Source organism: Teichococcus aestuarii (assembly GCF_003116135.1).
GTDB classification, from domain to species: Bacteria; Pseudomonadota; Alphaproteobacteria; order Acetobacterales; family Acetobacteraceae; genus Pseudoroseomonas; species Pseudoroseomonas aestuarii.
The window spans coordinates 1-110,644 of record NZ_PDOA01000009.1; the positions used below are offsets into that span (position 1 = coordinate 1).

107 protein-coding genes, 1 tRNA gene and 1 pseudogene (1 of these 109 cut by a window edge) are annotated in these 110,644 nt (G+C 72.3%); 69 read left to right on the forward strand and 40 right to left on the reverse strand.

Annotated features, from left to right (window positions below; genetic code table 11):
- Nucleotides 1-108, forward strand: a pseudogene (locus CR165_RS13915) (IS5-like element ISRso1 family transposase); the annotation flags it as partial.
- Nucleotides 109-159: 51 nt separating this feature from the next.
- On the opposite strand, the gene CR165_RS24535 reads toward CR165_RS13915, so the two are convergent.
- Nucleotides 160-687 (reverse strand): hypothetical protein, encoded by a 528-nt coding sequence (locus CR165_RS24535; RefSeq protein WP_146201906.1) that lies wholly within the window; start codon nt 685-687, stop codon nt 160-162.
- Nucleotides 688-992: 305 nt separating this feature from the next.
- Nucleotides 993-1,700: a glycosyltransferase gene (locus tag CR165_RS24540; protein WP_146201907.1), complete on the reverse strand. Its 708-nt coding sequence runs from the start codon at nt 1,698-1,700 to the stop codon at nt 993-995.
- A 171-nt stretch (nt 1,701-1,871) separates the two neighbouring features.
- Here CR165_RS24540 and CR165_RS13920 point away from each other — a divergent pair, with 171 nt between their 5' ends.
- Complete coding sequence (locus tag CR165_RS13920) at nt 1,872-3,023, forward strand: acetoin utilization protein AcuC (protein WP_109517612.1); 1,152 nt, start codon at nt 1,872-1,874, stop codon at nt 3,021-3,023.
- A gap of 8 nt (nt 3,024-3,031) precedes the next feature.
- Nucleotides 3,032-3,514, forward strand: coding sequence for a DUF192 domain-containing protein (locus CR165_RS13925; protein WP_109517613.1), 483 nt, complete (start codon nt 3,032-3,034; stop codon nt 3,512-3,514).
- Nucleotides 3,515-3,562: 48 nt separating this feature from the next.
- Here CR165_RS13925 and CR165_RS13930 read toward each other — a convergent pair whose 3' ends face one another.
- A complete protein-coding gene (locus CR165_RS13930; RefSeq protein ID WP_109517614.1) occupies nt 3,563-4,819 on the reverse strand; it encodes a D-amino acid dehydrogenase in 1,257 nt (418 codons plus the stop codon).
- A 149-nt stretch (nt 4,820-4,968) separates the two neighbouring features.
- Here CR165_RS13930 and CR165_RS13935 point away from each other — a divergent pair, with 149 nt between their 5' ends.
- Complete coding sequence (locus CR165_RS13935; protein ID WP_109517615.1) at nt 4,969-5,433, forward strand: Lrp/AsnC family transcriptional regulator; 465 nt, start codon at nt 4,969-4,971, stop codon at nt 5,431-5,433.
- Here the strand turns inward: CR165_RS13935 and CR165_RS13940 are convergent.
- Nucleotides 5,430-6,293, reverse strand: a complete 864-nt coding sequence (locus CR165_RS13940) for a phytoene/squalene synthase family protein (protein WP_245906417.1) — start codon at nt 6,291-6,293, stop codon at nt 5,430-5,432. The two genes, CR165_RS13935 and CR165_RS13940, sit on opposite strands and share 4 nt — an antisense overlap.
- 139 nt (nt 6,294-6,432) lie before the next feature.
- On the opposite strand from CR165_RS13940, the gene CR165_RS13945 reads away from it, so the two are divergent.
- Nucleotides 6,433-7,071 (forward strand): superoxide dismutase, encoded by a 639-nt coding sequence (locus CR165_RS13945; protein WP_109517617.1) that lies wholly within the window; start codon nt 6,433-6,435, stop codon nt 7,069-7,071.
- A 215-nt stretch (nt 7,072-7,286) separates the two neighbouring features.
- Here the strand turns inward: CR165_RS13945 and yajC are convergent, their stop codons facing one another.
- Nucleotides 7,287-7,634, reverse strand: a complete 348-nt coding sequence (yajC, locus tag CR165_RS13950; protein ID WP_109517618.1) for a preprotein translocase subunit YajC — start codon at nt 7,632-7,634, stop codon at nt 7,287-7,289.
- Nucleotides 7,635-7,781: 147 nt separating this feature from the next.
- Between yajC and CR165_RS13955 the strand changes: the two genes are divergently transcribed.
- Nucleotides 7,782-8,639, forward strand: coding sequence for an ATP-binding protein (locus tag CR165_RS13955; RefSeq protein ID WP_109517745.1), 858 nt, complete (start codon nt 7,782-7,784; stop codon nt 8,637-8,639).
- Entirely contained in the window at nt 8,636-9,622 is a 987-nt protein-coding gene (locus CR165_RS13960) for an MBL fold metallo-hydrolase (RefSeq protein ID WP_245906419.1), read from the forward strand. Before CR165_RS13955 ends, CR165_RS13960 begins: the two co-directional genes overlap by 4 nt.
- Before the next feature lie 78 nt (nt 9,623-9,700).
- Here CR165_RS13960 and CR165_RS13965 read toward each other — a convergent pair whose 3' ends face one another.
- From CR165_RS13965 to CR165_RS13980, 4 genes are read right to left on the reverse strand one after another with little or no spacing between them, the layout of a single operon-like run.
- Nucleotides 9,701-10,525 (reverse strand): MetQ/NlpA family ABC transporter substrate-binding protein, encoded by an 825-nt coding sequence (locus CR165_RS13965; RefSeq protein ID WP_109517619.1) that lies wholly within the window; start codon nt 10,523-10,525, stop codon nt 9,701-9,703.
- Nucleotides 10,526-10,537: 12 nt separating this feature from the next.
- Nucleotides 10,538-11,350 (reverse strand): MetQ/NlpA family ABC transporter substrate-binding protein, encoded by an 813-nt coding sequence (locus CR165_RS13970; protein ID WP_109517620.1) that lies wholly within the window; start codon nt 11,348-11,350, stop codon nt 10,538-10,540.
- A 34-nt stretch (nt 11,351-11,384) separates the two neighbouring features.
- Nucleotides 11,385-12,050 (reverse strand): methionine ABC transporter permease, encoded by a 666-nt coding sequence (locus CR165_RS13975; RefSeq protein WP_109517621.1) that lies wholly within the window; start codon nt 12,048-12,050, stop codon nt 11,385-11,387.
- A 1-nt stretch (nt 12,051) separates the two neighbouring features.
- Nucleotides 12,052-13,185 (reverse strand): methionine ABC transporter ATP-binding protein, encoded by a 1,134-nt coding sequence (locus CR165_RS13980; protein ID WP_109517622.1) that lies wholly within the window; start codon nt 13,183-13,185, stop codon nt 12,052-12,054.
- 530 nt (nt 13,186-13,715) lie between these two features.
- Between CR165_RS13980 and CR165_RS13985 the strand changes: the two genes are divergently transcribed.
- Both CR165_RS13985 and CR165_RS13990 read left to right on the forward strand, forming a co-directional pair.
- Entirely contained in the window at nt 13,716-15,386 is a 1,671-nt protein-coding gene (locus CR165_RS13985) for a DEAD/DEAH box helicase (RefSeq protein ID WP_109517623.1), read from the forward strand.
- A gap of 161 nt (nt 15,387-15,547) precedes the next feature.
- On the forward strand, nt 15,548-16,834 hold the full coding sequence (locus CR165_RS13990) for a M20/M25/M40 family metallo-hydrolase (RefSeq protein WP_181378163.1): 1,287 nt from the start codon (nt 15,548-15,550) through the stop codon (nt 16,832-16,834).
- A 42-nt stretch (nt 16,835-16,876) separates the two neighbouring features.
- On the opposite strand, the gene CR165_RS13995 is transcribed toward CR165_RS13990, so the two are convergent.
- Nucleotides 16,877-17,302 (reverse strand): VOC family protein, encoded by a 426-nt coding sequence (locus CR165_RS13995; protein ID WP_109517625.1) that lies wholly within the window; start codon nt 17,300-17,302, stop codon nt 16,877-16,879.
- A gap of 111 nt (nt 17,303-17,413) precedes the next feature.
- Here CR165_RS13995 and CR165_RS14000 point away from each other — a divergent pair, with 111 nt between their 5' ends.
- Nucleotides 17,414-17,617: a hypothetical protein gene (locus CR165_RS14000; protein WP_181378164.1), complete on the forward strand. Its 204-nt coding sequence runs from the start codon at nt 17,414-17,416 to the stop codon at nt 17,615-17,617.
- A 22-nt stretch (nt 17,618-17,639) separates the two neighbouring features.
- On the opposite strand, the gene CR165_RS14005 is transcribed toward CR165_RS14000, so the two are convergent.
- Nucleotides 17,640-18,971, reverse strand: a complete 1,332-nt coding sequence (locus CR165_RS14005; RefSeq protein ID WP_109517627.1) for a sensor histidine kinase — start codon at nt 18,969-18,971, stop codon at nt 17,640-17,642.
- A gap of 66 nt (nt 18,972-19,037) precedes the next feature.
- Nucleotides 19,038-19,898 carry an SDR family oxidoreductase gene (locus CR165_RS14010; RefSeq protein ID WP_109517628.1) on the reverse strand — a complete coding sequence of 287 codons (861 nt, stop codon included), beginning with the start codon at nt 19,896-19,898 and terminating at the stop codon, nt 19,038-19,040.
- Between the two features lie 441 nt (nt 19,899-20,339).
- Here CR165_RS14010 and pstS point away from each other — a divergent pair, with 441 nt between their 5' ends.
- The 14 genes from pstS (at nt 20,340) to CR165_RS14080 (ending at nt 33,496) form a co-directional block, all read left to right on the forward strand.
- Nucleotides 20,340-21,392: a phosphate ABC transporter substrate-binding protein PstS gene (gene pstS / locus CR165_RS14015; RefSeq protein WP_109517629.1), complete on the forward strand. Its 1,053-nt coding sequence runs from the start codon at nt 20,340-20,342 to the stop codon at nt 21,390-21,392.
- A 111-nt stretch (nt 21,393-21,503) separates the two neighbouring features.
- Nucleotides 21,504-22,499 (forward strand): phosphate ABC transporter permease subunit PstC, encoded by a 996-nt coding sequence (gene pstC, locus CR165_RS14020; RefSeq protein ID WP_109517630.1) that lies wholly within the window; start codon nt 21,504-21,506, stop codon nt 22,497-22,499.
- A gap of 5 nt (nt 22,500-22,504) precedes the next feature.
- Complete coding sequence (pstA, locus tag CR165_RS14025; protein WP_181378165.1) at nt 22,505-23,389, forward strand: phosphate ABC transporter permease PstA; 885 nt, start codon at nt 22,505-22,507, stop codon at nt 23,387-23,389.
- A 20-nt stretch (nt 23,390-23,409) separates the two neighbouring features.
- Nucleotides 23,410-24,219 (forward strand): phosphate ABC transporter ATP-binding protein PstB, encoded by an 810-nt coding sequence (pstB, locus tag CR165_RS14030; RefSeq protein WP_109517748.1) that lies wholly within the window; start codon nt 23,410-23,412, stop codon nt 24,217-24,219.
- Between the two features lie 10 nt (nt 24,220-24,229).
- Entirely contained in the window at nt 24,230-24,982 is a 753-nt protein-coding gene (gene phoU / locus CR165_RS14035; RefSeq protein WP_109517631.1) for a phosphate signaling complex protein PhoU, read from the forward strand.
- Nucleotides 24,983-25,022: 40 nt separating this feature from the next.
- Complete coding sequence (gene phoB / locus CR165_RS14040) at nt 25,023-25,739, forward strand: phosphate regulon transcriptional regulator PhoB (RefSeq protein ID WP_109517632.1); 717 nt, start codon at nt 25,023-25,025, stop codon at nt 25,737-25,739.
- A gap of 103 nt (nt 25,740-25,842) precedes the next feature.
- Nucleotides 25,843-26,205, forward strand: coding sequence for a DUF4870 family protein (locus tag CR165_RS14045; RefSeq protein WP_109517633.1), 363 nt, complete (start codon nt 25,843-25,845; stop codon nt 26,203-26,205).
- A gap of 101 nt (nt 26,206-26,306) precedes the next feature.
- Nucleotides 26,307-26,720 (forward strand): ATP-binding protein, encoded by a 414-nt coding sequence (locus tag CR165_RS14050; RefSeq protein WP_109517634.1) that lies wholly within the window; start codon nt 26,307-26,309, stop codon nt 26,718-26,720.
- 28 nt (nt 26,721-26,748) lie between these two features.
- Complete coding sequence (locus CR165_RS14055; protein WP_109517635.1) at nt 26,749-27,072, forward strand: STAS domain-containing protein; 324 nt, start codon at nt 26,749-26,751, stop codon at nt 27,070-27,072.
- Between the two features lie 37 nt (nt 27,073-27,109).
- Nucleotides 27,110-27,880, forward strand: coding sequence for a CheR family methyltransferase (locus CR165_RS14060; protein ID WP_146201908.1), 771 nt, complete (start codon nt 27,110-27,112; stop codon nt 27,878-27,880).
- 104 nt (nt 27,881-27,984) lie between these two features.
- Nucleotides 27,985-29,115, forward strand: coding sequence for a chemotaxis protein CheW (locus tag CR165_RS14065; protein WP_109517637.1), 1,131 nt, complete (start codon nt 27,985-27,987; stop codon nt 29,113-29,115).
- Nucleotides 29,115-30,215 carry a chemotaxis protein CheB gene (locus CR165_RS14070; RefSeq protein ID WP_109517638.1) on the forward strand — a complete coding sequence of 367 codons (1,101 nt, stop codon included), beginning with the start codon at nt 29,115-29,117 and terminating at the stop codon, nt 30,213-30,215. Before CR165_RS14065 ends, CR165_RS14070 begins: the two co-directional genes overlap by 1 nt.
- An 18-nt stretch (nt 30,216-30,233) precedes the next feature.
- Nucleotides 30,234-30,971, forward strand: coding sequence for a response regulator (locus tag CR165_RS25400; protein WP_219929755.1), 738 nt, complete (start codon nt 30,234-30,236; stop codon nt 30,969-30,971).
- A complete protein-coding gene (locus CR165_RS14080) occupies nt 30,971-33,496 on the forward strand; it encodes a chemotaxis protein CheA (RefSeq protein WP_109517639.1) in 2,526 nt (841 codons plus the stop codon). Before CR165_RS25400 ends, CR165_RS14080 begins: the two co-directional genes overlap by 1 nt.
- Before the next feature lie 50 nt (nt 33,497-33,546).
- Here CR165_RS14080 and CR165_RS14085 read toward each other — a convergent pair whose 3' ends face one another.
- Complete coding sequence (locus CR165_RS14085) at nt 33,547-33,945, reverse strand: DoxX family protein (RefSeq protein ID WP_109517640.1); 399 nt, start codon at nt 33,943-33,945, stop codon at nt 33,547-33,549.
- Nucleotides 33,946-34,219: 274 nt separating this feature from the next.
- On the opposite strand from CR165_RS14085, the gene CR165_RS14090 reads away from it, so the two are divergent.
- Both CR165_RS14090 and ydiJ read left to right on the forward strand, forming a co-directional pair.
- The gene (locus CR165_RS14090) at nt 34,220-35,008 is read left to right on the forward strand and encodes an enoyl-CoA hydratase/isomerase family protein (protein WP_109517641.1); all 789 of its coding nucleotides are present in this window, start codon (nt 34,220-34,222) and stop codon (nt 35,006-35,008) included.
- Nucleotides 35,009-35,155: 147 nt separating this feature from the next.
- Nucleotides 35,156-38,173, forward strand: coding sequence for a D-2-hydroxyglutarate dehydrogenase YdiJ (gene ydiJ, locus CR165_RS14095; RefSeq protein WP_109517642.1), 3,018 nt, complete (start codon nt 35,156-35,158; stop codon nt 38,171-38,173).
- A gap of 132 nt (nt 38,174-38,305) precedes the next feature.
- Here ydiJ and CR165_RS14100 read toward each other — a convergent pair whose 3' ends face one another.
- A complete protein-coding gene (locus CR165_RS14100) occupies nt 38,306-39,157 on the reverse strand; it encodes a LysR family transcriptional regulator (protein WP_109517643.1) in 852 nt (283 codons plus the stop codon).
- A gap of 101 nt (nt 39,158-39,258) precedes the next feature.
- Here CR165_RS14100 and CR165_RS14105 point away from each other — a divergent pair, with 101 nt between their 5' ends.
- The 6 genes from CR165_RS14105 (at nt 39,259) to CR165_RS14130 (ending at nt 44,991) form a co-directional block, all read left to right on the forward strand.
- Entirely contained in the window at nt 39,259-40,044 is a 786-nt protein-coding gene (locus tag CR165_RS14105; protein WP_109517644.1) for an SDR family oxidoreductase, read from the forward strand.
- An 11-nt stretch (nt 40,045-40,055) separates the two neighbouring features.
- Nucleotides 40,056-40,775, forward strand: coding sequence for a ribonuclease activity regulator RraA (locus tag CR165_RS14110; protein WP_109517645.1), 720 nt, complete (start codon nt 40,056-40,058; stop codon nt 40,773-40,775).
- A 77-nt stretch (nt 40,776-40,852) separates the two neighbouring features.
- Entirely contained in the window at nt 40,853-41,824 is a 972-nt protein-coding gene (locus CR165_RS14115; protein ID WP_109517646.1) for a Bug family tripartite tricarboxylate transporter substrate binding protein, read from the forward strand.
- A 156-nt stretch (nt 41,825-41,980) separates the two neighbouring features.
- Nucleotides 41,981-43,000: a Bug family tripartite tricarboxylate transporter substrate binding protein gene (locus tag CR165_RS14120; protein WP_109517647.1), complete on the forward strand. Its 1,020-nt coding sequence runs from the start codon at nt 41,981-41,983 to the stop codon at nt 42,998-43,000.
- Complete coding sequence (locus CR165_RS14125; RefSeq protein ID WP_181378166.1) at nt 42,997-43,473, forward strand: tripartite tricarboxylate transporter TctB family protein; 477 nt, start codon at nt 42,997-42,999, stop codon at nt 43,471-43,473. Before CR165_RS14120 ends, CR165_RS14125 begins: the two co-directional genes overlap by 4 nt.
- Before the next feature lie 15 nt (nt 43,474-43,488).
- A complete protein-coding gene (locus CR165_RS14130; RefSeq protein ID WP_109517649.1) occupies nt 43,489-44,991 on the forward strand; it encodes a tripartite tricarboxylate transporter permease in 1,503 nt (500 codons plus the stop codon).
- Between the two features lie 42 nt (nt 44,992-45,033).
- On the opposite strand, the gene CR165_RS14135 is transcribed toward CR165_RS14130, so the two are convergent.
- The gene (locus tag CR165_RS14135) at nt 45,034-45,303 is read right to left on the reverse strand and encodes an HU family DNA-binding protein (protein WP_109517650.1); all 270 of its coding nucleotides are present in this window, start codon (nt 45,301-45,303) and stop codon (nt 45,034-45,036) included.
- A 240-nt stretch (nt 45,304-45,543) separates the two neighbouring features.
- Between CR165_RS14135 and CR165_RS14140 the strand changes: the two genes are divergently transcribed.
- Complete coding sequence (locus CR165_RS14140) at nt 45,544-46,671, forward strand: GGDEF domain-containing protein (RefSeq protein ID WP_109517651.1); 1,128 nt, start codon at nt 45,544-45,546, stop codon at nt 46,669-46,671.
- A 9-nt stretch (nt 46,672-46,680) separates the two neighbouring features.
- Here CR165_RS14140 and CR165_RS14145 read toward each other — a convergent pair whose 3' ends face one another.
- Nucleotides 46,681-47,874 carry an aminotransferase gene (locus tag CR165_RS14145; protein ID WP_109517652.1) on the reverse strand — a complete coding sequence of 398 codons (1,194 nt, stop codon included), beginning with the start codon at nt 47,872-47,874 and terminating at the stop codon, nt 46,681-46,683.
- Between the two features lie 387 nt (nt 47,875-48,261).
- Between CR165_RS14145 and CR165_RS14150 the strand changes: the two genes are divergently transcribed.
- From CR165_RS14150 to CR165_RS14160, 3 genes are all read left to right on the forward strand, one after another.
- Nucleotides 48,262-48,600 (forward strand): P-II family nitrogen regulator, encoded by a 339-nt coding sequence (locus CR165_RS14150; protein ID WP_109517653.1) that lies wholly within the window; start codon nt 48,262-48,264, stop codon nt 48,598-48,600.
- Nucleotides 48,601-48,767: 167 nt separating this feature from the next.
- A complete protein-coding gene (gene glnA, locus CR165_RS14155) occupies nt 48,768-50,198 on the forward strand; it encodes a type I glutamate--ammonia ligase (RefSeq protein ID WP_109517654.1) in 1,431 nt (476 codons plus the stop codon).
- Nucleotides 50,199-50,396: 198 nt separating this feature from the next.
- Nucleotides 50,397-51,686: an NCS2 family permease gene (locus tag CR165_RS14160; RefSeq protein WP_181378167.1), complete on the forward strand. Its 1,290-nt coding sequence runs from the start codon at nt 50,397-50,399 to the stop codon at nt 51,684-51,686.
- A 70-nt stretch (nt 51,687-51,756) separates the two neighbouring features.
- Here the strand turns inward: CR165_RS14160 and CR165_RS14165 are convergent, their stop codons facing one another.
- Both CR165_RS14165 and CR165_RS14170 read right to left on the reverse strand, forming a co-directional pair.
- Nucleotides 51,757-52,290 (reverse strand): transglycosylase SLT domain-containing protein, encoded by a 534-nt coding sequence (locus CR165_RS14165; RefSeq protein ID WP_109517656.1) that lies wholly within the window; start codon nt 52,288-52,290, stop codon nt 51,757-51,759.
- Between the two features lie 314 nt (nt 52,291-52,604).
- A complete protein-coding gene (locus CR165_RS14170) occupies nt 52,605-53,300 on the reverse strand; it encodes a DUF1194 domain-containing protein (protein ID WP_109517657.1) in 696 nt (231 codons plus the stop codon).
- Nucleotides 53,301-53,594: 294 nt separating this feature from the next.
- Here CR165_RS14170 and CR165_RS14175 point away from each other — a divergent pair, with 294 nt between their 5' ends.
- The 8 genes from CR165_RS14175 (at nt 53,595) to CR165_RS14210 (ending at nt 61,213) form a co-directional block, all read left to right on the forward strand.
- Nucleotides 53,595-55,199: a circularly permuted type 2 ATP-grasp protein gene (locus tag CR165_RS14175; RefSeq protein WP_456316319.1), complete on the forward strand. Its 1,605-nt coding sequence runs from the start codon at nt 53,595-53,597 to the stop codon at nt 55,197-55,199.
- 3 nt (nt 55,200-55,202) lie between these two features.
- Complete coding sequence (locus CR165_RS14180) at nt 55,203-56,153, forward strand: alpha-E domain-containing protein (RefSeq protein ID WP_109517658.1); 951 nt, start codon at nt 55,203-55,205, stop codon at nt 56,151-56,153.
- The gene (locus CR165_RS14185; protein ID WP_109517659.1) at nt 56,150-56,917 is read left to right on the forward strand and encodes a proteasome-type protease; all 768 of its coding nucleotides are present in this window, start codon (nt 56,150-56,152) and stop codon (nt 56,915-56,917) included. Before CR165_RS14180 ends, CR165_RS14185 begins: the two co-directional genes overlap by 4 nt.
- A gap of 104 nt (nt 56,918-57,021) precedes the next feature.
- Nucleotides 57,022-58,044, forward strand: coding sequence for a glycoside hydrolase family 26 protein (locus CR165_RS14190; protein ID WP_181378168.1), 1,023 nt, complete (start codon nt 57,022-57,024; stop codon nt 58,042-58,044).
- 60 nt (nt 58,045-58,104) lie between these two features.
- On the forward strand, nt 58,105-59,184 hold the full coding sequence (locus CR165_RS14195) for a ligase-associated DNA damage response exonuclease (protein WP_109517661.1): 1,080 nt from the start codon (nt 58,105-58,107) through the stop codon (nt 59,182-59,184).
- Nucleotides 59,181-60,788 (forward strand): cisplatin damage response ATP-dependent DNA ligase, encoded by a 1,608-nt coding sequence (locus CR165_RS14200; protein WP_181378169.1) that lies wholly within the window; start codon nt 59,181-59,183, stop codon nt 60,786-60,788. Before CR165_RS14195 ends, CR165_RS14200 begins: the two co-directional genes overlap by 4 nt.
- 84 nt (nt 60,789-60,872) lie before the next feature.
- Nucleotides 60,873-61,046 carry a DUF1328 domain-containing protein gene (locus tag CR165_RS14205; protein ID WP_109517662.1) on the forward strand — a complete coding sequence of 58 codons (174 nt, stop codon included), beginning with the start codon at nt 60,873-60,875 and terminating at the stop codon, nt 61,044-61,046.
- A 91-nt stretch (nt 61,047-61,137) separates the two neighbouring features.
- A tRNA-His gene (locus tag CR165_RS14210) sits at nt 61,138-61,213 on the forward strand.
- A 122-nt stretch (nt 61,214-61,335) separates the two neighbouring features.
- On the opposite strand, the gene CR165_RS14215 is transcribed toward CR165_RS14210, so the two are convergent.
- Nucleotides 61,336-61,902, reverse strand: coding sequence for a hypothetical protein (locus CR165_RS14215; RefSeq protein WP_146201909.1), 567 nt, complete (start codon nt 61,900-61,902; stop codon nt 61,336-61,338).
- A 299-nt stretch (nt 61,903-62,201) separates the two neighbouring features.
- On the opposite strand from CR165_RS14215, the gene CR165_RS14220 reads away from it, so the two are divergent.
- Complete coding sequence (locus tag CR165_RS14220) at nt 62,202-63,008, forward strand: aspartate dehydrogenase (RefSeq protein ID WP_219929757.1); 807 nt, start codon at nt 62,202-62,204, stop codon at nt 63,006-63,008.
- Here the strand turns inward: CR165_RS14220 and CR165_RS14225 are convergent, their stop codons facing one another.
- A complete protein-coding gene (locus tag CR165_RS14225; RefSeq protein ID WP_109517664.1) occupies nt 63,009-64,193 on the reverse strand; it encodes a benzoate/H(+) symporter BenE family transporter in 1,185 nt (394 codons plus the stop codon).
- Between the two features lie 93 nt (nt 64,194-64,286).
- Here CR165_RS14225 and CR165_RS14230 point away from each other — a divergent pair, with 93 nt between their 5' ends.
- The 8 genes from CR165_RS14230 to CR165_RS14260 all read left to right on the forward strand — a co-directional run bounded on the left by CR165_RS14230 (nt 64,287) and on the right by CR165_RS14260 (nt 72,691).
- A complete protein-coding gene (locus CR165_RS14230) occupies nt 64,287-64,976 on the forward strand; it encodes a GntR family transcriptional regulator (protein WP_109517665.1) in 690 nt (229 codons plus the stop codon).
- A gap of 120 nt (nt 64,977-65,096) precedes the next feature.
- Nucleotides 65,097-67,085, forward strand: a complete 1,989-nt coding sequence (locus CR165_RS14235; protein ID WP_109517666.1) for a PhoX family protein — start codon at nt 65,097-65,099, stop codon at nt 67,083-67,085.
- A 92-nt stretch (nt 67,086-67,177) separates the two neighbouring features.
- The gene (locus CR165_RS25065) at nt 67,178-67,348 is read left to right on the forward strand and encodes a hypothetical protein (protein WP_181378170.1); all 171 of its coding nucleotides are present in this window, start codon (nt 67,178-67,180) and stop codon (nt 67,346-67,348) included.
- The gene (locus CR165_RS14240) at nt 67,345-68,100 is read left to right on the forward strand and encodes a hypothetical protein (RefSeq protein WP_109517667.1); all 756 of its coding nucleotides are present in this window, start codon (nt 67,345-67,347) and stop codon (nt 68,098-68,100) included. The genes CR165_RS25065 and CR165_RS14240 overlap by 4 nt, the downstream gene beginning before the upstream one ends.
- Nucleotides 68,097-69,182 (forward strand): toxic anion resistance protein, encoded by a 1,086-nt coding sequence (locus CR165_RS14245; RefSeq protein WP_109517668.1) that lies wholly within the window; start codon nt 68,097-68,099, stop codon nt 69,180-69,182. The genes CR165_RS14240 and CR165_RS14245 overlap by 4 nt, the downstream gene beginning before the upstream one ends.
- Before the next feature lie 85 nt (nt 69,183-69,267).
- Nucleotides 69,268-70,326 carry an alcohol dehydrogenase gene (locus tag CR165_RS14250; protein WP_109517669.1) on the forward strand — a complete coding sequence of 353 codons (1,059 nt, stop codon included), beginning with the start codon at nt 69,268-69,270 and terminating at the stop codon, nt 70,324-70,326.
- A 90-nt stretch (nt 70,327-70,416) separates the two neighbouring features.
- Nucleotides 70,417-71,841 (forward strand): cytochrome P450, encoded by a 1,425-nt coding sequence (locus CR165_RS14255; protein ID WP_245906423.1) that lies wholly within the window; start codon nt 70,417-70,419, stop codon nt 71,839-71,841.
- Nucleotides 71,834-72,691 (forward strand): lysophospholipid acyltransferase family protein, encoded by an 858-nt coding sequence (locus tag CR165_RS14260; protein ID WP_109517670.1) that lies wholly within the window; start codon nt 71,834-71,836, stop codon nt 72,689-72,691. The genes CR165_RS14255 and CR165_RS14260 overlap by 8 nt, the downstream gene beginning before the upstream one ends.
- A 9-nt stretch (nt 72,692-72,700) precedes the next feature.
- On the opposite strand, the gene CR165_RS14265 is transcribed toward CR165_RS14260, so the two are convergent.
- Together CR165_RS14265 and CR165_RS14270 are read right to left on the reverse strand one after the other, a co-directional pair.
- Nucleotides 72,701-73,513 (reverse strand): MBL fold metallo-hydrolase, encoded by an 813-nt coding sequence (locus CR165_RS14265; protein ID WP_109517671.1) that lies wholly within the window; start codon nt 73,511-73,513, stop codon nt 72,701-72,703.
- Nucleotides 73,514-73,539: 26 nt separating this feature from the next.
- Nucleotides 73,540-74,802: an amidase gene (locus tag CR165_RS14270; protein ID WP_109517753.1), complete on the reverse strand. Its 1,263-nt coding sequence runs from the start codon at nt 74,800-74,802 to the stop codon at nt 73,540-73,542.
- 202 nt (nt 74,803-75,004) lie between these two features.
- On the opposite strand from CR165_RS14270, the gene aqpZ reads away from it, so the two are divergent.
- The 9 genes from aqpZ (at nt 75,005) to CR165_RS14310 (ending at nt 84,705) form a co-directional block, all read left to right on the forward strand.
- On the forward strand, nt 75,005-75,751 hold the full coding sequence (gene aqpZ / locus CR165_RS14275; RefSeq protein WP_109517754.1) for an aquaporin Z: 747 nt from the start codon (nt 75,005-75,007) through the stop codon (nt 75,749-75,751).
- A 195-nt stretch (nt 75,752-75,946) separates the two neighbouring features.
- A complete protein-coding gene (locus CR165_RS14280; RefSeq protein WP_109517672.1) occupies nt 75,947-76,483 on the forward strand; it encodes a hypothetical protein in 537 nt (178 codons plus the stop codon).
- Between the two features lie 67 nt (nt 76,484-76,550).
- Nucleotides 76,551-76,880, forward strand: coding sequence for a hypothetical protein (locus CR165_RS24545; protein ID WP_146201910.1), 330 nt, complete (start codon nt 76,551-76,553; stop codon nt 76,878-76,880).
- Nucleotides 76,881-76,887: 7 nt separating this feature from the next.
- Nucleotides 76,888-78,159: an MFS transporter gene (locus tag CR165_RS14285; RefSeq protein WP_281262103.1), complete on the forward strand. Its 1,272-nt coding sequence runs from the start codon at nt 76,888-76,890 to the stop codon at nt 78,157-78,159.
- A complete protein-coding gene (locus tag CR165_RS14290) occupies nt 78,156-79,136 on the forward strand; it encodes a Gfo/Idh/MocA family protein (protein ID WP_109517673.1) in 981 nt (326 codons plus the stop codon). The genes CR165_RS14285 and CR165_RS14290 overlap by 4 nt, the downstream gene beginning before the upstream one ends.
- A gap of 131 nt (nt 79,137-79,267) precedes the next feature.
- Complete coding sequence (locus tag CR165_RS14295; protein WP_109517674.1) at nt 79,268-79,618, forward strand: RidA family protein; 351 nt, start codon at nt 79,268-79,270, stop codon at nt 79,616-79,618.
- Nucleotides 79,619-80,001: 383 nt separating this feature from the next.
- Nucleotides 80,002-80,676, forward strand: coding sequence for a CHAP domain-containing protein (locus tag CR165_RS14300; protein WP_245906426.1), 675 nt, complete (start codon nt 80,002-80,004; stop codon nt 80,674-80,676).
- A 139-nt stretch (nt 80,677-80,815) separates the two neighbouring features.
- Nucleotides 80,816-83,122, forward strand: coding sequence for a molybdopterin-dependent oxidoreductase (locus CR165_RS14305; RefSeq protein ID WP_109517676.1), 2,307 nt, complete (start codon nt 80,816-80,818; stop codon nt 83,120-83,122).
- Nucleotides 83,119-84,705, forward strand: coding sequence for a PhoX family protein (locus tag CR165_RS14310; protein ID WP_109517677.1), 1,587 nt, complete (start codon nt 83,119-83,121; stop codon nt 84,703-84,705). Before CR165_RS14305 ends, CR165_RS14310 begins: the two co-directional genes overlap by 4 nt.
- 100 nt (nt 84,706-84,805) lie before the next feature.
- Here the strand turns inward: CR165_RS14310 and CR165_RS14315 are convergent, their stop codons facing one another.
- The 5 genes from CR165_RS14315 to CR165_RS14335 are packed head-to-tail and all read right to left on the reverse strand — an operon-like array spanning nt 84,806 to nt 90,167.
- The gene (locus tag CR165_RS14315) at nt 84,806-85,435 is read right to left on the reverse strand and encodes a DedA family protein (protein ID WP_109517678.1); all 630 of its coding nucleotides are present in this window, start codon (nt 85,433-85,435) and stop codon (nt 84,806-84,808) included.
- A gap of 10 nt (nt 85,436-85,445) precedes the next feature.
- Nucleotides 85,446-86,960, reverse strand: coding sequence for a tripartite tricarboxylate transporter permease (locus CR165_RS14320; RefSeq protein ID WP_109517679.1), 1,515 nt, complete (start codon nt 86,958-86,960; stop codon nt 85,446-85,448).
- Nucleotides 86,960-87,409: a tripartite tricarboxylate transporter TctB family protein gene (locus CR165_RS14325; protein ID WP_109517680.1), complete on the reverse strand. Its 450-nt coding sequence runs from the start codon at nt 87,407-87,409 to the stop codon at nt 86,960-86,962. The genes CR165_RS14320 and CR165_RS14325 overlap by 1 nt, the downstream gene beginning before the upstream one ends.
- A 29-nt stretch (nt 87,410-87,438) precedes the next feature.
- Nucleotides 87,439-88,773: a sigma-54-dependent transcriptional regulator gene (locus CR165_RS14330; RefSeq protein WP_109517681.1), complete on the reverse strand. Its 1,335-nt coding sequence runs from the start codon at nt 88,771-88,773 to the stop codon at nt 87,439-87,441.
- Nucleotides 88,770-90,167, reverse strand: coding sequence for an ATP-binding protein (locus tag CR165_RS14335; RefSeq protein WP_181378171.1), 1,398 nt, complete (start codon nt 90,165-90,167; stop codon nt 88,770-88,772). Before CR165_RS14335 ends, CR165_RS14330 begins: the two co-directional genes overlap by 4 nt.
- A 360-nt stretch (nt 90,168-90,527) precedes the next feature.
- On the opposite strand from CR165_RS14335, the gene CR165_RS14340 reads away from it, so the two are divergent.
- The 3 genes from CR165_RS14340 (at nt 90,528) to CR165_RS25070 (ending at nt 93,288) form a co-directional block, all read left to right on the forward strand.
- A complete protein-coding gene (locus CR165_RS14340) occupies nt 90,528-91,592 on the forward strand; it encodes a phosphotransferase (RefSeq protein ID WP_109517756.1) in 1,065 nt (354 codons plus the stop codon).
- On the forward strand, nt 91,589-92,911 hold the full coding sequence (locus tag CR165_RS14345; RefSeq protein WP_109517683.1) for an aspartate aminotransferase family protein: 1,323 nt from the start codon (nt 91,589-91,591) through the stop codon (nt 92,909-92,911). Before CR165_RS14340 ends, CR165_RS14345 begins: the two co-directional genes overlap by 4 nt.
- Nucleotides 92,912-93,135: 224 nt before the next feature.
- Nucleotides 93,136-93,288, forward strand: a complete 153-nt coding sequence (locus CR165_RS25070; protein ID WP_181378172.1) for a hypothetical protein — start codon at nt 93,136-93,138, stop codon at nt 93,286-93,288.
- Nucleotides 93,289-93,301: 13 nt separating this feature from the next.
- On the opposite strand, the gene CR165_RS14350 is transcribed toward CR165_RS25070, so the two are convergent.
- The 9 genes from CR165_RS14350 to CR165_RS25660 form a co-directional block, all read right to left on the reverse strand.
- Nucleotides 93,302-94,033: an ABC transporter ATP-binding protein gene (locus tag CR165_RS14350; protein WP_109517684.1), complete on the reverse strand. Its 732-nt coding sequence runs from the start codon at nt 94,031-94,033 to the stop codon at nt 93,302-93,304.
- Complete coding sequence (locus tag CR165_RS14355; RefSeq protein WP_109517685.1) at nt 94,033-94,785, reverse strand: ABC transporter ATP-binding protein; 753 nt, start codon at nt 94,783-94,785, stop codon at nt 94,033-94,035. The genes CR165_RS14350 and CR165_RS14355 overlap by 1 nt, the downstream gene beginning before the upstream one ends.
- Complete coding sequence (locus tag CR165_RS14360; protein WP_109517686.1) at nt 94,782-96,629, reverse strand: ABC transporter permease; 1,848 nt, start codon at nt 96,627-96,629, stop codon at nt 94,782-94,784. Before CR165_RS14360 ends, CR165_RS14355 begins: the two co-directional genes overlap by 4 nt.
- Before the next feature lie 7 nt (nt 96,630-96,636).
- Complete coding sequence (locus CR165_RS14365) at nt 96,637-97,875, reverse strand: ABC transporter substrate-binding protein (RefSeq protein ID WP_109517687.1); 1,239 nt, start codon at nt 97,873-97,875, stop codon at nt 96,637-96,639.
- Between the two features lie 144 nt (nt 97,876-98,019).
- Nucleotides 98,020-98,301: a MerR family transcriptional regulator gene (locus CR165_RS14370; protein ID WP_109517688.1), complete on the reverse strand. Its 282-nt coding sequence runs from the start codon at nt 98,299-98,301 to the stop codon at nt 98,020-98,022.
- Nucleotides 98,298-99,218: a DnaJ C-terminal domain-containing protein gene (locus CR165_RS14375; protein ID WP_109517689.1), complete on the reverse strand. Its 921-nt coding sequence runs from the start codon at nt 99,216-99,218 to the stop codon at nt 98,298-98,300. The genes CR165_RS14370 and CR165_RS14375 overlap by 4 nt, the downstream gene beginning before the upstream one ends.
- 150 nt (nt 99,219-99,368) lie before the next feature.
- Nucleotides 99,369-100,547, reverse strand: a complete 1,179-nt coding sequence (locus CR165_RS14380; protein WP_109517757.1) for an aminotransferase — start codon at nt 100,545-100,547, stop codon at nt 99,369-99,371.
- A gap of 56 nt (nt 100,548-100,603) precedes the next feature.
- The gene (locus tag CR165_RS25075) at nt 100,604-101,257 is read right to left on the reverse strand and encodes a DNA-3-methyladenine glycosylase family protein (RefSeq protein ID WP_245906443.1); all 654 of its coding nucleotides are present in this window, start codon (nt 101,255-101,257) and stop codon (nt 100,604-100,606) included.
- On the reverse strand, nt 101,245-101,871 hold the full coding sequence (locus tag CR165_RS25660; RefSeq protein ID WP_245906428.1) for a hypothetical protein: 627 nt from the start codon (nt 101,869-101,871) through the stop codon (nt 101,245-101,247). The genes CR165_RS25075 and CR165_RS25660 overlap by 13 nt, the downstream gene beginning before the upstream one ends.
- Nucleotides 101,872-102,099: 228 nt before the next feature.
- Here CR165_RS25660 and CR165_RS14390 point away from each other — a divergent pair, with 228 nt between their 5' ends.
- Entirely contained in the window at nt 102,100-102,891 is a 792-nt protein-coding gene (locus tag CR165_RS14390) for a response regulator (protein WP_245906430.1), read from the forward strand.
- 35 nt (nt 102,892-102,926) lie between these two features.
- Nucleotides 102,927-104,279 carry an ATP-binding protein gene (locus tag CR165_RS14395; protein ID WP_109517690.1) on the forward strand — a complete coding sequence of 451 codons (1,353 nt, stop codon included), beginning with the start codon at nt 102,927-102,929 and terminating at the stop codon, nt 104,277-104,279.
- On the opposite strand, the gene CR165_RS14400 is transcribed toward CR165_RS14395, so the two are convergent.
- Complete coding sequence (locus tag CR165_RS14400) at nt 104,276-105,025, reverse strand: DUF6065 family protein (RefSeq protein ID WP_109517691.1); 750 nt, start codon at nt 105,023-105,025, stop codon at nt 104,276-104,278. The genes CR165_RS14395 and CR165_RS14400 overlap by 4 nt on opposite strands.
- A 59-nt stretch (nt 105,026-105,084) precedes the next feature.
- Nucleotides 105,085-105,717, reverse strand: a complete 633-nt coding sequence (locus CR165_RS14405) for an aspartate/glutamate racemase family protein (RefSeq protein ID WP_109517692.1) — start codon at nt 105,715-105,717, stop codon at nt 105,085-105,087.
- A 354-nt stretch (nt 105,718-106,071) separates the two neighbouring features.
- On the opposite strand from CR165_RS14405, the gene CR165_RS14410 reads away from it, so the two are divergent.
- Nucleotides 106,072-107,649: an ABC transporter substrate-binding protein gene (locus CR165_RS14410; protein ID WP_109517693.1), complete on the forward strand. Its 1,578-nt coding sequence runs from the start codon at nt 106,072-106,074 to the stop codon at nt 107,647-107,649.
- A 43-nt stretch (nt 107,650-107,692) separates the two neighbouring features.
- Here CR165_RS14410 and CR165_RS14415 read toward each other — a convergent pair whose 3' ends face one another.
- Nucleotides 107,693-108,889, reverse strand: a complete 1,197-nt coding sequence (locus tag CR165_RS14415; RefSeq protein WP_109517694.1) for a M20 aminoacylase family protein — start codon at nt 108,887-108,889, stop codon at nt 107,693-107,695.
- A 173-nt stretch (nt 108,890-109,062) separates the two neighbouring features.
- Here CR165_RS14415 and CR165_RS14420 point away from each other — a divergent pair, with 173 nt between their 5' ends.
- Entirely contained in the window at nt 109,063-109,380 is a 318-nt protein-coding gene (locus tag CR165_RS14420) for a hypothetical protein (protein ID WP_245906431.1), read from the forward strand.
- Between the two features lie 40 nt (nt 109,381-109,420).
- Here the strand turns inward: CR165_RS14420 and gltX are convergent, their stop codons facing one another.
- Nucleotides 109,421-110,644 carry the 3' portion of a glutamate--tRNA ligase gene (gene gltX, locus CR165_RS14425; RefSeq protein ID WP_109517695.1) on the reverse strand. 171 nt of this gene lie beyond the right edge of the window, so only the last 1,224 of its 1,395 coding nucleotides appear in the window; its start codon lies off the right edge, out of view; it ends in the stop codon at nt 109,421-109,423.

Sequence of the window (110,644 nt, forward strand, 5' to 3'; positions counted from 1 at the left end):
CGCTGGCGTCGCCTGGTCCGTGACTACGAGCGCCGCTCCGACGTCTCCGAAGCCATGATCCACGTCGGCATGGGCGCGCTCCTCATCAGGCGCATCGCCCACCCATGACCATTCTCAAACGGGCACTTAGCCTCGCCGTCATGCATATCCGACAGAATTTTACTTTGCTTGTGTTTTCATCCAGGCAATGGAGCGCGACAAGTCAAATTTCTCGCCAAAGAGCTGCTCCTGCAGACCCCAGTTGGCGCCTGCGAACCCGACGGAGCCGCAAATGATGCTGGCAATTTCAGGAGTGCGGGAGCGGTATTGTGGGTCCTTACAGATCGAAACAACTTTCTTCTCTAACTGCTGAAGATCATTTCCACCAAAATCGACTCCCAGCTTGTGGAGTATTAGGTTGTAGGTTCTGGTAGGCAATGCGCTGTAACTGGAAGCGTTCTTGGGACCTGACATCAATATGTTGACGAGGTTCTGCACCTCTTCATCCTGAGAGAAAATGATCCCAAACTTTTCGTCGACGCGATGCACGTAGCTCTCATCGAACTTCTTGATAAGACTTTCGATTTCATCCGCAATTAGGTGCGCGATGCCTTCCGGGTTTTGAATGATGCCCTTGGCAGAGTCGAACTGGATACCTGTTCGGATCGATGTTCCTTCCAGTAGTCCCACGACCTTGTTCGTTGTCACGGACTCCTCGACGCACACCGGGTAACAGCCGGCAGCAACCGCCTCCAGCAGAACTCGTGAGCCACTCGCATCGGACATTGAGGGCTGAAAGAATATTTTGGAGGAACCTAGAGGCTGTTATGGATCTCTCATAACCTGCTGGACTCCCTCGGCCTTCCGCACGCAGGTCCATCCCGGAAGATTAGCAAAATCAGGCCACCAATGGCAGATCCATAACAGCCTCTAGAGGCTGTTATGGACCTCTCATAACCTGCTGATTTTACTTGGTCTTCCGTACGCAGGTCCATCGCGGAAGGCCAGCAATATCAGGCCACTAACGGCAGGTCCATAACAGCCTCTAGATTCGAGGATAACAGGTCTTTGGAAAGTCCACCGAAATTCTTGGTTTTGTAACCACGACCTTCAAGGATTGAGAAAACCTCCTTGAGCATTGCGGTGTTCTTCTGGGGGGCGGGGCCAACCGCAGACACCACGTCCCAATAACGTTCCCCGAAAGGCCGAGCTTTGGTTGCGAAGTCCTTCCAGTCAACCCCAAATGGCGCAGCGTATACGTCGCCAAAATATCTCGCACTTTTCAAGTCCTCTTTATGGAAGTCCATCGGGACAATTGCAGCGTCCATCGCATAAAGAATCTCGAGGAATCTACTCTTCCTGAATAGGTGCTGAGGTTCATGATGAAAGCGAATCAAAAAGACGGCTTCAGGAAGGGCGTTCCGGAGCTTTGCAACACCGTCAAATCCACCATTGAAGTCGCAAAGATTAAAGAAGACAAGATCGGGCTTCTGATCCGCAATCTTTCGCCACTGGTTATTCAGATTAGGCGTATGAAAATGATAGTATATACCGTTAATGGCGCCGGTTATTGATCGATCATAATTCTTTTCACGTAGGAAAGCATGAGTTTCATGTTTTGCACTCAGCCGTTCGAAGGCCCTAAGCCATGAAAGAGAAGTATTCGGATCAATGAACATGGGGGCCGTCATGGTATAGTCATGGATGCCAACGAGCTTCATGTGTTACCTGCTTGCATTAATTTATCGCGAATTTACACTTTGTGATTGCGAGGCGGCAAGGGGAAATCTTGAAGGCGTTCGTTGGGTTTAAGTGCTAGGTATTCTGGGCGTCATTAGGCGCCATCTCTACTGTGAAGGTCGTCGTGCTTGAACGTCATGGACCCCTGAGTAATGTCTGATGACAGAGCAACAGCAGGGGGATCCTTCCTAATCGGGTCCGAGATCTACCGCAAATCGACCTACGGGCCGAAGCACCCGCTCGCCATCCCCCGCGTCTCCACGGCGCTGGACCTGATCGGCGCGCTGGGCTGGCTGGACCCGGCCCGCTATATCGACAGCCCGCGCGCCACGCCGGAGCAGCTCGCCCGCTTCCACCACCCGGACTACATCGCGGCGCTGGTGGCGGCCGAGGCGGCGCAGGACGTGCCGCCCGAAGCGCGCGAGCGCCACCACATCGGCGCGCGCGGCAACCCGGTCTATCGCGAGGTGTTCCGCCGCCCCGCGACCGGCGCCGGCGGTGTCATGCTGGCCGCGCGCCTCACCGCGCAGGGCGGCACCGTGCATGTGCCGGGAGGCGGTACCCACCACGGCCGGCCGGACCGCGCCAGCGGCTTCTGCTACCTGAACGACGCGGTGCTCGGCCTGCTCGCCTGGCTCGACCTCGGCCTGACCAACATCCTCTACCTCGACATCGACGCGCATCACGGCGACGGGGTGCAGGACGCCTTCCATGATGATCCGCGCGTCTTCACCCTCTCCATCCACGAGGCGGGGCGCTGGCCGTACACGGGCCTGCTGGAGGACCGCGCCGGAGGGCACGCCCGCAACATCCCCGTGCCGCAGGGGCTGAACGACACCGAATTCGCCTACCTGCTGCACCATGCGGTGATGCCGGTGATCCGCCACCTCCGCCCGCAGGCCATCATGCTGCAATGTGGCGCCGACGCGTTAGAGGAGGACCCGCTGGCCAAGCTCAGCCTCTCCAACAACGCCCATTGGCAGGCGGTGCGGGCGGTGATGGGGCAGGCGCCGCGCCTCATCGTGCTGGGGGGCGGGGGCTACAACCCGTGGTCCGTCGCGCGCTGCTGGGCGGGGGTGTGGGGGGTGCTGGATGGGCGCGACCCACCCGCCCGCCTGCCGCCCGAGGCCGAGGCGGTGCTGCGGGCGCTCAGCTTCCACCGCGCCGCCGGGCGCAACCCGCCCGAGGGCTGGTTCACCACCCTGCAGGACGCGCCCCGCCCGGGGCCGGTGCGCGGCGAGATCCGCCACCTCGCCGCCGCCACGCTGGAGGGGCTGCCGGAACCCTTGGCCGGTGTGGCATAAGGAGCGCCATGCGCCGCCGATCCCTGCTGGCCCTGCTCGGGCTCGCCGCCTTCACCCGCCCCGCCTTCACCCGCCCGGCCCTGGCCCAGACCGGGCCGCAGCCCCGCCTGCCCATGGAGCCGCTCGCCATCATCACCCGCGACGGCAAGCGCCATGAGTTCCGCGTCGAGATGGCCGTCTCGCCGGAGCAGCAGCGCGTCGGGCTGATGTTCCGCCCGTCGGTGAAGCCGGATGAGGGGATGCTGTTCGACTGGGGCGTGCCGCGCGAGAGCAGCATGTGGATGCAGAACACCATCACCTCGCTCGACATGGTGTTCATCCGCGAGGATGGGCGCATCCACCGCATCGCCGAGCGCACCGTGCCGCTCAGCCTCGCCACCATCGACAGCCGCGGGCTGGTGCGCGCCACGCTGGAACTGGCCGCCGGCACCGCCGAACGGCTCAACCTGCGGCCGGGCGACAAAGTGGAACACCGGATCTTCGAGCAGTAGAAAGGGCCAGGGGAAGGAATTCCCCTGGCCCTTTTTTTTCTGCGAGTCTCAGGCGGCGTAGCGGCTGAGGGCCAGGTCCTCGTGCTCGATGTTGGGGCGCTGGCCGGTCACCAGATCGGCCGCCAGACGCGCGCTGCCGCAGGACATCGTCCAGCCCAGCGTGCCATGGCCGGTGTTCAGGAAGAGCTTCGGGAACTTCGTGGGGCCGATCACGGGCGTGCCGTCCGGCGTCATCGGGCGCATGCCGCACCAGAACAGGGCACGCGCCGGGTCGCCGCCCTGCGGGTAGAGATCCATCACGGAATGCAGCAGCGTCTCGCGCCGCTCATCGTGCAGCCGCATGTCGTAGCCGGCGATCTCCGCCGTGCCGCCGACGCGGATGCGGTCGCCGAGCCGCGTGATGGCGATCTTGTAGGTCTCGTCCATCACCGTGGAGACGGGGGCAGCGGTGGCGTCCGTCACCGGCAGGGTCAGCGAATAGCCCTTCACCGGATAGACCGGCAGCTTCAGCCCCAGCGGCGCCAGCAGGGTGGGGGAGTAGCTGCCCAGGGCCAGCAGGTAGCGGTCCGCCGTCAGCACGCCGGCATCCGTCACCACGCCGCCGATGTCGCCGCCCTCCAGCATCAGCCGCTCGATGCCCACGCCATAGCGGAAGGTGACCCCCATCTCGGCGCAGAGCGCGGCAAGGCGCTGGGTGAAGAGATGCGCGTCGCCCGTCTCGTCCTGCGGCAGGCGCAGCCCGCCCACGAATTTGTGCTGCACCCGCGCCAGCGCCGGCTCGGCCGCCACGCAGCCAGCCGCGTCCAGCACCTCGAAGGGTACGTCGTACTGCCGCAGCACGCGCAGATCGTCGCCCACATGGTCGAGCTGCTGCTGCGTGCGGAACAATTGCAGCGTGCCGCGCTCGCGGTGGTCGTATTCGATGCCCGTCTCGGTGCGCAGATCGGCCAGCGCCATGCGGCTGTAGTCGGCCACCCGCACCATGCGGGACTTGTTGATCTGGTAGGCCTTCTCGGTGCAGTTGCGCAGCATCTGCCACAGCCAGGACCATTGCGCCGGGTCCATCCGCGGGCGCACCACCAGCGGGCTGTGCTTCTGCGTCATCCACTTCACGGCCTTCAGCGGCACGCCCGGCCCGGCCCAGGGCGCGGAATAGCCGAAGGAGACCTGCCCGGCATTGGCGAAGCTGGTCTCCAGCCCGGCGCCCTGCTGGCGATCCACCACCTCCACCTCATGCCCTGCCCGGGCGAGGTAGTAGGCCGAGGTGACGCCGACCACGCCGGCACCGAGAATGAGGACCTTCATTGTGCTTCCGCTCCGCCGCGCCCCAGCCTCACGGGCTGGTGACGAAAGCGTATCGTAGGCGCGAACCGGCGGCAGGTGCTTGCGATCCGCGCAACATCATGCGAATTCGCGCCGAACCATTCGAATTTCCTGCGAATCCCTGAAAGAATATGCCGGAGACCGTCCTCGACTCGCTGGACCGCAAGATCCTGCGCCTGCTGCGCGCGGACGGGCGGATGAGCAACGCGGCGCTGGCCGCCGCCATCGGCCTCTCGCCCTCCGCCTGCCTGCGGCGGGTGCGGATGCTGGAGGCGGGGGGGACCATCCGCGGCTATACCGCCCTCATCGAGGAGCCGGCGCCGCAGGGGCGCACGGTGGTGATCGTGCAGATCACGCTGGAGCGGCAGACGGAGGACGGCTTCAACCGCTTCGAGGCCGCCGTGCGGCAATGCCCCGAAGTGTGCGAGTGCTACCTGATGACCGGCTCGGCCGACTACCAGCTCCGCGTCGAGGCGCGCGACGCGGCCGATTACGAGCGCATCCACAAGGAGCAGCTCTCCCGCATGCCGGGGGTGGCGCGCATCCAGTCGGCCTTCGCCATCCGCACCGTGGTGCGGGGGCGCGAGGCAGGCTAGGCCCGCCCGCGCCAGCCAGCCCAAATCACGGCGAGCCTGTCGCCCAGCCCGCGCGGCGGCGGCGGCTGCGCCGCGCTCCAGCCGGCGGCGGTGACGCGCGCCAGGTCCCGCGCCGCCAGCCGCCCGGGCAGCGCCGCCGCCACCGCGCCGCGCGGCAGCGCGGCGAGCTTCATGCGTCCCTCGCGCAGCAGCGCCTGGCCTTCCCCGGCCAGGATGCGGGCGGATGCGTCGGTGCCCTGCTGGCGCGGGTCGCGCGCCACGTCGGCCGGGGTCAGGCCGTGCTCGGCCAGCAGGTCGGCGGGCAGCAGGCAGCGGCCCTGCATGGACAGGGCGGGCGTGTTGCGCAGCACCCCGGCCAGCCCATAGGCGGCGCCCACCGCCTGCAGCCCGGGCAGACAGGCAGCCGGCGCCCCCAGCACCCGCCCCATGGCCACGGCCAGCCCGCCCGATGAGCCGCGCAGCAGCGCCAGCAGCGCGGCCCGGCTCGGGATCTCCTCCTCCGCCTCCGCCTCCCGGGCATCCACCATGCCAAGCAGGTCCTCCGGCGCCAGCGTGCCGGCGCGGATCGCCTCGGCCAGCGGCGCCGCCACCTCGTGCCGGCGGGGCGGCGCCCCGGCCTGCGCCTCCTCCACCGCCTCGCGCCACCATTGCAGGCGGATCAGCGTGGTCATGGCGTTGCTCGCCACCTCCCGCGCCCGCGCCAACTCATGGTTGAAGGCGATCAGCAGGCCCAGCGTGTCGCGCGTCTCTGGCGGGGCGAACAGCGTGCAGAGGAAGCGGTCGGGGTCGTGGCGCCGCGCCAGCGCGGCGATCGGGGAGAGGGGAGCGGGATCGGCCATCGGCAGGGTTATGAACACCATTCCGTGCCGTGCAAGCGTCAGGGGCCTTGCTTGACGCCACATCGGGGCACGCCTAGCTGTTTCAGCGCGCGGCGCCGCAACTCCGGCGCCGGTCGATGCTTGCCCGTCCGAGTCCAATCATTCATCGGGAGAACAGCTCATGGCTTTCAGCCTTCCGCCGCTGCCTTACGACGCCTCCGCCCTTGCCGCCTCCGGCATGTGCCAGGAGACGCTGGAGCTGCACCATGGCAAGCACCACAACGCCTATGTCACCGCGCTGAACGGCCTGGTGGAGAGTAAGGGCCTGTCCGGCAAGTCGCTGGAGCAGATCGTCGCCGAGGCCGGCAAGGCCGGCGCCGACGGCCTGCCCGTGCTGAACCAGGCCGGCCAGCACTGGAATCACATCCTGTTCTGGCAGGTGATGAAGCCGAATGGCGGCGGCGACAGCCTGCCCGGCAAGATCGGCGCGAAGATCGACGAGGATTTCGGCGGCCTCGCGCAGTTCAAGGAGGCCTTCAAGCAGGCCGGTGTGACGCAGTTCGGCTCCGGCTGGGCCTGGCTGGTGATGGACCAGTCCGGCAAGCTGAAGGTGACCAAGACGCCGAACGGCGCCAACCCGGTCTCCACCGGCGAAGGCACGCCGATCCTCGGCGCCGACGTGTGGGAGCACGCCTACTACCTCGACTTCCGCAACGTCCGCCCGAACTACCTCGACAACTTCCTGAACAAGCTGGTGAACTGGGAGAAGGTCGAGGAGCTGATGCTCAACGGCGGCCTGAAGTCCGGCCAGACGGCCTGATTTTTCTGCAAGCTGCCGGTCAGGGCCGAGACGGGGGGCGCGGCACGGAAGCGGACCGCAAGGGCCCAGGGTCGCGGTTCCCGCTTCCGACGCGGGATCGGACCGCTCCGCTCCAGCAAGGCGCCCGACGTCTCGCCCATGACACGGCAGTCCGACAAAAAAACCCGGGAAGCGGTGCTTCCCGGGTTTTTCTCTGGACGGTGGGCGTCGCGGTGTCAGGCGGCCGGCTTGACGTCGTTGGCGGCCACCGGCTTCACCAGCGTGCTGATGGTGCTGCGCACCACGTTGATGCGCACATTCGGCGCGATCTCGATCTCGACCTCCTCCGAGCCTTCCTTGACCTTCGTCACGGTGCCCAGGATGCCGCCGGCGGTGATGACGCGGTCGTTGCGCTTCAGCTGGGTGAGCATCGCGCGGTGCTCCTTGGCGCGCTTCTGCTGCGGGCGGATCAGCAGGAAGTAGAAGACCACGAAGATGAGCATCAGCGGCAGGAGCTGCATGACGATGCCGGCGGCACCGCCGGCGGCGGCTGCGTCCTGGGCATAGGCGGGGGAGATGAACATGGGGGCTGCTTCCGTCTTGCCGGGTGTGGCCGGCGAAACTAGCCTCCCGGCCCCTGCCGTCAACACCTTGCCGCCCGCGAGGGCGATGAACGCCCCGCCAGGGCCCCAGGAGCGTCCCGCTTGTCCGACACCGCCGACCACCCTCTGATGCCCACCCTGGCCCGCATCGCCGCGGCGCTGGAGCGCCTGGCGCCGCCGCCGCCGGCCCGGCCCGATCTCGGCGCGGCCGACGCCTTCGTGTGGCACCCCGCCACCCACGGCGGCAGCCCGGCCATGCTGGCGCCGGTGCCGCGCGTGGCGGCGGTGGAGATCGGCCTGCTGCAGGGGGTGGACCGGCAGAAGGGCCTGCTGCTGGAGAACACCCGCCGCTTCGCCGCCGGGCTGCCGGCCAACAACGCCATGCTCTGGGGCGCGCGCGGCATGGGCAAGTCCTCGCTGGTGAAGGCCGCCCACGCCGCCGCCAATGCCGAGACGCCCGGCAGCCTGGCGCTGATCGAGATCCAGCGCGAGGACATCCGCACCCTGCCGGAGCTGCTGAACATCCTGCGCGGCGGCACGCGCCGCTGCCTGGTGTTCTGCGACGACCTCTCCTTCGAGCGCGAGGACCAGGACTACAAGGCGCTGAAATCGGTGCTGGATGGCGGCATCGAGGGACGGCCGTCCAACGTGCTGTTCTACGCCACCAGCAACCGCCGCCACCTGATGCCGCGCGACATGATCGAGAACGAGCGCAGCAGCGCCATCAACCCTGGCGAAGCGGTGGAGGAGAAGGTCTCCCTCAGCGACCGCTTCGGGCTGTGGATCGGCTTCCACAACGCCGACCAGAACACCTTCTTCGCCATGGTGGAGGGCTATGCCGCCGCGCTGAAGCTGCCGGTCAGCCAGGAGGAGCTGCACCGCGCGGCCGTGGAGTGGTCCGTCACGCGCGGTGGGCGCTCGGGGCGCGTGGCGTGGCAGTTCATCCTCGACCTCGCCGGGCGGCTCGGCGTGGCGCTGCCGGAGTGACGGAAGGCCTGCCGCCACCGAAGGGCGCGCGTCGCGAGGGGAAGGTGTTCCTCAACCCCGATGGCTCGCGCCCCGGCCAGAGCTTCGGCGCGCTGTGGCGGCTGATGCGCGAGCGCGGCGGCACGCCCTGGCCGGAGCGGGTGGAGAACCCCGTCTTCCCGGCCCCGCCCGCGCCGCCGCCGGGCCATGCCACCGTCACCTTCCTCGGCCATGCCAGCTTCCTGATCCAGCCGCATGGCGGGCCGGTGATGCTGACCGACCCGATCTGGAGCGAGCGGTGCAGTCCCTTCTCCTTCATGGGGCCGAAGCGGGTGCGGCCGCCGGGCCTAGCCTTCGAGGCGCTGCCGCCTATCGACATCGTGCTGCTCAGCCACAACCACTACGACCATTGCGACATCCCGACGCTGAGGCGCCTGCACGCCCGCTTCGCGCCGCGCATCCTCACCGGCCTCGGCAATGCGAAGCTCCTGGCGAGGCATGGGATGCGCGATGTGGCGGAGCTGGACTGGTGGCAGGAGGCACCGCTGCCCGGCGGTGGCGCGGCGCGCTTCCTGCCGGCCCGCCACTTCGCCGCGCGTGGCCTGCACGACCGGGCGCACACCCTCTGGGGCGGCTTCATGATCGAGCCGGCCTCGGGCGGGCGGATCTACTTCGCCGGTGACTCCGCCTGGGGCGCGCATTTCGAGGAGATCGGCCAGCGCCATGGCGGCATCGACCTCGCCCTGCTGCCGATCGGTGCCTATGCGCCGCGCTGGTTCATGCAGGTGGTGCACGTGAACCCGGAGGAGGCGGTGCGCGCCTTCGCGGTGCTGCGGGCGCGCGAGGCGCTGGCGATGCATTTCGGCACCTTCAAGCTGACGCAGGAAGGCATCGACGAACCGGTGGAGGGGCTGCGGGCGGCGCTGGCCGAGGCCGGGCTGCCGGAGGCGCGGTTCCGCGCGCCAGGCTGCGGCGAGAGCGTGGTGGTGAGACTGGAGAAATAGAACCTTCTTTTTCTGAAGAAAAAGAAGCAAAAAGACTTTGTCGGTTTGGCGTTGCGCCAAACCGACAAAAGCCTGGCTTCAGGCCCCGACGATGACCGCCCCGCCGAAGGTCTTCTCGACGAAGTCCTTCACCGCCGGGTCGGCATAGGCGCGCGCCAGGGTCTGCGCCCAGGGCTTGCCCTCGTCGCCGCGGCGGGTGACGACCAGCACCGTATAGGCGCTGTCGGTGCCCTCGATGGCCAGGCCTTCCTTCAGCGGGTTCAGCCCGGCGGGCACGGCGTAGTTGCCGGTGATGGCGGCGGCGTCCACGTCATCGAGGCTGCGGGCGATGGAGGCGGCCTCCAGCTCGACGATGCGCACGCGCTTCGGGTTGCCGGTGATGTCGGCCACCGTGGCGCGGTAGTCGGCACCGGACTTCAGTTCGATGACACCGGCCTTGGCCAGCAGCAGCAGGGCGCGGCCGCCATTGGTCGGGTCGTTCGGGATGGCGACGCGGGCGCCGTTCGGCAGGTCCGCCAGCGCCTTGTGCTTCTTGCTGAACACGCCCATCACCGTCAGCATGGTCTTGCCCACGGGCACGAAGTCGTAGCCGCGCTGCGCCTTCTGCGCGTCGAGGAAGGGCTGGTGCTGGTAGGTGTTGACGTCGATCTCGCCCGCCGCCAACGCCGCGTTGGGCTGGATGAAGTCCGAGAACTCGGTGATCTTCAGCACGAAGCCCTGCTTCGCCAGCACGTCGCGCACCACTTCGAGCACCTGGGCGTGCACACCGCTGGTGACGCCGACGCGCAGCGGCCGCGCGGCGGTGCCGATCTCACCCGCGCCCTGCGCGAAGGCCGGCACGCGGAGGATGGCCGGCAGCAGCAGCGCGCCGCCGGCGAGGATCAGGGTACGACGGTTCAGCATGGCGGCCACTCCTCAGAAGGCGGGAACGACGGAGCCCTGGAAGGTCTCCTGCACGAACTTCTTGATCTCATCGTTCTGGTAGGCGGCGACGAGGCGCTTCACCCAGGGGGCGTCCTTGTTGTCGCGGTGCACGGCGATGAGGTTGGCATAGGGGCTGTCGGCGCTCTCGATGGCGACGGCGTCGCGCACCGGGTTCAGCCCCGCGGGGATGGCGAAGTTGGTGTTGATGGCCGCGGCCTCCACCTCGTCCAGCGTGCGCGGGATCTGCGCGGCCTCCAGCTCGATGATGCGCAGGCGCTTCGGGTTCTCCGTCACATCGGCCACGGTGGCGCGGAAATCGGCGCCCTCGGTCAGCTTGAAGGCGCCGTTCGCCGCCAGCAGGGCCAGGGCGCGGCCGCCATTGGTCGGGTCGTTCGGGATGGCGATGCGGCCGCCATTCGGGATGTCGGCGATCTTCTTGTGCTTGCGGGAATAGACGCCCATCGGGAAGACCAGCGTCTTGCCCACCGCCACCAGCGGCAGGTTGCGGTCCCGCACCGTCTGGTCGAGGAAGGGCTGGTGCTGGTAGCTGTTGGCGTCCAGGTCCTTGGCCGCCAGCGCCGCGTTCGGCGTGATGTAGTCGGAGAACGGGACGATGCGCAGCACCAGCCCGTCGCGCGCGGCGATCTCCTGCACCTTCTCCAGCACCTGGCTGTGCGGCCCGGCGGTGCCGCCGATGCGCAGCGGGCGGGACTGCGTGCCGATCTCCTGCGCGCGGGCCGGAAGGCTGCCCAGGAAGGGCAGGGCGAGGCCGCTGCCGAGCAGCGTGCGGCGGTTCAGGGACATGGCGGTCTCCTTCTTTCTTGTGTCGGGTCTACGGTCAGCGGCGGCGGACGCGGCGCACCAGCCAGTCGCCCAGCGATTGCAGCCCCTGCACGAACAGGATCAGCACGATGACGACGCTCGCCATCACCTCCGGCATGAAGCGCTGGTAGCCGAAGCGGATGCCGAGATCGCCCAGGCCCCCGCCGCCCACCGCGCCGGCCATGGCCGAGTAGCCGACGAGGCTCACCAGCGTGACGGTGACGGCGGCGATCAGGCCGGGCATCGCCTCCGGCACCAGCACCTTCCACAGGATCTGCAGCCGGGTGGCGCCCATGGCGCGGGCGGCCTCGACCACGCCGCGGTCCACCTCGCGGAAGGCGGTCTCGAACAGGCGGGCGATGAAGGCGGTGGAGGCCAGCGCCAGCGGCACGATGGCCGCGCCCGTGCCGATCGAGGTGCCAGCCACCAGCCGGGTAAAGGGCACGATCGCCACCATCAGGATGATGAAGGGGGTGGAGCGGACGGCGTTGATCAGCAGGCCGAGCGGCCGGTTCACCAGCCCGTTCTGCGCCAGCCCGCCACGGTCGGTGGCGTGCAGCAGCAGGGCCAGCGGCAGGCCGAAGACGATGGCGATGGCGGCGGCGCCGCCGACCATGGTCAGCGTCTCGATGGCAGCCTCGACGAAGAGCTGCTCCAGCATCGGGGTGAGCCAGGGGATCATGTCAGGCGGCCTCCGCCTTGGTCTGGAGGGTCGGGGCGTCCACCGGGGTCACGGTCAGGCCCAGCTCGGTGAACCAGGCGGTGGCGGCGTCGATCTGCTCCGGGCTGCCATAGGCGGCCAGGGCCATCAGGCCGAAGGGCTCGCCGGCGATCTCGTCGATGCGGCCCGAGATGATGTCGAGGTCGAGCGCGAAGCGGCGCGAGGCCTCGCTGATGACGGCGCGCGTGCTGTTCGGCCCGGCGAAGAGCACCTGCAGCAGGCGCCGCTCCTCTCCCTCGCGCGGGGCGGGGAGGCGGGCCACGGTGCCGGGCGGGATGAAATGGCCGATGGTGTCGGCGATGAAGCGGCGCGTGGTGGGGTGGCGCGGCCGGGTGAAGACGTCGAACACCCGGCCCTCCTCGATCACCTGGCCGCGCTCCATCACCGCCACGCGGTCGCAGATCTCCTTCACCACCGCCATCTCGTGGGTGATGAGCAGCACGGTGAGGTCGAGCTGGTCGCGCAGCCGCTTGATCAGCGCCAGGATCTCCTGCGTCGTCTCGGGGTCGAGCGCGCTGGTCGCCTCGTCGCAGAGCAGGATGCGCGGGCGCGGGGCGAGCGCGCGGGCGATGCCGACGCGCTGCTTCTGCCCGCCCGAGAGCTGCGCCGGGTAGGCGCCCGCCTTGTCGGCCAGCCCCACCAGGGCCAGCGCCTCCGCCACGCGCTGGGCGCGCTCGGCGCGCGGCACGCCGGCCACCTCCAGCGGGAAGGCGACATTGTCCGCCACGGTGCGGGAGGAGAGCAGGTTGAAGTGCTGGAACACCATGCCGATGCGCCGGCGCCGCTCGCGCAGCGCCGTGCCGTCCAGCCCGAGCAGGTCCTCGCCCAGCACCCGCACCGCGCCGGAATCAGGGCGCTCCAGCAGGTTCACGCAGCGGATCAGGGTGGATTTGCCGGCGCCCGAGCGGCCGACGATGCCGAAGATCTCGCCCGGCGCCACCTGCAGCGAGACGCCATCCAGCGCCTTCGTCGCGGCGCCGCGCCCGGTGAAGAGGCGGCGCAGGTCGTGCAGGTCGATGGCGGGGCCGGGGCCGGCTCCGGTTACGGCCCCGGGCTGCGCGGGCGGCGGCGCCGGCGCGGCGGCAGAAACAGACATGGCAGTTCCGATGACGTGAAAGCGGGGGAGGAGGGCGCCACGCGGCGCGGCGGCACGGCGGCACCGTGCCTGGCGGATCAGCCGGCGGTCAGCAATCCGGCGTTCAGCAGAGGGGCATTCGACAGGTCATGGGCACTCCGGGCATCTCCAACACGGTCGGATGACCCACGAAGCGACCGGCGGCGGAGGGCTTCACCCTCCCGGCCCGCAGCCCGGCTTCCTGGCGCTTTAGCACTTGGTGTCGCGGCGCAAGCTGCATCCGTCAAATCCCCGCGGGAAGGCATATTCCCCTTCCGATGCGGAGAATGGAGAAACCACAGCCCGACCGCAAGCATGGAAGCGCCTCATAACACCATGCGCTGAACGCATGGCTCGTCCTCGTGATCAGCCATGGCGTGCAAATCTCGCGCAGAGGCTGTAGAAGGCGCGGCATCCTGCCGGGTGAGCGGCGCCATCGCGCCCACATCCCGCAGAGGAAGCGCCCCAGACCCGGGTGCGCACCACCCGACCGTGGCGGATCTTTCGAACACATGCCTTTTCCTGTGATGCCCGAAGCGCTTCTGCGCGCCCTCACCGAGCGCGGCTATGCCGAGCCCACCGCCGTGCAGGCGGCGGTGCTGGAGCCGGAGACGGCGGGGCGCGACCTGCTCGTCTCGGCGCAGACCGGCTCGGGCAAGACAGTGGCCTTCGGCCTCGCCGTCTCGCCGGAGCTGATGGGCGAGGCGGAGCGCCTGCCGCCCGCCGGCGCCCCCCTGGCCCTGGTGGTGGCGCCGACGCGCGAGCTGGCGCTGCAGGTGCGGACCGAGCTTTCCTGGCTCTACGCCGCGGCCGGCGGGCGCGTGGTCAGCTGCGTCGGCGGCATGGACCCGGTGGCGGAGCGCCGCGCCCTCTCGCAGGGCGCGCACATCGTCGTCGGCACGCCGGGCCGGCTGTGCGACCACCTGGACCGCGGCAATCTCCGCCCCGAGGCGCTGCGCGCCGTGGTGCTGGACGAGGCGGACGAGATGCTCGACCTCGGCTTCCGCGAGGAGCTGGAGAAGATCCTCGGCGCCGCGCCGGAGGACCGCCGCACCCTGCTGTTCTCCGCCACCGTGCCGCGCGAGATCGCGCGCCTGGCCGAGAACTTCCAGAGCGACGCCCTGCGCATCGAGGCCAAGGGCGAGGGCGGCCAGCATGTCGACATCGCCTATAAGGCGGTGCTGGTGGCGCCCTATGACGTGGAGCGGGCGGTGGTGAACCTGCTGCGCGTCTCCGACAGCCCGCGCGCCATCGTCTTCTGCTCCACCCGCGCGGCGGTGGCGCGGCTGCACGGCAACCTCTCCGAGCGCGGCTTCTCCGCCGTGGCGCTCTCCGGCGAACTGTCCCAGGCCGAGCGCAGCCGCGCCCTGCAGGGGCTGCGCGACGGCCGCGCCCAGGTCTGCGTCGCCACCGATGTGGCGGCGCGCGGCATCGACCTGCCGGATCTCGGCCTGGTCATCCATGCCGAGCTGCCGAAGGAGCCGGAGACCATGCTGCACCGCTCCGGCCGCACCGGCCGGGCGGGGCGCAAGGGCACCTCGGTGCTGATCGTGCCGCCGAGCCGCCGCCGGATGGCCGAGCGGCTGCTGATGGCCGCGCGCGTCGAGGCCGAATGGGGCCCGCCGCCGGCCGCGGAGGCCATTCATGCGCGCGATGCCGAGCGGCTGGCCGCCCAGGCCCAGGCCCTGCTGGCCGAGGAGCCCTCGGCCGACGACACCGCCGTGGCCCGCGCCCTGCTGGACGGCGGCGCCGCGCCGGAGGCCATCGCCGCCGCGCTGGTGAAGGTGCTGCGCGCGCCGCTGCCGGCGCCGGAGGAGCTTTCCGCCGTGGAGGCTGGCCCGCCGCGCCGCCCGGTGCGCGAGCGCCCGACCGGCCCGGGGCAGGAAGGCGTGTGGTTCCGCATCAATGTGGGCCGCGACGGCAATGCCGACCCTCGCTGGGTGCTGCCCTTCCTGTGCCGGCGCGGCCAGGTGGCGCGCGACGAGATCGGCCGCATCCGCATCCTCGGGCGGGAGACGCAGTTCGAGGTGGCCGCCTATGCCGCCGGCCGCTTCGCCGCCGCGGCCCGCCGGCCGGATGCGGACGACCCGCATATCCGCGTGGAGCCGGTGCCGGCAGGGCACACCGCCCGCGGCCCGCGCCCTTCCGGCGGTGATCGGGGCCGCCGCCCACAGTTTCGTTGAGGCGGTCTGGTCCCGTTCAAGTTGCTGTGCGGAGGTGATGCCCTCCCTCCTGCCGGCTTCCATATCTGCTAGAGGCGGAGCTTCACGGACAAAGAATGGCGCTTCGTCGTCCTGGAAGGAGGACTGGCCGACGTTTGGCGGATCGAGGAGAAGCAGGATTGATGCCGTGGCACGAGCAGACGTCTTTCGATTCTGGGGATGATCTCGCCATCGACCGGCTGAGCCTCGCCGCGCCTTTGCTGGGCGCCACCGGCTGGATCGACGGGCTGGCACGCCTGGTCGGGCTGGATCTCTCCGTTGGGGAGGCGCCGTCCGCCCGCACGGCGCTGGCCCACACCGCCCTGGCGCAGACCCTCCAGGAGATGTTCGCGCCGCTCGGCTTCAACCTGCGGCGCATCGCCCCGCCGGGCGAGGCGCGTGGCGATGAGGCCGCGCAGATGGAGCCCGCCCCGGCCAGCCTTGTCGCCGCCCGCCGCACCGGCCGCCCGGTCTGCTCCATCCACATGCCGCTGAGCGTCGCCGCGCCCGATCCCCGCTGGACGCGCCCTCCCCATGCCCTGACCCGCCGGGGCAGCCAGCTTTTCGGCTGTGGAACGCGCGGCGGGCAGGGGGCCATCGCCGCCGTATGGGCGGCCCTGCGCGCGGCCGATGCGGTGGGGCTGCCGCTGCGCTTCGACCCCGTGCTGCTGTTCACCCCCCATGACGACAGCGGCGCCGTGTTGCGCCATCTCTGCGAGCAGGGCGAGGTGAGGGGCCATTTCCTGTCGCTGGGCGGGATGGCCGCGCCCCGCATCTGGGCCGGGGCGCTGGGACTGCTGACGGTGGAACTGCGCATCGACGGCGCCGCCGATGCCGAGGCCACCCTGCCAGTCCTGGCGCGGCTGGCGGAGCTGCAGCACCAGGTATCGCAGCGTCTCAGCACCCTGCCTGCCGCCCCGGAGGGCGAGGGCACCCAGCTCTCCGCCCAGCTTTCGGTCGCCTCGGTGAGCATGAGCCCGGATGGCGGCATGCGGCGGCGCTGCACCGTCGTCGTGCAGCGCCGCTTCACGCCTGAGGAAGGCGCGGAGGCCGCGCTGGAGGAGCTGCGCGCGGCCATGGCCGGGCTGGAGGTTCCTGGCTGTGCCCTGGAATGCCGGATGGTGCGCCACCTGCCCGCTGCCCTGGCGCCGGAGGAGGGGCCGCACGGCGCCCGCTGGCAACGCGCGCTGAGCTGGGGCTTCGGCTTCGCGCCCGATGGGTTCCGCCGCGCGAGCAGCCTGGAAGGGTCGGCCTTCGGCTTCGTGCAGCAGGCCGGCGTGCAGGAGATCCTGGTCGGCGGGCTGACACGGCCCGGGCAGCGCCAGGAGGCGGTGAACGAATTCACCACCGTCGAGGATGTCGAAGCCCTGGGCCGCGCCGTCCTGGCCTATCTGGCCGATGCACCGGAGCAGCCGCTGGACGGCTTCTGAGCACGCCGCTCCGGCAGAATCGTCCGGCAAGGGACGTTCCGCTCAGCGCCCTGGCCAGAGGCCGGGCGTCGCCAGCTCCACCAGATGTCCTTCCGGGTCCCGCAGGAACAGGCTGTGGCCGCCGCCTGGCCAGGAGACCGCCCCCTCCACCGCGACGACGTTCAGCGCCAGCCATTCCCGCCAGGCCGGCAGGGTCTCGGCCGCCACGCCGAGCGCGATGTGCTGCCGGCCGCCGGCGTCGTGCCCCGGAATATGGCCACCCGGCGTCTCGGTGGCGGCCGCGGCGCTGCCCCGCCGGAACAGCAGCAGCACGCCAGGACCGATGCCGAGGGCACAGAAGGTGTCGGTGGCCCGCAGGCACTCCAGCCCCAGGATGTGCTCGTAGAACCAGCGTGTCGCGCGCAGGTCCCGCACATAGAGGGCGGTTTCCAGCAGCTTTCCGGGTACCGCCGGGCGGAGGGCGGTCATGGGTCCTGTCCTTGGCCTGGGCTGTGATGATGCAACCGGCCCGGCCGCCGAGGGTTGCTCATCTTGAATGCCGGCACGCAGGCCCGGCTGACAGATCCAAGGAGAACCGCGATGGCCTCGCCGGAAACCCGCACCCCGCCCCATCAGCCCGTGACCCAGGGCAAGGACGCCCGCCAGAACGACCAGGAGCTGGAGAAGGCCCTGGAGGACACCTTCCCGGCCAGCGACCCGCCGTCCCAGTCCAGCCCGACGCAGACGGTCGGCTGGGAGGAGCCTGAGAAGGAAGACACGGAAAACACGAAGAAGGGCGGCTGAGACACCGGCATCGCCCGCCCGTTCAGTCCGGCGTTGCCTCCGGGAAGCGCAGGCTGAACCGGGTCCGGGGACGGTGCTCGGTGAGCAGGTCCCCGTCCAGCTGGCGCGCGCAGGATTGCAGCAGCGTCATGCCGAACCCGGCGGACCGCATGGCCGCCAGCGCGTCCATGCCCGCCCCGTCATCCTCGACACTCAGCACCAGCATGTCCTCCTCGCGCTCGAGGCGGAGGTGGATGTTGCCGTGCCGCCCCTCCGGGAAGGCATGGCGGAGCGCGTTGCTCACCATCTCCGCCACGGCCATGCCAAGAGGCAGGGTACGGTCCCTGCTGAGCGATGCCGGAACCGTCTCCACATGGAGGACTACCGGCCGCCGCGCCATCCAGTGGCGGATGATCCAGTGGGCGAAGGTTTCCAGATAGCGAACGAGCGGGACGCTCCCGGCGTCGCCAGCCTGATGCAGCGCCTCGTGCAGCGCCGCCATGCTCTGGATGCGCTCGCCCGCCATCTCCAGTGCCGCCTTCACCTCCGGCGGGGTGCGCCGGGCCTGGAGGCGCAGCAGGCTGGAGACGAGCTGGAAGTTGTTCTTCACCCGGTGCGTCAATTCCCGGTAGAGCCGTTCATGGCGGGCGACGGCCCGGGCCCAGTCCTGTTCCGCCCTGTGCTGCGCCGTGACATCCATCAGCACGCCGGCGGCTTCCCCCGGCCCGGCGGGCCGGCCGCGCAGCAGAAGGGCGCGCGTCTCGCCCGTGGCACCGGGCAGCAGGCGGAACACCACCTCGACCGGCGCTGTCTCCAGATCGCGGCCAGCCTGCCGGAAGGCCTCCAGATCATCGGGGTGGAGGTGGTTGTGCAACTGCCCCAGGGAGACGGGCCCCGTGCCGGCGGGACGCCCGAGCACGCGCCAGGCGCTGGCGCAGAGGCTGATGGTCTGGCTGGCCGCGTTCCATTTCCAGCGGCCTGCCTGGCCCAGCGCCTCCATCTCGTGCAGGGCCTGCCGGAGCTGGTTTCCCTCGTCGGTGACGTGGCGCAGCTCGCCGGCCACCAGTGCCACCAGCAGGCCCGCCGCCAGCAGCGTCAGCGCCTCCCCGCCCGACAGGGTTCCATGCCCAAGGGCCAGTTCCTCCCCGAGCGTGAGCAGGGACAGGAACAGTACGCAACCCACCCCGCCCGGACGGCCACCGACGGCGCCGGCAAGGGCGATGGCCGGCAGCAGCAGGGCCGGGCCATGGGTGCCCGGCCATAGGGCCTCAGCGGCCTCCCATGCCAGCATGCCCGCCAATGCGCAGCCAAGCGCCACGAGCTGGCTGGAGATGACACCTCCGGCCCGCGGCAGGCGCGAGACGATCTTGATCACCCGGGAAGCGCCGCACCGGGACGGCGTCCGGCCTTCCTCTGATCCTTGTCCCCCCTCTTGCCGCGACTACCCATTGACCACGGTGCCTCCATTCGGGTGCAGAACCTGCCCGGACATGTAGGACGCATCCGGCCCGGCGAGGAAAATGTAGCACGGCGCCACCTCATCCGGCTCGCCGGGGCGGGCCATGGGGGCGGACTGGCCGTGCTTCTCCATGCGTTCCGCATCGAATGTGGCCGGGATGAGCGGCGTGCGGATCGGGCCCGGGGCCACCGCGTTGACGCGGATGCCCTGCTCGGCCAGGGCGGTGGAGAGCGAGCGGGTGAAGGCGACGATTGCCCCCTTGGTGGCGGCGTAGTCGATCAGCGTCGGGCTGCCGTGATAGGCGGTGACGGAGGTGCTGTTGATGATGGACCCGCCGCGCGGAATGTGCGGCAGCGCCGCGCGCGTCACCCAGAACTGCGAGAGGATGTTGGTGCGGAAGGTGGCTTCCACCTGGTCCACCGGAATGCTGGCGAAGTCGTGGTGCACATGCTGCTCGGCGGCGTTGTTCACCAGGATGTCGATGCGGCCGAAGCGCGCGACGGTTTCGGCCACCAGCCGCCCGGCCACCGCCGGATCCCCGATATCGCCATGGCAGAGCAGGATCTCGCGGCCTGCTTCCTTCACCAGCCGCTCCGTCTCCCGCGCATCCTCGTGCTCCTCCAGGTAGCCGATGACGATGTCGGCGCCCTCCTTGGCAAAGCCCACCGCCACGGCGCGGCCGATGCCGCTGTCGCCGCCGGTGATGAGGGCGACCTTGCCGGCCAGCTTCCCGGCGGCGCGGTAGTCGCGCATGGCGGAACGGGGGGCGGGGTCCATCGCCCATTCCCGCCCCGGCTGGCGGGGCTGCACGGCCGCGGGAGGGGCGGAAGGCTGCTGGCTCATCGGCGGTTCTCGGATCGGTTCTCGGGCGACGAGGAAGGCGGCGCCGGATGTGAAGGGATCGCGGCAGCCGCGCCGGCGGGCCGCGACGCGCCGGCAGCGGGCCTGCGGGGGCGGAGCCGGGATGCTTCCTGCGGACGTTCAAAAGCCCGGACACCCATGGCGTACGGAGAGCCATGGGTTTCCTTCGATGGGCCAGGCCAGGCTGTCCACCGGTGTGGCCGCGGGCCCCTGGCACGTTGTGGATGCGGCATGCTGGCCCGAACAACCAGCCGCCAGGGCAAGAGTTTCAGGGGTTGAGGGCAGTGTGAAGCGCCCGGCCTGTCATCGAACCTTCATAAATATGAAATAGAGTCGTCGTGCCCCGGGCCTAGAAGGCGTCCAACCGAACCGGCCCCCCGCCGTGCCCTGCGCGGCCAGGACCGGACGCAAGAACGGAGAGATATGGTGAGCAATCGACTTCTGGCCCTGGCGGCTGGCGTTGTGGCCACGTTTGGCCTGTCCATGACCGCGCACGCGCAGCAGGCGACCATCACCGGGGCGGGCGCGAGCTTCCCCAACCCGCTTTACCAGAAGTGGGGCGAGGCGGCGAAGGAAGGCGCGGGCATCCAGCTCAACTACCAGTCCGTCGGCTCGGGCGCCGGCCAGGCGCAGATCCGCAACCGCACCGTCGATTTCGGCGCCTCCGACGCGCCGATGACGGCCGAGCAGCTGCAGGAGCACAACCTGCTCCAGTTCCCCTCGACCATGGGCAGCCTCGTCGCCATCGTGAACATCCCGGGCGTCGAGGACCACCAGATGCGCCTGACGGGCGAGCTGCTGTCCGAGATCTACCTGGGCAAGATCACCAAGTGGAACGACCCCAAGCTGGTCGAGATGAACCCGGGGCTGAATCTGCCGAACCTGGCGATCGCGCCGGTCTACCGTGCCGACGGCTCGGGCACGACCTATGTGTGGGTCTCCTACCTCTCGGCCGTCTCCAGCGAGTTCAAGCAGCGCGTCGGTATCGGCACCTCGGTGAAGTGGGCCGCCGGCACCGGCGCCCGCGGCAATGAGGGCGTGGCCGGCACGGTGCGCAACGTGCGCGGCGCCATCGGCTATGTCGAGCACGCCTATGCGGCGCAGAACAAGCTGGTCACCACCCAGCTGCGCAACAAGGCCGGCAACTTCGTCCAGGCCGAGCCGGAGGCCTTCCAGGCCGCCGCCGCCAATGCCGACTGGTCCACGCCGAACTTCGCCGCCAGCCTGATCGACACCCAGGGCGACAAGTCCTGGCCGATCGTCTCGCCCACCTTCATCCTGCTGCCGAAGAACCCGCAGGACGCGAACCGGGCGCAGAACGTGATGAAGTTCTTCGACTGGGCGTTCAAGAACGGCGACCAGATGGCCGTGCAGCTCGACTACATCCCGCTGCCGGAGACGGTCGAGAACGCCATCCGCGCCGCCTGGGCCGCCGAGGTGAAGGTGGACGGCAAGCCGGTCTGGCCGGCCAACTAATCCGGCCAGTACGAGCGGACGAGACCAGGGCGGGCGGTTCCGGAAGGACCCGCCCGCTTCCCGCAAGCCGGGCCGGGCGCTATCCCGCCCCGCAAACCCGCTTTCCGGAGCATCCCCTTGCAGCAGGCTGCAACCCTCTCCGCCCAGACGGCGCCGCCACCCACGCATGAATTGCGCCGGGGCCGAAGCTCCGGCGCGCTGGGCGACGCCATCTTCGCCGCCGCCTGCCGCAGCGCCGGCGTGCTCGTGCTTCTGCTGCTCGGCGCCATCATCCTGGAGCTGTTCCTGGGTGGGCTGCAGGCCTTCCGCACCTTCGGCCCCGGCTTCGTCACCTCGACGGAGTGGGACCCGGTGCAGGAGGTGTTCGGCGCCGGCGTGTCCATCTACGGCACCATCGTCACCGCGGTGCTGGCGCTGATCATGGCCGTGCCGCTGGCCTTCGGCGTGGCCTTCTACCTGACCGAGCTGGCGCCGGCCTGGCTGAAGCGCCCGGTCGGCACGGCGGTGGAGCTGCTGGCGGCGGTGCCCTCCATCATCTACGGCATGTGGGGCTTCTTCCTGATCGTCCCCTTCATGTCGACGACCCTGCAGCCCTTCATCATCGACACGCTGGGCACGCTGCCGGTGCTGGAGAACCTCTTCGCCGGCCCGCCCTTCGGCACCGGCATCTTCACCGCCGCGCTGATCCTGGCGATCATGGTGCTGCCCTTCATCGCCGCCACCATGCGCGACGTGTTCGAGACCGTGCCGCCCGTCTACAAGGAGAGCGCCTACGGCCTCGGCTGCACGCAGTGGGAGGTGGTGCGCAGCGTGGTGCTGCCCTACACCCGCGTCTCGGTGGTGGGCGGCATCATGCTCGGCCTCGGCCGCGCCCTGGGCGAGACCATGGCCGTCACCTTCGTCATCGGCAACGCCAACCGCATCTCCACCAGCCTGTTCGGCCCGGGCAACACCATCGCCTCCGTGGTCGCGCTGGAGTTCGGCGAGAGCGAGCTCGGCAGCCTCAAGCTCTCCGCCCTGCTGGGGCTGGGCTTCATCCTGTTCGTCATCTCCTTCATCGTGCTGGCTGCCTCGCGCTTCCTGCTGCGGCAGCGGCTGAAGGCCTGAACACCATGAGCGCCACCCTCCACCCCGCCAGCGGTCCCGCCAAGGACATGCGCGTCGCCGCCGCCCTGGGCCGCCGCCGCCGCGCCACCTCCCATCTCGTGAAGTTCGCCTGCTACGGCGCCACGGCGGTCGGGCTGCTGCTGCTGCTCTCCATCCTCGGCACGCTGTTCTGGAACGGCTTCGCGGCGCTGAACCTGCGCGTCTTCACCGACATGACGCGCCCGCCCGGCTCCGAGGGCGGCCTGCTGAACCCGATCATCGGCAGCCTGATCCAGACCGGCATCGGCACCGCCATCGGCACGCCGATCGGCCTGCTCGTCGGCACCTACCTGGCCGAGTATGCCAAAAACTCGCCGCTGGCCAACGCGGTGCGCTTCGTCTCGGACATCCTGCTCTCGGCGCCTTCCATCCTGATCGGCCTGTTCGTCTACCAGATCCTGGTGGTGCCGTTCGGCGGCTTCTCCGGCTGGGCCGGCTCGGTGGCGCTGGCCATCATCGTCATTCCCATCGTGGTGCGCACGACGGAGGACATGCTCCGCCTGCTGCCCGACACGCTGCGCGAGGCCGTCATCGGCCTCGGCGCGCCGAAGTGGAAGATGATCACGCTGGTCTGCTGGCGGGCCGCGGCGTCCGGCATCGTCACCGGCGTGCTGCTGGCGGTGGCGCGCGTGGCGGGCGAGACGGCGCCGCTGCTGTTCACCTCGCTCGGCAACCTGAACTGGTCGCTCAGCCTCTCCGCGCCCATGTCCAGCCTGCCGATCACCATCTTCGCCTATGCCGGCTCGCCCTATCAGGACTGGATCGCGCTGGCCTGGGCCGGTGCGCTGATCATCACCCTGGGCGTGCTGGGGCTCAACATCGTGGCGCGCAGCCTGCTGCGCAGGAAGTGAGGAAGACCATGGGCGTTTCCATGATCCAGACCGGCGCGGACACCGCCGTGGCCGCCAAGCCGGGCGCCGCGATGAACGCGCCGCGCATCGCCGTGCGCGATCTTGACTTCTACTACGGCGCCAACAAGGCGCTGAAGGGCATCAACTTCGACCTGCCGGACCGGCAGGTGACGGGGATGATCGGCCCCTCGGGCTGCGGCAAGTCCACCCTGCTGCGGGTGCTCAACCGCATGTACAGCCTCTACCCCGGCCAGCGCGCCACGGGGCAGGTGCTGCTCGACGGCAAGAACATCCTCGACGCCGATGTGGACATGAACGCGCTGCGCGCGCGCATCGGCATGGTGTTCCAGAAGCCGACGCCCTTCCCGATGACGATCTACGAGAACATCGCCTTCGGCGTCCGGCTGCACGAGAAGCTCTCGAAGAGCCAGATGGACGAGCGGGTGGAATGGGCGCTGACGCGCGCCGCCATCTGGGGCGAGGTGAAGGACCGGCTGAACAGCAACGCCATGGGCCTCTCGGGCGGCCAGCAGCAGCGCCTCTGCATCGCGCGCTCCATTGCCGTGCGCCCGGAGGTGATCCTGCTCGACGAGCCGACCTCGGCGCTCGACCCGATCAGCACCCTCAAGATCGAGGAGCTGATCGACGAGCTGAAGCAGGACTTCACCATCGCCATCGTCACGCACAACATGCAGCAGGCGGCGCGCTGCGCCGACCAGGTGGCCTTCTTCTACCTTGGCGAGCTGATCGAGGTGGCGCCTGCGGAGGAGATGTTCACCGCGCCCAAGCAGAAGAAGACCCAGGAATACATCACCGGCCGTTTCGGCTGACGAGGGCGCCATGAAGACCTTGCCGACCGAGACGTCCGACCCGCAGCCCCAGCAGAGCGAGCACATCGTGCGTTCCTACGAAGAACAGCTCAAGCGCCTGCGCGAGATGGTGGCCCGCATGGGCGGGCTGGCCGAACGCCAGGTGGCCGACGCCGCCACGGCCCTGATCCGCCGCGACACCGAGCTCGCCAGCGCCGTCGTCGGCCGCGACGGCGAGATCGACGCGCTGGAGACCGAGATCGAGAATTTCTGCGTCCGCCTCCTGGCGCTGCGCCAGCCGATGGCGGCCGACCTGCGGCTGATCGTCGCCGCCATGAAGGTCTCGACCGACATCGAGCGCATCGGCGACTACGCCCGCAACGCCGCCAAGCGCGCCATCGTCGTCTCGCAGCAGCCGCACCTCGGCAGCCTCAACGGTTTCCAGTGGATGGCCAAGCTGGTGCAGGAGAACCTCAAGGAGGCGATCGACGCGCTGGTGAAGGAGGACGCCGCCGCCGCCGAGCGCGTCTGGGGCGCCGACGCGCCGGTGGACGACATCTACAACGGCATCTTCCGCGAGATGCTGACGCACATGATGGAGGACCCGCGCAATATCACCGCGGCCACCCATCTGCTGTTCATCGCCAAGAATTTCGAGCGGATCGGCGACCACGCGACGAACATCGCGGAGACCGTCCACTACGCCGTGCTCGGCCACATGCTGCCCGAGGACCGTCCGAAGTCCGACGCCTCCGCCTACACCGTTGTCCGCCCGCCCGCCTGAGCGCGGCACCCGCGAGACTGACCGAGGAAAGACCCCGGCCATGGCCGAGCTGAATTCCGGCATGCCCCGCCCGACCATCCTGGTGGTCGAGGACGAGGCGCCGCTGCTGACCCTGCTGCGCTACAACCTGGAGAAGCAGGGCTTCCAGGTGGACGAGGCGGCCGACGGCCAGGAGGCGCTGATGCGCGTGGCCGAGGCGCCGCCCGACCTCGTGCTGCTGGACTGGATGCTGCCCGCCATGTCCGGCCTCGAGGTCTGCCGCCAGCTGCGCCGCCGGCACGACACGCGTGGCCTGCCGATCATCATGGTCACCGCCCGCACCGAGGACCAGGACGCCGTCCGCGCCCTCGACACGGGCGCGGACGACTATATCGCCAAACCCTTCGTGATGGAGGCGCTGCTGGCGCGCATCCGCGCCCTGCTGCGCCGCTCCGGCGGCGTCGCCACCAAGGGCACGCTGGCCTGGCAGGACGTGACGATGGACCAGGACGCGCACCGCGTCTCGCGCGGCGGGCGGCCGCTGCATCTGGGCCCCACCGAGTACCGGCTGCTGGAGTTCTTCCTGCAGCATCCCGGCCGCGTCTTCTCGCGCGAGCAGTTGCTGGATGCGGTGTGGGGCCGCGACATCCATGTCGAGCCGCGCACGGTGGACGTGCATATCCGCCGCCTGCGCAAGGCGGTGAACGGCGAGGGCGAGGTGGACATCATCCGCACCGTGCGCAGCGCCGGCTACGCGCTGGATCTGGAGCACGCCTGAGGCGTCCGGGCCGGGGCCGCCCGCCGGGGCGGCCCGTCCGGCCTTGCACCCGGCGGCGCGGGAGGTCATCTGCCAGGCTGCGCAACCGCCAGGGAGGCCCCGCATGGACCCCGTCACGCCACAGCCGCGCGAGGCCGATAGCCGGCTGCGCAACGTCGCGCTCGCCGTGCACGGCCTCTACGCCGCCAGCTTCCTGCTCGGCGTCACCGTGCTGGTCGGCGTGGTGCTGGCCTACATGAAGCGTGCCGATGCGGCGGGCACCATCTACCACTCCCACCTGACCTACGCGATCCGCACCTTCTGGATCGGCCTCGCGCTCAGCGTGGTGAGCTTCGTGCTGTCCTTTGTGGGGCTCGGCTTCCTCCTCGGGTTCTTCGCCCTGGTGTGGTTCGTCATCCGGCTGGTGCGGGCCTTCCTGGCCTGGAACGACCGCCGCGCCGTGGAGCGGCCGGAGCGCTTCTTCTGAAGGCGCCTTCCCCCGGACTCCCGCCACGCGGCGCCGACTGACAGGCGCCGCCCACGGCATTACCCTGTGGCCTGAATCGGAAGGACAGGATACCAGCCTGCATGGCGGGAAGCATGGAACTGTCGCTGCGCCTGTGCCCCGGGGCGCAGGCCGTGCCGGTGTTGCTGGACCGGCTGGAGGCCTATGCGGAGGAGACCGGCCTGCCGATGGGGCCCTCCCAGCGCCTGGCGCTGGTCTGTGAGGAATGGCTGGCCAATGTGGCGATGCACGGGACCGGGGCGAGCTATGCCGAGCTGTCGCTGTGGCGCGAGCCGGGGAGCCTGCATCTGCGCCTGGCCGATGACGGGCCGCCCTTCGACCCCCTGGCCGCGCCGCCGCCCGACACGAGCCGGCCGCTGGAAGAGCGTATGGCGGGCGGCCTCGGGCTGCATCTTATGCGCCGGATGACCCGGCGCCTGGACTATGCGCGGGAAGCCGGCTGCAACAGGCTGCTGGCCGTGCTGGACGTGGCGTGATGCAATGCGACAAGGAGCGGGAGAGACCATGGAGATCGTCGAGGTCCGGGCGGAGGGCGCAACGGTGGCGGTGCTGGAGGGACGGCTCGACACCGTGACCGCCCCGCTGGTCGAGGCGCGTCTCCTGGCCCTGCTGGAGGAGGGCGCCGTGGTGGCTGATCTCGCGGCGGTCCGCTACGTTTCCTCGGCGGGGCTGCGGGTGCTGCTGCGGGCGGCCAAGCAGGGCATGGGCTCCGGCCGCGGCTTCAGCATCTGCGGCCTGCAATCCCCCGTGCGCGAGGTGTTCGAGATTTCCGGATTCGACCGCATCATCCCCGCCTATCCGACACGGGCCGAGGCCCTGGCCGCCTGAGCCGCGCCAGGGCGAGGGGCAGGGGCATGTGCGCGCCATGATGCCGCCCCTGCCGGCCGAGGCACTGGCCAGCCAGGGGCTGGAGCGGCTGGTCGGCCTCTCCGACGGCATGGTGCTGCAAGGCCGGCTGCGCCGCGCCGCGCCGCTCATCGCGGAGGCCGGGCCCGGGCGGCTGCCCAGCCCCGAGATGGACGACCCCTTCTGGGCCCGGCTGATCGATGCCGTCACGGTGCAGGAGACGCGGCTTTTCCGCACGCCGCAGCAATGGCTGGGGCTGGCGGCGCGGGTGCTGCCGGGGCTGGCCGGGCTGGGCCGGCCGGCGCAGCTGCTTTCCGCCGGTTGCGCCACCGGCGAGGAAGCCTGGACCCTGGCCGTGCTGGCGGCGGGGGCGGGGCTTCCGGCCCGGGTGCTGGGCCTGGACCTCTGCCGCCCGGCGCTTGAGCGGGCCGCCAGCGGCCTGTTCCCGCCCGGCCCGCCCGACCCGCTGCGCGATGTGCCGCCGCCCTATCGCCGCTTCTTCACGGTTTCGGCCGAGGGGGTACAGGCCCGCCCCGGCCCGTATGTCTCCGTGCGCGTGGCGCGCGCCAATCTGCTCGATCTGCCCGGGGCAGGCCCGTCCTTCGATGTCATCCTTTGCCGCAACGTGTTGATCTACCTGACCTCCGAGGCGCGGGAGAGGGTGCTGCGCCGGCTCCTTGCGCGGCTGGCGCCGGGCGGGGCGCTGCTTCTGGGCGCCACCGATCTGCCGCCGCCGGAGCTCGGCCTTCGCCCCTGGGCGGAGGACCAGCCCTGCCTGTGGTGCCGGTGAGCGAAGCCGCGCTTCAGGCGGGCGGGCACTGGTTCCGCCTGCCGCCAGGTGCCAGGGCGGTTCCGCCGGTTCCCCTGCGTCCCGTGCCAGGCATGCCGCCGGGCATGCTGGGGCTGGCGCTCCGGCAGGGCGTGGCCGTGCCGGTCCTGGCGCCCGGTGGCAGGGCCGGCGTGGCCTGGCTGGCCTGCGAGGGCCCGGCCGGTGCCTACCTCGTCACGGGCGATGCGGTGGCGGCGCCACCGCCGCCGGAGGCGTCGCCGCTGCCCCTGCCGTACATCGCCCCCCTTGCCGTGCCGCCGGTGACGCCGGTTGCGGCGCTGGCGCCCGCCCTGCCTGCGGCGCCGCGGCGGGAGGAGGGGCTGCTTCTGCATCTGGAGGGCTGGCATTGGCCGCTACCGCCGGGCGTGCTGCTGCGCGTGGTGCCGATGCCGCCCCTTTCCCCGCCGCCCGGCCATCCGCCGGGGGCGCTGGGGCTGGGTCCGGTGCCGGGGGAGGCCGGCGCGGCGCTGCTGCTGGACCCGGCCTGGCTGGACCCGGCCGCGCCGCCGGCCGGGTCCGCGCCCTTGATGGCCGTGCTGGTGCTGGAAGGCCGCCGCTACGCGCTGCCCTGCGACCACCTCGTTCCGGGAGCCGGGGGCGAGGCCACGTCGCTGCTGGCATCGCGGCTGGCATCGCGGCTGGCATCGCGGCTGGCGTCGCGGCTGGCGTCGCGGCTGGCGTCGCGTCTGGCGGGGCCGGATGCCGCGCCATTGCGCGCCCTGGCGCCGCCGCACCGTGCCGCGCCGCTGCCGCCGGTGGCGCCCAGCCGGGTCCTGCTGCTGGCGCGGGTGGGGGTGCTCGACTTCGCCCTGCCGCTGGAGGAAGTGGCCGCCGTGGTGGCTCCCCAGGCGCCGGCCGCCGTGCCGGCAGGCGGCAGCCGCCGGCTGCGCGGCGTGGTGGCGCATCGCGGTGACGTGCTGCCGGTGCTGGATGGCGGCGAGGCGCTGGGCCAGCCGGCGGTGCTGGCGGCGCAGCCCGCGCCGCCCCTGCTGCGGCTGGCCGGCACGCCGCCCCTGGCCCTGGCGGTGAGCGGCGTGCAGGGCCTGCGCCGCTGGCCGGAGGCCGACATCCATGCCCTGGAGACGTCCGGGCTGGTGGCGGCGCTGGCCATGGCGCCCCCCGGCGCCGCGCCCGAGCGCCCGCTGCCGGTGTGCCGCGCCGCCGCCCTGGCCGCTCTGCTGCCGGGAGGCGCGTGATGATCCGCGTCCTGGTGGTGGACGACAGCGGCTTCATGCGGCTGGCGCTGCGGCGGATCATCGAGGCGGATGGTGACCTGAAGGTTGTGGGGGAGGCGGCCAACGGCCACCTCGCCCTGGAGCTGGCCGAGCGCCTGCAGCCGGACGTGGTGGCGCTCGACCTGGAGATGCCCGGGCTGGACGGTCTGGCCGTGACCGAGCGGCTGATGGCGCTGCCCGCCCCGCCCGCGGTGGTGATGGTGAGCCACCACACGCGCGAGGGCTCGGAGATGGCGCTGGCCGCCCTGGCACGCGGCGCGGCGGACTACCTGTGGAAGGGCTCGGCGCTGTCCGGCCTCGATCTCGGGCAGATCGACCGGGAGTTGCGCGGCCGGCTGCGCCACTGGGCCACCCAGCGCCCGGCCGGGTTGCCGCTGCCCCAGCCCGTGCCGCCCCAGCGCCTGCCGCCCCAGCCTGTGCCGGCCATCTCCACCCTGCCGCCGCGCAGCCGTGAGGATGAGCGGTTCGACCTGCTGCTGCTCGGCGCTTCCACCGGCGGCCCCGATGCGCTGGCCGCGCTGCTGGGGGCGGCGGGCGCGCTGCCGGTGCCCTGCGTGGTGGCGCAGCACATGCCGGCCGCGCTGGGGCCGGATTTCGCGCGGCATCTGGCGGCGCGCACGGGGCAGCCCGTGGTGCTCGGCGCGCATGGCGGGCGCCTCGTGCCGGGCGAGGTGCTGCTGCTGCCGGGCGGCACGGACGGCCACCTGGCCTGCGCCCCGGAGGGCGGGCTGACCCTGCGGCTGGCGGCGGGGGCGGGGCTCGTGCATCCTTCGGTGGACGGGTTGTTCCAGTCCGCCGCCCTGGCGGCGCGGCGGCCGGTGGCGGTGGTGATGAGCGGCATGGGGCAGGATGGCGCAGCCGGCGTGGCACCGCTGCTGGCGCGGGGCGGTATGGTGCTGGTGCAGGAGGCGGCCAGCTGCGTCGTCGCCGGCATGCCGGGGGCGGCCGCCGCTGCGGCGCGCGCGGCGGGAATGGCGGTAGAGGCTGCCGCGCCTGCGGCGCTGGGCCGCCGGCTCGCCCGGCTGCTGTCCGCGGCGCCCGCCTCCGGGCCCCGTGGCTGAGGCGGAAAGGAAGCGCCCATGACCGAGCCGCTCGATCCGGAACTGCTGGCGGCCTTCCTGCCGGAGTGGGAGGCCGCCGCCGCGGCCCTTGCCGGGGCCGGGGCCACCGCCGCCCCCCGCCTGCTGGACCAGCTGCGCGGCATGGCCGGCGCCTTCGGGCTGCGCTCCCTGTCCGAGATCCTGGCCACGGCGGAGCCGCTGCCGGAGCCCTTCGCGCCGGGGGCGCTGGCGGGCCTCGCCGCGCGGCTGCGGGCGCAGGCGGCGCGCATCGCCGAGGCGGGCGCGGATCTGCCGCCGCCGGAGGAGGCGCCACCGCGGGACGCTTCGCCGCCGGAAGGCTGCCGCGTGCTGCTGGTGGATGACAGCGCCATGATGCGCCGCCTGCTGCGCGAGAGCCTGGCCGCCGACCCCGCCTTCGTCGTGGTGGGCGAGGCCGCCAACGGCCATGCCGCGCTGGAGCGCATGGCGGCGCTGCGACCGGACCTCACCCTGCTGGATATCGAGATGCCGGAGCTGGACGGAATCGGCGCCCTGCGCGCCTGGAGCCTGACGGGACCGGGCGCGGTGGTGGTGGTCTCCTCCGCCGCGCGGCCCGGCACCGCGCTGGCGGCCGAGGCGCGGCGCCTCGGCGCGGCGGCGGTGGTGGGCAAGCCCTCCGGTGCCTTCAGCCCGGATCTGCGCGACCGCCAGGGCGATGCCATCCTGCGCGCCGCGCGCCACGCCGCCGGCCTGCCGCCCGCCGGGGAGGGGCGTTGATGCTGGGGGAGGAGGACGCCCTCTGGGCCGAGTTCGCCGCCGAGAGCGAGGAGCATCTCGATGGCATCGAGGTGGCGCTGGCGGCGGCCGCGCCCGGGGCGGAGGCGGTCAACACCCTGTTCCGGGCCTTCCACAGCCTGAAGGGCATGAGCGACGCACTGGGCGCCCAGGGGCTGAAGGCGCTGGCGCACGCGGCGGAGGATGTGCTTGGCCTGGTCCGCGCCGGTCGGCTGCCGCTCGACCCGCCCCTGGCCGAGCTGCTGCTGCGGACGGTGGACACGCTGCGCCGCCAGCGCCGGCAGGTGCTGGAGCATCGCCCCGAGCAGCCCGCCGACCCGGCCCTGATGGCGGCTTTGCGCCGATTCGCCGGCACGCCATCCGCCCCGCCCGCCAGGGCCGCCCCGGTGCCCCCCGCGGCCGCCGATCCGCTGCTGGCCACCCTGGCCTCGCGCGCGCGCGCGGCGGTGCCGCTGCTGGCGGCGCTGGCGGGACCGGCGCCGGACCTCGCGGCGCGGCGCGAGGCCGCCGCCCTCTCCGAAGGCGCGGCGCTGCTCGGGCTGCACCGCCTGGCCGCCGGATTCGCCGCCCTGGCGGAGGGCGGGGCGGGGCTGGCGGCGCTCGGCCGCCTGCGCCGGCAGCTGGAGCGGCTGAGCACCCTGGCCGGCGAGGCCGCCGGAGCCGAGGAACTTCCCGTCGCCCTGCGGGGCACCCAGGAGGCATGGCTGGAGCCGCTGCTGGCCACGCTGGAGGCGGGAGCCGCGCCCGGCGCCGTGGCCGGCGCGGCGCAGGAGGCCGCAGCCATGGCCGCCGCCCTGGGGGAGGACGCGCTGGAGCAGCGCCTGCTGGTGCTGGAAGACCTGGCCGACCGCGCCGCCGAGCCCGATGCCGCCGCCGCCCTGGCCCAGGCCCAGGCCGCCATGCTGCACGGCCGGCGTGACGCCGCCCCCCTCCTGCCCGATGCCGCGCCGGGGGAGACGGAATCGGGCCTGCCGGCCATGTTCCTCCCCGTCATGGGGGCGGAGGCGCGGCGCCGCGCCCTGGCGGCCCGGGCGGCGGGCCGGGGGCTGTTCCTGGCGCGGCTGGCGCTGGGCGTGGACGCGGCGATGGAGGAGCAGGCGGGCGACTGGCTGCGCCGGAAGGGCGAGGTGCTGGCCAGCCACAACCCCGCCGGTGCCGAGCCACCCGTGCTGGAGCTGCTGCTGGCCAGCGAGGAAGGCCTCCCCGCCTTGTCGGAACAGGCGGCGCTGCTGGACCCCGGGTGCCATGTGCTGCGGGAGATCGCCGCGCTGCCCGGGGCCGCCCCCGCGGCGGAGGCCGAGGCCGCGGGCCCGGTGACGCTGCGGGTGCGGCAGGAGACGGTGGACGACATCATCGCCCTGCAGGCGGAACTCGGCGCGGCCGTCCTCTCCCTCTCCGAGGTGGTGCGGGAGGGCGGCACGCGCGCCGCGCTGGGCCGGCTGGCGGGGCTGGAATCCTCGCTGCCGCCCCATGCCGCGCCGCGCCTCGCGGCCGAGATGGAGCGGCTGCGCCAGGGCCAGGAGGCGCTGGAAGCCCTGGAGAGCCGCGTCGGCCTGGCACTGCGCCGGCTGGACGAGGCGGTGATGGGGCTGCGCGTGGTGCCCATCGGCACGTTGCTGTCGCGCCTGCCCCGCGTCGCGCGCACCGTGGCGCAGGCGGGCGGCAAGCAGGTGGAGGTGCTCCTGGAAGGGCAGGCGGTGGCGATCGACCGCGGCCTGGTGGAAATCCTCTCCGACCCGCTGCTGCATCTGGTGCGCAATGCGGTGGACCACGGGCTGGAAGGGCCGGCGGCGCGGCGGGCGGCGGGCAAGCCGGAGCGCGGGCTGCTGCGCGTCGCCGCCGCGCGGGAGGGCAGCGAGATCCTGGTGCGCGTCGCCGATGACGGGGCGGGGATCGATGCCGGGCGGGTGCTGCGGCGGGCGGTGGCGCAGGGCCTCGTGGACGAGGCCGGGGCGGCGCGGCTTTCCCAGCCGGAGGTGCAGGCGCTGCTGTTCCGTCCCGGCTTCTCCACCGCCGAGCGGGTGACGGAGACCTCCGGGCGCGGCGTGGGGCTGGATGTGGTGCAGGAGGCGGTGCGCCGCGCCGGCGGCACGCTAAGCGTGGAAAGCCGGCCCGGCGAGGGCACCGCCTTCCTGCTCCGCCTGCCGCTGACGGCCTCGATCCAGAGCGTGCTGCTGGTGGAGGTGGCCGGCCATCCCTATGCCCTGCCGGCGGCGCGGGTGCAGGGCGTGGTGGAGGCGGGCAGCCTGCCGGTGGAGGCCGAGCCGCGCGCGCTTTCGGCGCTGCTGGGCCTGCCGGAGGATGCGGGGCCGGGCGGGGCGGGGGTGGCGGTGCTGGTGCGCTCGGGCGGGCGGCTGCTGGCGCTGCGGGTGGACCGGGTGCGCCGCCGGTCGGACCTGCTGCTGCGCCCGCTGCATCCGGCCCTGGCCAGCCTGCCCGGCGTGGGCGGCATGGGCGTGCTGGGCGATGGCGAGCCGGTGGTGCTGCTGGAGCCCGAGGGCTTCTGAGGCCGGCGGGGCCGTCCAGGAGAGGTGGCACCTTTCCTGGCGGCGCCCTCTCAGCGGCGGCGGCCGTCGATGCTGAGGCTGCCGGGGCCGGCGAAGACCAGGTAGAGGAACACGAAGCAGAACAGGATGGCGGCATCGCCCCCGTTCAGCACCGGATAGAAGCTGCGCGGCGCATGCGCCAGGAAGTAGGCGAAGGCCATCAGCCCCGACAGCACGAAGGCGGCCGGCCGGGTGAACAGCCCCACCAGCACCAGCAGGCCGCCGAACAGCTCCAGCATGCCGGCCGTCCAGGCCATGGTGAAGGCTGCCGGCAGCGTGCCGCTGGAGGGCGGGGCAGGGAAGCCGAGCAGCTTCTGCGTGCCGTGCGCGATGAACAGCAGGGCGGCCATGATGCGCAAGGCAGCCAGGGCGTGTGGCGCGAAGCGTTGCAGGGAAGAGGAACCGGTCACGGAGTGTCTCCTGGCTGGCGCAGGCGGGAAGCTCCGCGCTCTGCGCGGAGATGGACCGCATGATGCGCGATGCAATGCACCATCACACGGGCGCCAGCTTGGCGGGAGGGCTGTTTCGCGCCACCGTGGCGAAGCGGTGCCCCGGAACTGTCAGGTGTTGATTGTTTACAGCCTTCGCGCCTGCCCGTAAGACTACCGCAAGGAATGGCGGCATGGCCGCCCGACCGCACGAGGAAACGGCCGGCGGCGCCGGCCCGACAGGGAAACAACCGGCATGAGCGGCAACGACGACATTCTCTTCCAGACGCTGGAAGGCGGCATCGCCCGCGTCACCTTCAACCGCCCGCAGGCGCGCAACGCCTTCACCTTCGAGATGTATGAGCGCCTCGCCGCCTATTGCCAGGAGGTGGCGGAGGACAAGTCGATCCGCGCCATCATCCTGACCGGCGCTGGCGACAAGGCCTTCGCGGCGGGCACCGACATCAACCAGTTCCGTGCCTTCAAGACGCCGGAGGACGCGATCCAGTACGAGGAGCGGATCAGCCGCATCATCACGGTGCTGGAATCCTGCCCCAAGCCCACCATCGCGGCGATCAACGGCGCCTGCACCGGCGGCGGCGGCGCCATCGCCGCCTCCTGCGACATCCGGGTGGGTGCGAGCAACGCCCGCTTCGGCTTCCCCATCGCGCGCACGCTGGGCAACATCCTCTCCATGGGCGCCTTCTCGCGGCTGGTCTCGCTGATCGGCCCCTCGCGCACCAAGGAGATGATCTTCACGGCCCGCCTGCTGGACGCGGCCGAGGCCAAGGAGATCGGCCTGCTGCACGAGGTGGTGCCGGAGGGCGGCGATCTTCAGGCCCGCGCCGAGGAGCTGGCCCGCACCATCGCCGGCAACGCGCCGCTGACGCTGCGCGCCACCAAGGAGGCGATCGCCCGGCTGCGTCCGGCCATCTCCTCCGAGGAGGGCAAGGACCTGGTGCTGATGTGCTACATGAGCCAGGATTTCCGCGAGGGCATGGACGCCTTCCTCAACAAGCGCCCGCCCGTCTGGAAGGGCGAGTAACAACAGGCGCCCTGCTGGCCGGGCAGGGCTGAAATCCGCACCCGGCCTCTTCTCTTTTTCCGGTGCGGTGGCATGACAGGGGCGGCAGCCGGGCAGGCCATCGGGCCAGGCCGGGCTGCCTCCCCGCGCGTGAAAGGCCAATCCCCGATGATCCCCCGCCTCGCCGAACTGCCCGCCCCGGTCGCGCCCGCCCTGGCCTTCCTGGATGAATTGCGGCTGCGCGGCTTCTCGGGCGATCTCTCCTCCGGCGCGGCGGACCGGGTGGTGATGGCCACCGACAACTCCATCTACCAGCGCCAGCCGCAGGCGGTGGTCTTCCCCCGCGGCGCCGAGGATCTGCAGCGCATCGCGAAGGTGGCGGCGGACCCTCGCTTCCAGGGCCTCGCCATCGGGCCGCGCGGCGGCGGCACCGGCACCAACGGCCAGTCGCTGACCGATGGCATCGTGGTCGATGTCTCGCGCCACATGACCCGCATCCTGGAGATCAACGCGGCGGAGGGCTGGGTGCGCGTCGAGCCCGGCGTGGTGAAGGACGCGCTGAACGCGGCGCTGAAGCCGCTTGGCCTGTTCTTCGCGCCCGAATGCTCCACCAGCAACCGCGCGACGCTCGGCGGCATGATCTCCACCGATGCCTGCGGCCAGGGTTCCTGCCTCTACGGCAAGACGCGGGACCATGTGCTGGGGCTCACGGTGGTGCTCATGGACGGCACCCTCTGGGAGAGCCGGCCGATGGACGACGCGGCGCTGGCGGCGGTGGCGCGGCGGCAGGACATGGTGGGCGCCATCCACCGCGTGGCGGACGGCATCGCGCGCGAGCAGGCGCAGCTCATCGCCGAGCGCTTCCCGCCGCTGAACCGCTGCCTCACCGGCTACGATCTCGCCCACATCCGCGACGGGGAAGGGCGGTTCGACCTCAATTCGCTGCTCTGCGGCTCCGAGGGCACGTTGGCGATGATCGCGGAAGCCCGCATCCGCGTGCTGCCCATCCCGAAGCGCAGCGCGCTGATCAACCTGCGCTACGACAGCTTCGACGCCGCGCTGCGCGACGCGCGCGTGCTGATGGCGCTCGGCGCCGCCTCGGTGGAGACGGTCGATTCCAAGGTGCTCGGCCTGGCGCGCGGCGACATCGTCTGGACCAGCATCGCCGAATACCTGCCGGACGATCCGGAAGGCGCCGCCGCCGGCATCAACCTCATCGAGTTCGTGGGCGACAGCGAGGCGGAGGTGCAGGCCAAGCTCGGCGTGGTGGAGGCGCGCCTCGCCGCCGAGGGGCGCAGCCTCGGGCGGCGCGGGCACACCGTGGCGTGGGATGCGGCGGGCGAGCGCATCCAGGCCATGCGCAAGCGCGGCGTCGGCCTGCTCGGCAACATGCAGGGCGAGCGCCGGCCGATCGCCTTTGTCGAGGACACCGCCGTGCCGCCGGAGAACCTCGCCGACTTCATCGGCGAGTTCCGCGCCGCGCTGGACCGGCGCGGGCTGGAATACGGCATGTTCGGCCATGTCGATGCCGGGGTGCTGCATGTCCGCCCGGCGCTCGACATGAAGGCCGAGGGCGCCGAGCGGATGATCCGCGAGATCACCGACGAGGTCTTCGCCCTCACCCGGAAGTATGGCGGGCTGCTCTGGGGCGAGCACGGCAAGGGCGTGCGCTCCGAATACGTGCCGGAGGTGTTCGGGCCGCTCTACCCGAGCCTGCAGGCCATCAAGGCCGCCTTCGACCCGCGCAACCAGCTCAACCCCGGCAAGATCGCGGCACCCGATGGCGAGGCGCTGCTGGCGATCGACCGCGTGCCGATGCGCGGGCAACTCGACCGCACCATCCCCGCCCCCGTGCGCGCCGCCCATGACGATGCGCTGCACTGCAACGGCAACGGCGCCTGCTTCAACTACGACACGCAGGACGCCATGTGCCCCTCCTACAAGGCGACGGGCGACCGCCGCCATTCGCCGAAGGGGCGCGCCAGCCTGTTCCGCGAATGGCTGCGCCAGCTCTCCGCCGCGGGGGTGGACCCGATGGCGGAGGCGGAGCGCATCCGCGGCACCTCCTTCCTCTCCGGCCTGCCTGCCCGCATCCGCAACGAGCGGGCGCGCCGCCGCGGCGAGGACGATTTCTCCCACGCGGTGAAGGAGGCGATGGATGGCTGCCTCGCCTGCAAGTCCTGCACCGGGCAATGCCCGATCAAGGTGGATGTGCCGAGCTTCCGCGCGAAGTTCCTGGAGATCTACCACGGCCGCTACCAGCGCCCGCTGAAGGACTACCTGGTGGGCATGATCGAGCAGGTGCTGCCGCTCGGCGCCCGGGTGCCGGGGCTGGCCAACGCGGTGCTGGGCAGCGGGATCGGCCGCGCGCTGGCCGCGAAGGGCGGGCTGGTGGACGCGCCGCTGTTCAGCGGGCGCAACCTGGTGCGGGAGGCCGCCGCCCAGGGCGTGCGCCTCGCCACGCCGGAGGCGCTGCGCGGCCTGGGCGAGGCGGAGCGCCGGCGTCATGTGGTGCTGGTGCAGGACGCCTTCACCACGCATTTCGAGACGGGGCTGGTGCTGGACCTGCTGGCGGCGCTGCGGGCCATGGGCTTCACCCCCTGGCTGGCGTCCTTCCGCCCGAACGGCAAGCCGCTGCATGTGCATGGCTTCCTCGGCGCCTTCCGCCGCCAGGCCGAGGCCAATGCCGCCATGCTGCGCGCCCTGGCCGAGAGCGGGGTGGAACTGGTGGGCCTCGACCCGTCGATGACGCTGACCTACCGCTCCGAGTACAAGGGCATTCCCGTGCCGCCGGTGCTGCTGCCGCAGGAATGGCTGGCCAGGCGCCTGGAGCTGCTGCCCGAGTTGCCCCAGGGCGAGGGCTTCTCCCTGCTGCCGCATTGCACGGAGCGGACCAATGCCACCGCCTCGCTCAAGGAATGGCAGGCGGTGTTCGCGCGGCTCGGCGCGCCGCTCGCCGTGCTGGCCTCGGGCTGCTGCGGCATGGCCGGCACCTATGGGCACGAGGCGGAGCACCGTGACACCTCGGAGCGCATCTACGATCTCTCCTGGCGCGGTCATGTGGCGAAGCGGGGCGAGGCGCTGCTGGCCAGCGGCTATTCCTGCCGCAGCCAGGTGAAGCGGTTCGATGGGGTGCAGTTGCGCCATCCCATCCAGGCGCTGCTGGCGCGGCTGAAGGAAGCGTAAGGAAAGAATCTTCTTTTTCTGAAGAAAAAGAAGCAAAAAGACTTTGTCAGTTTGGCGCTGCGCTCTCCGCCAGCGTGCCGCCAACTGGCAAAAGTTTTTTGGTTCTTTTTTCCAAAAAAGAACGTCTTTCTTTTAACTCTCCAGAAACGCCCGCACCAGCCGCGCCCGCGTGCTCCCCCGCATCCAGAGCAGCCCGATGCGCCGGGGCGGAAAGGGCCGGGGCAGGGGCAGGCGCGCGATCTCCAGCCCCACCGGCCAGGGCGGCGCCCAATCCGGCACCAGAGAGACGCCGAGGCCGCGCCCCACCATCACCGCGATGGCGTCCAGCGCATCCAGCTCGAAGCGCTCGCGGGGCGCGATGCGGGCGGCGCGCAGGTAGCGGTCGGCCAGCCGCCCGCCCCACTGGTTGCGGTCGTAGCGGATGAAGGGCTCGGCGGCGAGCAGGGCGTGCGGTTCGGCCTGGGCCTGGGCGGCGGGGGCCAGCACCACCAGCGGCTCCTCCCGCAGCAGGCGCCATTCGCAGCTTTTCGGCAGGGCGAATTCCGGCTGCACGATCAAGGCCGCATCCAGCTCGCCCACCAGCACGCGGCGGTAGAGATCGGCCGAGATGCCGGGGGAGATGTGCGTCTCCATCTGCGGGTAGCGCGTGGCCAGCCGCGCCAGCATGGCCGGCACCAGGCCGGTGAGCGCCGTGGCGATGGCACCCAGCCGCAGCTCCCCCGCCAGCGCCCCGGCGGTGGCGAGCGCCCGCAGGTCGCGCGCCTCCCGCAGCAGGGCGCGGGCGCGGTCGAGGATGGCGAGCCCGGCCTCGGAAGGCGCCACGGTGCGGCCGGCGCGCAGCAGCAGCGTGGCGCCCATCTCCGCCTCCAGTGCCTGGATGCGCTGGGAGAGGGCGGCCGGCGTCAGGTGCAGGCGGCGCGCGGCGGCGGCGATCGAGCCTTCCTCCACCACGGCCACGAAGCTGTCGAGGAAGCGCGTGTCCATCGTGAAGGAAATCTATCGTCCGAAAGCAGGAAAGGAAGGGTTTTCTGTTCTTCTCCCGCTTGCCAGACTGCACCCCGACAGACTGCAAGAGGACAAGGCCGATGGATCTGGGCCTGAAGGACAAGGTGGCGCTGGTGCTGGGCGCCGGTGGCGGCCTCGGTGGCGCCATTGCCCGCTCGCTGGCGGCCGAGGGCGCGAAGCTGGCGCTGGCCGATGTCAGCGCCGAGGGGCTGGCGCGCATCGCCGCTGAGGTGAAGGGGCTGGGGGCGGAAGCCATCACCCTGGAATGGGATTTGGCCGACCTCGCCGCCATCGAGACCAACGTGGCGCGCATCGAGGCGGAGCTTGGCCCGGTGCAGGTGCTGGTGAACAACACCGGCGGCCCGCCGCCCACCCCCGCCGCGGGCCAGGACCCGGCGCTGTGGGCCAAGCACTTCAACGCCATGGTGCTCAGCGTCATCGCGCTGACGGACCGCGTGCTGCCGGGAATGAAGGCCGCCGGCTGGGGCCGCGTCGTCACCAGCACCTCCTCGGGCGTGGTGGCGCCGATCCCCAATCTCGGCATCTCCAACGCGCTGCGCTCGACGCTGCTGGGCTGGTCCAAGACCCTGGCGCGCGAGGTGGGGCGGGACGGCATCACCGCCAACATCATCCTGCCGGGCCGCATCGCCACCAGCCGCATCCGCTTCCTCGACGAGCAGAAGGCGAAGCGCGAGGGGCGCGACGTGGCGCAGGTCGAGGCCGAGAGCACCGGCTCCATCCCCGCCGGCCGCTATGGCGAGCCGCAGGAATATGGCGACGCGGTGGCCTTCCTCGCCTCCACCCGCGCCTCCTACATCAACGGTTCCGTCATCCGCGTGGATGGCGGGCTGATCGCCAGCATCTGAGGTCCATGCCCATGTCCGTCGAAGTCGCAGCCCTCGATCCCAAGATCATCGAGACCCTCTCCGGCATCTCCACCGCCACGCTGACCACGGTGCTGCTGAAGAAGGGCCTGCGCAACGTGTGGATGCGCGGCACCCGCCCGCTGAAGCCGGGCCAGCCGCGCCTTGTCGGCCGCGCCTTCACGCTCCGCTTCGTCCCCGCCCGCGAGGACCTGGCGACGCCGGCCTCCTGGTCCAACCCGATCTCCACCCGCAGCGCCATCGAGGCGATGCCGGAGGGCGTCATCGTGGTGGCGGACGCCATGGGCTGCACCGATGCCGGCATCTTCGGCGACATCCTCTGCGCCCGCATGGCGAAGCGGAAGGTGGCGGCGCTGATCACCGACGGCGTGGTGCGCGATGGCGCCGGCGTCATCGGCACCGGGCTGCCGGTGTGGTGCCAGGGCAACGCGGCGCCGCCCTCGGTCGCCGGCCTCACCTTCATCAACTGGCAGGAGCCGGTGGGCTGCGGCGGCGTCGCCGTGTTCCCGAACGATGTGGTGGTCGTCGACGATGACGGCGCCGTGCTGATCCCGGCCGCGCTGGTCGAGGAGATCGCGGACCTCGCCGCCGAGCAGGAGGCGCAGGAGAGCTGGATCATGGGCGAGGTGGAGCAGGGCGCCTCGCTGCCCGGCCTGTATCCGCCGAACGCCGAGAACAAGGCCCGCTACGAGGCGAGCCGCAAGAAGAGCTGAACCCGGCCCGGCGCCACGCCCTCCACCAAGAGGGGGCGGGCGCCACCAGGGACGGGAGGAAGGAGAGACAAGATATCATGACCATCACCCGCCGCAGCCTCGCGGCCCTGGGTGTGGCGGCGCTGGCCGTCCGCCCGGCCAGCGCCGCCGCCTGGCCCACCGAGCGCCCGATCGTGGTCTATGTGCCGTTCCCCCCCGGTGGCGGGGTGGACCAGATGGCGCGCGTGATCCTGCCGCATGTGCAGCGCCACCTGCCGGGCTCGACCTTCGTCGTCGAGAACCGCCCCGGCGCGGGCAGCCAGATCGGCATGGAGGCCACCTTCAACGCCAAGCCGGATGGCTATGTGCTGGGTGCCGTCACCTCGCCGGCGATGATGACCATCCCCTTCGAGCGGCCCGTCCGCTACAAGGTGGATGAGTTCACCTACATCGCCAACGTGGTGGACGATCCGGGCGGGCTTTGGGTGAAGACGGATTCGCCCATCAAGTCGCTGGCCGACCTGCTGGAGCGGGCGAAGAAGGACCCGGGCGGCCTCAGCTTCGGCACCACCGGCATCGGCTCCGACGACCATCTGGTGATGCTGGAGGTGGAGCAGGCGGTGCCGGGCGTCAGCTTCAGCCATGTCCCCTTCAACGGCGCCGCGCCGCTGCAGACCGCGGTGCTCGGCGGGCATCTCGATCTCGGCTGCTTCAATGTCAGCGAGGGCGGGCCGGGCTACCGCGACGGCCGCTTCCGCTGCCTGGCCCAGGCCGGCGCGCAGCGCGACCCCTCCATGCCCGACGTGCCGACGCTGACGGAGCAGGGGGTGAAGGTGGTGGCCGGCGCGCAGCGCGGCGTCGTCGCTCCGCCCGGCCTGCCGCCGGAGATCCGGGACAAGCTCGTCACCGCCTTCCGCGCCGCGCTGTCCGACCCGCAGTTCCTGGCCGATGCCGAGCGCGTGGTGCTGCCGGTGAAGGGCATGGTGGGCGACGAGTACCGCAAGACGGTGCTGGGCCTCGATGCGCGGCTGAAGGAGATGTGGGCCCGCAAGCCCTGGCGCGACCAGTAGGCCGCGCCGGCCAGGGCCGCGCCCTTCAGGAGGGGCGCGGCCTTTTCTATGCTACCAACTGTTGACAGTTTAATGTTGGGGGCCACAGGCTGCGCCCCATCGGGACAGTAAGGGGCCACAGCCGCGCGGCCGACGCGGCAGGGCCGAGGAGGAAAAATGGACAAGATCGAGGCCCTGGCGCGCGGTGACGCCCTCCCTGGCGCGAATGCCGGCTGGCGCCGCCGTGCGATGCTCTCCGGGCTCGGGGGGGCGCTGCTCGCCGCCCCCTTCATCCGCCCTGCGCGCGCGGCGGGCTTCCCGCAGCGCCCGATCGAGGTGGTGACGCATGCCGGCGTCGGCGGCGGCACCGACATCACCGCCCGGATGATGATGATGCAGGCGCCGGCCGAGCTGGGCGGCGAGATGACGGTGGTGAACAAGACCGGCGGCAGCGGCGCCGCCGCCATCGCCTACGCCGCCAGCCGCCCCAAGGACGGCCACACCCTGCTGCTGGTGACGCAGAGCCATATCCTGACCATGCTGCGCATGCGCCTGCCGGTGCAGTTCGACGACCTCGTGCCTCTGGCGCGCGGCACGGCGGACGCGCAGGTGCTGATGGTGCGGGCCGGCGGCCCGCTGCGCTCGGCCGACGCGCTGCGCGAGCAGGGGCGGAGCCGCTCGCTGAAGATCGGCGTCACGGCGGTGGGCAGCCTGGACCATGTGGCGAGCTTCGGCTTCGCCCGCGCGGCGGCGTTGCAGCCGCTCTCGGCCGTGCCGTTCCGCGGCGGCGGCGACATCGTGGTGAACCTGGTCGGCGGCAACATCGACATCGGCCTGCTGAACTATGCCGAGGCGGAATCGCAGATCACCGCCGGCGAGGTGCGCCCGCTGCTGGTGCTCTCCGACGCGCGCATCGCCGCCCTGCCGGACACGCCCACGGCGAAGGAGGCCGGCATCGACTTCTCGGCCACGGTGGCGCGCGGCTACTGCGTGCTGAAGGGCACGCCGGAGGACCGCGTGGCGAAGCTGCGCGAGGGGCTGGTGCGCGCCATGCGGACGCCGGCCTATGGCGACTATCTCGCCAGCTCCGGCCAGTCGGCCGACAGCGTCGCGGGTGCCGAGGGCTGGGCGCGGCAGCTCGCCGAGTACCAGGCGCTCAGCCGCGAGGCGCTGGCCGAGCTGGGGCTGGCGCGGTGAGCCGCCCCACCCCCTTCCTGTGGCGGGACCGGCGCGTGGCGCTGGCGGTGGCCGCCGTCGCCCTGGCCTTCCTCGCCGGCACCTTCAGCTTCGACGCGGTGCCGGCGGCGCTGATGGAAGGCATGGGCGCCAGCGAGTTCCCGCGCCTGGTGGGCTTCGTCATCCTGCTGCTGGCGCTGGTGCTGGCGCTGCAGCCCGCCCCGGCGGAGGAGGAGGCGCTGCCCGCCATCAACCGCTGCGGCTGGGCCACCTTCGCCGCCTGCCTGGCCTTCCTGGCGGTGATGGCGCTGGCCGGCATGCTGGTGGCCATGTTCGCCTTCATGGTCGGCGTGGGCTGGCTGTGGGGGGAGCGGCGCCCCGGCGTGCTGCTGGCCAGCGCCGGCGGCATGGTGCTCTGCCTCTGGCTGCTCTTCGTGCGCGTGTTCGGCCTCACCCTGCCGGGCGGCCTGCTCGGCGACATGCTGTTCAACTGAGCGGGGCGCACGGACATGGAAGCCTTCCTGAGCGGCATGGCGGTCCTGGCGGACCCCTTCATCCTCGGCATGACGGTGGCGGGCACGCTGCTCGGCGTGTTCGTCGGCGCGCTGCCCGGCATCGGCGGCAGCACCACGCTGGCGCTGCTGCTGCCGCTGACCATCGGCATCAACCCCATCGCCTCGCTCGCCTTCATGGGCGCGGTGTATTGCGGCGCCAATTTCGGCGGCTCGATCACCGCCATCCTGGTGAACAGCCCCGGTGACCCCTCGGCCTCGGCCACGGCGCTCGAGGGCTACAAGATGGCGGAGAAGGGCGAGGCGGGGCTGGCGCTCGGCATGTCCGCCGTCGCCAGCGCCATCGGCGGCATCTTCAGCGTCATCGTCATGATCGTGGCGGCGCCGCTGCTGGCGCGGGCGGCCTACAGCTTCGGCCCGCCGGAATACTTCGCGCTGGCGCTGTTCGGCCTTTCGATGTGCGCGGCGGTGGGCGGCGATTCCCCGGTGAAGAACCTCATCGCCGCGGCGTTCGGCGTGGCGCTCGCCACGGTCGGCATCGACCTGACCACCGGGGTGGAGCGCTTCACCTTCGGCCTCTACGACCTGACGGACGGGATCGGCTTCGTGCCCGTGCTGATCGGCCTGTTCGCGCTGGCGGAGATGTTCGACCAGGCCAGCCGCCAGCATTCCCTGGGCAAGCTGCTGAAGCTGGATTCCGTGCGTATCCCCGGCATGGCGGAGTTCCGCAAATGCGCCAGGAGCATCGTGCTGGGCAGCGGCCTCGGCACCTTCATCGGCGCGCTGCCGGCGCTCGGCGCCACCACCGCCGCGCTGGTCTCCTACAACGAGACGCGGCGCTGGTCGAAGCACAAGCATGAATTCGGCCATGGCGCGATCGAGGGCGTGGCGGGGCCGGAGGCGGCCAACAACTCGGCCGTCGGCGGCGCCATGGTGCCCACCCTGGCGCTCGGCATCCCCGGCAGCTCCACCACCGCCATCATGCTGGCGGCGCTGGTGGTGCAGGGCGTGCGCCCGGGGCCGCATCTGTTCAACGAGCAGCCGACGCTGCTCTACGCCGTCTTCGCCTCCATGCTGGCGGCCAACCTCATCTACCTCGTGCTGGGGCTGTATTCGGCGAAGCTCTTCGCGCGCATCAGCATGGTGCCGCCGGCGCTGCTGTGGCCGGCCGTCTTCGTCCTGTCGGTCATCGGCGCCTACGGGCCGAACCAGTCGATGGGCGAGGTCTACCTGATGCTGTTCTTCGGCGTGGTGGGGCTGCTGTTCCGCCGCCACGGCTTCTCGCCGGCGCCGCTGGTGATGGGTCTGGTGCTGGGCTCGCTGCTCGAGGAATCGCTGAAGCAGTCGCTGCTGATCTTCCAGGATGGCTGGGTGCTGGGCTTCCTGGGCCGGCCGATCGCGCTGCTGCTGATCGGCGTCACGCTGCTCGGGCTGGGCGCGCCCTGGGTGCTGCGGCTGGTGGCGCGGCTGCGCGGCCCTGCCGGCCGGCGGGTGGCCTGAGGCTGGCGGGCGGGGGGAGGAGAACCCCCGCCCGGCCGCCTGTCAGACCGCCTTCTTCAGGTTGGGCGAGGCCTTGAAGCGGACGGTCTTGCCCGCCTTGATCTTCACCGGCTCGCCGGTGCGGGGGTTCATGCCCTTGCGCGCCTTGGTCTTGCGCACGGCGAAGGTGCCGAAGCTGGGCAGGGTGAAGCCGCCATTCTTCTTCATTTCCTTGACGATGGCCGCAATCAGGTCACCGGCGGCACGATTGGCGGCGACGCCGGTGCAGCCCGTGGAATCCTGGATGACCTGGGAAATGAAGGCCTTCGACATATCTGACTTTGCTTTCTTTATCGGTAAGGTCGGTGCGTGGCGCCGGGTCTGGCGCGGCGCTGCTTAGCAATCCCGGCGGGGCTCCGCCAGCGGCCGCCCCTGTGGCCGGCACGCCACGCCGCAGGGCAGACATGTGACCCGGAAGGTCCATGCGATGCTGCAACAGGAAGCCGCGGCAGCGGGCCCTGACGAAGCCATGCTACAAGCTGCCAAAACCGCTTCAGACCTTCGGCCCGGACAATGTTTCCCCTGCCTGACGTCAGCACGGTCCGCCTATGCAGCCTGCTTCTGAGCATAGCCTTCACGGCGGTCTTCCTGGTCCTCTGGCGTGGCCGCGGGGAAGACGATCATCTGCTGCACTGGGCCCTCAGCTCGGCGCTCTACACGGCGGTGCTGCTGGGCTTCCAGCTCTTCACCGACACGCTGCCGCCATGGCCGGGAAGCCTGCTCTTCGCCTCGCTGGTGGGCAGCAACCTGCTGCTGATCAGCGGCGCTCGGGTGTTCGAGGGACCGCGGCCCTTCGCCGCCTGGATGCTGCTGCCGCTGCTGGGCTGCGCCCTGGCCTATTCCGCGCCGTTCTGGCTGGCGGCGTGGGGGCTTCCGCTGCCGATGCCTCAGGCCGGCCGGATCTGCGGCACGCTGGGATTGCTGGCTGGCGTCTGCCTGGTGGGCTGGGTGCTGCTGCGCGGGGGCGGCGCCGGATGGCGCGGCCGGCGCATCGCCGGGCTGGCGATGCTCGGCTATGTGCCGGGCTATGTCGTCGCCATCCTGCTGGAGTTCGATGGCGCGGCGAGGCTCAATGCCGCGGCCCTGCTGCCGATGCTGTCCGACCAGCTCCTGCTGGCGGTGCTGTATCTTGGCCTGCTGTCCATGCCGGGCGAGCGCGCCCAGCAGACCCTGCGCGAGGCCGCGCTGCGGGACCCGCTGACCGGTGCCTGGAACCGCGCCGGGCTGGAGGCGCAGCGGCCTGGGCTGGTCATGGCCGGCGCCGCGCTGATCCTGATCGACATCGACCATTTCAAGTCGATCAACGACCGGCACGGACACGCGGCGGGAGATGCGGTGCTGGCCTCTCTGGCCGCGCGGGCGGCGGCGCTGGCGGCGGAGCAAGGAGGGTGGCTGGCCCGGCTGGGCGGCGACGAGTTCGTCGCCGTGCTGCCGCATGCCTCGGCCGAGGAAGGGCAGCTCCTGGCCCGGCGGATGCGCGGCGCGGTGGCGGCCGGCGGGCCGGGGCTGCCGCCCTACACGGTCAGCCTGGGGCTGACCATGGTGGCCCCCGGCGAGGCCGGGCTGGAGCACGCCATGGCCCGTGCCGACGACCGGCTCTACCAGGCCAAGGCGCTGGGGCGAGACCAGCTCGCCCTCTGACGCGGGCCTTCAGCCAGCGGCGGCGAGGCTGGCCGGGCCGTGCGCCGCCTTCCAGGCCGCGAGGCGGGAGAGCGCCTCCTCCAGCACCTCCATCCGCTTGCAGAAGGCGAAGCGGACGAAGTGCTTCGGCGCGTCCGGCCCCGGATAGAAGGCGGAGACCGGGATCGCCGTCACCTTCGCCACCTCGGTCAGGTGACGGCAGAAGGCGATGTCGTCGCCGGCGAAGCCGAGTGGCGTGAAGTCGGCCGTGACGAAGTAGCTGCCGCGCGCCGGCAGCACGCCGAATCCGAGCGCCGCCAGCCCCTCGGCCAGCCGGTCCCGCTTGGCCTGCAGGTCGGTGGAGAGGCTCTCGAAATAGGCGTCGTCCTTCGCCAGCCCCACCGCCACGGCGCGCTGCAGGTTGGGCGCGGTGGTGAAGGTGAGGTTCTGGTGTGCCTTGGCCACGTTGGGCGCCAGCCCGCGGTCGGTGGTGATGTAGCCCACCTTCCAGCCGGTGAGGCTGAAGGTCTTGCCGGCCGAGCCGATTCGCATGCAGCGCTCGCGCATGCCGGGGAGCGTCATCAGCGGGATGTGGCGCCAGCCATCGAAGGTGAGGTGCTCATACACCTCGTCGCACACCGCGTAGGTGTCGTGGCGCTGGCACAGATCGGCGATGAAGGTCAGCTCGGCGGCGGTGAACACCTTGCTCGCCGGGTTCATCGGCGAGTTGAGCAGGATCGCCTTGGTCTTCGGGCCGAAGGCGGCGGCCAGCTCGGCACGCGGCAGCTCCCACTTGGGCGGGCTGAGGCGCACCAGCTTCGGCACCGCGCCCAGCAGCTTCACCACCGGCAGGTAGGTGTCGTAGAGCGGCTCCAGCAGCACCACCTCGTCGCCCGGGTTCAGCACGGCCATCAGGCAGGCGGTCAGCGCCTCGGTGGCGCCGGAGGTGACGATCACCTCCGAATCGGGGTCGATCTCCAGCCCGTAGAAGCGGCGGTTCGCCGCCGCCACGGCACGGCGCAGCTCCGGCAGGCCGGTCAGCGGCGGGTACTGGTTGCGGTTGTCGAGCAGCGCATCGGCGGCGGCGCGCACCACATCCTCCGGACCCTCGTAGTCCGGGAAGCCCTGGCCGAGATTGATGGCGCCATGCTGCATGGCGAGCGCCGACATGACGGTGAAGACGGTGGTGCCGGTCGCGGAGAGCAGGTCGTTCTGCGGCTTCATGGGCGGAATGCACTGTCCAACAGGGGTCCCGCGCGCGGGGCGGGGACGACGCGGCCCGCTGCTCCAGGGGAAGCCTCCCCCGCGCCCCGGCCCCGGGCGGAGGCGGATAATGGTGGGGCGCGCCGATGGGTGCAACCATGATGCTGTGCATGGCTGCCACTTCCGCGGGCAGGGTGCCTGCGATGCAGGCGAAGCGTGGCCTGGACCCCGCCAAAAACCCTTCGCACGCCATTGCCGGGCTGGCCTGGGGCGTGCGACACAGCAGGCGAGCCGCCCGCCGCCCAGGTCGGATGATCCGGAGACGGATCAGCCAGCAGCAGGGCGGAAACCCGGGAGGAAGGAAGGACGGACCGCGCACCCCAGCGGGGCGGTCCGTGAACGGAGCCGATGAAGAAGATCGAGGCGATCATCAAGCCCTTCAAGCTCGACGAGGTGAAGGACGCGCTGCACGAGATCGGGCTGCAGGGCCTGACCGTGGTCGAGGCCAAGGGCTTCGGGCGCCAGAAGGGCCACACCGAGCTGTATCGCGGCGCCGAATATGTCGTCGACTTCCTGCCGAAGGTGAAGATCGAGGTGGTCTGCGCCGACGATCTCGCCGAGCGCGCGATCGAGGCCATCCAGGCCGCCGCCCGCACGGGCCGCATCGGCGACGGCAAGATCTTCGTCTCGGATGTCTATGAGGTCATCCGCATCCGCACCGGTGAACGGGGCGAGGACGCGGTCTGACCATGGGGATTCCGCCCTCCGCCGCAGCCTGACCGGCGCGCGGCGGCGGGCGGCGCAGCACTGGCGGGCGCGCGCATGGCGCGCGCGCCGCCGAACGGGACGGGGGAAGGGCCCCGGCCCGTCTAATACCGACGATGAGTGTCGTTAGGGGAACAGGACCGCACACGATGGCGAAGAAGACCGCAGCGCCCAGCGCCGTCTCCAAGGTCATGGAGATGATCAAGGAGAACAGCGTCGAGTACGTGGATTTCCGGTTCACGGACCCGCGCGGCAAGTGGCAGCACACCGCGCAGCACGTCTCCACCATCGAGGAGGAGATGTTCACCGACGGCATCATGTTCGATGGCTCCTCCATCGCCGGCTGGAAGGCGATCAACGAGTCCGACATGATCCTGATGCCGGACGCCGAGTCCGCCTGCATGGACCCGTTCGCCGCGAAGCCGCAGCTGATCCTGTTCTGCGACATCATCGAGCCCTCGACCGGCCAGGCCTACAGCCGCGACCCGCGCTCGACTGCCAAGAAGGCCGAGGCCTACCTGGCCTCCACCGGCATCGGTGACACCGCCTTCTTCGGCCCCGAGGCCGAGTTCTTCATCTTCGACAACGTGAAGTTCGGCACGGGCGGCAATTACGGCATCTACCAGCTCGAGAGCATCGAGGGCCCCGGCGCCAGCCTGAAGGACTATCCGGAAGGCAACATGGGCCACCGCCCGGGCGTGAAGGGCGGCTACTTCCCGGTGAATCCGGTCGACAGCGAGGTCGACCTGCGCGCCGAGATGCTGTCCACCATGATCGAGATGGGCGTCGCCGGCGAGAAGCACCACCATGAGGTGGCGCAGTCGCAGCACGAGCTGGGCACCAAGTTCGGTCCGCTGGTGATGCAGGCCGATCACATGCAGATCTACAAGTATGTGATCCACAACGTCGCCCACAGCTACGGCAAGTCCGCGACGTTCATGCCGAAGCCGATCTACGGCGACAACGGCTCGGGCATGCACGTGCACCAGTCCATCTGGAAGGCCGGCAAGCCGCTCTTCGCGGGCAACGGCTATGCCGACCTGTCCGACTACGCGCTGTGGTACATCGGCGGCATCATCAAGCATGCCAAGTCGCTGAACGCCTTCACCAACCCCAGCACGAACTCGTACAAGCGCCTGATCCCGGGCTTCGAGGCCCCCGTGCTGCTGGCCTACTCGGCCCGCAACCGCTCGGCCTCCTGCCGCATCCCGTATGCGACGAACCCGAAGGCCAAGCGCGTCGAGGTCCGCTTCCCCGACCCGACGGCGAACCCCTACCTGGCCTTCGCCGCCATGCTGATGGCCGGCCTCGACGGCATCAAGAACAAGATCCACCCGGGCGAAGCCATGGACAAGGATCTGTACGACCTGCCGCCCGAGGAGCTGAAGGGCATCCCGACGGTGTGCGGCTCGCTGCGCGAGGCGCTGGAGTCCCTCGCCGCCGACCACGAGTACCTGCTCGCCGGCGACGTGTTCTCCAAGGACCAGATCGAGAGCTACATCGAGCTGAAGTGGCAGGATGTGTATCGCTTCGAGCACACCCCGCACCCGGTCGAGTTCGAGATGTACTACTCCGTCTGATTTTTCCGTCGGCTGCCGGCCAGGGTGGGGAGGGGAGAGATCCCGCTCCGCCCTGGTGCGGGTGGCGATGGGGTCAGCCGAAGGGCCGGCGGGGCTTTGCTCCGCCGGCCCTTCGCGTATCCGGGCGGCGGCAATTGTGAAGGCCCTGTGACCACCGGTAGGATGCTGCATCACAGCATCACGCGGAGCACCCCCGCCTTGGAACGTTTCTTCGAGCTGGCCGAGCGCGGCACCACACCGCGCCGGGAGATGATGGCCGGCCTCGCCACCTTCCTCACCATGGCCTACATCGTCGTCGTCAACCCCGGCATGATGGCGGCCGCCGGCATCGACCATGGCGCCGCCTTCGTCGCCACCTGCCTCGCCGCCGCCATCGGCTCGGCGCTGATGGGGCTGCTGGCCAACTACCCCGTGGCGCTGGCGCCGGGCATGGGGCTGAACGCCTATTTCGCCTTCGCCGTGGTGGGGGGCATGGGCATCTCCTGGCAGGTGGCGCTGGGGGCGGTGTTCATCTCCGGCCTCATCTTCTTCGCCGTCTCCGTCACCGGCTTCCGCGAATGGCTGATCAACGCCATCCCGCTCTCCCTCAAGCTCGGCATCGCCGCCGGCATCGGCTTCTTCCTCGGGCTGATCGGGCTGCGCGGCATGGGGCTGGTGGTGGACAACCCGGCCACGCTGGTGGGCCTCGGCTCCTTCCGCGAGCCGGCGACGCTGCTCTCCTGCCTGGGCTTCATCCTCATCGCCGGGCTGGTGGCGCGCGGCGTCACGGGTGGCATCGTCATCGGCATCCTGGCCACGGCGCTGCTCGGCATCCCCTTCGGGCTCACCACCTTCAACGGCGTCTTCGCCATGCCGCCCTCGCTGGCGCCCACCTTCCTGCAGATGGACCTGGCCGGCGCGCTGGGCCTCGGCCTGGTCGGCATCGTCTTCACCTTCTTCCTGGTGGACCTGCTCGACAATGCCGGCACGCTGATCGCCACCACCCACCGCGCCGGGCTGATGAACAAGGACGGCTCCGTGCCGCGCCTCGGCCGCGCGCTGATGGCCGATTCCGGCGGCGCCATGATCGGCGCGGCGCTCGGCACCTCCACCACGGTGAGCTACATCGAGAGTGCCGCCGGCGTGCAGGCGGGCGGCCGCACCGGCCTCACCGCGCTCACCGTCGCCGCGCTGTTCCTGCTGACGCTGTTCCTGGCGCCGCTCGCCACCTCCATCCCGGCCTTCGCCACGGCGCCGGCGCTGGTGCTGGTGGCCTGCCTGATGGCCCAGAGCCTGCGCGACATCGCCTGGGACGACACCACGGAATACCTGCCCGCCATCGTCACGGCGCTGGCCATGCCCTTCACCTTCTCGATCGCCACCGGCATCGGCCTCGGCTTCATCGCCTATGCGCTGGTGAAGGTGGTGGCGGGGCGCGCCGGCCAGGTGGGAGGCGCGGTGTGGGTCATCGCCGCCGCCTCGGCGCTGAAGTTCTGGCTGCAGAGCTGAGGCCGCGGGGCCATCTCCCGTTGCGCGGGAGATGGCCCCGGACGGTGCCGCCCGGCGCCCGCGCGGCCGTTCAGTCGCTGGCTTCGGCCAGCTCCAGATGCGCCTGGGCGTCGCGGCGCAGGCGGGCCGCCTGGGTCTTGCCGCAGGCCGGGTTGCCCAGGATGCGGTAGCCGGGCCGCACCACCTGCAGCTTCGCCTCGACACGGCAGACCAGCTTCTCGGCGTTGGGGCCGCCGCCATTCCAGCGCCGCAGGGCATCCGCCCAGTTGCCGGAATTGTTGTAGTGCCGGCGCAGATAGCCCGCCGCCCAATCCGCCGAGCGCGCGGCATCCAGCGGCCAGTCCTGCCCGGCGCTGGCATGCACCCGGGTGTTGACCTGCAGGCAGCCCGCCATCACGGACTGGCTGGCCTTGGCGCCGGCCAGGATGGCCCGCGCCTCGGACCGGCTCTCCGGGTAATAGGCGCGGCCGCCGACGCTCAGCGCATGGGCATGCAGCCCCGATTCCGCCAGCGCGATGGCCACCAGCAGGCCTTCCGGCAGGTCGTGCTTCTTCTCCGCGGTCCGGGCGGCGGCAAGGCAGGCCGAACGGGGCCCGGACGCCATGGCCGGCGTGGACAGCAGGGCGGGAGCTCCCAGCAGGAAGGCTCCCAGGATGAGCCCCGGCCACCGTCTTGGTGGTGCTTTTCGGGGTCTTGCGTGGGCGCCCCTGGGGCGGGGCGATGAGGCGCTCCGTGCCTGCTGGCACGGGAACGCCGCGGGGCGTGGGCGGTGCGGGGGCACCACCCTGCGGGTCGCGGACGTCATGGAAACTTCGCTAGCACGGACCGGTGAACGATCCCAACAAAAAAAGCCGCCGCGATTCGCGCTAAGGCCTTGCCTCGCAAGGGTTAAATTAACTTTTGTTCCGAATCTGAAATTCAGGCGATCTCGCGCACCAGCTTGGCGCGCAGGGCCCGGGCGAAGTCCTCCCGCCCCGAGGCGGCCATCACGAAGGCCCCGGGGCCGCCGATCACGGTCCGCGCATAGGTCTCCTCGAGCCCCGGCCGGCCCTCCAGGATGGCCAGCGCGTTGATGGTGATGCCGGCCGCCACGGCCGCGTCGCGCGCCTCGGGGGCGGGGCGGTGGCCGCGCATGTCCGGCGCGTCGCCCGAGAGGTCGATCACCGCCCGCGTCGCCTCGAAGGGGCAGGCGCCGAGCAGCGCGGCCGCGTGGTCCAGCGCGTCGCCGATGGCGTTCCAGCTCTGGCGGGAGCGCGGCGCGTCGCGAAAGGCCCGGGCCAGGGCGGCGGCGCCGGCCGCGTCGGCCACGGCGTGCCAGGGCACCACCGTCTCGGCGCCGCCGGGCGCGCCCCATTCCACCATCGCCACCGCGATCCGCCCCAGCATGCCGCCGCGGATCGCCGCCAGCACGGCCGGGTGCGTCACCGCCTCGGCGCAGCCCTCGCGCTGCAGGCGGAAATCCGCCGCATCGATGCTGCCGGAGGCATCCACCGCCAGCACCAGCGCCATGTCCACAGGCGTGTCCGAGGCGGGCTGGGCGAGGGCGGGGGCGGGGCCCTGGGGCGCGGCGGCGCCAAGGGCGGCAGGCAAGGCGAGGAGATGGCGGCGTCGCATCCGGTCGCTCCCTGTGACGGACCCATTCTCGGGCCGGCCCGGCAGCCTCCGGCGCCGGGCCGGCCGCGGTCAAGGCCGGACCGCCCGGGGTGCGGGCAGCGGATGCCACCGGCTTGGGCAACCCCGCGTGATCGGCGGCCCCGGCAGCGTCATCTTCACCGTAAGCCGGCTTGCGCAGCAGGCCGGGGCCTTGCTCAATTGACGCGGGCGTTGTTCCTCGTGTGGAACCTTGCGGGGGCAGGACCCTTCACGCAGGAGCAATGCCGCGCAACCAGTGAGGACGCCGGAACCACCGTGGCCGATCGCCCTGCCTCCGCCTTCGACGAGATGCACGCCAATGGCGTCATCCGCCCCCCCTATGCCGAAATGGCCCGCTTCCTGGAAGCCACGGGACAGGACGCGCTCGACCAGAAGCGGCGTGAGGCGGAGGTTCTGTTCCGCCGCATCGGCGTCACCTTCGCCGTCTACACCGAGGGCGGCGACCCGGAGCGGCTGATCCCCTTCGACGTCATCCCCCGCATTCTCTCGCGTGAGGAGTGGGAGCGCCTCTCGAAGGGGCTGGAGCAGCGGGTACGGGCACTCAACGCCTTCCTGGCCGACGTGTACGGGCCGCAGGAGATCATCAAGGCCGGGCGCATCCCGGCCGAGCTGGTGCGGGAGAATGAGGGCTTCCTGCCGCAGATGGTGGGCTTCACCCCGCCGGGCGGGGTCTACACCGTCATCTCCGGCATCGACCTGGTGCGCACCGGGCCGGACGAGTTCTATGTGCTGGAGGACAATTGCCGCACGCCCTCCGGCGTCTCCTACATGCTGGAGAACCGGGAGGCGATGCTGCGCCTGTTCCCGGACGTGTTCACCCGCCACCGCATCGCCCCCGTCAGCCACTACCCCGAGGAGCTGCTGGAGACGCTGAAGAGCCTGGCGCCGCCGGGCTGCGATGGCGGGCCGAAGGTGGTGGTGCTGACCCCCGGCCCCTACAACAGCGCCTATTACGAGCATTCCTTCCTGGCCGACGAGATGGGCGTCGAGCTGGTGGAGGGCGCCGATCTCTTCGTGCGCGACAGGGTGGTGTACATGCGCACCACCGCCGGCCCGCAGCGCGTCGACGTCATCTACCGCCGCATCGACGACGAGTACCTCGACCCGGAGGCGTTCCGCCCCGACAGTGCGCTCGGCGTGCCCGGGCTGATGGCGGCCTACCGCGCCGGCAATGTGGCGCTGGCCAACGCGCCCGGCGCTGGCATCGCCGATGACAAGGCGGTCTACCCCTACGTGCCGGAGATGGTGCGCTTCTACCTCAACGAGGAGCCGATCCTCTCCAACGTGCCCACCTTCATGTGCGAGCGCGAATCGGACCGGGACTACGTGCTGGCCAATCTCGACAAGCTGGTGGTGAAGCTGGCGCGCGGCTCGGGCGGCTACGGCATGCTTGTCGGGCCGCACGCGACGGAGGAGCAGCGCGCCGATTTCGCGCAGCGCATCAAGGCCCGCCCCGGCGACTACATCGCCCAGCCGACCCTCGCCCTCTCCACCGTGCCGACCCTGTGCGACAGCGGCATCGCGCCGCGCCATGTCGACCTGCGGCCCTTCGTGCTGTTCGGCCGCACCATCCGCATCGTGCCGGGCGGGCTGACGCGCGTGGCGCTGCGCGAGGGCTCGCTGGTGGTCAATTCGAGCCAGGGCGGCGGCACCAAGGACACCTGGGTGCTGGACGATGCACCCCCCGCCCAAGGCCAGAGCCAGTCGGCCGCCGGCATGCGCCAGACGATGGGCGGCATGAGCCAGGGCATGGGCGGCATGACGCAGATCATGGGCGACATGAGCCAGAGCCTCGGCATGCCCGCGCCCGACCCAACCCCGGCGGCGCCCGCCAACGACACCCCCCGGGGAGACCGCTGAGCAATGCTCTCCCGCACCGCCGACAGCCTGTTCTGGCTCGGGCGCTATTCCGAGCGCGCCGGCAATGTGGCGCGCGGCCTGGCCGCGACGCTGCGCATGGCGCTGCTCGCCGACCCGCTGAGCGCCGCCGACGAGGAATGGCGCGCGCTGATGATCGCCACCGGCTGCGAGCCCGCCTTCCGCACCCGGCACGAGGTGCTGGCGCAGGAGGCCGCCATCCAGTGGCTGACGCTCGACGCGGAGAACCCAGCCGGCATCGCCGCCTGCGTGGAAGCCGCGCGGCGCAACGCCCGCACCGTGCGCACCGCGCTCACCGTCGACATGTGGGAGGCGATCAACGACACCTGGATCGAGTTCCGCCGCCTCGATTCCAGCGCCATCAAGGGCGACCGGCTGCCCGGCTTCCTCGACTGGGTGAAGTCCCGCACCCTGCTGTTCAACGGCGCCGCGGCCGACACGATGCTGCGCGACGACGCCTGGCGCTTCTGCCATCTCGGCACCGTGCTGGAGCGGGCCGACAACACGGCGCGGCTGCTCGACGTGCGCCACGCCGCCTTCGAACCCGGCGCTGCGGCGGATGCGGCGAACTACGCGCAGTGGCAGGCGGTGCTGCGCTCCGTCTCGGCGCTGCGCGCCTTCCAGCACGTCTATCATGCGCGCCTTGACCCGACCCAGGTGGCGGAGCTGCTGATCCTGCGGCCCGAGTTGCCGCGCTCGCTGCTCGCCTGCTACCGCCGCGTGGAGCAGACGCTGGACTCGATCGCGACGGCCAATGGCGGCGCGCGCGGCGAGTGCCACCGCCTGGCCGGGGCCATGCACGCCAAGCTGCGCTACGGCCGCATCGACGGGCTGCTGGCCGGCGGGCTGCACGAGTTCCTCACCGGCGTGATCGACCAGAACATCACGCTCGGCCAGGAGATCGGCCGCCTCTACCTGAACGGGCGGCAGCCGTGACCTACTGCGTCGGTCTCTGGCTGCGCGAGGGGCTGGTGATGCTGGCCGACACCCGCACCAATGCGGGCGTCGACCACATCTCGACCTTCTCCAAGATGTACACCGCCACCGCGCCGGGCGAGCGGATGCTGTGCCTGATGGCGGCCGGCAACCTGGCCATCACCCAGGCGGTGTGGAACCACCTGAGCGAGGGCGTGATGCTGGAGGAGGAGCGGCACACGCTGTTCTCCGTGCCCAGCATGTTCCGCGCGGCGCAGCTCGTCGGCGCCGCCATCCGCTCGGTCTATGAGACGGACGGCCCCATGCTGAAGGCGCAGGGGGTGGGGTTCGACGTCTCCATCATGCTGGGCGGGCAGATCGCCGGCGGGCCGGTGCGGCTGTATCTCGTCTATGCGGCCGGCAACTTCATCGAGGCGACGCCGGACACGCCCTTCCTGCAGATCGGCGAGCACAAATACGGCAAGCCGATCCTCGACCGCGCGCTGCGGCACGAGACCAGCCTGGAGGACGGCATCAAGCTCACCCTCGTCAGCATGGACAGCACGCTGCGCTCCAACCTGACGGTGGGGATGCCGCTGGACCTGCTGGTCTATGAGGCCGACACCCACGCAGTGCGCCTGCAGCGGCGCATCACCGAGGAGGAGCCGTATTTCCGCGGCCTGCGGGAGAGCTGGTCCGAGGCGCTGCGCGAGGCCTACCGGCGCATGCCGGCGCCGGACTGGGCGGCTCCCATCGGCCCGGCGGGCGGGGCAGGGGCGGGCTGAACAGGCCGACAGCGCCCAACACATCCGCGCCAGGAGGCTTTACCGGGCCTCCCGGCATACCGATCAATCCCGCCATGATGCGATGCGGAAAGAACGGAGGCACCATGCGGCAGCAGGCGAAGCGGATGCAGGCCGGAGACGGGCGCCCCGCCCTGGATGGCACGCGGTGGCAGCGCGGCCCCTGGCGGCGCTGGCTGCGGCCGGCGCTGGCCCTGCCGCTGCTGGCCGGGCTGGCCGCCACGCCCGCCTGGGCGCCCATGGCCCAGGCGGCGCCGCTCGGCGTCTATGGCGCCAACGACGCGAAGCTGGTGCGGGAATTCGAGGACTGGCTGGGCTGCAAGGTCGAGCACCTGATGATCTTCACCGGGCAGCGCACCTGGGAGGAGATCGGCAAGCCGCAATGGTTCATCCAGCAATTCGCGAGTTATGACCTGCCGGCGCTGTGGTCCGTCGCCATGATCCCGAAGAACTCCAGCCTGCGCGAGGCGGCCAGCGGCCGCTACAACCGCTACTACACCGATGCGGCGCGCGAGCTGGCGCGCACCAAGCCCTTCCCGGACGGCACCATCCGCATCCGCCTCGGCTGGGAGATGAACGGCGACTGGTTCCCCTGGGCGGCGCAGGGCAAGGAGGCGGATTTCGTCGCCACCTTCCGCCACATCGTCAATTCCTTCCGCGCCGTGTCGGACAGGTTCCGCTTCGAGTGGAACATCAACTACGGCGAGACGATGGACCCGGCGAAGGCCTATCCGGGCGATGCGTATGTCGACATCATCGGCATGGATTTCTACTGGAAGAAGCAGTACCTGCCCTCCGACCCGGTGCGCGCCTTCGAGGCGATCCGCGACAACCGCTATGGCCTCCGCTACATCGAGGACTTCGCGAAGCGCCGCGGCAAGCCCACCGCCTATTCGGAGTGGGGCGTGCAGGGCGACGATGCCGGCCCCTTCATCCAGCGCTTCCGCGAGTGGGTGAGCCAGCACAACGTGCTCTACACCAACTACTGGAACCACGACGCCGACTATGCCGGGAAGATCTCCGGCAACACCTGGCCGAGGACCGGCGCCGCCTTCCGCCAGGCCTTCTGCGCCCCCGGCGCCAGCGCCCGCACCGTGCCGTCCCGCTGACGGCGGGACCCCGCGCGCGCTCTTGTGCAGCCGGGGGGGCCGCCCAGGTGTTGCAGCAGCATGCCCCCGCCGCACCCCGACACCTGGATCCGCGTCACCCCGCAGGGCCTCTACTGCGAGCCGGGTGACTTCTTCATCGACCCGATGGCCGGCGCGCCACGCGCCATCATCAGCCACGGCCATTCCGACCACGCCCGGCCCGACCACGGCGCCGTGCTGGCCACGCCGGAGACGCTGGCCATCATGACCGCCCGCCTCGGCGAGGGGCGGGCCGGGCGCAGCCAGCAGGCCCTGGCCTATCACGCGCCCATCACGGTGGGCGGCGTGCGCGTCACGCTGGTGCCGGCCGGGCATGTGCTGGGCTCGGCGCAGGTGGTGCTGGAATGGCAGGGCAGCCGCATCGTCGTCTCGGGCGACTACAAGCGACAGCCCGACCCCACCTGCGCCCCCTTTGAGCCGGTGCCCTGCGACGTGTTCGTCACCGAGGCCACCTTCGCCCTGCCGGTGTTCCGCCACCCGCCCGCCGCGCAGGAGGTGCGCCGGCTGCTGGAGAGCGTGGCGCTGTTCCCGGAGCGGGCGCATCTCGTCGGCTGCTACGCGCTGGGCAAGTGCCAGCGGCTGATTGCGCTGCTGCGCGAGGCGGGATGGGACCGGCCGATCTACCTGCACGGCGCGCAGCAATCCATGTGCGCGCTGTATGAGCGCTTCGGCATTCCGATGGGCGAGCTGCGCCCCGTGCCGCGCCCCGAGAAGCGTGGCGCCACCGTGCTGGCCGGCGAGCTGGTGCTGGCGCCGCCCTCGGCCGAGGCCAACCCCTGGGCCCGCCGCCTGGCCGACCCGGTGACGGCGGTGGCCTCGGGCTGGATGCGGGTGCGGCAGCGCGCCAAGGCGCGCGGCGTCGAGCTGCCGCTGATCGTCAGCGACCATGTGGACTGGGACGATCTGCTGGCCAGCATCGCCGAGGTGGGCGCCCCCGAGGTCTGGGTGACGCATGGCCGGGAGGAGGCGCTGATCCACGCCCTGGCCGGGCGCGGCGTGCGCGGCCGCGCCCTGCACCTGCTGGGCCGCGAGGAGGAGGAGAGCGGCGAGGCGGCACTCGACCTGGCCAGCGCAGCCGTTGGCGCGGAGGACGCCGCATGAGCCTGCCCGCCTTCGCCGAACTGCTGGAGCGGCTGCTCTTCACCCCCGGACGCAACGCCAAGCTCGCCTTGCTGAAGCGGTGGTTCGCCACCCAGCCGGACCCGGACCGCGGCGTGGCGCTGGCCGCCATTGCCGGCGAGCTGCGCTTCTCCACCGCCAAGCCCTCCCTGGTGCGGGAGCTGGTGGCGACGCGGGTGGACCCGGTGCTGCTGGCCTGGAGCCACGACTATGTGGGTGACCTGGCCGAGACGGTGGCGCTGATCTGGCCCGAGCCGGACTCCCGCCCCAACCGCCCGCCGCCCGACCTCTCCGAAGTGGTGGAAACGCTGGAGCTGCTGCCGAAATCCGAGGTGCCGGCGCGCATGGCCGAATGGCTGGACGTGCTGGACGCCGGCGGGCGCCTCGCGCTGATCAAGCTGGTCACGGGCGGGCTGCGCGTCGGCGCCTCGGCCCGGCTGGCGCGGCAGGCGCTGGCGGACTGGTCCGGCCACCCCGTCGAGGAAGTGGAGGAGGTGTGGCACGGCGTGCCGCCGCCCTACCTGCCGTTGTTCCGCTGGCTGGAGGGGAAGGGGCCGCGCCCCGACCCGCGCGACGCGCCCGTCTTCCGCTCGCCCATGCTGGCGCAGCCGCTGGAGGCGCCGGATATCGCGGCGCTGGATCACACCGCCTTCCGCGCCGAGTGGAAATGGGACGGGGTGCGGGTGCAGGCCGCCGCCGGCCCGGGCGGGCGCCGCCTGTGGTCGCGCACCGGTGAGGACATGTCCGCCGCCTTCCCCGAGGTGGTGGAGGCGATGGACTTCCACGCCGTGGTCGATGGCGAGCTGCTGGTGATGCGCGAGGGCGGCGTGGTGGCGCCCTTCGCCGACCTGCAGCAGCGGCTGAACCGCAAGGTGGTGGGCCCGAAGCTGCTGCGCGACCACCCGACCGGGCTGCGCCTCTACGACCTGCTGTTCGAGAATGGCGAGGACCTCCGCCCGCTGCCCTACGACACGCGGCGCGAACGGCTGGAAGCCTGGTTCGCCCGCGTGAAACCCGAGCGGATGGACCTCTCGCCGCAGATCGCCTTCGCCTCGCTGGAGCAGCTCACCGGGCTGCGGGAGGGCGCCCGCGCCGCCGGCATCGAGGGGCTGATGCTCAAGCGCGGCGACGCCCCCTATGTGGCGGGCCGCCCCAAGGGGCTGTGGTGGAAGTGGAAGCGCGCGCCGCTCTCGATCGACGCGGTGCTGATGTACGCCCAGCGTGGCCATGGCAAGCGCAGCAGCACCTACAGCGACTACACCTTCGGCCTGTGGCGGCCGGACGGGCAGGGGGGCGAGGAGCTGGTGCCGGTGGGCAAGGCCTATTCCGGCTACACCGACCAGGAACTGGTCTGGCTGGACCGTTGGATTCGCAACCACACCCTCTCGCGCTTCGGCCCGGTGCGGGAGGTGGAGAAGGAGCTGGTGCTGGAGATCGTGTTCGACGCGGCGCAGCGCTCGGGGCGGCACAAATCCGGCGTGGCGCTGCGCTTCCCGCGAATCGCCCGGCTGCGCGCCGACAAGCCGGCGGCCGAGGCGGACCGGCTGGAAACCCTGATGGCGATGCTGGAGGAAGGGCGCGAATAAAGCCGCGCTCCGGCTGGAAACCGCGCTCTGACCAGGGCGTTGCGCCTGGGCAACCCGCAGCCGTGCGGGCGAGAGGAGGCCGCAATGCTGAAATGGGCGCTGATCTTCCTGGTGATCTCCATCATCGCGGGCGCGCTGGGGCTGACGGGCGTCTCGGCGGTGACGGGGCGCATCGCCAAGATCCTGTTCGCCGTGTTCCTCGCGCTGTTCGTCATCGTGCTGGTGCTGGCGTTGCTGGCGGGCGAGGCGATCTTCTGATTCACCCCGCGCGCGGCCTGTTGACGGCGGCGCCGCGCCGGATTAATTCCCCCTCCACCACGGCGCCGGATGGCGCCGCGGCGTGAGTATGGCGGCCTTAGCTCAGTTGGTAGAGCGCCACGTTGTGGTCGTGGATGTCACGGGTTCGAGTCCCGTAGGTCGCCCCACGCCTCCCTCCCCGAAGTGCCTTTTCCATCGATCCTGCGTGTGCGGTGCCACGGGCGCGCATGGCTGTGGCGCGCCTGCCGGAATGGCCGGAGGAAATGCCCTTCCCTCCGGCCTTGCCTTCTCAGGCACTCAGCCGCCGCGTCAGCAGCGTGTAGCCATCCTGCCGCTCGATCTGCGCGAGCGCGGCGGCCAGGCGCGGCAGTTCCTCCGGCGGGCAGTTGCCGGCGAGGGCGGCCGCGTCCCCCCCCAGCCGAAGCCGCCGGGCGGCGCGCAGGGCGCGTGGCTCGGCAAAGGGGTAGAGCTCGGTCCAGAGGAGCTGCATGTCCTGGCAGAAGCTGTCCACCGCCGCCTTGCCCAGCCCGGGCATCTTGCGCAGCAGGCGGCGCAGCGCGGCCACCTGGCCGCCGGCGGCCAGGCGCAAGGCATCGGGCGTGCCCTCCCAGCGTTCGGCCAGATGCGCCGCCATGGCGTGCAGGCGGCGGGACAGCGGCGCGGCATGGCCCTTGTAGCCGGCCTCGCGCAGCAGGGATTCCAGGGAGCCGGCCGGCTGCGCCCCCAGGGCGCCGGCGCTGCGCCAGCCGCGCAGGCGCAGCGCCTCCATGGCGCGCAGCGCGCTGGACGGGGCGCCGGGCGTGGTGCGCAGCATGGCGGCGCAGAGGCCCAGGAAGGCGGAACCCTCCTCTGGCATGCCCTGGGACATTTGCGGCAGGGGGCGCCCGAGATCCAGCACCAGAGGAATCACACGCTCCGGCGTACGCAACGGGGAAGCCCCCGCCTGTGTCGGCGGGGAGAGAACGGTCTGGCTCATCGAGTCATGCCCGGTTCCAGGACGGCATGGGAATGCCGGCGGTGGCGGGAAGAACAATCCCCACAATTTCGTGAGGCCGCTCTGGTGAAGGCCGCGATTTAGTCTTTCTCCCCTCTCGCGCAAGACCCCACCTACAAAATCGCCCGGATGGGGCGACGGGGTGATGAAAAGGGCACAGCATGCGGGACATGACGGTGGCGGTGGCGGGGGTGGGCGCCATCGGGCTGGAACTGGCGCGGCGCCTGGATGCGGGCGACGGGGGGCTGCGGCTGGTGGCCGTCTCGGCGCGGGACAGGGCGAAGGCTGAGGCGGCGCTGGCCGGCTTCCGCGCGCCGCCGCCGCTGCGCCCGCTGGCCGCCCTGGCGGAGGCCGACATCGTGGTGGAAGCCATGCCCGCCGCCGCGTTCGACGCGGTGGCGGAGCCGGCGGTGGCGGCAGGGCGCATCTTCGTGCCGGCCAGCGTCGGCGCGCTGCTGGCGCGTCCGGGGCTTATCCAGGCCGCGCGGGCCAGCGGCGCCCGCATCCTGGTGCCCACCGGCGCGCTGCTGGGGCTGGATGCGGTGCGCGCCGCCGCCGAGGGCCCGGTGGAGAGCGTGACGCTCGAGACGCGCAAGCCGCCCGCCGGGCTGGCCGGCGCCCCCTACCTGCGCGAGCACGGCATCCGGCTGGAGGGGCTCGAGGCCCCGACGCGCATCTTCGCCGGCAATGCGCTGGAGGCGGCGCGCGGCTTCCCCGCCAATGTGAACGTGGCCGCCGCCCTGGCGCTGGCCGGCATCGGGCCGGAGCGCACGCAGGTGGAGATCTGGGCCGACCCGACCAGCACCCGCAACACCCACACCATCCGCGTCGAGGCCGAGGCGGCACGCTTCAGCATGACGATCGAAGGCGTGCCGAGCGCGGCCAACCCGCGCACCGGGCGGCTCACGCCGCTCTCCATCCTGGCGGCGCTGCGCGGGCTGGTGGCGACGCTGAAGGTGGGAAGCTGATCAGCGGCGGCTGCGCTCCAGCAGCAGCAGAGCGCCGCCCGCCAGCAGCCCCCAGAAGGCGGCGCCGATGCCGAGCAGGGACAGGCCCGAGGCGGCGGTGACGAAGGTGAGGATGGCGGGGATGCGCTCCGCCTCCTTCGCCAGGGCGGAATGCAGCGCCCCGGCCAGGGCGCCCAGCAGCGCCAGCCCCGCCACCGCCTGGATCAGCAGCGGCGGCGAGGCGGTGATGAAGGCCACCGCGAAGCCCGCCCCCAGCCCCAGCACCACATAGGCCGCGCCGCCGGCCACGGCGGCCACCCAGCGGCGTGCCGGGTCGGGGTGCGCGTCGCGCCCGGCGCAGAGGGCGGCGGTGATGGCGGCGAGGTTGAGCGAATGCGCACCGAGGGGCGCGATCAGCGCGCTGGCGAGGCCGGTGGCGGTGAAGATCGGCCCCGGCGCCGGGCGGTAGCCATTGGCGCTCAGCACCGCCAAGCCCGGCACGTTCTGCGAGGCCATCGTCACCAGGAACAGCGGCAGCGCGATGCCGATGGCGGCGCCGGCGGTGAAGCGCGGCGCCACCCATTCCAGCCGCGGCAGGATGTCGGCCAGAGCCTCCTGCGGCAGCGGCGTGGCGAGCAGGATGACCGCCGCCGCCACCGCCACCGCGACGGGCACGGCGTAGAGCCGGGCGAAGCGCCAGGCCAGCGCCCAGGCCAGCACCACCGGCAGCGCCAGCAGCGGCATGGCGCCCACCGCCCGCACCGGCGCCAGGCAGATGTCCAGCAGCACGCCGGCCAGCATGGCGTTGGCGAGGCTGGGCGGGATGGCCGCCACGGCGCGGCCGAAGGGCTTCCACAGCCCCGCCAGCACGATCAGCAGCGCCGCCAGCAGGAAGGCGCCGACGGCGACGGGAAAGCCGCCCTCCGGCATGCCGGTGGCCACCAGCAGCGCCGCGCCGGGGGTGGACCAGGCGGTGATGATGGGCATGCGCCAGCGCCAGCTCAGCAGCGCCGCCAGCGGCCCCTGCATCACGCAGAGCGCCAGCAGGCCGGAGGCCGCCTGGGCGGGGGTGGCGCCCACCGCCGCGAAGCCCTGCAGCACCACGGCGAAGGAACTGGCGAAGCCCACCACCGCCGCCAGCACCCCCGCCACCACGGGCTGAAGAAGTCCCGCCCGGGCTGCCGCCCCCTGCCTCGTCTCGGCCATGCCCGTCGGGCCTCCCCTCGATGCCGCTGGAAAGAGGCGGGCAGGGTAGCGTAAGATTGGATCCAATCAACGGATGGATATTGGATCTTCCGCATGGCTGACCCTGCCTCGCCGCTGGACGCGCTGGCGCCGGCCCTGGAAGGGCGCTGGCGCACCGCCACCGAATTCGTCGAGGCGGTGCTGAAGGCGGCGATCCTCGATGGCAGCCTGCCCGGCGGCACCCCGCTGCGGCAGGAGGAACTGGCCGAGCGCTTCGGCGTCAGCCGCATGCCGGTGCGCGAGGCGCTGCGGCAACTGGAGGCGCAGGCGCTGGTGGACATGGTGCCGCACCGGGGCGCCGTGGTGACGGAGATCTCCGCCGCCGACGCCGCCGACACCTACGCCATCCGCCGCGCGCTGGAGCCGGCGGCGCTGCGCCTGTCCATCCCGCGCCTCACCCCGGCGCAGCTGGGCGCGGCGGAGGCGCTGATCCTGGCCATGGATTCGGAGACGGAGGCGGGGCGGATGGGGCTGCTGAACCGCCGCTTCCACATGGCGCTCTACGCCGCCGCCGGGCATCCGCGCCTGCTGGCGCTGACCGAGGCGCAACTCGCCGCCTTCGACCGCTACCTGCGCTTCCACCTCGCCGCGCATGGGCGGGAGCACCTCTCCCAGCAGGACCATCGCGCCATGCTGGCGGCCGCCCGCGCGCAGGATATTCCCGGCGCCGTGGCGGTGCTGGAGGCGCATCTGGACCGCGCGGCCGAGGCCATCGCGCGCTTCTTCGCCGCGCGCGGCGGGTGAGGGGGGCCGGCCATCATCGAAGCTTCATCGAATCGTCATCAGCGTGACGCGGCCCGTGGCTTCCTTGCCGGCCGACCGGCCCGCTCCCCTGGCGTGGCCCCATGCTCCGGGACAGACACCATGCCTGACACCCATTCGCCTGCCCATGACCGGGTGGAACTCGAGGATATCGGCAGCAACCCGCACCCCGAGGAGACGATCGGGACGCTGATCGCCCGCCGCCTGTCGCGCCGCGCGGCGTTGCGCGGGCTGCTCGGCGGCGCGGCGGCGATGAGCTTCGCCGACCAGCTGCTCGCTTCCGCCAGCCCGGCGGCGGCCCAGCCGGCGCCCGGCGCGGCGGCCGTGGCCGGTCCCTCCAGCCTCACCTTCCCGGAGATCGCGCACCAGCTGACGCCGCGCGACGCGGTGGCCGAGGGCTACGAGATCCAGACCGTGATCCGCTGGGGCGACCCGGTGCTGCCCGACGCGCCGGCCTTCGACGCGCAGCGCCAGAGCGCCGCGGCGCAGGCGGCGCAGTTCGGCTACAACAACGACTACGTCGACTTCTTCCCGCTGCCGCGCGGCAGCCGCAACGCCACGCATGGCCTGCTGGCGGTGAACCACGAATACACCGACCCGCAGCTGATGTTCCCCGGCCTGCCCGAGGAAGGCCCCGCCAAGGCCAATCCCTCCCGCGAGCAGGCGCTGACCGAGATGGCGGCGCACGGCATGTCGGTGGTGGAGATCCGGCGCGAGAACGGGCGCTGGGCGCCCGTGCAGGCGGGCCGGCTGAACCGCCGCATCACCGCCGAGACGCCGATGCGCATCAGCGGCCCCGCCGCCGGCCACCCGCGCATGCGGACCAGCGTCGACCCCAGCGGGCGGGAGGTGCTCGGCACGCTGAACAACTGCGCCGGCGGCAACACGCCCTGGGGCACGGTCATCACCTGCGAGGAGAACTTCAACCAGTATTTCGGCGGTGCCGCCGCCACCACGGGCGACCAGGCCGCCGCCTACAAGCGCTACGGCATCGTCGAGAAGGCCGGCTATGGCTGGGGCCAGCACGTGGCGCGCTTCGACCTCGCCCAGGAGCCGAACGAGCCGAACCGCTTCGGCTGGGTGGTGGAGTTCGACCCCTACGACCCGCAGAGCGTGCCGGTGAAGCGCACCGCCCTCGGCCGCTTCAAGCATGAGGGCTGCACCCACGCCATCTCCGCCGATGGCCGCGTGGTGTTCTACTCGGGCGACGACGAGCGCTTCGACTACATCTACAAGTTCGTCACCGCCCGCCCCTGGAACCCCAACGACGCGGCGGCCAACCGCGACCTGCTGGACGAGGGCACGCTCTACGTGGCGCGCCTGCACGATGACGGCCGCATGGAGTGGCTGCCGCTGGTGCACGGCCAGGGCCCGCTGACCGAGGCCAACGGCTTCGCCAGCCAGGGCGACGTGCTGATCGAGACCCGCCGCGCCGCCGACCTGCTGAAGGCGACGCCGATGGACCGCCCCGAGGATGTGCAGGCCAACCCGGTGAACGGGCGCGTCTACGCCATGCTCACCAACAACACCCGCCGCAAGCCGGAGCAGGTGGACAAGGCCAACCCGCGCCCGACCAACGCGCATGGCCATGTCATCGAGATGATCCCGCCCGGCGCCGGCACGGAGAAGGTGGACCACGCCGCGACGGAAGGCCGCTGGGAGATCTTCCTGATCGCCGGCCGCCCCGGCGTCGATGCCGGGGCGCAGTACCACCAGGGCACCAGCGCCGAGGGCTGGCTCTCCTGCCCGGACAACTGCACCTTCGACAGCAAGGGCCGCATCTGGATCTCGACCGACGGCGCCCCCGGCACCTCGAAGGTGGCGGATGGCCTCTACGCCGCCGACACCGCCGGCCCCGGCCGCGGCCTGACCCGCCTGTTCTACCAGGCGCCGACCGGCGCCGAGGTGTGCGGCCCCTGCTTCACACCGGATGACGAGACGGTGTTCCTGGCCATCCAGCACCCGGGCGACGACAAGGGCAGCCACTTCGCCGAGCCCTCCACCCGCTGGCCGGATTTCGACGCCGCGACGCCGCCGCGCCCGTCCATCATCGCCATCACCCGCAAGGGTGGCGGCGTGGTCGGCGCCTGAGGCTGGCACCTGAGCAAAAAGCGGGGCGGCGGCATGACGCCGCCCCGCTCGCGCTGCTTGATTGCGCGGCTCGCCAGGGCAATCTGAGCGGCATGACACCCGCATCCCCCCTCCGGCCCGGCCCCGCCCCCGCGCAGGACCGGCTGGCCCTGACCGGGCGCGACGCGCTGCGCCGCGCCGGCGGTTTCGCGCTGCTCGGCTGCTCGCTGTGGCTGGTGGCGGTGCTGGCCTTCTTCCGCTCGGTCATCGGGCTGTTCTCGTGAGCGGCCGTCTCCCGCCCTGGCGCGCGCGACTGGAGCGCAGCGACGGCATCGCCCATCTCGGCCAGCAGCTGCGCCGGCTGCGCGGCACGGTGCTGGTGCTGCTGGCCCTGCCGCTGGCACCCACGCTGCTGATCGCGCTGCTCTCCGGCGCGCAGCGGCCGCTGCTCGGCGTGCTGCTCGGCATGGGCCTGCTCTGGCTGGCCATCCGCCGGCTGCGGCGCGGCCGGGTGCGGCAGGCCTCGGCGCTGGCGGGCGTCGCCACCGGGCTGGTGGCCGGCCTCGCCGGCGCGGTGCCGCCGCTCGGCGCGGTGGTGTTCGGCGCCATGGCCTTCTTCGGCATGCGCCTGCTGTATGAGGACAGCGTCCCGCCCGAGCCGGAGCCCGTGCCGCCGCCGGCGCCCGGCCCGCTGGATGCGGTGCGGGTGCGTCTGGCCACCTTGACCGGCGCCGATCCCCGCCTCGCTCCCGCGCTGGAGGGGCTGCGCGCCCTGGCCGCAGAACTGGAGCGCCGCCCCGAGCACACCGGCGAGGCGCGCCGCTTCCTCAACCTGCAGCTCGACGGGCTGGAGCGAATCGACCGCAGCCTGGCGCAGGGCGCGGCGCCGCCGCCCGGCCTGCCGCTGCTGATCGGCGACATGGCGCGCGGCAGCCTGTCCTTGCGCGACCGGCTGCGCGCCGAGGAGACCGAGGCGCTGGAGATCCAGGTGAAGGTGCTGGCCGACCGCCTGCGCCAGGAGGGCTACGCATCATGAGCGGCACGACGACCGAGACCCGCGAGAACCAGGCCGAGCGCCCGGTGGCGCCGCAGCGCGTGGCGGCGCTGGCCGCCGAGATCGACCTGCGCGATCCCTCCACCATCCTGCGCTTCGGCGCGGAGGCGCAGAACCGCGCCACGGCGGCGGCGGACGCCATGCTGGGCGCCGCCCGCAACCAGGCGACGGGCGAGGCGGGGGAGGCGCTCTCCGGCCTGCTCGCCACGCTGCGCGGCTTCGACGTGACCCAGGCCGGCGAGAAGCCCGGCCTGCTCGGCCGGCTGTTCAACCGCGGCCGGGCGGAGGCCACCGCCATCATCCAGCGCTACGAGGGCGTGCGCGGCCAGATCGAGGCGGCGGGCGACCGGCTGGATGGCCACCGCACCCGGCTGCTCGAGGATGTGGAGCGGCTGGAGCGGCTCTACGGCGCCACGCTGGAATGGTTCCACGCGCTGGCCGAGCACATCGCAGCCGGCGAGGCGGTGCTGGCCCGCACCGATGCCGAGATCATCCCCGCCGCCGAGCGCGAGGCGAACGACGCCGCCCAGCCGCTGGCGCCGCAGCGCCTGCGCGACCTGCGCGCGGCGCGCGACGAGCTGGACCGCCGCGTGCACGACCTGCGCCTGACCCGGCAGGTGGCCATGCAGTCGCTGCCTGGCATGCGGCTGATCCAGGAGAACGACAAGGCGCTGGCCGCCAAGATCCATTCCGTGCTGGCCAACACCGTGCCGCTCTGGCGCACCCAGCTGGCGCAGGCGCTGGCCATCCGCAACATGCGCGAGGCCAGCGGCGCCGTGCGCGCCGCCACCGACCTGACCAACCGCCTGCTCACCGCCAATGCCGAGACGCTGCGCCAGGGCAATGCCGAGGCGCGCATCGAGCTGGAGCGCGGGGTGTTCGACCTCGACGCCGTGCAGCGGGCCAATGCCGCGCTGGTGGCGACGCTGGAGGACAGCCTGCGCATCGCCGAGGAGGGCCGCGCCGCCCGCCGGCACGCGACGGTGGAGCTGGCCAAGGCGGAGGCCGAGATCCGCCGCGCGCTGACCGCGCGGGGCCCGGGCGGCGCCGCGCCGGGGCGCTGAACGCGGGCTTGTTCAGCCGGGGCCTTGACCGGCCCGCCGCCAGGGTTTCCCATTCCCCCGTCCAAGAATTGTGGGAGTGAACCCGATGCGTGGCTGGGCCGTGGTGAAGTGCGGTGAACCGCTGGAGGACATGGAGTTCCCGACGCCGGAGCCGACCGGCGAGGAAGTGCTGCTGGAGGTGACGCATAGCGGCGTCTGCCATTCCGACCTGCACATCTGGGAGGGCGGCTACGACCTCGGCAGCCGCGGGCGCCTGTCGCTGACCGACCGGGGCGTGGTGCTGCCGCTGATCATGGGCCACGAGATCGTCGGCCGCGTGGTCAAGCTCGGGCCGGAGGCCAAGGGCGTGAAGGTGGGGGACACCCGCATCGTCTTCCCCTGGCTCGGCTGCGGCAAGTGCGAGCGCTGCCAGGCGGGCGAGGACAATATGTGCCAGGTGGCGGCGCGCAGCCTCGGCGTCTACCAGAATGGCGGCTATGCCAGCCATGTGGTGGCGCGCAGCCCGCGCCACCTCGTCGCCTTCGACGGGCTCGACCCCTCGGTCGCCGCCACCTACGCCTGCTCCGGCATCACGGTCTATTCCGCCATCCGCAAGGTGATGCCGATGCCGGCCGAGAAGGCCATCGTCGTCGTCGGCGCCGGCGGGCTCGGGCTGAACGCGGTGGAGGTGCTGAAGGCGCTCGGCCACAAGAACATCGTGGTGGTCGACATCTCGGAGGAGAAGCTGGAGGGCGCGCGCAAGGCCGGCGCCACCGCCACCGTGCAGGCGGGCGGCGACGACACGACGAAGCGCCTCGTCGAGGCGGCCGGCGGCCCGGTGGATGCGGTGATCGACCTGGTGAACGGCACCGCCACCGCCCGCTTCGCCTTCGACGCGCTGGCCAAGGGCGGCAAGCTGATCCAGGTCGGGCTGTTCGGCGGCGAACTGAACCTGCCGCTGCCGCTGATGGCCACCCGCGCGCTGACCGTGCGCGGCAGCTATGTCGGCAACCCGCAGGAGCTGCGCGAGGTGGTGGAGCTGGCGCAGCAGGGCAAGCTCTCGCCCCTGCCGGTCAGCACCGAGCCGCGCTCGGCGGTGAACAGCGTGCTGAACCGCCTGAAGGACGGCAAGGTGCATGGCCGCGTGGTGCTGACCGCCGCCTGAGGCGGCCCCGGCGCCATGCGCCGGGCGGGGCTGCGTGACCAGCCCCGCCCGGTTGCGCTATGCTGCGGCACCGAAACCTGGGCGTGCCGCATGACCCTCTCCCACGCCGAGCCGGCCGGTCTTTCCCCTCTCGCGGGGGAGGAGGCGCCGGCCTTCGTGCCGCCCTATCCGCCACGGCCGCGCCGGCTGCCGCCGCTGCGCGAGCTGCTGCGCTCGCTGCGCCGCTCCTTCCTCGATTTCTGGCCGCAGTCCTGCTTCGAGCGGGAGATCCTGCGCCGCCGCGTGCTGATGCGCGACATCATCATCTGCAACAGCCCGGCCACCGTGCAGGAGGCCTTCGTCGACCAGGCCCCCGCCTTCGAGCGGAAGTCGCCGCAGATGCGCCACGCGCTGCGCCCGCTGCTGGGCGACGGGCTGTTCATCAGCGACGGCGCGCTGTGGAAGGAGCGCCGCCGGGTGGTGGCGCCGGTGACGCATGTCTCGCGCCTCGCCGCCCTGACGCCCCCCATCACCGAGGCCGCCGCCGAGCGGGCGGAGGCCTGGGCGCGGCGCGACCCGGCCGAGCCGGTCGACATGCTGGCCGAGATGGGCCACCTGACGGCCGAGATCATCTGCCGCACCATCTTCGGCCGGCAGCTCGGCGGTGGTGCCGCGGCCACCGTGGTCAGCGCCTTCGCCGAATACCAGCGCGCCGTCGGGCAGACCGACCTGATCTCGCTGCTCGGCCTGCCGGACTGGATGCCGCGTTGGCAGCCCCGCCGCGCCCGCCGCGCCGGGCAGCGCATCCAGGCGGTGCTGGACGGGCTGATCGGGCATGTCCTCTCCGGCCGCGCCGGGGACGAGGCCAGCCTGATCCGCTCGATGGCCGAGGGCATCAACCCCGCCACCGGCCGGCCGATGGAGCGCGAGGCCTTCCGCAACGAGGCCGCCGTGCTGTTCATGGCCGGGCACGAGACCACGGCCAACACCCTGGCCTGGGCCTGGTACCTGCTCAGCCAGTCGCCGTCCGTGCTGGCCCGCGTGCAGGCGGAGGCCGACGCGCTGCCCGGCCCCGCCCGCTACGCCGACATGGAGCGCCTGCGCTACACCCGCGCCGTGGTGGAGGAGACGCTGCGCCTCTACCCGCCCGTGCCGCTGCTGGCGCGGGAGGCGGTGGCGGCGGGCGAGATCGGCGGCCAGCCGGTGCGCAAGGGTTCGCTCGTCATCGCCGTGCCCTGGCTGCTGCACCGGCACCGCAAGCTGTGGCACGAGCCGGACGCCTTCCGCCCCGAGCGCTTCCTGCCCGGGGGGGAGGCCGCCAGCAAGCCGCGCTACACCTGGATTCCCTTCGCCATCGGGCCGCGCGTCTGCACCGGCGCGGCCTTCGGCCTCACCGAGGCGGTGCTGTGCCTGGCGACGCTGGCGCGCGGCGTGACGCCGCGTCTGGTGCCCGGCACGGTGGTCTATCCGGTCTGCCGGCTGACGCTGCGTCCGGGCGAGACGCTGCCCATGCACCTGCTGCCCCGCCATGTCTGAGCCCGCCCTCAAGGTGCGTCTGGACGGCGCCAAGGATCGCGCCCTGCACGGCCTCATGCGGATGCTGCCGGTGCCGCTCTGCTCGGCGATGGGGGCGGGTCTGGCGCGCTTCGCCATCCCGCTGCGGCACAAGGGGAAGCTCGCCCGCACCGAGGCCGCGCTCGCCGCGCTGCGGCCGGAGCTTGGCCCCGATGCGCGCCGCGCCCTGGCGCTGGACAATCTCGGCCAGGTGGCGCGCTGCCTGGCCGAGTTCTCGGCACTCAGCCGCCTGTGGGCGGAGGGGCGCATCCTGGTGGAGGGGGCGGAGAACCTGCCGCCGGGGCGGGTGATCGTGGGCGGGCTGCACCTGGGGAACTGGGAGGTGATCGGCGCCGCGCTGTGCGGGATGGGGCGTGGGCTCGACGCCATCTACCAGCCGCCCGCCAGCCCGGCGAAGCACGCCATCGCCGTGCGGGCCCGCACCGATTACGGGGCGCGGCTGATCCCGCCCAGCACCAGCGCGGCGCGTGAGGCGCTGCGGCGGGTGCAGGCGGGGCGCGCGCCCTTCCTGATCTATCTCGACGAGTACAAGGGCGGCCGGGTGAACGCCCCCGCCCTGGGCCGACTCCTACCCACCGGCGGCAACATCGCCACCGCCCTGCGGCTGGCGGCGAAGACTGGCGCGGCCCTGGTGCCGGCCTATGCGCTGCGCGAGCCGGGGCCGCGCTTCCGGCTGCGCTTCCTGCCGCCCGTGCCGGTCAGCGGCGCGCTGGAGGCCGACATCGCCGCGCTGGAGGCGGTGATCGACCCCATCGTGCGGGCCCATCTGGAGCAGTGGTTCATGCTGCATGTGTTCCGGCCCGACCGGTAGGGGCCGGCGCTACATCCGGCCGTCCAGCAGCTCCACGTACCGGGCGGCCGAGCGGGCGACGATCCCCGGCCCGTCGCGCAGCACCTCCTGCCCGGCGAAGGCGCCGTAGATGCGCTCGTAGCGCCAGGGCGCCAGGGTGGCGGCGATGCGCCGCACCGCATCGGCGGGCAGCGGCAGCATGTTCGGGTAGCTCCACTGGAACGACACCCGCCGCGCCCCGGGGGTGACCTGGACGATGTCGCCCGCGAGCAGGGCGCCGGCGCCCTCGGCGGCCTGCGCCCAGTGCAGCACGGTGCCGCCCGGGAAGTGGCCGCCGGCGCGGATCAGCGTCGCTCCCGGCGCCAGCTCCAGCGTCTCTCCTTCCCACAGGCGCAGGGCGGGGGAGGGGCGCATGATCCAGTCCCGGTCCGCCGCGTGCAGGTGCAGGGTGGCGCCGAAGGCGGCCGCCCAGTCCTGCATCGTGGTGTAGTAGTGCGGGTGCGAGATGGCGATGGCGCGGATCCCGCCCAGCCCATGCACCAGCGCCTCCGTCGCCGCGTCGAGCAGCGCGATGCAGTCCCACAGGATGTTGCCGTGCGGCGTGACCAGCAGGAAGGCGCGCTGGTTGATGGCGAAGGCCGGCACCGTCTGCACGCTGAACAGGCCGGGCTCGTGGCGGCGCCAGGCGTTGCGGTGGCCCTGCGCCAGCGCCTCCCGCCCCGTCCAGGCCTGGCCGGTGGCGGGGACGTATTGCCGCTCGTCCTGGCAGATGGGGCAGGCATCGGGTGGCGCGGCGGCCTCCGGGTAGGCGGTGCCGCAGGCCGTGCACAGGAACACCGTCATCGCGCTTCCTCCTGTTCCGGGCCGCCTCAGGCGCCGATCACCCGTTCCACCCAGCCGGCCCAGCCGAGCAGCGCGGCATCGGCGCCGAAGGGAGCCACGAGCTGCACGCCGAGCGGCATGCCGGCGGCGCCGGTGCCGGCGGGCAGGCTGATGCAGGGGCCGTGCAGCGCCGTCCACAGCGCGTTGCAGGCCGGGTCGCCGGTCGCCTCCAGCCCCAGCGGCGCCTCGGAGGGCGCGGAAGCGGTGAGCAGGATGTCGTACTCCGCCATCAGGTCGCGGAAGGCGGCGCGGGCGGTGGCGAAGGCGGCGCGCCCGTCGATCAGGGCGGTGGCGGGCAGGCTCTCGGCCCAGTCCAGCCGCTCGGTCAGCACGGGGGAGATGAGGGCGCGCGCCGCGTTGCGCTCCCAGGCCAGGGCGTGCGCCGTCTCGGCGTTCATCACCACCGGGTGGGCCTCCACCGCCGCCCGCAGCGGCGCGGTGAGCGGGACCGGCGTCACCCGCGCCCCGGCGCGGGCGCAGGCGGCGGCCACCGCCTCGATGCGGGCGCGGCTGTCCTCGGTCAGCAGCGATTCGCCGGGGCCGAAGCAGAGGGCGATGCGCGGCGCCGCCTCGGGCCTGGCGGAGAAGTCCAGCCCCGTCAGCGCGCCGGCGAACAGCGCGCAATCGGCCGCGCCGCGGCCGAACACGCCGATCGTGTCCAGGCTCTCGCTCATCACCTTCATGCCGGCGCGGTGGATCAGCCCGTAGCTCGGCTTGAAGCCGGCGATGCCGCAATAGGCGGCGGGGCGCAGCACGGAGCCCGCCGTCTGCGTGCCGAAGGCCAGCGGGAAGAAGCCCGCCGCCACCCCCGCCGCCGAGCCCTGGCTGGAGCCGCCCGGGGTGCGCGCCGGGTCGTGCGGGTTGGTGGTGGGGCCGGGGTGGCGCGTCGCGAACTCGGTGGTGACGGTCTTGCCCTGGATGACGCCGCCGGCGCGCCGCGCCAGCGCCACGGCGGCGGCATCGGCGCGCGGCCGGTGCCCGGCCCAGATGGGCGAGCCGTACTGCGAGGGCAGGTCGGCGGTGTCGAGCACGTCCTTCACGCCCACCGGCAGGCCGTGCAGCGGGCCGGGCAGCGCCGCCGCCGCGGCCTGCCGCACCCGCGCGGGCTCCAGCGAGACGAAGGCGCGCACCGTGCCGTCCCGCGCCGCGGCGCGCTCCAGGCAGGCCTCGGCCAGGGTGGCGGGGGAGAGGCTGCCGGCAGCGATGCGCGCGGCGGCCTCGGTGGCGGAGAGATCGGCGGGATGGGTCATGGCGCCGATGCTAGGCAAAAGCCGGGCCAGGTCCACCCGGCACATCTGTTTCGCTCTCGGCTTGTTCAACCGGGGGCATGCCGTTGCGTCATCATAACTGTAAGAAAATGTCAGGATGCTGGCTAAGCTGAAGGGGCCGTGGCGGTGCCGCTGGCAAAGCCGGTCCACGGTCGCATCCGGTCAGGGAGCCAAGGGGATGGACATGAGCAGGCGCATGGCGGCCGAGTTCCTCGGCACCGCCTGGCTGACCTTCGGCGGCTGCGGCAGCGCCGTGCTGGCGGCCGCCTATCCCGGCCTCGGCATCGGCTTCACGGGTGTCGCCCTGGCCTTCGGGCTGAGCGTGCTCTGCATGGCCTATGCGGTCGGCCCCATTTCGGGTGGGCACTTCAACCCGGCCGTCACGCTCGGCCTGTGGGTGGGTGGGCGCGTGCCCTCCGCCACGCTGCTGCCCTACATGGCGGCGCAGGTGGCGGGCGCGGTCGCGGCGGCGGCCCTGCTCTACCTCATCGCCAGCGGCAAGCCCGGCTTCGAGCCGGGCGGCTTCGCCGCCAATGGCTACGGCGCGCTCAGCCCGGGCCAGTACACGCTGCTGGCCTGCCTGCTGATGGAGGTGGTGGCCACCGCCGTCTTCCTGGTGGTCATCATGGGCGCCACGGCGCCGAAGGCACCGGGCGGCTTCGCGCCGATCGCCATCGGGCTGGCGCTGACGCTGATCCACCTGCTGTCCATCCCCGTCACCAACACCTCGGTGAACCCGGCGCGCAGCACCGGGCCGGCGCTGTTCGCGGGCGGGGATTATATCTTCCAGCTCTGGCTGTTCTGGCTGGCGCCGATGGCGGGCGCGGTTCTGGGCGGCTGGCTGGCGCGCAGCCTGGGGCAGGATGCGGCCTCGGGCGAGAAGCCGCAGATCGCCACCACCCCCTCCGGCCCCACCGCGCCCGCGCACTGACCACGATCGCCGAGCCCGCCCACTGGCCGGGACCGCCCCGGCCAGACCTCCCCAAGGGTGGGGGAATGCCCGGATGCCGTGCCTGCGCTGGCATCCGGGCGCCCGGCCTCCGGCTGCTGCGCGGTGCGTCCTCCCCTCCCGCCGGCCCTCCTGCCGGCCCTGGCGCCGCGCCCTCCGCGTCCCCATTCTGAAGCGATGCCCCGTTCCGCCCGAGAGGGCGCCATCCACGTCGCTGTCGCGGCGGATGGCGCGCTGCACTACGCCATCCCCGGCTCGCCCGAGACCCTGCCGCCCGTCGCCCCCCGCGCCCTCAGCCTGGCCTGGGACGCGGCGCGCGCCGCCGCCGCCGCCGAGGCCTGGGGGCCGCACCGCACCCTGGCCTTCGAGGGCGGCGCCGTGATGGCGCTGGCCGATGCCGATGCCGCCTGCTGGGCGGAGGCGGTGGATCGCGCCGTGGGGCTCGGCACCCTGCCGGGGCTGGCGCTCTGCCTGCGGCTGCTGGCGCTGGTCGAGCTGCTCGGCCGGGCGGCCTGGGCGCGCGGCCTGTTCGCCATCGCCGCCGACGGGATCGAGCTGCACCCGGCGCTGCTGGCCGCCGCCGCCGCCGCGCCGCTGGATGGCGGGGCCCGGTTCGACGAAACCGGCATGAAGCGTCTATTGTCCAACCGCATCGCCGGCGCGGCGGGGGCAGGGGCGGAGACGGGAGTCGCGGGGCAGGGCGCCACGCGCTGATCCGCCCGCCCGGCCTCCGGCGCGCGGCCCTCGCCCGATCCTCTGCCTGACACCGCCGGAGCGCGCCATGAAACGCCTGATCCTTCCCCTGATGCTGCTGACGGGTGCCTGCGCCGCGCCGCCGCCGGCCACGCCCGAGCAGCGCCAGCGGGACGCCACCAGCGCCGCCTGCCGCGACCAGGTCGAGCGGCAGATGCGCTTCCGCGAGCGTGGCCAGACCATGCGGGTGGACGAGGCCGAGTCGCGGCTGGGCAGCGGCGCCTACATGGGCAACCCGCTGGAGCGCTCGCAGCTCGGCGCCCGCTTCGAGCGGGACCGGCTGCTCGACGAATGCATGCGCGGCGCCCAGGACCAGCCTGGCCCGGCCTCACCCACGGGGGGCGGGCGGGGCTCCTGAGCTGCCGCTGTTCCGGTCGCCCTTCGGCGCGCTGGGACGCGCGCTGGCGACCCGAAACGCCCGCATCTTCTTCGGCGCCAGCCTGGCCGCCTGGACCGGGCTCTGGATGCACCGCATCGCCGTCGCCTGGCTGGCCTGGGAGCTGACGGGAAGCGCCCTCTGGGTCGGTCTCGTCGCCTTCTGCGACCTGGCGCCGGCGGCCGTCATCAGCCCCATTGCCGGCGCGGTGGCGGACCGGGTAGACCGGCTGCGCCTCGCCACCATCTCGCAGGCCGCCATCGGGCTGGCGGCGGCGGCGGTGGCCGCGCTGGTCGCCACCGGCGCCATGCGCATCGAGTACCTGCTGCTGCTGGAGCTGTTCAGCGGCACCGCCGCCAGCTTCGCCCAGCCGGCGCGGCAGACGCTGATGGCCGGCATCGTCGGCCGCGCCGACCTGCCGGCGGCGGTGGCCTGCAACAGCCTCATCTTCAACGTGGCGCGCTTCATCGGGCCGGCGCTGGCCGGGCCGGTCATCGCCGGCTTCGGCGTGGCGCCGGCCATCGCCTGCAACGCGGTGGCCTATCTCAGCGCCGTCGTCACCATGCCGATGCTGCGGGTGGACCCGGCGCACCGGCACGGCCACCCCGCCACCGCCAGCCTGTTCGCCGAGGTGCGGGAGGGCTGGGGCTATGTGGCGCGCCACCCCGGGCTCGGGCCGCTGCTGCTGTATGCCGCCTCGCTCGGCGTGCTGCTGCGCGCGGTGCAGGAGCTGCTGCCGCCCTTCGTCGAGCGCAATTTCGGGCGTGGCGCCGAATCGCTGGCGCTGATCACCGCCTGCTTCGGCATCGGCGCGCTGGTGGCGGGGCTGTGGCTGGCGGCGCGCGGGCGCACCAATGGCGCCACCCGCATCGCCATCCTCGCCGGGCTGGCCCAGGCGGTGGCGACGGCGGGCTTCGTCGCGACGGGCTGGTTCCCCTTCGGCCTGCTCTGCGCGGCGTTGATCGGTGCCACCGCCTCGCTGCACGGCATCTCGGTGCAGCAGCTCGCCCAGACGGCGGCGGACCCGGCCATGCGCGGCCGGGTGCTGGCGCTGTGGGGCATGATCACCCGTGCCTGCCCGGCGCTCGGGGCGCTGCTGCTCGGCGCGGCGGGGGAGGCGTTCGGCCTGCGCTGGCCCACGCTGGTGGGCGTCGTGCTCGGGCTGCTGGTCTTTGCCTGGGGCTGGACGCGCTACCGGGATATCGAGGCGGCGCTGGAAGGCCCGCCCCCGGACGAAACCCTCGAAGGAGAGAAGCGATGAGCCTGCAAGCCGCGATCGTCGGCATGGGACGCTGGGGCCGCACCCTGGTGGAGAGCGTGCAGGGCCGCAACGAGGCGGGCCTCCGCTTCGTCGCCGGCAGCACCGGCACGCCGGAGAAGGCGCGCGACTGGGCCGCCGCCCAGGGGCTGCGCCTGCACGACAGCTTTGAGGCCGTGCTGGCCGACCCGGCGGTGCAGGCGGTGGTGCTGGCCACGCCCCACAAGCTGCACGCCGAGCAGGTGATCGCCGCCGCGCGGGCGGGCAAGCCTGTGTTTGTCGAGAAGCCCTTCACGCTGAGCAAGGCCAGCGCCGAGGCGGCGGTGGCGGCCTGCCGCGAGGCGGGCGTGGTGCTGGCGCTCGGCCACAACCGCCGCTTCCTGCCGGCGGTGGCGGAGCTGAAGGCGATGCTCTCCGATGGCCGCATCGGCACGCTGCTGCATGTGGAGGGGCATTTCAGCGGCCCCGGCGCCGCCGCCTACAAGGCCGGCATGTGGCGCGCCGACCGCAGCGAGAGCCCGCTCGGCGGCATGGGCGGCATGGGCATCCACATGATCGACATGATGGTGAACCTGGCCGGCCCCATCGGCGAGGTGTCCGTGCACAGCACCGCCCGCGTGCTGGAGAACGGGCTCGACGACACCACCGCCATGCTCTGCCGCTTCGCCAGCGGCGCCACCGGCACCTTCGCCACCCTGGCCTATGCGCCGCGCTGCTGGCGCGTGGCCCTCTACGGCAGCGAGGGCTGGGCGGAGCTGACCGACCACGAGCACCTCGTCTATCGCCCGCGCGAGGGGGAGGGCTTCACCCGCGACTTCCCGAAGGTGGACATCGAGCGCGCCGAACTGGAGGCCTTCGCCGCCGCCGTGGCGGGCGGCCCGGCCTATCCGCTGCCGCTGGAGCAGGCGGTGCACGGCGTGTCGGTGTTCGAGACAATGATCGTGGCCGCGGCCTCGGGGGGCGCGCACGCGGTGCCCTGAGCGGAGGGCTCGATGGGCGGGCGGCACCTGCCTTGCGGGCCGTCCATGTGCGGCCTAGAAGCGCCGGGCCCCATGCCGCCGGCCGGATTCGCCCGGCCCGGCGGCTTCACAGCAGGGAGTGCGAAGATCCGATGAGCAAGATCACCCGCCACGACGTCAACCCGGTCCTCTCCGGCGCCGTCGAGTATCATGGCTTCGTCTTCCTGGCCGGCATGACCGCCGACGACCTGTCGCAGGACGTGGTCGGCCAGACCAAGCAGGTGCTGGCCAAGATCGACGCCGCGCTGGAAGGCCACGGCACCGACAAGACCCGGCTGCTGCAGGCCCAGATCTGGCTGAAGGACATTCGCGACCGCGACGCGATGAACAAGCTCTGGACGGCCTGGCTGCCGGAAGGCGGCGCCCCGGTGCGCGCCTGCGTGCAGGCCAACATGGCCGACCCGCGCCACCTGGTTGAGATCATGGTCACCGCCTGCCGCTGAGCCAAAGCGGGCCCGGAATTCCGGGCGTCCGGAAAGAAATTGGCGCCGGGGATGCAACTTCCCGGCGCCTTTCTTGTTTTTGAAACATATGCTTAGCGGAATCCCTGCTGCGGCAGGGCTGTTGCATTTTTGCCGCAACACTGTGGTAAATTGCAGAGATCTTCGGTGGTTTAGGATTAAGGTCTTATTGAGGACCCTCACGTACCGCGTGAAAATGCGAATCACGTCGTATTTCCCCCAGTAACAAGCTCCGGCATTGCCGCCGCCCTCACGTCCTTGCTAGCGGAATAACAACGCGGTGCAGGCCGTAGTGGAGACAGGGCTTTGGGGGTTTCATGCGGGTAAACAGCGCAGCAGTGGCATTTGCCGTTCTCTTCGGGGCGATGTGCGCCGTGCCTGTGGCCGCCGATGCGGCAACCGGCCGCAACACCCGGGAGACCGTCAAACAGCCGCGCGCCGCCCTGCACCAGCCGGCTGCCGCCCGCAGCGCCAAGTCGCCGACGCTCAAGCCGCTCCCGGCCGAGCTGCGCCGCGCCGAGAACATCTCCTGCGTGCCCTTCGCCCGCGCCATCAGCGGCATCGAGCTTTCCGGCAACGCCCATACCTGGTGGGCCAGCGCCGCCGGCGTCTACGCCCGGGGCAACCGGCCCGAGCGTGGCTCGGTGCTGAGCTTCCGCGCCTCGGGTGGCATGCGGCTTGGGCATGTCGCCGTCGTCTCCCGCGTCATCGGCCCGCGCGAGGTGCTGATCGACCACGCCAACTGGGAAGGCCCGGGGCTGCGCAAGGGCACGGTCCAGCGCGGCGTCTCCGTCATCGACGTGTCGGACCGCAACGACTGGACGGCGGTGCGCGTGCAGGTCGGCCGTAGCGACGACGCCTATGGCCGCGTCTATGCCACCAACGGCTTCATCCACAACCGCGCCTCCGGCACCATGATGGCCAAGGGCGAGGCCGGCTTCGAGGAAATGGCCGAGGCCCCCTCGGTGCGCAGCGCCCATGCCGAGCACATGGCCGGCGCCGTTCGCAACCTCAACATGGATGCCACGGGCCGCCGCTGAACGGCGCCCCTTTCCCGGTCCCGCCTGCATCGCGCCCCTGAAGGGGCGCGTTTTTTTTGCGCGCCGTGCGCCGCGTGCATTTGCCCCCCGCCGCCTGCCGGCGCATTCTCCGCCGCCATTGGCTGGAGGATGGAGCAGCATGTCGGGGATCAAGCCGCACGCCGCGCACTGGGGCAGTTTCGACGCGGTGGTGGAGCAGGGCCGCGTGGTGGGCGTCCGCCCCTTCCACCGCGACCCGCATCCCGGGCCGCTGATCGACGCCATCCCCGACGTGGTGCACGCCAAGAGCCGGATCGACCGCCCGCATGTGCGCGCCGGCTGGCTGCGCGGCGAGCGGCGCGGCGCCGAGCGCGGCGACCGCGACTTCGTCCCCGTCTCCTGGGACCGCGCCATCCGCCTCGTGGCGGAGGAGACGCAGCGGGTGCGCGCCGAGTTCGGCCACCCCAGCATCATGGGCGGCTCCTATGGCTGGTCCAGCGCCGGGCGCTTCCACCACGCCAAGAGCCAGCTGCAGCGCTTCCTCGGCCTCGGCGGCGGCTACACCAACCAGGTGACGAACTATTCCTACGGCGCCGGCATGACGCTGATGCCGCATATCCTCGGCACCAACGAGGTCATCCAGGGGCCGGTGACGGACTGGCGCAGCATCCTCCGCCACACGAAGCTGATGATCTGCCTGGGCGGCCTGCCGCTGAAGAACGCGCTGGTCACGGCGGGCGGCGCCGGCGCGCATGAATACGTGCCCTGGCTGAAGCAGGTGGCGGCGGCGGGCGTGCGCTTCGTCAACATCTCGCCCTTCCGCGGCGACACGCCGGACTTCCTCGACGCGCAATGGGTGCCGATCCGCCCCAACACCGACACGGCGCTGATCCTCGCCATGATCCACACGCTGGTCGACGCCGGGCTGGAGGATCGCGGCTTCCTCGCCACCCACTGCACCGGCTGGGACAGGCTGCGCCCCTATGTGCTGGGCGAGACGGACGGCACCCCCAAGACCGCCGCCTGGGCCGCCGCCATCACCGAGGTGCCGGCCGAGACCATCCGCGCGCTGGCGCTGGAGGCGGCGCGGCTGCCCACCATGCTCACCGCCACCTGGTCGATCCAGCGCGCCGAGCATGGCGAGCAGCCCTGGTGGGCGCTGGTGGCGCTGGCCGCGGCGCTGGGCGGCATCGGCAAGCCGGGCGAGGGGGTGATGTTCGGCTATGGCTCGCTCAACGGCATGGGCACGCCGCGCCGCGAGCTGCCTTCCGTCTCGCTGCCGGCCACGCGCAACCCGGGCGGCCTCTCCATCCCCGTCGCGCGCGTGACGGAGCTGCTGGAGCGGCCGGGCGAGATCCTGCAGTATAACGGGCGGGACATCGTGCTGCCCGACATCCGCATCATCTGGTGGGCCGGCGGCAACCCCTTCCACCACCACCAGGACCTCAACCGCCTCCGCCGCGGCTGGAACCGGGCGGAGACCATCATCGTGCAGGAGCCGTGGTGGACGGCCGCCGCCCGCCACGCCGACATCGTGCTGCCGGCGACGACGACGCTGGAGCGCAACGACATCGCCTCCTCCTCGCGCGACCGCTTCCTGCGCGCCATGCACCAGGCCATCCCGCCGCTGGGCCAGGCGCGCAACGACCACGACATGCTGGCCGACATCGCCGAGGCCTGCGGCTTCCGCGACCGCTTCACCGAGCAGCGGGACGAGGCCGCCTGGCTGCGCCACCTCTACGAGCGCTGGCGCCAGGCCTGCGCCCGCTTCGGCTTCGACGCGCCGGATTACGACACCTTCTGGGCCGAGGGCTTCATCGAGATCCCGCCGCCGGAGGAGGATTTCGTGCTGTTCTCCGACTTCGCGCGCGACCCGGCGGCGCACCCGCTGAACACGCCCTCCGGCAAGGTGGAGCTGTATTCGGAGACCATCGCCGGCTTCGGCTACGACGAGATCGGCGGCCATGCGCGCTGGCAGGCGCCGGAGGAGTATCTCGGCGCGCCGCTCGCCGCGCGGTTCCCGCTGCACCTGCTCTCCTACCAGCCCGCCACCCGGCTGCACGGGCAGCTCGACCCCGGCCGCGTCGCCGCCGCCGACAAGATCCAGGGCCGCGAGCCGCTGCTGATGCATCCCCAGGACGCCGCCGCGCGCGGCCTCGCGAACGGCGACATCCTGCGCGTGTTCAACGACCGTGGCGCCTGCCTCGCCGGGCTGCGCCTCAGCGAGGGCATCCGGCGCGGCGTGGTGGCCATGGCCACCGGCGCCTGGTGGGACCCCTCGCCGGAGCAGGGCGGGCTCGACGTGCACGGCAACCCCAACGTGCTGACGCGCGACATCGGCACCTCCCGCCTCGGCCAGGGCAGCGCGGCGCAGTCCTGCCTTGTCGAGGTGGAGCGCTTCGACGGCGCCCTGCCGGCGGTGACGGTGCATGACGCGCCCAGGCCCGTGGCGGAGCCGGTGGCGTGAGCACGCTCTCCCGCCGCACGCTGCTGGCCGCCGGCGCGGCGCTGCCGCTGGCGGCGCGCCCGGCGCATGCCCAGGTCACCACGCTGGACATGCCGCCCGCCCTGCTGCCGGTGAAGCCGGACGACACGGTGGCCCCCGGCTACCGGCGCGACGTGCTGGCCCGCTGGGGCGACCGCGTCACCTTCGACGCGCTGCCCTGGAACCCCGCCGCGCCGACGCCCGAGGCGGCCGCCACCCAGTTCGGCTGGGATGGCCGCATCTGCGCCCTGGTGCCGCAGCCGGCGGCGGCGGACGGCATCGGCCGCGCCGTGCTGGCGGTGGCCCACCCGACGGTGGACCCGGCCATGGCCTTCCCCGGCGGGCGGGACCGCCCGGCCGTGGCGGCGATGATGCAGGGCGCCTCGCTGCTGAACCTGGAGCGGCAGGGCGGCCGCTGGATCGTCGCCGATGGCGGCTACCAGTCCCGCCGGCTGACGGCGGAGACGCTGTGCCGCATCACCGGCCCGGCTTCCGCCAGCGTGGGCGAGGCGGTGCAGGGGCTGCTGGCGGTCTCCGGCGGCTGCGCCACGCCCTGGGGCACGCTGCTGCTGGCCGAGGACGACCCGGCCCCCTGGTCCACCCGCCTCGCGCCCCTCGACGCCCGCTTCCGCGACGCGCTGCGCTTCGGCTGGGTGGCGGAGCTCGACCCGCTGGACCCGAGCGCGGTGCCGGCCAAGCGCACCGCGCTCGCCCGCTTCCCGCGCGGGGATGCCGCCGCGGCGCTGGGGCGGGATGGCCGCGCCGTGGTCTATCTCTCCGACCGGCGCGCCTTCGGCCACCTGTTCCGCTTCGTCTCGGACGGGCCGGCGGCGGAGCCGGGGGCGCTGGAGCAGGGCACGCTCTCCGTGGCGCGCCTCGCCGGCCAGGGGCTCCGCTGGGAAGCCCTGCCGCGCGACGCGCAGACGCTGCTCAACCCCATCGCCGTCGCCGCGGCCCTCGGCGCCACCGCCTTCGACCTGCCGAGCGGCCTCGCCGTGGATGGCAGCCGGCTGTTCCTGGCCTGCAAGGGCAACGCCGCGCGCCGCCCCGATCAGGTGGACCGGCTGAACCCGCGCGCCGGCAGCAATGCCGGGCATGTCGTGGAGATCCGCCCGGCGGGGGGTGACCATGGGTCGGACGAGGCCTCGGCCAGCCTGCTGCTGACCGGCGGCGCGCCGGAGCCGCGTTACGCCGGCCTCGGCACCGCCTGGCCGGAGGCGCCCGCCACCCTGGCGCTGGACGGGCGCGGCCGGCTCTGGATCGGCACCGACCATGACGGGCGTGTAGGGCCCGCGCCCGATGCGCTCTATGGCTGCGACACGCAGGGGGTGGGGCGGGGGCTGGCGCTGCCGCTCTATGGCGCGCCGCGCGGCGCCGCCCTGGGCGGCGCTGCGATGAGCCCGGACGGCGCGGCGCTGTTCGCCCTGGTGCGCACGCCGGGGGCCGAGCCGGGCGCCAGCTATGGCCGCCCCGGCACGCGCTGGCCGGCCTTCGACCCGGCCCTGCCGCCGCGCAGCACGCTGGTCTCCTTCACCCGCCTCGGCGGCGGGGCGGTGGGCGGCTAGAGCCTTTTCCGTTCGTACTGGCTCACGGAAAAGGCTCTAGCTCATTGTGTTCGCGAGCATCTTAACGCGATCAGGCGAAGCAGCCTGCTCGCGATCTGCTCTAGCGGCGGGGGCCGCCCCGCAGGGCGGCGGCCAGCGCCCAGGCCGCCGCCGCCATGCCGGCCACGCCCAGCCCGGCCAGCACCGCGATCGGCCAGCCTTCCTCGCGCCGGAACAGGCCGGTGGCCCAGCCGATGGCCTGCCCCGGCATCAGCAGCAGCGGCGCCCAGAGCAGCGCCGAAGGGATGTTGGCGAGCTGGAAGCGCCCGTGCCGCATGCCCGACAGCCCCGCCACCACGGGGATGAAGGCGCGCAGCGGCGCGAAGAAGCGGCTGAGGAACACCGCCCACAGCCCCCAGCGGCGGAAGCCGAGGCGCGCCCGCGCATAGAGCCGCCACTGTCCGCGTGGCAGGTGGCGCCGCACCATCGCCGGGCCCCAGCGGCGCGCCATGACATAGCCCGTGCTGTCGCCCAGCGCGGCGCCGAGGCCGGCGCCCAGCACCACCGGCCAGGCCGGCAGCGCCTCGCTGACGATGAGCACCCCGGCGGCGAAGAGCAGCGCCGAGCCGGGGATGACCAGCCCCACCAGGGGCAGGGATTCGGTGAAGGCCAGCAGGAAGGCCACCGACCCCGCCCAGTCCTGGTGCGCGGCGATCCAGGCCAGGAAGGGGCCGATGATCTTCTCCTGCATGGCCCTGCCGTTATTCCGCCAGCGCGGCGGCGCGCTGCCGCGCCCGGTTCTGCCGCATCAGCGCGACGGCGGCCCAGACCAGCAGCGCGGCGGTGACGGCCAGGAAGCCGGCGCTGATCGGCCGCTCCAGGAACACCATGGCGTCGCCGCGCGAGAGCAGCATGGCGCGGCGCAAATGCTCCTCCATCAACGGCCCGAGGATGAAGCCCAGCAGCAGCGGCGCCGGCTCGAACTTCAGCAGCGCCATGACGTAGCCGAAGACGCCGAAGATCATCACCAGCAGCACGTCGAAGGCGCTGTTGTTGACGCTGTACACGCCGATGCAGATGAACATCAGGATGGCGGGGTAGAGGATGCGGTAGGGGATGGACAGCATCTTCACCCACAGCCCGATCAGCGGCAGGTTGAGGATCACCAGCATGACGTTGCCGATCCAGAAGCTGGCGATCAGCCCCCAGAACAGCTCGGGGTGCTCGGTGACCAGCCGCGGCCCCGGCTGGATGCCCTGGATGATCAGCGCGCCCAGCATCAGCGCCATGGTGGCGTCGCCCGGGATGCCCAGCGTCAGCGTCGGGATGAAGGCGGTCTGCGAGGCGGCGTTGTTGGCGGATTCCGGGGAGGTGATGCCCTCGATGGCGCCCTTGCCGAACCGGCTCGGATCACGCGCCACCTTCTTCTCGACCGCGTAGGACATGAAGGAGGCGATGGTGGCGCCCGCCCCCGGCAGCGCGCCGAAGATGGCGCCGACGCCGGTGCCGCGCAGCATCGGCAGCGTGGAATCCTTCATGTCCTTCCCGGTCGGCATCAGCGAGCGCATGGTGATCTTGTGCTGGCTCCTGCCGGCCTTGATGCGGTTGATGCTGCCGATCACCTCGGCCACGCCGAACAGGCCCATGGCCAGCGCCACGAGGCTGATGCCGTCGGCGAGCTGCGGGATGTCGAAGGTGAAGCGCTGCTGGCCGGTCTGCACGTCGGTGCCGACCATGCCGAGCGCGAGCCCCACCAGCACCATGGCGATGCCCTTGACCGGCGAGCCGTGCGCCAGCGTCGCCGCGGCCACCAGCCCGAGCAGCATCATCGCGAAGTAGTCCGCCGGCCCGAAGGAGAGGGCGACCCCCGCCAGCAGCGGCGAGAAGGCGGTGAGGATGATGATGCCGAGGCTGGCGCCGACGAAGGAGGCGATGGTCGTCATGGCCAGCGCCACGCCGGCGCGGCCCTTCTGCGCCATCGGGTAGCCGTCGAGGCAGGCCACGGCCGCGGCGGGGGTGCCCGGCAGGTTCATCAGGATGGAGGCGGTGGAGCCGCCATACTGCGCGCCGTAGTAGATGCCGGCCAGCATGATGATGGCGGCGGTGGGCGGCACGTAGAAGGTCAGCGGCAGCAGCATGGAGATGGTGGCAAGGCCACCGATGCCCGGCAGCACGCCGACGAAGGTGCCCAGGAACACGCCGATGAAGCAGTACAGCAGGTTCTGCGGCGCGAAGGCTTCACCGAAGCCCATCGCGAGGTTGGCGAACATGTCCATCAGAGGCTCCACCGGTAGGCCGGGATGGGAATGCCGAGGCCCATGGTGAAGACCAGCACGGCGATGGCGGCGAGGCTGGCGGCGAGCACCAGGGTCAGCCGCAGGCTCGGGTTGCGTTCCGCGAAGGCGGCCAGGGCGGTCAGCAGCAGCACCGCCGGGATCAGCCCGAAGCGGTCGACCAGCAGCGCGAAGCCCAGCACCGCGATGCAGATGGCCAGGAAGGGCCGCCATTCGGGCCGCGGCAGGGTGCCGGCCCGGAACAGGGCGGGGACCAGGATGATCAGCCCGAACGCCACGACCAGCACGCCGATGGAGAGCGGGAAATAGGCCGGCCCCATCCGCCGCAGCGTGCCCATGTTGTAGTTCAGCGAATAGAGCGCGAACCACGTGCCCCCCGCGATCATCAGCGCGCCGCCGATGATGTCTTCGAAGTCTCTTGTCGCCTTCAACGGATCCTCCCTGGGGATACCTTGGAAACTCAGCCCTTGATGCCGAGGCGCTTCATCCGCTCCCACAGCGTGGTGCGGGAGATGCCGAGCAGCTGGGCGGCGTCGCCCACGCGGCTGCCGGAACGGGCCAGCACGCGCCGGATGTGTTCGCGCTCGGCGGCGTCGCGCGCCTCGGCCAGCGAGAGCGGCGGCGCCTCCTGCGCCTGGCGTTCGGGGAAGAGGTCGGCCGGCTCCAGGCGCGGCCCCTCGGCCAGCACCATCGCCCGCTCGATGCGGTTGCGCAGCTCGCGCACATTGCCGGGCCAGCGGTGCGCCAGCAGCGCGTCGAAGGCCGGCGCGGTCAGCTCCGGCGCCTCCCGCGCAAAGGCCTGGGCGAAGTGGCGCAGGAAATGCGCCGCCAGCGCGCCAAGATCCTCCGGCCGCTCGCGCAGCGGCGGCACCGCCAGCTCCACCACGGCGAGGCGGTAGTAGAGATCCTCGCGGAAGCGGCGCTCGGCCACGCGGGCGCGCAGGTCGGCGTTGCTGGCGGCGACGATGCGCGCCTGCAGCGGCAGCTCCTCCCGCCCGCCGAGGCGGGTGAAGCGCCGCTCCTGCAGCAGCCGCAGCAGCTTGGCCTGCGGCGCCGGGCCGAGCTCGGCCACCTCGTCGAGGAACAGCGTGCCGCCGGCGGCACGCTCGGCGAAGCCGGGCTGGCGCTCGGTGGCGCCGGTGAAGGCGCCGCGCTCATGGCCGAAGATCTGGCTCTCCAGCAGCTCGGCCGGGATGGCGGCGCAGTTGACGGCGACGAAGGGCGCCGCCGCGCGGCCCGCCTCGGCCCGGCCGCTCTCGTGCAGGGCGCGCGCCGCCACCTCCTTGCCGGCGCCGCTCTCGCCGCCCAGCAGCACGGTGGTGTCCACCCGCGCGAGCTTGAGCAGGTGGCGGCGCAGCGTCTGCATGGCCGGGGAGCGCCAGCCGGCGCCGTCATCCGCCGGGCGCAGGGGCGCCGACCAGCCCGAATAGGCGGCGAGCTTGTCGATCAGCAGCTGCGCGGGGAAGGGCTTCTCCACATAGTCGTCGGCCCCGGCGCGCAGCAGCCGCACCGCCTGCGCCACGTCGCCGAAGGCGGTGACGACGATGATCGGCGTGCCGCCCAGCTCCGGCATCAGCCGGGTGAGCAGCGCCTCGCCGCTGCCATCCGGCAGCCGGATGTCGCAGACGATGAGCGTCGGGCGCTGGCGGCGCAGCAGCACCTCGCCCTCGCGCGCGCTGCGCGCCCAGGCGGTGGCGATGCCCTCCAGCGTCAGCCGCTGCACCAGGCTCTCGCCCAGCACCGCATCGTCCTCGATCAGCACCACGGAGCGCGGCGCGTTGGCGGTCTGGTTCATGGCGTCTCCTCCGCGCGGGCGGGCAGGTGCAGGGTGATGCGGCTGCCGCGCGGCGCGGCCTCGACGCTGATGCGCGCGCCCAGGCTTGCGGCGAGCTGCGCCGCGATCTCCAGCCCCAGCCCGCCCGCCACCCCGCTGGCCTCGCCGCCGGAGAGGCGCTGCTCCGCCTCCGGCGGCAGGCCGCCCGCCTCGTCCTCGACGCTCGCCACCAGGAGCCCCTCGGCCGGGCGGGTGACCTGCAGCCGCACCTCCCGCCCGGCCGGCGTCGCGGCCACGGCGTTGAGCAGCAGGTTCAGCAGCAGCTGGCGCAGCCGCAGGGCATCGGTGGGGAAGGGCTCCGGCAGCGCCACCCGCCAGCCGAGGCAGACCTGGCCGCGCCGCGCCTCCGGCATCACCAGAAGGCGCAGATCCTCCAGATCCTCGGCGGAGACGGGGCGGCGCTCGCCATCCTGGCGGTGGGTGGCGAGCGTGCTGCGCACCACCGCCTCGATCTGCCGCAGGCCGCGCTCCACCAGGTCGAGCGCCCGCTCGCGCGCCGCCGGGTCGTCGCCGAAGCGCCGGGTGGTCTCCAGCGCCGTCAGCATGCCGGCCAGCGGGTTGCGCACCTCGTGCGCCACGGAGGCGGCGAGGCGGCCGAGCATGGCGGCGCGCTCCCGCTCGGCCAGGCGGGTGGCCAGCTCCTCCCGCTCGCGCAGCCGGGCGGCCATCAGGTTGAAGGCCTGCGCCAGCCGGTTGGCCTCGGCGTCGCGCGGGGTGAAGCCCAGCGGCGCGAAGCGGCCGCTCCCGGCCCGCTCCAGCGCCGCCGTCACCGATAGGAAGGGGCGCATCAGCCGGCGGGCGAACAGCATGGCCAGTCCCGCGGCCAGGGCCGCCAGCAGCAGGTCCACCACGGTGAGCACCCACATCACCCGCTGCTGCCGCCCCACCTGCTCGGGGAAGGCGAGCTGCGCCGCCACCAGCGCCACCACCTGGCCGTCCGCCACCATCTCGCGCTGCGCCCAGGCCGTGTCGCCCGCGGGGTTCAGCGACCACTGCACGCCGGTCAGCCCGAAGGCCATGGGCGGCTGGCCCTGCGGCTCGCCGGCGCGGGCGAGCGGCAGGCCGTTCGGGTCGGCGACGACGATGGCGAGGTCGTTCACCCCCCGCTGGAAGCCCATGCTGCGCTCCAGCGCCGCCTCCAGCCCGCCGAAGTCGCCGGCGCGCAGCCAGGGCAGGGCGGTGCCGGAGAGGCTGTCGATATAGACATCGGCCAGCCGCGAGATCTCGCGGTTCAGCTCGCGCTGCATGATGTGGAGCGCGAGATGCGTGGTGCCGACCGAGGAGAGGAACACCGCCAGCCCGACCAGGAGCGGCAGGCGGACGGCCAGCGACAGGGAAGGAAGGGCGAAGGTCATGGGCGTGCGGCGTGCTCCGTCGGGCCTGCCCCCGCGTGCCCCGGGGGGCGGCGTGGCGGGGCTTTCCCGGTTCATAGCAGGCCCCGCCAGGGCACCCCGCATCGGGGTGGCTGGCGGGAGCCGGCGCGGAGCGGTCTCGGCGTTGCGCATCGCCGCCTCTCTGCAAGCCGCTTGCCAGCGCAGCGCCGCGTTCCGGAACAAGGGCTTGCGCGGGGCGGGCGGCTTCCGGTGTCCGCCCTTCCGGCCACTGCGGGAGGGCGATGTCCGGAATTCCGGACAGGCCGCCCCATGGCCGTGGGCGCCGCGCCGGCGCATGATGCCGCCGACGATTCAGCAGAAGGACGGACCGTGGCGGCCAGAATGCAACAGGACGAGGTTCCGGGGGATGAGCTGGGTGCCGTGCTCGACGCCGCCCCCCCGGCGGTGACGGAGGCGGAGGTGGCGGCCCTGGCGCAGGCGCGCTTCGGCCTCGCGGTGGCGGTGCGGCCGCTGACCGGCGAGCGCGACCGCAACTTCCACCTGCGCGCCGCCGATGGCGCCGAATACGTGCTGAAGGTGATCCACCCGGCCGAGGACCCGGCGGTTTCGGACTTCCAGAGCCGGGCGCTGCTGCACCTGGCGGTGGCGGGCGCCACCCTGCCGGTGCCGCGCCTGCATCCGCCGCTTTCGGGCGATGGGCCGGAGGCGCTGTGGCGCCGCCCGGGCCAGCCCGATTGCCGCGTGCGGGTGCTGGACTACCTGCCCGGCCGCCCGCTGCACCTGGCGGCACCCGGCCCGGCGCAGCGCGCCGCCGTGGGCGCCACCCTGGCGCGGCTCGACCTCGCCCTGTGGGCGTTCCGCCACCCGGCGGAGGACCACGCGCTGATGTGGGACATCCAGCACGCGCTGCGGCTGCGCCCGCTGGTGGCGCAGCTGCCCGGGGCCGAGGACCGCGCACTGGCCGGGGCGGTGCTGGAGCGCTTCGCCACCCATGCCCTGCCGGTGCTGCCCGGGCTGCGGCGGCAGGTGATCCACAACGACTTCAACCCGCACAACATCCTGGCCGACGCGGCGCGGGACGACGTGGTGGCCGGCATCATCGATTTCGGCGACATGGTGCGCGCGCCGCTGGTGCAGGACCTGGCCACGGCGGCCGCCTACCAGATGGCGGAGGAGGGCCACCCGCTGGAAGGCCCGGCGCAGCTCGCCGCCGCCTTCCACGGCATCTGCCCGCTGGCGGAGGAGGAGGTCGCCATCCTGGCCGACCTGATCGCCACGCGCATGGCGGTGGCGGTGACGATCAGCGGCTGGCGCGCGGCGCGGCAGCCGGAGAACGCGCCCTACATCCTGCGCAACTACCCGCGCAGCCTCGCCGGGCTGCGCCGCCTGGGCGCCCTGCCGCGTGCCGAGGCCCAGGCTTACCTGCGAAAGGCCCTGACCGCATGAGCATGATCAACGCCTACGACCCGAAGGCGACCAACGGCGTCGGCACGCGCGAGCAGGCGATGATCGCCCGCCGGCAGAAGCTGCTGGGCCCCGCCTACCGGCTGTTCTACGCCAACCCGGTGCATCTGGTGCGCGGCGAGGGGGTGTGGCTCTACGACCCGGACGGCAACGCCTATCTCGACGTGTACAACAACGTCGCCAGCGTCGGGCACTGCCACCCGCATGTGGTGGCGGCGCTGGCGCGCCAGGCGGCCACGCTGAACACCCACACCCGCTACCTGAACCCCGTCATCCTCGACTACGCCGAGAAGCTGCTGGGCTATTTCCCCGAGCCGCTCGGCCACGTCATGTTCACCTGCACGGGCAGCGAGGCGAACGACTTGGCCTTCCGCGTGGCGCGCAGCCACACCGGCGGCACCGGCTTCATCGTCACGCAGCTCGCCTATCACGGCGTGACGGTGGCGATCTCCGAGATGTCGCCCTCGCTCGGCAGCCACGTCACCCTCGGCGCCCATGTCCGCACCGTGCCGGCGCCCGACCTCTACCGCGGCGGCCCTGGCGTGGCGGAGCGCCTCGCCGCCGATGTGCGCGCCGCCATCGCCGACATGCGGGCGCATGGCATCACCCCCGCCGCGCTGCTGGTGGACACCATCTTCTCGAGCGACGGCGTGTTCGCCGACCCCGCCGGCTTCCTGGCGCCGGCGGTGGCGGCGATCCGCGAGGCGGGCGGCCTGTTCATCGCCGACGAGGTGCAGCCCGGCTTCGGCCGCACGGGCGAGGCGATGTGGGGCTTCCAGCGCCACGGGCTGGTGCCGGACATCGTGACGATGGGCAAGCCCATGGGCAATGGCCACCCGATCGCCGCCATGGTCTCGCGCCCCGACATCCTGGCCCGCTTCGGGGAGGCGACGCGCTACTTCAACACCTTCGGCGGCAACCCGGTCTCCTGCGCCGTGGGGCAGGCGGTGCTGGAGGTGATCGAGGGCGAGGGGCTGGTGGAGAACGCCCGCACGACCGGCGCCTTCCTGGCGGCGGGGCTGCGCAAGCTGGCGGAGCGGCACGCCCTCATCGGCGACGTGCGCGGCGCCGGGCTGTTCGTCGGCGTCGAGCTGGTGACGGACCGCGCCACCAAGGCCCCCGCCACGGCCGAGACGGCGCGGCTGGTGAACGGGCTGCGCGAGCGGCGGGTGCTGATCAGCGCCGCCGGGCCGCATGCCAACATCCTCAAGATCCGCCCGCCGCTGGTGTTCCGCCAGGAGCATGCCGAGCACTTCCTGGCGGCGGTGGACGCGGTGCTGGGGGAGATCGGCGGCGGCTGAGAGGGGCGGGGTCGTTCCGGCCCCTCTCCAAAAATTTTCCCTGTCTGTTCTCTTTTTCCGGGGTAGAACGGCGAAGGCCACTTGCCTTCATGTTCTATTTATGTTCGCATCCGGTCATGCCGATGCCGTTCCCCCACGCCCCCGTCCCGGCCACCTGGAACCGCCTTCCCCCGGCGGCCCCCCCGTCCTGGTGGTATGCGAGACGCCCCGAGCGGCAGCCCGGCATGACGCGGGCAGGGCAGCTTGCCCTGCCCGCGTCCTCCTCCTCTTCAGGCACGCGGCTGCACGCCCTGGCGCGCGAGGTGATGCTCGGTGCGGTGCTGGGCATTCTGGGCGGCTGGCTGTTCGGCTGGGTGGCGTCCTGGGCGCTGCTCTGAGGCGCCGCGCGCTTCACACCGAGAGGTAGCGTGCCCGCAGCGCCGCATCCCGCATCAGCGCCGGCATGGGCAGGGTCTGGCGGGGCGTGCCGGTCTCCAGGATGCAGGCGCGGTCCCCCACCGCGCCGGCGAAGGCCAGGTTCTGCTCGGAGAGCAGGATGGAGAGCCCCTCCGCCTTCAGCGCCAGGATGGCCTCGGCCATGCGCTCCACCACCACGGGCGCGAGGCCCTCGGAGGGTTCGTCGAGCAGCAGCAGGCGCGGGTTGCCCATCAGCGTGCGGGCGATGGTGAGCATCTGCTGCTCGCCGCCGCTCATCCGCCCGGCCGGCCGGTGGCGCATCCCGCCGAGGCTGGGGAAGAGGGCGAAGAGCCGCTCCGGCGTCCAGGGCGCGAGGCCGGGGCGGGCGGGGCGGCGGCCCACCTCCAGATTCTCCAGCACGGTGAGGCCGGTGAAGATGCGCCGCTCCTCCGGCACATAGCCGAGCCCGGCGCGGGCGATGGCGTGCGGCGGCTGCCCGGCGAGATCGCGCCCCTCCAGCCGCCCCCCTTCCAGCCGCCCCCCTTCCAACCGCACCGTGCCGGCGCTGGGCGGCACCAGCCCCATGATGGCCTTCATCGTCGTGCTCTTGCCGGCGCCGTTGCGGCCCAGCAGGCACAGCACCTCGCCCGCCGCCACGGTGAGCGAGACGCCGTGCAGGATGTGCGCGCGGCCGTAATGGGCGTGCAGCCCCTCCACCGCCAGCATCAGAACCGCCCCCCGCCGAGATAGACCTGCCGCACCCGCGGGTCGGCCCGCACCTCCTCCGGCGCGCCGGCGGCGATCAGGCGCCCGCGCTCCAGCACCAGCACGCGGTCGGCATGGCCGAACACCACATCCATGTCGTGCTCGGTGAACAGCACGGCGATACCGGCCTCCCGCGCGATGGCGGCGGTCTGTTGCATCAGCGCGCCGCGCTCGGCGGGGGCCATGCCGGCGGTGGGCTCGTCCATCAGCAGCAGGCGGGGGCTGTGGGCCAGCGCCATGGCCAGCTCCAGCCGCTTGAGGTCGCCATAGGCCAGCACGGCGCAGGGGCGGTCGGCCTGGGCCAGCATGCCCACACGGTCCAGCAGCGCCTCCGCCTCCGCCGTGTGGAGCCGCGCCGCCGGGCGCCACAGCCCGAGCAGGCGGCGGTGATGGGAGAGCAGCGCGGCCCGCACATTCTCCCGCACGCTCATCGAGCCGAAGGTGGCGGTGACCTGGAAGGTGCGGCCGACGCCGAGCCGCCACACGGCGCGCGGCGGCAGGCCGGTGATGTCCCGGCCCCCCAGCCGCACCCGCCCGGCATCGGGGCGGATCTGGCCGTTGAGCATGTTGAAGCAGGTGCTCTTGCCGGCGCCGTTGGGGCCGATCAGCGCCAGCATCTCGCCGGGGGCGAGGGCGAAGGAGACGCCATCCACGGCGCGCACCCCGCCCCAGGCCTTGATCAGCCCCTCGGCCTCGAGAAGGGGCGTGCTCATGCCCGCTTCTCGCCCCACTGGGCCAGGGCGCCCGCGAGGCCGCGCGGGAAGAACAGCACCAGCGCCAGGATGACGAGGCCGAGCAGCAGCCGCCACAGCTCCGTCACGCGCGCCAGCTGCTCCTGCAGCCCGGCATAGGCAATGGCGCCGAGGATCGGCCCGCTCACCGTCTGCACGCCGCCCAGCAGCACCATCAGCAGCGCATCGACGCTGCGCGGGATGGCGAGGTAGGTGGGAAACACGCTGCCCTTGCCGAAGGCGAACAGGGCGCCGGCCAGCCCGGCGAAGGCGGCGGCATAGGCGAAGGCCAGCCAGCGGATGCGGAAGGCGTCGATGCCGATGGCCTCGGCGCGCAGCGCGGAATCCCGCTGCGCGCGCAGCGCCAGGCCGAAGGGCGCGTGGATGGCCCGCCGCAGCAGCCACACGCCGAGGCCACAGAGCGCGGCGCTGAGATAGAAGAAGGCGAGCTTCCCGCGCGCCCAGTCGCTCGGCCAGATGCCGAGCAGGCCGTTGTCGCCGCCCGTCACCTCCACCCACTGGAAGGCGACGCTCCAGGCGATCTGCGCGAAGGCGAGCGTCAGCATGGCGGCATAGACGCCGGAGAGGCGCACGCAGAACCAGCCGAAGAGCAGCCCCACCAGCCCGGCGGCGAAGGGCGCCAGCAGCAGCCCCATCTCCATCGGCGCGGCGAGGTGGCGCAGCAGCAGCCCCGCGGCATAGGCGCCGGCGCCGAAATAGGCGGCGTGGCCGAAGCTCGCCATGCCGCCCGGCCCCATGATGAGGTGCAGGCTGGCGGCGAACAGGATGAACACGGCGAAGTCGGCCAGCAGGATCAGCGGGTAGTCGCCGAGGAAGGGCGCGGCCAGCAGCAGCGCCGCCAGCGCGCCGAGCGTGGCCAGCCGCAGGCCGCGCGGCAGCGGGCGGGGCAGGGGCGGCGCCTGCTCGCTGGCGGGCGGCGCGCCGGGCGGGGCGCCCAGCAGCCCGTGCGGCCGCAGCACCAGCACCACCGCCATCACCAGGAACACCAGCACCAGGGTGATGCGCGGGAAGACCAGGATGCCGAAGGCGTGCAGCTCGCCGATCAGCAGCGCCGCCAGGAAGGCACCGGGCAGGCTGCCAAGCCCGCCGATGACGACGACGACGAAGGCCTCGACGATGATGGCCATGTCCATGTGCAGCGTGACGGCCTCGCGCGGCAATTGCAGCGCGCCGCCGAGCCCGGCGAGGGCGGCGCCGAGGAAGAACACGGCGGTGAAGAGCAGGCGCTGGTCGACGCCGAGGGCGGAGACCATCTCGCGGTCCTGCGTCGCGGCGCGCAGCAGGATGCCGAAGCGGGTGCGGTGGAACAGCAGCCAGAGCAGCCCCAGCACCACCGGCCCCACCGCGATGAGGAACAGCTCGTAGCGCGGGAAGCGCAGGCCGAGGATCTCGACCGCGCCGCGTAGCAGCGGCGCGCGGGGGCCGAACTTGTCGTCCGCGCCCCAGAGCAGCAGCGCCACATCCTGCACGATCAGCACCAGCGCGAAGGTGGCGAGAAGCTGGAACAGCTCCGGCGCGTGGTAGATGCGGCGCAGCACCGTCATCTCCAGGGCCGCGCCCAGCGCGCCCACGCAGAGCGCCGCCAGCAGCACGCCCCCCCAGAACCCCCAGAAGCCGCCGAGTTCCGCGAGCGGCCCGTGACTCACAAAGGTCCAGGCGAGATAGGCGCCCAGCATGTAGAGGCTGCCATGGGCGAAGTTGACGATGCGGCTGACGCCGAAGATCACCGTCAGCCCCGAGGCCACCAGGAAGAGGGAGGAGGCGCTGGCCAGTCCGGCCAGCGCCTGGACGGCCAGGGCTTCCAAGGCGGTGCTACTCCTGCGGCCGCCAGGCGCGCACCTGCTCGTCGCCGGGCAGGTAGTTGGCGCCGTCGGCATAGCGCCAGTCCACCATCCTGCCGCGCCGGCCTTCGAGCTTGGTGCGGCCGACGAAGGCGCCGAGCGTCGCCTGGTGGTCGAGCGCGCGGAACTCCACCTCGCCCGTGCCGTAGCCGGTCTGGTAGCGGATGCCCTTGAAGGCCTCGACCATCGCCTCCGTCTCGGTGCTGTTCGCCTTGCGCAGCATGGCGGCGATGGCCTGCACCGTGTCGTAGCCGACGATCGATCCGCAGCGCGGCAGCTCGTTGTACTTGGCGCGGTAGGCGTCGCGCAGGGCGGTGTGGGTGGGGTTGTCCAGGTCGTCGCGCGGGTAGCCGGTGACGATCCAGCCATCCGGGCATTCCTCGCCCAGCGGCTCCAGGTATTCCGGCTCGCCGCTCAGCATGGAGGCGACGGCGCGGCACTCGAACAGGCCGCGCGTGTTGCCCTGGCGGACGAAGTTCAGCAGGTCGGTGGCGAAGGTGACGTTGAAGATGCCCTCGGGCTTCATCCGCTCCAGCGCCTGCACCGTGGCGCCGGCATCGATGCGGCCGAGCGCCGGGAACTGCTCGCCGACGAACTCCACATCCGGCCGCTTCGCCTTCAGCAGCTCGCGGAACCACTTCACCGCCGATTGCCCGTATTCGTAGTTGGGCGCCACGGTGGCCCAGCGCTTGGCGGGGAGCCTGGCGGCTTCCTCCACCAGCATGGCGGCCTGCATGTAGGTGCTGGGCCGCAGGCGGAAGGTGTAGCGGTTGCCGCGCGACCAGACGAGCGCGTCCGTCAGCGGCTCGCTCGCCGCGTAGAGGCGCTTGTTCTGCCGGGCGAAGTCGGCCAGGGCGAGGCCGACATTGGAGAGGTAGCCGCCGGCCAGCAGCGCCACGCGCTCGGCGTTCAGCAGCTCGCCGGCCAGGCGCACCGCGTCCTCGGGGCGGCCGGCATCGTCGCGGAACACGGTTTCCAGCGGGCGGCCGCCGATGCCGCCGGCGGCGTTGACCTGCTCCTGCGCCAGCAGCCAGCCATTGCGGTAGGGCCCGAGGAAGGCCGGCTGCGCCGTGTAGGAATTGATCTCGCCGATGCGGATGGGGCTGCCCTGGGCGCGCAGCACGGCCGGGCGCGCTAGCGCTCCGGCGGCGATCCCGGCCAGCAGCATGCGGCGGCGCAGCCCGCGCGCGTCGGTCTGGAGGAGGGTCATGGTGGCGGTCCTTCTGCCTGTCCTGGCATCGGCGGAGCCGAGTGGCGGCGAATGTCCTTCCTGTCATCCCGCAGGGCAAGATGCCTCGCCCGAGAACTTGCAGAAAGAAGATGGGGGCTCGGGGGAATTCCTTCCCCCGGCCTTCTATTCCCCACCCAGACGCGACCCGCCCTCAAGCTGCCGCAGCCGGCGGCGCAGCGCATAGACCTGATCGACCAGCGACAGCACCACGGGCAGCGCCGTCTCATCCACCTCCAGCACGTCGCGCAGGTCGAGGATCAGCCGCACGCGCTCCACGTCGATCTCCTCGAAGCGCAGTTCGCCTCCCGTGACCTCCGGGCGAACGAAGCCCTGGGCGATCCAGCGGTGCAGGTCGCCGGGGTCCAGGGTGGTGAACCGGGCGAGCAGGATGTCGAGCGTGATCATGGCGCTGCCTTCGCTCCCGGTTCCGGCGCGTTTTCCGGCTTCTCCACGGGCGCGGGCCGCCAGTCCCGCAGGAAGGCTTCCAGCGCCGCATCCGGAGGCCCGATGACGACCCGGATGGACAGGATCAGATCGCCGGCCGGGTTGCCGGCATGGGCCGCCACGCCCTTCCCGCGCAGGCGGATGAGATGGCCCGTGTCGGTGTGCGGCGGCAGCGTGACGCGCACCGTGCCGGACGGGGTTGAGACCAGAACGGCGCCGCCCAGCACCGCGTCCCTGAGGCTCACGGACAGGTCCTTGTGCAGATCCATCCCCTCGCGGCGCAGCTCGGGGTGGGTGCCGACCTCGAGCTCGATCAGGGCATCGCCGTCAGGGCCGCCATTGCGGCCGGGCTCGCCCTTTCCCCGGAGGCGGAGGACGCTGCCACTGACCACGCCGGGCGGGATCTTGAGGTCCAGGACCCGGCCATCGGGCAGCGTCAGGCGCTCGGTGGCGCCTTGCACGGCGCTGAGGAACGGCACGGCCAGTTTGTAGGTCGCGTCGTCGCCGCGCCGGGGGGCGGCCTCCGCCGCCCGCCGGGCTGCGAAGATCTCCGCGAACAAGTCCTCGAAGGTGTCCTCGTGGGCGGCGTCGCCGTAACGCGCGCCCTGCGCGGCCTCGGCATGGCGGCGGTAGCTGCTCGGGGGGCGCTGCTCCTGGCCCGCGGCATCGATCTCGCCCCGGTCGAAGCGCGCACGCTGCTCCGGGTCGGACAGCAGGTCGTGCGCGGCGGAGGCTTCCTTGAAGCGTGCTTCCGCCATGGGCTTGCCGGGGTTGAGGTCCGGGTGGTGCTGCCGGGCCAGCTTGCGATACGCCTGCTTGATGGCGTCAGGCGTCGCGTCTCGGGGAACGCCCAGAACCTTGTAGGGATCTTCAGCCATGCCTGTATCCCAGTCCCCCGGGTGGAACATCCGCCGACCGGGCCCCCAGAGCCGCGGGGGTCCGAAGCGGTGCGGGTGCGCCGCCTGTTGTACGAGATTTCGGGCAGGACGAACACCGCGCGTTCGGCGTCGCCCCGCGGGGCGGCTTTCCTAGCGTCGCAGCGCCGCGTTCAGCCGCCCCGGGACCTCGGCCAGCGCGCTTTCCTCCGCATTGGCGAAGGCAAGGCGCAGGTGCCGCTGCTGCCCCGGCCCGAAGAACGGCCCCGGCAGGGTCAGCAGCCCGTGCCGCGCCGCCAGCGCCTCGGCGGCGGCCATGGCGTCCGGCTGCCCCGCGGGCAGGCGTAGATAGGCGAAGTAGGTGCCCAGCGCATCGACCGCCCAGCCCGGCGCCCGCGCCATGGCGGCGCGGAAGGCATCGGCGCGGCCGGCCATGATGGCGCGGTTGCCGGCGCGCCACCCGGCCAGTGCCGGAATGGCCCAGGCCAGCGCCGCCTGGGGTGCGCGGGCGGGGCAGATCTGCATGGTGTCCACCACCTTCAGCAGCTCCGCCCGGAAGGCGCCGCCGCCGACGATGGCCCCGACGCGGTGCCCCGGAATGCAGTAGGACTTGGCGAAGGAATAGAGATGCACCAGCCCTTCCGTCCAGTCCGGGTCCTGGAACAGGGTGTGCGGCGGCGCGCCGGTCTCGGGGAGGAAGTCGCGATAGGTCTCGTCCAGCACCAGCCAGACGCCGCGGGCGCGGCAGATCCCGGCAATGCGGGCGATGGTCGCGGCGGGGATGATGGCGCCGGTCGGGTTGTTCGGCGTCACCAGCACCACGGCGCGGGTCTCGGGCGTCAGCGCCGCCGCCAGCCGCTCGGGGTCGGGGAGGAAGCCGTCCTCGGCGCGGGTCTCGAAGGGCAGGGCGGTGATGCCCAGCAGCTCCAGCGCCATGCGGTGGTTGAAGTACCAGGGCGTCGGCAGCAGCACGGCGTCGCCGCTGCCGGCCAGCGCCGTCATGGCCATGGTGAAGGCGAGGTTGCAGCCGGCGGTGATGGTGACCTCGCCGGCGCTGATGGGCGCGGCATAGGTGGCGGCGAGGTCGGCGGCCAGCGCCTCGCGCAGCGGCGCGTCGCCGTCGATCGGGCCGTAGCCGGCACAGGCGCGGCTGCCGGCCGCCTCGGCCAGCCGCTCCAGCAGCGCCGGGTGCGGCGGGTAGCCCGGCACGGCCTGGGTGAGGTCGAGCATCGGGCCGGCGCCGCCGTCGTAGCGGGCGGCCCAGGCGCGGGCGGTGGGGATGGGCGGCGCGGCCGTGGCGTGGACACGGGCGGAAAGGCGGGGGCTCGGCATGATGCGCCGCACAGTGTCACGCGATGGTCACGCCGACCAGCCATGCCAAGCGCGGCTCAGGCTTCCTCGCCCGCCGGGCGGCCGGTGACGTGCCGCCAGTGGTGCCAGAGCAGCCGCGCCGCCAGCGAGCGCCACGGCGACCATGCCGCCGAGAGGGCCAGCAGCGCCTTCGGCCCCGGCCGCGCCGGCAGGCCTTTCAGGTGCTGGGCGGCGGCGGCCAGGGCCACATCGGCATAGGGGAAGATGTCCGCCCGGTCCTCGGCGAAGATCAGGTGCACCTGCGCCGTCCAGGGGCCGAGGCCGCGCTGCGCCGAGAGATGCGCGATGGCCACCGCGTCGGCCATGCCGGAGAGCGCCTCCAGTTGCAGCGTGCCGGCCAGGCAGGCCTCGGCCAGCCCGCGCAGATGCGCCACCTTGGGGCGGGAGAGGCCGGCGGCGCGGAACTGTTCGTCCGTCAGTTGCAGCAGCCCCGCCGGCTCCAGCGCGCCGGGCAGGGCGGAGAAGCGGCGCCAGATGGCTCCCGCCGCCTGGTTGCTGATCTGCTGGCCTAGGATGGTGCGCGCGAGGCCGCCGAAGCCGCGCGGCCGGCTGCGCCACGGCAGCAGCCCGGCCGCCGGCTCGATGCGGGCGAAATCCGCGTCCAGCCGGCAGAGGGCGGCGATGCCTTCCCGCGCCCAGTCGGGTGGCCGTTGGGGGTTCAGTCCGGGCAGGGCGGTTCGCCCAGGGGCGAGGCGGGCGGCGCCGCTTCCGGCTGGACGATGGCGGCGGCGAGCGCCGCGAAGCGGGCGGGCTGCATCCCCGGCTCGGCCGCCAGCCACAGCACGCCGGCCTCGTGCGGCAGCAGGGCGGTGCGCCAGCCCGGCGGGATGCGCGTCGGCACCGCCTCCCGCCCGCCCAGCCACAGCCCGAGGCGGCAGCCCCCCGTGCCGCGATAGCCGCCATAAAGGCCGCCCCCGGCCTCGCTGGCGCTGTCCAGCCGCAGCCCGAGGGCGGAGAGATCCGGCAGGCCGGCCGGCGCCTGCGGGCCGGCCACGCCGAAGCCCGCCAGGAAGCGCCGGTGCGCCACCACCGCCGGGGCATCCCGCTCGCGCGGGGCGCTCACCGCCAAAGCGGTGCCGGCGGCCAGCAGCGCCAGCGCCACGATTCCCACACGCAGCCAGTCGCGCGGGCGGGCGCGGCGGTCCTCCCGACGCGGCGGGGGGATGCTGGGGGCGAGGCTGATGTCGTCCGGCACCACCAGAGGAGGCGCGTGGAGAGGCGCGGGGGGCGCCGCCGCCGTCCGGGGCGGGCTGCTTTCCTTGCGGCGCAAGGGCAGGATGGCCATGGGTTCCTCGCGGGCGCGCGGCGCGGCACCCCTGTCTCTTCGGGCGCAGGTCTATTCCGGCGCAGGATGCCATGCCGCCTGGCCGGGCGGAAGGCCGGCCAGGCTTCGCGCCGCACGAGGCATGTTTTTCGCTGCCGAATGATACGAAGCGCAACAGGGCGCGCGGTGGCAAAAGCCTGTAACATGCCTTCCAGGCAACGTCGCCATATCGCCTCTATGGTCGAGCTCATGGAACCGCCCCCGCATATCCTGGTCGTGGACGATGATCGCGAGATCCGCGACCTGCTGTCGAAATTCCTCGAGCGGCAGGGCTGCCGCGTCACGGCCGCGCGCGATGCGCGGGAAGCTCGGCGGCTCTGGCCGCTCGGCCGCTACCACCTCGTGGTGCTGGACCTGATGCTGCCGGGCGAATCGGGGCTCGACTTCGCCCGCTGGCTGCGCAGCCAGTCCGACGTGCCGATCGTCATGCTGACGGCAATGAGCGAGGAGACGGACCGCATCGTCGGGCTGGAGCTCGGCGCCGATGACTACGTGGCCAAGCCCTTCAACCCGCGCGAGCTGCTGGCGCGCATCCGCGCCGTGCTGCGCCGCGCCAGCGGCGAGAGCGGCGCGAGCCAGGAGCCGCCCGCCCGCTCCATCCGCTTCGCCGGCTGGACGCTGGAGCCGGCGCGGCGCCGCCTGCTGAACCAGGATGGCGTCGAGGTCTCGCTGACGGGGGGCGAGTACGAGCTGCTGATGGTGCTGGTCGAGCGCCCCAACCGGGTGCTGACGCGCGACATGCTGATGGACCTGCTGCGCGGCCGCCAGGCCGGGCCGTTCGACCGCGCCATCGACGTCGCCGTCTCCCGCCTGCGCCGCAAGCTGGAGGATGACGGGCGCAACCCCAGCCTGATCAAGACCGTGCGCGGCGGCGGCTATGTGCTGGCCGCGACGGTGGAGAAGCTGGCCGAGCGCGGTGGCGCGGAGCGGCCCGGCGGCGAGCCGCCCGCCGGCCCCCGCCCGGCCGGGGCGGCCGGCTGAGCGATGCGCCAGGACAACGGCCCCGGCCGGCGCCCATGATCCACCGCCTGCTGCCGCGCAGCCTGGCCGGGCGCACGGCGGTGTTCCTGACGCTGGCCCTCATGATGGTTCAGGCGGCGGGGCTGACCATCCACGCGCTCGACCGCGTGGACCTGCAGCGCTTCGCCCTCTCGCGCGAGATCAGCGCGCGCGCCTTCGGCGTCTGGCGCACCGTGCTGCTGGCGCCGCCCGACCGGCGCGAGGCGATGCTCTACGATATCGACCTGCCGCCCGGGCTGATCGCCGATCTGTCGGACCTGCCGGCGGTGCGGCCGGGCATGCCGCGCGCCTCGGCCTCGCTGGTGCGGCTGTTCCGGCTGGATCTCGTCACCGCCGGCCCGGCGCGCTTCCGCCCGCGCGAGGCGCTGGTGGCGGGCGGGCCGCGCCCGGGCATGCTGGTGCTGGCCATGCAGCTGCCGGACGGGCTGTGGCTGAACATGCGCATGGCCCTGCCGCCGCCGCGGCCCTGGCACTCCGAGACCTTCCTCTTTGCCTTCGCGCTGATGACCGGCGCGGCGCTGGCGCTGATCCTGTGGGCGACGCGGCGGCTGACGCGCCCCGTCTCCGCGCTCGCCCGCGCCGCCGAGCGGCTGGGGCGCGACGTGAACGCGCCGCCGCTGCCGGAGAACGGGCCGCTGGAGGTGGCCACCGCCGCCCGCGCCTTCAACACCATGGCCGAGCGCATCCGCCGCTTCGTCGGCGACCGGACGCAGATGCTGGCGGCCATCGGCCACGACCTGCGCACCCCCATCACCCGCCTGCGGCTGCGCGCCGAGTTCCTGGAGGACGAGGAGCAGCGCCGCAAGATGCTGGCCGACCTCGACGAGATGGAGGCCATGGTGAACGCCACCCTGGCCTTCGCCCGCGACGATTCCGCCACCGAGCCTTCCGTGCCGCTCGACCTCGCCGCGCTCTGCCGCACCGTGCTGGACGAGGCGGCGGATGCGCGGCCCGAGCTGGCGCCCGAGACCACCGCCTATGACGGCCCCGAGCGGCTGCGCGTGCGTGGCCGGCCGATCGCGCTGAAGCGCGCCCTGGCGAATCTGGTGGGCAACGCGCTGAACTATGGCGGCAGCGCCCGCCTCCGCCTGGAGGGGCCGGGCACCGGCGCCGAGGCGGCGCTGCTGCGGCTGCGGGTGGAGGATGACGGCCCCGGCATTCCCGAGGAATCGCTGGAGACCGTGTTCCAGCCCTTCCGCCGGCTGGAGACCAGCCGCAACCGGGAGACCGGCGGCACCGGTCTCGGCCTGCCCATCGCCCGCAACATCCTGCGCGCCCATGGCGGCGACGTGGTGCTGCGCAACCGCCCCGGGGGCGGGCTGACGGCGCTGGTGACGCTGCCCGTCTAGGCCGGCGGCTTCCCGCCCGGCGCGGGGAAGGGGCGGGCGCGGGGCCGGGCGGGGTGGCCGGCGGCGCGCTGGCCCTGATGGTAGTCCCGCTGCCAGCCCTGGGCGCGCTCGGGGCTGTCCGGCTGCTTCAGCGCGGCGTTGAAGCGGCCGCGGCCCTCGCTCCAGGCGGCATGGGCGGCGGCCAGCGCCGGGTTGTCGGCCAGCGGCCGGGTCTCGGGGCGGGTGCGGGCCAGCAGGTCCCGCGGCAGCGGGAAGAAGAAGGCCACCGGCTCCCCGGGGCGGAAGCGCACCACATGGTCCGGGCGGGTGAAGCGCCAGTTCATGGTGAAGCTCATCGGCGCCCAGTCGGTCTCGACAAGGCCGGTGAGGGGGGCGATGCCATCCTTCGGCGCATTGGGCGGCCCGCTCACCCACAGCACCTGCCCCGGCGCGGTGCGCAGCAGCATGGGCAGCGGGAAGGTCAGCACGCCGAGGCCGAAATGGCTGGCCGGCGCCAGCCCGCCCGGCTTCAGCACCCGGATCACCACATCCTCCGGCGCCGCGCCGCCATTCCACCAGGCCTCGAAGCCGGTCTGGCCCTGCACCTCCCAGCCATGGCCGTTGGCGGCGGTGAGCGGCAGGCAGCGGTAGGCGAAGCCATCGGGGGATGCGTCCATCCAGCCGCGCCGCACGGTGGCGGGGCGCAGCGGCGGCAGGGGATGGCCTTCCAGTTGATGGGCGGTCAGCGGCAGGTCGGGCTCGGACATGGCCGCAGCCTGCCATGCCGCGCCTTACCGGCCGGTTGGCGGCGGCCCCGGCCGGCTTTTCAGCCCGCCAGCAGGCGGCGCAGCTTGCGCACGGCGCTGTCCGGCGTGGTCAGCACCGGCAGACCGGTGGCCGCCGCCACGGCAGGGGCGGCGCGCGCCAGGCTGAACTGCGCCAGCGCGATGGCATCGCACCCCGCGAGGCTGCGCGCCGCCTCGGCGGCCAGCCGGTCATGCGCCGCCGTGTCGCCCGCGTCGAGCGCGGCCAGCGCGCCTTCGGCCAGGCAGGGCACCACCTCGAGGCCGGGCGGGAATTCGGGCGGCATGGAATCGAGCGTCGGCGCGAAGGTGGCGAGCAGGCCAATGCGCCGGCCCGTGGCGGCCGCCTCCTCGATCATCGCCTCGTTGGGCTTCAGCACCGGCAGGGCGGCGTGGCGCGCGGCCACCGCCTCGATGCAGGGGCCGAAGGCGGAGCAGGTGAACAGGATGCCGCGCGCCCCGGTGCCGACCGCGTAATCCGCCAGGGCCTGGAAGCGCTCGGTCATGTCCGGGGTCAGCGCCCCGTCGCGCGCCAGATCGGCGGAAAGGCTGTCATCCAGCAGGTTCATCGGCCGCGCCTCCGGCCAGAGCCGGGCCAGCGCCGCCTCGATGGGGGGCGGCGAATGCCGCAGGGCGTGGATCAGGGCAAGCCGCATCGCTTCAACCTCGCTGGAAAATCGGCGCAATCGGGGGAGGTGAGCTCGCCGGGGCCAATCCGGCTGCCGAAGGTCCGGCTGCCGAAGGCCCAGGCACCGGAGGTCCGGCCATGCGGCCCTCCTCGAATCCTGGCCATCCCGCTTCGCTCCCGCTCATCCAGGGCAGGAAAGCGGCATTCCATCCTGCCGTCCAGTCGGCCTCCAGGCGCCGCCCCGCGAGCGTGGGCACGGGCTTATGGGCGTTGACAGGGCGGGCGCGTGGCTGGTCCAGTGTCCGGCACGACAAGAAGAATGGCCAACACCGGCCGCTGCAAACGGCCCGGGATCTCCGGTGCCGGAACGGGAGCTTTTACGATGCGACGCACCGAACGGGCCGCCGCCGCCCTCCTCGTTTCCCTCGGCCTCGGCGCCGCCGCCATGCCGGCCGGGGCGCAGACCCTGCGCCTGGCGGTGGCCGCGCCCGCCACCTCCTTCGACCCGCACTACCACACGCTGACGCCGAACGCCGCGCTGGCCGACCATGTGTTCGAGAGCCTGATCGACCGCACGCCGGACAGCCGCCCCGTGCCGGGCCTGGCCGAGAGCTGGAAGGCGATCGACGACCTCACCTGGGAGCTGAAGCTGCGCCGTGGCGTGACCTGGCACAATGGCGAGCCCTTCACCGCCGAGGATGTGGTGAACACCCTTGCCCGCGTGCCGAAGGTGGCGAACAGCCCCGGCTCCTACGCCATCTACACCCGCAGCATCACGCGCGTGGAAGTGGTGGACCCGCACACGGTGCGGCTGCACACCGACAAGGTGCACCCGCTGCTGCCCACCGACCTGACGCAGGTGGCGGTGATCTGGCGCGGCCTGGGCGACGAGGTCTCCACCTCCGACTTCAACGGCGGCAAGGCCGCCATGGGCACCGGCCCCTACCGGCTGGAGCGCTACGACCACGGCACCCGCGCCATGTTCGTGCGCAACGACGCCTATTGGGGCGGCCGCCCCACCTGGGAGCGGGTGGACTACCGCATGATCCCGAGCAACGGCGCGCGCGTCGCCGCGCTGCGCGCCGGCGATGTGGACATGATCGACAGCGTGCCGACGCAGGATGTCGCCGGGCTGGAGAAGGAGAGCGGCCTCCACATCTCCCGCGCCAACAGCCTGCGCAGCATCCTGATGCGCTACGACATGCGCGAGCAGACGCCCTATGTCACGGGACCGAACGGCGAGAAGCTGGAGAAGAACCCCTTCCTCGACCGCCGCGTGCGCGAGGCGTTGTCCATCGCCATCAACCGCAAGGGCATCGCCGACCGGGTGATGTCGGGCGCCGCCAACCCGACGGGGCAGATGATGCCGGAAGGCACCTTCGGCTACGCCCCGGACGTGGCGCCGCCGCCCTACGACCCCGCCCGCGCGAAGCGGCTGCTGGCCGAGGCGGGCTTCCCGGACGGGTTGCAGATCACGCTGCTGGCGCCCAACAACCGCTACGTGAACGACTCCATCATCGCGCAGACCATCGGCCAGATGTGGGCACGCATCGGCGTCAAGCCGGTGGTAGACACCATGCCCTCCTCCGTCTTCTTCTCCCGCACGGCGCAGCAGGACAATTCCATCGCGCTCAGCGGCTGGGCCAATTCGGTGGGCGAGCCCTCGGCCGGCATGCGCGGCCAGTTCGCCACGCGCGACCGCAGCAAGGGCTGGGGCTCGGTCAACCACACGCTCTATTCGAACAAGGAATTCGACGCGCTGCTGACCCGGGCGCTGGAGACGGTGGACGACGAGAAGCGCGAGGCGCTGTTCCAGCAGATGTCCAAGCTGATCGCGGAGGACTTCGCCTATATCCCGCTGCACCACCAGGTGAATTTGTGGGCGCTGCGTGACACGCTGCAGCACACGCCGCGCGCCGACGAGATGACGCGCGCCATGGACGTGAAGCCGCGCGGCTGACGCCTCCGGCGGGGCCGGGCGCCAAGCCCGGCCCCGCCTTCTTTCAGCCCTTCCGGCCGCCCAGCTCCTGCTGCACCAGGCTGACCCAGTAGCCGGCGCCGTAGGGGATGGCGTCGTCGTTGAAGTCGTAGGTCGGCGTGTGCAGCCCCTCGGCGGTGGCGCCACCGGCGCCCTGGCCCATGAAGATGAAGGCGCCGGGCTTCCGCTCCAGCATGTAGGCGAAATCCTCGCCCCCCGTGACGGGCGGCGCGTCGTCCTGCACCATGCCGGCGCCGACGAGGCTGGCGGCGGCGCTTGCGGCCAGCGCCGTCTGCTCGGCATGGTTCACCAGTGGCGTGCCGTTGCGGCGGTACTCCACCTCGGCCGTGCAGCCGAAGCTGGCGGCCAGCCCCTGCGCCAGCTCGGTCATGCGGCGCTCCATCGTGTCCCGCACGGCGGGGGTGAAGGAGCGCGCCGTGCCGCCGACGCGGATCTCGGCCGGCATCACGTTCGTGGAGCCGAAGGAGCCGCCGGCGATGGCGCCGACGCTGATGACGGCGGAATCGACCGCCGCCACGTTGCGGCTCACCACCGTCTGCAGCGCCATGATGAACTGCGCCTGCAGCACTGTGACGTCGGTCGAGAGATGCGCCGCCGCGCCGCCATGCCCGCCCGTGCCACGGAAGGTGACCACCCAGCGGTCCGGCGCCGCCATGAAGGGGCCGGGGCGGATGCCGAACTGCCCGAGCGGCATCTCCGGCATGTTGTGCAGCCCATAGACGGCATCGACGGGGAAGCGCTCGAACAGCCCGTCCGCCAGCATCGCCTTGGCGCCGCCGCGGCCTTCCTCGGCCGGCTGGAAGATGAACTGCACGGTGCCGCCGAAGTCGCGGTTCTCGGACAGGTACTTCGCCGCGCCCAGCAGCATGGTGGTGTGGCCGTCATGCCCGCAGGCATGCATCAGCCCCTCGTTCACCGAGGCGTAGGGCTTGCCGGTGGCCTCGTGGATCATCAGCGCATCCATGTCGGCGCGCAGGCCGATGGCGTGCTGGCCGGGCAGGCGCCCCTTCAGCGTGCCCACCACGCCGTGGCGGCCGACCTGCTCGGCGACCTCGAGGCCCCAGCCCCGGAGCTTCTCCGCCACCAGCGCCGCGGTCCGCTTCTCCTCCATGCCGATCTCGGGATGGGCGTGGATGTCCTGCCGGATGGCGGCCAGCTCGGGCTGCATGGCCCGCAGGCGGTTCAGAAGGCTGTCGTTCACGTCGGTCCTACTCCCGGTTGCCCGGCGCGCGGCGGCGGGGGGCCGTCCGCACCTGTCGAAAGCGGCTACATGAACCCGCGCGGCGCCGAGGGAAAGGGCCGGCGCGACACGAAATGCCTGTCGCGCCACCGCATTCCGGCGCATGAACGCCCGCAGCACAGGAGTATGCACCGATGATGGACAAGGAAGCGCTGACGGCCTGGGCGCTGAAGAATGGCTGGGAGATGATCGGCGGCCATCCGAGCCTGGCCAAGCCGAGCGCGCCGAAGGAGGCGATCGTGCGGCTGGTGTTCAAGGCGACGGTGGTCAACCTCGAGGTCAAGAAGCCGGCGGGGAAGTGGGAGAAGGTGGGCGGCGACAGCTACGCCAAGGTGGCCGCGCCCGAGGAGCCGGACGGGCTGCCCACCGGCCTCGGCTTTGAGAAGGTGCCCAGCATCACCAAGCTGATGCAGGACAGCCGGGACCGGAAGGTGTTCGCCGCCTTCGGGTGAGGTGGGCAGGGCCGGGCGGCGCGCCGCCCGGCCCGCCGGTTCAGGCGCCGGCGGCGGCGCGCATCCGCGCCAGCGCTTCCTCGCGCCCCAGCGCGAACAGCACCGCGTCGATCGGCGGCGACTGCGTGCTGCCGGTCAGCGCCGCGCGCAGCGGCTGCGCCACGGCGCCGAGCTTCATCTCCTTCACCTCGGCATAGTCGCGCAGCCACTTGTCGAGATCGGCACGCTCCCAGGGTGCCTCGGAGAGGAACTCGGCGAGGTCGAGCAGCCGCGCCTTGGCCTCGTCGTTCAGCTGCGCCTGCGCCTTCGGCTCGAAGGTGAGCGGGATGCTGGCGATGGCGAAGCCGCACATGGCGGCCGCCTCCACCAGCGTGCGGGCGCGCGGCTGGATGTCCGGCATCAGCGCGCGGATGGTGGTGGCGGCGCCGCGCGGCAGCGGGCCGTTGCGGCGCAGGATCTCCAGCACCTCGCCCGTCACCGCGTCGGCGTCCTTCTGGCGCAGGTACTGCGCGTTCAGGTGGGTGAGCTTGGCGTAGTCCATCCGGCTGGCGGCGCGGCCGACGCCGTCCAGGTCGAACAGTTCGATGGCGCGGTCGCGCGGCACGAACTCCTCGTCGCCATGGCCCCAGCCGAGGCGGAGGAGGTAATTGCACACCGCCTCCGGCAGGAAGCCCTGGTCGCGGAACTCCAGCGCGCCCACCGCGCCGTGGCGCTTGGAGAGCTTGGCGCCGTCCGCGCCGTGGATCAGCGGGATGTGGGCGAAGCGCGGCCGGTGCCAGCCCATCGCGTCATAGACCATCACCTGGCGGAAGGTGTTGGTCAGGTGGTCGTCGCCGCGGATGACATGGGTGATGGCCATGTCGTGGTCGTCCACCACCACGGCGTGCAGGTAGGTGGGCGTGCCGTCCGAGCGCAGGATGATCATGTCGTCCAGCTCGGTGTTCTGCACCCGCACCTCGCCCTGGACGAGGTCGTGGATCACCGTCTCGCCCTCGCGCGGGGCCTTGATGCGGATGACGGGCTTCACGCCCGCCGGCGCCTCGGCCGGGTCGCGGTCGCGCCAGCGGCCATCGTAGCGCGGCGGGCGGCCTTCCTTCATGGCCGTCTCGCGCATCTCCGCCAGCTCCTCGGGCGTGCAGAAGCACTGGTAGGCCTTGCCTTCGGCCAGCAGCTGGCGGGCCACCTCGGCGTGGCGGGCTTCCTGCGCGGTCTGCATCACTGGCGGCTCGTCCGGGCTGAGGCCGAGCCATTCCAGGCTGTCCAG

Bases quoted from the DNA above. Each gene is read 5' to 3' on its own strand.
- CR165_RS24540 (WP_146201907.1), bottom strand. From the start codon at position 1,700: ATGAAGCTCGTTGGCATCCATGACTATACCATGACGGCCCCCATGTTC.
- CR165_RS13920 (WP_109517612.1), top strand. From the start codon at position 1,872: ATGTCTGATGACAGAGCAACAGCAGGGGGATCCTTCCTAATCGGGTCC.
- CR165_RS13925 (WP_109517613.1), top strand. From the start codon at position 3,032: ATGCGCCGCCGATCCCTGCTGGCCCTGCTCGGGCTCGCCGCCTTCACC.
- CR165_RS13930 (WP_109517614.1), bottom strand. From the start codon at position 4,819: ATGAAGGTCCTCATTCTCGGTGCCGGCGTGGTCGGCGTCACCTCGGCC.
- CR165_RS13935 (WP_109517615.1), top strand. From the start codon at position 4,969: ATGCCGGAGACCGTCCTCGACTCGCTGGACCGCAAGATCCTGCGCCTG.
- CR165_RS13940 (WP_245906417.1), bottom strand. From the start codon at position 6,293: ATGGTGTTCATAACCCTGCCGATGGCCGATCCCGCTCCCCTCTCCCCG.
- CR165_RS13945 (WP_109517617.1), top strand. From the start codon at position 6,433: ATGGCTTTCAGCCTTCCGCCGCTGCCTTACGACGCCTCCGCCCTTGCC.
- yajC (WP_109517618.1), bottom strand. From the start codon at position 7,634: ATGTTCATCTCCCCCGCCTATGCCCAGGACGCAGCCGCCGCCGGCGGT.
- CR165_RS13955 (WP_109517745.1), top strand. From the start codon at position 7,782: ATGCCCACCCTGGCCCGCATCGCCGCGGCGCTGGAGCGCCTGGCGCCG.
- CR165_RS13965 (WP_109517619.1), bottom strand. From the start codon at position 10,525: ATGCTGAACCGTCGTACCCTGATCCTCGCCGGCGGCGCGCTGCTGCTG.
- CR165_RS13970 (WP_109517620.1), bottom strand. From the start codon at position 11,350: ATGTCCCTGAACCGCCGCACGCTGCTCGGCAGCGGCCTCGCCCTGCCC.
- CR165_RS13975 (WP_109517621.1), bottom strand. From the start codon at position 12,050: ATGATCCCCTGGCTCACCCCGATGCTGGAGCAGCTCTTCGTCGAGGCT.
- CR165_RS13980 (WP_109517622.1), bottom strand. From the start codon at position 13,185: ATGTCTGTTTCTGCCGCCGCGCCGGCGCCGCCGCCCGCGCAGCCCGGG.
- CR165_RS13985 (WP_109517623.1), top strand. From the start codon at position 13,716: ATGCCTTTTCCTGTGATGCCCGAAGCGCTTCTGCGCGCCCTCACCGAG.
- CR165_RS13990 (WP_181378163.1), top strand. From the start codon at position 15,548: ATGCCGTGGCACGAGCAGACGTCTTTCGATTCTGGGGATGATCTCGCC.
- CR165_RS13995 (WP_109517625.1), bottom strand. From the start codon at position 17,302: ATGACCGCCCTCCGCCCGGCGGTACCCGGAAAGCTGCTGGAAACCGCC.
- CR165_RS14000 (WP_181378164.1), top strand. From the start codon at position 17,414: ATGGCCTCGCCGGAAACCCGCACCCCGCCCCATCAGCCCGTGACCCAG.
- CR165_RS14010 (WP_109517628.1), bottom strand. From the start codon at position 19,898: ATGAGCCAGCAGCCTTCCGCCCCTCCCGCGGCCGTGCAGCCCCGCCAG.
- pstS (WP_109517629.1), top strand. From the start codon at position 20,340: ATGGTGAGCAATCGACTTCTGGCCCTGGCGGCTGGCGTTGTGGCCACG.
- pstA (WP_181378165.1), top strand. From the start codon at position 22,505: ATGAGCGCCACCCTCCACCCCGCCAGCGGTCCCGCCAAGGACATGCGC.
- pstB (WP_109517748.1), top strand. From the start codon at position 23,410: ATGATCCAGACCGGCGCGGACACCGCCGTGGCCGCCAAGCCGGGCGCC.
- phoU (WP_109517631.1), top strand. From the start codon at position 24,230: ATGAAGACCTTGCCGACCGAGACGTCCGACCCGCAGCCCCAGCAGAGC.
- phoB (WP_109517632.1), top strand. From the start codon at position 25,023: ATGGCCGAGCTGAATTCCGGCATGCCCCGCCCGACCATCCTGGTGGTC.
- CR165_RS14045 (WP_109517633.1), top strand. From the start codon at position 25,843: ATGGACCCCGTCACGCCACAGCCGCGCGAGGCCGATAGCCGGCTGCGC.
- CR165_RS14050 (WP_109517634.1), top strand. From the start codon at position 26,307: ATGGCGGGAAGCATGGAACTGTCGCTGCGCCTGTGCCCCGGGGCGCAG.
- CR165_RS14055 (WP_109517635.1), top strand. From the start codon at position 26,749: ATGGAGATCGTCGAGGTCCGGGCGGAGGGCGCAACGGTGGCGGTGCTG.
- CR165_RS14060 (WP_146201908.1), top strand. From the start codon at position 27,110: ATGATGCCGCCCCTGCCGGCCGAGGCACTGGCCAGCCAGGGGCTGGAG.
- CR165_RS14065 (WP_109517637.1), top strand. From the start codon at position 27,985: ATGCTGGGGCTGGCGCTCCGGCAGGGCGTGGCCGTGCCGGTCCTGGCG.
- CR165_RS14070 (WP_109517638.1), top strand. From the start codon at position 29,115: ATGATCCGCGTCCTGGTGGTGGACGACAGCGGCTTCATGCGGCTGGCG.
- CR165_RS25400 (WP_219929755.1), top strand. From the start codon at position 30,234: ATGACCGAGCCGCTCGATCCGGAACTGCTGGCGGCCTTCCTGCCGGAG.
- CR165_RS14080 (WP_109517639.1), top strand. From the start codon at position 30,971: ATGCTGGGGGAGGAGGACGCCCTCTGGGCCGAGTTCGCCGCCGAGAGC.
- CR165_RS14090 (WP_109517641.1), top strand. From the start codon at position 34,220: ATGAGCGGCAACGACGACATTCTCTTCCAGACGCTGGAAGGCGGCATC.
- ydiJ (WP_109517642.1), top strand. From the start codon at position 35,156: ATGATCCCCCGCCTCGCCGAACTGCCCGCCCCGGTCGCGCCCGCCCTG.
- CR165_RS14100 (WP_109517643.1), bottom strand. From the start codon at position 39,157: ATGGACACGCGCTTCCTCGACAGCTTCGTGGCCGTGGTGGAGGAAGGC.
- CR165_RS14105 (WP_109517644.1), top strand. From the start codon at position 39,259: ATGGATCTGGGCCTGAAGGACAAGGTGGCGCTGGTGCTGGGCGCCGGT.
- CR165_RS14110 (WP_109517645.1), top strand. From the start codon at position 40,056: ATGTCCGTCGAAGTCGCAGCCCTCGATCCCAAGATCATCGAGACCCTC.
- CR165_RS14115 (WP_109517646.1), top strand. From the start codon at position 40,853: ATGACCATCACCCGCCGCAGCCTCGCGGCCCTGGGTGTGGCGGCGCTG.
- CR165_RS14120 (WP_109517647.1), top strand. From the start codon at position 41,981: ATGGACAAGATCGAGGCCCTGGCGCGCGGTGACGCCCTCCCTGGCGCG.
- CR165_RS14130 (WP_109517649.1), top strand. From the start codon at position 43,489: ATGGAAGCCTTCCTGAGCGGCATGGCGGTCCTGGCGGACCCCTTCATC.
- CR165_RS14135 (WP_109517650.1), bottom strand. From the start codon at position 45,303: ATGTCGAAGGCCTTCATTTCCCAGGTCATCCAGGATTCCACGGGCTGC.
- CR165_RS14140 (WP_109517651.1), top strand. From the start codon at position 45,544: ATGTTTCCCCTGCCTGACGTCAGCACGGTCCGCCTATGCAGCCTGCTT.
- CR165_RS14145 (WP_109517652.1), bottom strand. From the start codon at position 47,874: ATGAAGCCGCAGAACGACCTGCTCTCCGCGACCGGCACCACCGTCTTC.
- CR165_RS14150 (WP_109517653.1), top strand. From the start codon at position 48,262: ATGAAGAAGATCGAGGCGATCATCAAGCCCTTCAAGCTCGACGAGGTG.
- glnA (WP_109517654.1), top strand. From the start codon at position 48,768: ATGGCGAAGAAGACCGCAGCGCCCAGCGCCGTCTCCAAGGTCATGGAG.
- CR165_RS14165 (WP_109517656.1), bottom strand. From the start codon at position 52,290: ATGGCGTCCGGGCCCCGTTCGGCCTGCCTTGCCGCCGCCCGGACCGCG.
- CR165_RS14170 (WP_109517657.1), bottom strand. From the start codon at position 53,300: ATGCGACGCCGCCATCTCCTCGCCTTGCCTGCCGCCCTTGGCGCCGCC.
- CR165_RS14180 (WP_109517658.1), top strand. From the start codon at position 55,203: ATGCTCTCCCGCACCGCCGACAGCCTGTTCTGGCTCGGGCGCTATTCC.
- CR165_RS14190 (WP_181378168.1), top strand. From the start codon at position 57,022: ATGCGGCAGCAGGCGAAGCGGATGCAGGCCGGAGACGGGCGCCCCGCC.
- CR165_RS14195 (WP_109517661.1), top strand. From the start codon at position 58,105: ATGCCCCCGCCGCACCCCGACACCTGGATCCGCGTCACCCCGCAGGGC.
- CR165_RS14200 (WP_181378169.1), top strand. From the start codon at position 59,181: ATGAGCCTGCCCGCCTTCGCCGAACTGCTGGAGCGGCTGCTCTTCACC.
- CR165_RS14205 (WP_109517662.1), top strand. From the start codon at position 60,873: ATGCTGAAATGGGCGCTGATCTTCCTGGTGATCTCCATCATCGCGGGC.
- CR165_RS14215 (WP_146201909.1), bottom strand. From the start codon at position 61,902: ATGCCAGAGGAGGGTTCCGCCTTCCTGGGCCTCTGCGCCGCCATGCTG.
- CR165_RS14220 (WP_219929757.1), top strand. From the start codon at position 62,202: ATGCGGGACATGACGGTGGCGGTGGCGGGGGTGGGCGCCATCGGGCTG.
- CR165_RS14225 (WP_109517664.1), bottom strand. From the start codon at position 64,193: ATGGCCGAGACGAGGCAGGGGGCGGCAGCCCGGGCGGGACTTCTTCAG.
- CR165_RS14230 (WP_109517665.1), top strand. From the start codon at position 64,287: ATGGCTGACCCTGCCTCGCCGCTGGACGCGCTGGCGCCGGCCCTGGAA.
- CR165_RS14235 (WP_109517666.1), top strand. From the start codon at position 65,097: ATGCCTGACACCCATTCGCCTGCCCATGACCGGGTGGAACTCGAGGAT.
- CR165_RS25065 (WP_181378170.1), top strand. From the start codon at position 67,178: ATGACACCCGCATCCCCCCTCCGGCCCGGCCCCGCCCCCGCGCAGGAC.
- CR165_RS14245 (WP_109517668.1), top strand. From the start codon at position 68,097: ATGAGCGGCACGACGACCGAGACCCGCGAGAACCAGGCCGAGCGCCCG.
- CR165_RS14250 (WP_109517669.1), top strand. From the start codon at position 69,268: ATGCGTGGCTGGGCCGTGGTGAAGTGCGGTGAACCGCTGGAGGACATG.
- CR165_RS14255 (WP_245906423.1), top strand. From the start codon at position 70,417: ATGACCCTCTCCCACGCCGAGCCGGCCGGTCTTTCCCCTCTCGCGGGG.
- CR165_RS14260 (WP_109517670.1), top strand. From the start codon at position 71,834: ATGTCTGAGCCCGCCCTCAAGGTGCGTCTGGACGGCGCCAAGGATCGC.
- CR165_RS14265 (WP_109517671.1), bottom strand. From the start codon at position 73,513: ATGACGGTGTTCCTGTGCACGGCCTGCGGCACCGCCTACCCGGAGGCC.
- CR165_RS14270 (WP_109517753.1), bottom strand. From the start codon at position 74,802: ATGACCCATCCCGCCGATCTCTCCGCCACCGAGGCCGCCGCGCGCATC.
- aqpZ (WP_109517754.1), top strand. From the start codon at position 75,005: ATGAGCAGGCGCATGGCGGCCGAGTTCCTCGGCACCGCCTGGCTGACC.
- CR165_RS14280 (WP_109517672.1), top strand. From the start codon at position 75,947: ATGCCCCGTTCCGCCCGAGAGGGCGCCATCCACGTCGCTGTCGCGGCG.
- CR165_RS24545 (WP_146201910.1), top strand. From the start codon at position 76,551: ATGAAACGCCTGATCCTTCCCCTGATGCTGCTGACGGGTGCCTGCGCC.
- CR165_RS14290 (WP_109517673.1), top strand. From the start codon at position 78,156: ATGAGCCTGCAAGCCGCGATCGTCGGCATGGGACGCTGGGGCCGCACC.
- CR165_RS14295 (WP_109517674.1), top strand. From the start codon at position 79,268: ATGAGCAAGATCACCCGCCACGACGTCAACCCGGTCCTCTCCGGCGCC.
- CR165_RS14300 (WP_245906426.1), top strand. From the start codon at position 80,002: ATGTGCGCCGTGCCTGTGGCCGCCGATGCGGCAACCGGCCGCAACACC.
- CR165_RS14305 (WP_109517676.1), top strand. From the start codon at position 80,816: ATGTCGGGGATCAAGCCGCACGCCGCGCACTGGGGCAGTTTCGACGCG.
- CR165_RS14315 (WP_109517678.1), bottom strand. From the start codon at position 85,435: ATGCAGGAGAAGATCATCGGCCCCTTCCTGGCCTGGATCGCCGCGCAC.
- CR165_RS14320 (WP_109517679.1), bottom strand. From the start codon at position 86,960: ATGGACATGTTCGCCAACCTCGCGATGGGCTTCGGTGAAGCCTTCGCG.
- CR165_RS14330 (WP_109517681.1), bottom strand. From the start codon at position 88,773: ATGAACCAGACCGCCAACGCGCCGCGCTCCGTGGTGCTGATCGAGGAC.
- CR165_RS14335 (WP_181378171.1), bottom strand. From the start codon at position 90,167: ATGACCTTCGCCCTTCCTTCCCTGTCGCTGGCCGTCCGCCTGCCGCTC.
- CR165_RS14340 (WP_109517756.1), top strand. From the start codon at position 90,528: ATGCAACAGGACGAGGTTCCGGGGGATGAGCTGGGTGCCGTGCTCGAC.
- CR165_RS14345 (WP_109517683.1), top strand. From the start codon at position 91,589: ATGAGCATGATCAACGCCTACGACCCGAAGGCGACCAACGGCGTCGGC.
- CR165_RS25070 (WP_181378172.1), top strand. From the start codon at position 93,136: ATGACGCGGGCAGGGCAGCTTGCCCTGCCCGCGTCCTCCTCCTCTTCA.
- CR165_RS14350 (WP_109517684.1), bottom strand. From the start codon at position 94,033: ATGCTGGCGGTGGAGGGGCTGCACGCCCATTACGGCCGCGCGCACATC.
- CR165_RS14355 (WP_109517685.1), bottom strand. From the start codon at position 94,785: ATGAGCACGCCCCTTCTCGAGGCCGAGGGGCTGATCAAGGCCTGGGGC.
- CR165_RS14365 (WP_109517687.1), bottom strand. From the start codon at position 97,875: ATGACCCTCCTCCAGACCGACGCGCGCGGGCTGCGCCGCCGCATGCTG.
- CR165_RS14370 (WP_109517688.1), bottom strand. From the start codon at position 98,301: ATGATCACGCTCGACATCCTGCTCGCCCGGTTCACCACCCTGGACCCC.
- CR165_RS14375 (WP_109517689.1), bottom strand. From the start codon at position 99,218: ATGGCTGAAGATCCCTACAAGGTTCTGGGCGTTCCCCGAGACGCGACG.
- CR165_RS14380 (WP_109517757.1), bottom strand. From the start codon at position 100,547: ATGCCGAGCCCCCGCCTTTCCGCCCGTGTCCACGCCACGGCCGCGCCG.
- CR165_RS25660 (WP_245906428.1), bottom strand. From the start codon at position 101,871: ATGGCCATCCTGCCCTTGCGCCGCAAGGAAAGCAGCCCGCCCCGGACG.
- CR165_RS14390 (WP_245906430.1), top strand. From the start codon at position 102,100: ATGGAACCGCCCCCGCATATCCTGGTCGTGGACGATGATCGCGAGATC.
- CR165_RS14395 (WP_109517690.1), top strand. From the start codon at position 102,927: ATGATCCACCGCCTGCTGCCGCGCAGCCTGGCCGGGCGCACGGCGGTG.
- CR165_RS14400 (WP_109517691.1), bottom strand. From the start codon at position 105,025: ATGTCCGAGCCCGACCTGCCGCTGACCGCCCATCAACTGGAAGGCCAT.
- CR165_RS14405 (WP_109517692.1), bottom strand. From the start codon at position 105,717: ATGCGGCTTGCCCTGATCCACGCCCTGCGGCATTCGCCGCCCCCCATC.
- CR165_RS14410 (WP_109517693.1), top strand. From the start codon at position 106,072: ATGCGACGCACCGAACGGGCCGCCGCCGCCCTCCTCGTTTCCCTCGGC.
- CR165_RS14420 (WP_245906431.1), top strand. From the start codon at position 109,063: ATGATGGACAAGGAAGCGCTGACGGCCTGGGCGCTGAAGAATGGCTGG.